We start from the raw sequence: 95,432 nt of genomic DNA on the forward strand, positions 1-95,432 counted from the left end.
AACCAATTCGGAAAAGAATACATGTTTACTTTTTAATGACAGCTTATATGGTTCATCGAGTTGTATTAAAATCGGCTGCTGTGAGCCATTTTTAGAATTTACCTCACATTTCACGACAAATTGATCATTTGAAGTTAACACCAAAATTTCAATATCACGCTGTGGTGATGACAATACCTCCACGATCCCATTTTCATTGGTATATCGTTCATAAGCATTTTTCCGCCCTCTAGGTCTTGATTGAATAGGAAAATTTGAAACCACTTTCCCAGCACAATCTACCACTTTAAAAGTAGTTGTAACAATTCTAGCTTTGGTTTCACCTAATTCTTTTTGTTTATATTCTTCAATTGTTTTAGGTAACTGAATTTTTATTGGATCTTGTGATGATGAACCAATAGATGTATGAATGACCTTAAAAACAGTAAAATCTTTTTGATTGGGTGGTTTTGCCAGTATTTCTACTGTTCTTTGTGGAGATGCCTGAAATACAAACTGCCCATGAAGATCAGTTTTCTGAAGATTTTCACGTTTTGAACCTTGGTATCTAGACATAACATTTAAGTTGATCACCCGACGCCCTGAACGATCATAAAATTTTGATGTAATTGTGACTAAATTACTCATTAGCCTAAATCCTCTTCTGCATAAACTTCATCTTCTTCTAATTCTGTTTCTTCTTCTATTTCAGCCCATAATTCATCAATATTATTATCTTGTACAGCCGACTGAGTTAAATAGACATAGGATGAATTAAACCCTAACGCAACGAATTCAGTTTTTTCTGACGTATAAAATCTTAATGAACTGACACTCTGATTTGCATCTTGTATATTTTTATTCGTGTTAATGAGCCTTCCATCTTGCTTTCCGACAACAAAAATCTCTTTCTCATCTTCAGTTGCAACATCCCACTGATAATCAATTTGATGACTATATTCAGTCTCAGCTTGAGGCAAACTGTATTGGACGCTTGCCACCCGTTCCCCACCCTCAAAACAATGCTGCCCCGCCTTACATTCAAATTTCCCACCTGTTGTATTCAACACACCTTTTGAATTTATTTTGATTTGTGAACCGCCTGCCGTTAGCACAATTTCTTTCGGACTGCTGATTTCAATGCGCCCCTCAGTTGAAATAATTTGAATCCCTTCCCGTGCAAAAAAATCTACACCATCATCTTGTGCCTGAATTTCGACTTTTCCCTTGGCTGCAAAAGCACTTATACCTTGCTCCGCTGCAAATAAACTGATTTTATCGCGTGCATGTGTAATCACAGATTTTTGGGTAGAAACATTAATACTGCCTGCGGCACTTTGATGAATATGTTGATCTGCAGAAAGGTGTAAATCTTGCTGAGTTGAAACTGCAATTGAGTTGGGCGCACAAAGAATCATAACCGCCTGCTTAAAACTTGCCGCTTTAGTTTGATCTTCTAGTTCAATTTGATTTAAAAATTCTTTGAGATGCTCCAGTGTTTCCAAAGGATCTGTTTGCTGATTTTGTGCCAACTCACTTAAGCCTTTGCTTGCCGCTAAACTGGACTCCAATTGCCTTTTGGCAGGACTCGCATCTAAATGATACGCTTGTGCCTGTGCTTGTGGATGAGTTGAAAGCAGTAAGCCTGCACCTGCACGCACAGCTCCCCACCGATCAGTTCTTAATTCAAAGCCTTCGCCGCGCCCAATTGAATCCTCCTGCCGCATTGGATGGCTCAAATATCCTAAATTCAACTGACTCGCAGCATGACTACTCTGCAATTGCGCACTGAATTGTTTGGTGGTGTCATTGAAGCGAAGTTGGTTAAACCCTGCACCACGTATTTCTTGTGAACGAATCCCGCTCAAGTATTTGGTATCGGGTAGAGTTCCAACTGTATCGAATTGTGTCTGTTGTCGTTCTGCCTCATGTAAACGTCCAACCACAAAAGGACGATCAATATTGCCATCAAAGAAATCCACCACCACAATTTCACCAATACGTGGGTGAAATCTTGCACCATAACCCTCACCTGCCCACGGTGTGAGTACATCCACCCACGCCGAATCGCTCTCATTGTCGTTGGCACCCGCACCACCATCATGCAAGTGGTCATCACTTCGGGTAAATAAAAACCGAACTTTAATACGCCCCCACGCATCTACATGCACGGTTTCATCCTCAGGTCCAACCACTTTAGCGCGCTGTGGATAAGCCACGGGACGATGCAGTAATGGATTAAACTCTGGAACGAGCGCAATATGTCGTCGAATCAAATTCAATTGACAAAATTGTTGAGGATCACCCTCCAACGGTAACTGAAATGTCCACTGACTTTGTTGCAGCAGACTCAAAAAATGCTGTTGTAATTCAGGTGCTAAATTGTTTTGGTTATAAAACTGTTTGGACAGTATTAAAAACTCTCGTTCAGTTTGGGGATGTTGATCAATTTCAGCATGCCCGTGTAATTCAAACCAATACCCCACTTGCGCATCACGTAAATTACTTTGCGCGGAAAAATATTTTGCCTGCAAATCATAATACTGAGCCAATTGTTGTCCCAATTGTTCTAATTGTTCGGTACTTGCAGCTGTCACCTGATCTTGCCCAGTTAAGTCTTGCATCCACGCAGGACTCACGCACCACGCCTGTTCTAAACTTAAAGCTTCACTATTTTGTGTGCTACTTTGTAAGGGCGATGTGAACTGTACTGAATTTTGGTCCTGTGCCAAAAGATCGGGTTGCCAGCGTTGTAACTGTACTTCAGTGGGTTGCAGGTTACGCTGTGCCATCCAAGTGTAAATGCTATCCCGCTGCTCGATTGCACTTGTACGCTGAAATGCCACTCGTCTACGTTTTAAGGGCTGATAATGACTATTCTGCTCAATCAGTCTTAATTTTTGTGTATCCATAGGCGTTAAAAAATGCTCAACCCAAGGTTGTTTTTCATCCACCAACCAATTGATGCCTTCGCTACGCCACAAACGGGTTAAAAACTCATAATCGCTTTCGTTGGATTGTATGATGAGAGGTCGAACTGCATAACGCTGACTGAGACCACTTAAATCTAAACTTAAACTTGCAGCAAATAATGCACTGCGGTCTTGCCATTCTTTAAACAGAATTTCACTCACCTCCACCACAGTTTTATTCATAAATACCCGACTGTTGCGGCGTTTATGCCACAAAGCCGTTGCATCCTGAATCTGCAATTTATAGAGACTGAGCGTGCCATCACTTTGCCCTTGCGCTGCTGCAGTAATAATGCCGCTATGTCGAAATAATTCGCCTTGATCGGTGAGTTGATCTACAGCCACCCGACTGCCAATAAATTGTTTCAACGGCAAATTTGCATGCGGTGAGAGGCATAAGACATCCATCTACAAACCTTGGTTGATGGCATGCTGACCATAAACGCACTGCAAAAAGACCTGATGATTTAAGGCTGAATTAGAAAACTGGATATGAATTGTGCGGTGTTGAGGGCTTAAGCCAAATTTTTCTAATACAGCAAAGAGTGAACTTTGCATTGTTATTATCGTTGCTATTTTTATAGTGGCGCTATTCTAATCAGCAACTTGGCAATTATCTAGAGCGTAAAATGGATAAAGCGATAAACGGAATTTGCAGTTAAGACCATCTCCATCGCCAATTTTGATAATCCTCAATCCCTCTATTGATGAAAAATCAACAAACATGACACATTGCGTTACTCTGCAGTCAAGACAATCTTCAATCGCTATGCTACAACTGAGTTATGCCGTCAAAAAAGGAGAGGTGAAGAAATTTATTGTTTTTTATCAAAACCTTTTTTTATTTTTATTTCGTCATCTCAGCTTTCTACATAAAAGGGTCATCATTAAGCTTTAGCATAATAAAAGCATGCAAATGCCTTACATATATAACTGCTATTCGGGAGTGAACATGAATAACAGCCAAAATTATGTCAAACAAATTAAAAATGCTAAACGTGGAGGATATACGCCTACCATCGCCAAAGACATCAACAAACATAAGATTCAAAAAGCCATTCGCCTAATTGAACAATGGAGAACGCTCGCAAATGAACTCAAACCACAAATGCAACTTGATATGGCCTTTACCTTAGAAGAATGTGCACAGGATTTAGATCGCATCTTAAGAAATAAATAATCGCTTTTCACACTTCATTTCAAGTTATTTTCTTCAATGAGCCCACCCGCTGGGCTCATTTCATACAAAACCTTCTATGTGATTTCCTCGTTTGTAACGCGCCAAAATACTGTGTACAAAATCTTCAAAAACTCTATGCCCTGCATTAAACGGTTACTTTTTGGCTTGCGCACACGTAAAAATTCTGTAAAATTCTCTACACAACGCCGGCATAGCTCAGTTGGTAGAGCAACTGACTTGTAATCAGTAGGTCCACAGTTCGAATCCGTGTGCCGGCACCATATTAAACCTCATAAGTTTTTAATTTATGAGGTTTTTTGTTTCTATAAACGTATATTTTTATCTTCCTCATGCTGCTCGAATCTCCAATTTATTTAGGGCTTCGATTTATCTGCAAAACTTCAATTGCAATACAAGATTGTGACTTTTCACTTGTTAAATGTATTTTATGATTTAGAATGCTGTACACATATTTCAGATCGTATTTTTATATTGATGGTCTATTTTGTTGATGTTTCATCCATATAAACTGACATTTAAAAATATTTTTGTGAATTAAAATAAAAATTTAAAATTATAAGTCTTAGAAAATTGAGTATTAAAACAATGCTTCTCTAAAGTTTTCTAGTTTAAGGAATACCTCATGGCTCAAAGCTTTGCAACGCATCATTCCATGACCAATCATGGTGGAATCATCCTTGCCAATCAAATGCGTGTTTCTCAAATGGGAAATTTATTTTTAGTGGCGGGTAATGGACATTTCTGCCCTCAGTGCCAACGTTGGTCCACGATTATAAAAAGTCACGATCATATTCTTTTTGATGACAAAGCCGTGGGTTATGTCGGGGATCAATTGACGTGTGGCGCAAAAATTTTACCGAAACAGTTTCATGTGGTGGGTGGGATTTAAAGCCAATTATGAACATCCAAACACCGAAAAACTTCATTATCTAGCAGCTGATTACGATAGATTAAGCTTTTTCCGCACTCACCTGCACATATTTAATCCAGCCATCCGCATAGAGCTTGGCACATAAACGTGCGGTCATGGCAATTTTAAACCAGTCTGTATCTCGCGTTTGTACTCGATGCTTGAGATGCTGATTCACATAGTCAGCAAAACCCGCCAAAACTTGTGCCGACAAATCTTCCACCTGAATCTGTTTAAATTCAAACTGTTCTAAAACCGCTCGAAGCTGACTTTCAGACATCAGATCTTTAAAATTGACAGCGGCAGATTTTAATAAGGCACGATATTGCAGCTGTTTGAACGCATGCGTTGGCGCTTGTTCTGCCCAAATTAAATAATGAAAGCCCAAACGTCCATTTGAATTCAAAACCGCACTGACCTGACTTAAAAATGAATTCAAATGACTGTGATATGCTGCATCGATACAGAACACCACATCAAAACGTGGTTGTGGAAAAAGTGCTTTTAAATTTAAAAATGAAGCAGCGTGAATTTTAATATTTGAATTTAAATGTTGTCGAATCGACTGCACATGATGATCTTGTAGCTCAACAGCTTCAAGTCGTTGTATTTGATAGTGTTCCAACCAATATTTAAGACTGGCACCTTGCCCACAGCCTAAATCCAGTACAACATCTTTTGAATTTAAATGCACTGCTGCGGCCAAATGCGCTGCTAAATTTTGACATGCAGCGGGATAATCAGATCCCACTGCATCTGACCAATAACCTAAATTGCTCCACGGCAGTGCGGAAGTATCTCCCAAATATGCCGCTTGAATGGCATATTTATGTTTTGGAAAATGCTGTCGTATCGCCTGTTGCCATTTCATACTGACTCAGTCTAATTCAAAAAAGAGGGGCTGTTGATAATTCATCTATGTTTGCGACAACGCATATTTTTTAGCTGATATAAGGCATGAGGCAGGAAATTTAGTCATTCTAAATGACTGACTCATAACGCAATAGCAGCAAAAAATATGCTTGTCCTGAAAGGCTGTGGCTAAAACTTTCTCAGATTGCGTTATGAAACTTGGCAATAGTCTCGCTATTCCCTGCGTTTCATGCCTGATCTGCTCAGTTTTAGCCTACAGCACAAACCATTTATGAAATATCAACAGACCCTAAACTTAATAACCTAATTGCGGCGCAACCTCAACTTGTGGTTTTAAATCAATAAACGGTAATGGTGCACCAAAAATTTCTGCAATATGCATAGCGGAAGTCACTGCAGATTCTAAAATTGGTAAACCATCGCACGACCATGAACCGCAGAAGAACACTTTACGATTGTCTTGGTGATGGCGCTGCTGCAACTCTTTGTTTAATGCCACTGTCTTTGAATCCACCACAGCGCGGGTTAAAGTTACCGTTGAAATGATCTTTTTCGGATCAATTGGTGTAACTGGACGCCATGTTTGGAACACTGGCGATTTACCGACCAAAGTTGGTTCGATCGAGTTAAGCCATACCGTAAATTGCTGACGAGTAAATTTACGATCCATCATATAACTTAAAACAGACCAATCTTTACGTTTTGGCGGCATCACCGTTTGATCAGTGTGAATCACCAAATCACCCTGCTCGAATTTGAACTGTTTAAGCAATTCAATATCTTCTGCAAATTGTTGATTGTCCAAGAAGTCTTGGACTTTAGTGGTTGGCGTTGCAATCACTACACGGTCAAATGTTTGCGACTGACCCTCAGAATTTTCAACAATTACACCATCTTCTTGTTGATGAACACGAGTAATCGCTGCACCACTTTGAATATTAATACCTTCAATCAACTTATCAACCAATGCAGGCGTGCCACCTTGTAAACGCAATAATGCATCACCATCAGTCAATTGGCGTAAAAATACCAACAATGGTTTTGCTGGCCATTCACCAATGGTTTTAGGGTCACAAGTACAAATGGTGTAAAGCACTGGCATCACTGCACCATGCCAAAACACTTCTTCAATTTCGTTACGATTGATAAATTCCGCAAGGGTAATGTCTTGGTTTTTAGATTTGAAAAATTTAGCAATGGCTGTTTTTAACTGCAACATGCCTTTCACCAAACGCCAGCCGTATTGTTGTATCCCTTTACGGTTGTTAATGATTGGGAAATTACCAATACGGGTGCGACTTGTGGTCAGCCAAGTTTCGGTACGATCTTCAAATAACCAACTGCACGCCATATAAGTACGTACAGGATAAGTTTTAATACCTAAATGTGTGGCCAAGCTGAGGGTGTTTTTCCACAAATGTGGATTCATGACCCGTAACGGCGCATCAATTAAACCATCTTCAAATTCGATGCTATGACTGTCCATTCCACGACCAGGCAGCGCCTCAAAAATTGTAATGTTATGCCCTGCATCTTTAAGAATTCTTGCGGTAGCCAGTCCAGCCATACCACTACCGATCACTGCGATATCCAAACCGATCATCCATCTTTTTACATACTTTATGAAATTATGAACCATGCCTAAGGAAAATGAGCTATTAAAAACTACCAGATTGTGTACTTTTCACAGATAAACAACACAAAGTAGATTGGCAATATGATTACATTTTTTAACAATCAGGAAGTGCTTAAATAAGCCCTATAATTTATTCATATTATTTTCTAAACACTATAAATAGTGTTCTAAACCATGTAGATAAATTCACCAGTTTTATAATTTTCGTTTTACAAATAAATGTCTAAACGCTATGATACCAAGCACAAAAATGATAACTACATCACAGATAATTATCATAAAGAATATGATCAATCCGCTAAAACTAGAAATTTGACAGCGCCAGAACAACAAAAGCCTCGGTCGGGACATCGACATGAGGCTTTTTTCTTGGCTAAGATTTTTTAAAGCTTAACCCGCTTGATGTTGAATCGGAATTTCACCAAACTTGCCTTGATTAAAATCTTCAAAAGCTTGAATGATTTCCTGCTTGGTATTCATGACAAATGGACCATAGCCTTGAATAGGTTCATTTAATGGCTTGCCTGTCAGCACTAAAAATTGCGTATCTTGCAGTGCTTCAAGCTGAATTAACGCTTCGCCATCTTGAGCAAATAACACCACTGAGTGATCTTGCACAAGTTGACTGCCATTGACCCGCACTTCACCTGCCAACACCACCAATAAAGTATTGTGATCTACCGGCACATGCAGCGCTTGGGTCTGTGTAGCTTTCAATTGTCCATCCCAAACATTGACAGGGCTAAAGGTGCTGGCAGGCCCAGATTGCTCTGCGTACTGACCTGCAATAATGCGTAAATGCCCCGCCTGATTTTCAAACTCAATTTTCGGAATATTTTGAGATTCAATGGCTTGATAACGTGGCGATGTCATTTTGTCTGCGGCAGGCAAATTCACCCAAAGCTGCACCATTTCAAACAATCCGCCTTGTGCTGCATAGTCTTTGGAGTGAAATTCCTCATGCACCACACCCGCACCTGCTGTCATCCACTGCACATCGCCTGTTTTGATGGTGCCACCACCACCTGCCGAATCTTTATGCGTCACTTCGCCCCGATAGGCAAGCGTCACCGTTTCAAAACCGCGATGTGGATGCGAACCAACACCATGTTGTGCCGTAGTCGCATCAAAATGATACGGCGCTGCATAATCCAAGAGTAAAAATGGACTGATCGCCTGCCCTAAACGGTCATAAGAAAATAGATTTTTGACTGGAAAACCATCGCCCACCCAATGCATGTTTTGGTTGCGATATAAACCGATTATTTTTTTCATGTGTTACACCTATTGCTAGGAGAATAGATGTTTTGATCTTAATCGCTCATCGCACCACAACCTAGTGCAAATTTGGCATACAGCATTGCAAGAATGGAATAATCTTGCTGAAACTTATACATGGTTAAACAAATCATGAGCATAAAAAATCCAGAAGCGAGGTTCTGGATTTTTAAAATTGAGTGCGATGATTCGGTTAGATTTTACCAACTAAATCAATAGATGGTGCTAGGGTTGCATCGCCTTCTTTCCACTTGGCAGGGCAAACTTCGCCAGGATGCACATGTACATATTGCGCTGCTTTCACTTTACGCAACAATTCTTGCGCGTCACGACCAATACCACCTGCATTGATTTCTACAATTTGGATTTTACCTTCAGGGTCAATCACGAAAGTACCACGATCTGCCAAACCTTCTGCTTCAATCAGCACTTCAAAGTTTTTAGACAATGTCCAAGTTGGGTCGCCAATCATTGGATATTGAATCTTTTTAATTTCTTCTGAGGTGTCGTGCCATGCTTTATGGGTAAAGTGTGTGTCTGTAGATACTGAGTAAATTTCCACACCCATTTTTTGGAATTCAGCATATTGATCGGCTAAATCGGCAAGTTCAGTTGGGCAAACAAAGGTGAAATCTGCAGGGTAGAAAAACACCACTGACCATTTACCAATAAAGTCTTGCTCAGATACGTCAATAAATTGACCATTGTGGTAAGCGGTTGCGTTAAATGCTTTGACTTGGGTATTGATTAAACTCATGGATGACTCCTCAATTCGTTTCGGGGATTGCTTATCTTGTGTAGCTAGAATACGAAAATCGAAAGAATCGGTAAAACAGTGTTTTTTTATAAAAATAATCGGATTTATGAATTATAAATCCTATCATAGTTTGAAATTTAATCGAGAAAATAGATATTTGCTAAATATCTGCATAAAAAACCCTTTGTCGAAACAAAGGGTTTGGATGATGATTTTCCATTTTGAATCAAATGGCTATCTCTAGGGTGTACTAAAACGGCAAATCATCATCTAAATCTGCAGGTGCGGTTGCAGGCGCAGCTTGTGGCTTCGGTGCAAAACCACTTGGGTTATTGTTGGCATAGCCACCACCCTGATTTTGGTTAAAACCGCCTTGATTTTGATTCGCATAACCTGTGGCTGGAGCTTGGCTCTGATTGCCATAACCGCCTTGGTTATTGTTAAAACGTGGTTGAGCAAAACCACCATCTTGCTGGTCAGATTGTCCACGGTTAGCAGAGTCAAGCATTTGCATTTGATCGCCACGAATTTCAGTGGTGTAACGCTCTTGACCATTTTGGTCTGTCCACTGACGCGTACGCAATGAACCTTCAATATATACTTTAGAACCTTTGCGTAAATATTGCTGTGCAATCTCGCCTAAACGGTTATGTAAAACAATGCGATGCCACTCTGTTTGCTCTTTACGCTCACCCGTGTTTTTGTCTGTCCAGACATCACTGGTTGCGATAGAAAATTGAGTGAGAGAACCCCCATTTGGGAAAGTTTTTGTTTCAGGATCACGACCTAAAGTACCCACTAAAATGACTTTATTTACACCACGCATTAGACGTTTTCTTCCTATTTGTTTCTATTATTTACTTTATAAGAGTTATGCTTAAATGGCTACCTCTTTCCCAAACAAGTGCGTTAATTGTTGTCGCGCAGCATCATCAATTTGCTGTTTATCCACTTTCACATAAGCCACTTGCTGGTCAGACATCACCACGACCTCTTCAATACCACGAATTGCCAAAAGTTGAGAAGTCCATTCATCTGTTTTTCGGTTCTCAGGCAAACGCAACACCAAAGACGAAAGATAGCGCGGCTGCGCCAATCCAAAACTAACGAATAGCCAAATTATAGCAATCGCGGTCAAAATACTCCAACCCATTGCGGTGTGGTTGAGCATCAATAATTGTCCGCCAATCATCCCACCAAAGAATGCACCCAAAAACTGACTACTGGCATTTACACCCATCGCGGTGGCTTTAGATTGAATTGGTGCAGCCTTTGACAACCACGAAGGTAATAAGGCTTCCATAACGTTAAAGGCAATAAAGAATAAGCCCAAACCCAATAAAAGGATGTACTTCGATTCAAACCCGAAAATCAGCACCAACAGACCTAAAATAATACCTGCAATCGCGGTCAGGAAAATGCCACGCATTTTGCGATATTTTTCTGCCAAAACAATGCTTGGAAATGCCACGAACAGACTGACCAACAACAATGGCAAATACACCCAACCATGATGCTGCAAAGGAATATCGGCAAATTGGATTAATTGCGAAGGCACATAAATAAACATGGCAGTCAGCAATAAATGTAGGGTAAATACCGATACATGCAGACGGTTTAAATCGCCCATTTTCAGGACTTGCTTTAACTGAGTGATATAGCCTTGCTGAAAATTACGATGATGACGCGTGACTTTAGGCACCAATAACAACATGAGAATCGCTGCTAGTCCCATCACTGTGGTGACCCAAAATAACCCTGAAATACCAACCCAGCCCGTAAGCCATGGCCCTAAACTAAAGGCCACCACAAAGGACATACCGATACTCATCCCCATCACCGCCATGGCTTTCATGCGGTTTTCTTCGCGGGTCACATCGGCCAGTAATGCCATCACCACGGCAGATACTGCGCCACCACCTGCAATGGCACGACCAATAATCACGCCATAAATGGTGTCAGACATGGCTGCAATTGCACCACCCAAAGCAAACAGTAATAAGCCAAAAACCACCAATGGCTTACGGCTATAACGGTCTGCAATTAAGCTAAACGGAATTTGTAAAATGGCTTGGGTGAGTCCATAAACACCAACGGCAAGACCAATCAGTACAGGAGTTGAGTATTGATATGACTGCCCTGCTACTGAAAATACAGGAATAATCATGAACAGACCCAACATGCGCAATGCAAAAATACTGCTTAAAGCAAAGGTCGAGCGGCGTTCTAAGGCATTCATCATATCAATCGACTAAAACTAAATAATTTTGAATTTGCAGATATCCTACAACATTCAGCTTAAGGATGCTGATTTTTCCCGATGTTTATTCAACAGACCCTACTTTTTCAATAAAAAAGGGCGCAACGTTGTGCACCCAAATTTATATTTTATACAGTCTTCATCACCGTATTGCTCTGTGATTTCGCGGCAATACAGCAACGGGCATCACCATAGCATTAACCCGCTTTTGCCTGACGTTTTTTAAATTGAATAGATGCAATCACCGCCCAAACAATAAAGGCAACACCAATTAAACCTGTCACCACTTCTGGCACATGCAAGCCTGTACCGCTGGCAATCATAATAAAGGCCAACGCACCAATCGCATAGTGCGCACCGTGTTCAAGGTAAATATAGGCATCCAACGTGCCTTTTTCGACTAAATAAATCGTCATCGAACGCACGAAAATTGCACCAATCGCCAAGCCTAACATGATGATCACCACATCAGAGGTGATTGCAAATGCACCAATGACACCATCAAAACTGAACGAGGCATCTAGCACTTCCAGATATAAAAAGCCCCCAATACCCGCTTTCACCACGCCTGTCGGTACGCCATTTTCGTCATGACGCACAGCATTGCCCTGTTCATCGACCTCTGGTTCACCGCCCAACATGTGACTCAGCACTTGTACGCCAATATAAATCACGATGCCCCAAATACCCGCCATCGTCACCACAAGGCGCTTATCTTCCACCACATTGGCCGCCATGATTAACAAAGTCACTAAGGCCAAAAATACCGACATGGCAGGCACGCTTGCCAGATTGCTCAAACGACGCTCAAACCATCTAAACCAGTGCGTGTCTTTTTCATCATCCAAGAAAAAGTTTAGGAAAACCATCAACAAGAATGCGCCACCAAAAGCAGCAATTTCAGGGTGATGTGCCATCAGTTTAGCCGAATATTGCTTCGGATCATTCAATGCCAGTTGCACCACTTCCATCATGCCCATATCGGCAGTGACCGCCACAATGACCACAGGGAAAATTAAACGCATACCAAAAACTGCAATGATAATCCCCACGGTTAAAAACAGCATTTTCCAGAAATGATCCCAACCGCGCAGCACTGACGCATTCACCACCGCGTTATCAAACGACAACGACACTTCCATAATCGCCAAAATTGCGGTAATGGTTAGTGCGGTAAGCATGGTTTGCACACCTGCTTCTGGGCCATGGGTATAGCCCCAGTATGCAGATAGCGCAAGACACACAATCGAAAATACGATTGAGAAACCAAAATGTTTCATCATGAGAAACGACCTATCACTATATTTTGATCTGAACTTTTCATCTGCCGAATCTGTACCATCAACGCAAAGTACAGTTTTGATTAAGCTTTAACAGATACAAAAATTCTGAAAATTGAATTGCCCGAATTTTAAATCGGACAAAAACTGAGAATGTAAAATTTTATGCTGCAATTATGACGCTTTTTCCTCAACTTCGGCAAAATTCTTCGTATGATTTTTGGTTTCCCGATCAGATACCGTGAAAACCGTGTTTTTCATTCCCAAACTGCTATAGTGAAATGCAACGACATATTAGGAATTTAGGATGCGCTTTTCTCAAGACGCTTGGCAACGTAACCTTGCCCTTTATCACAAGACGCTCGCTTTACCATTTAATCAGGAGTTGGCACAAGGCACCTTAAGTAAAGCTGCTTTTGCACATTATGTGATTCAAGATTCACATTACTTAATTGCCTACGGGCGTGCACTGGCAGTCTGTGCGGCTAAAGCTTTTGATGCAGATGATATTATTCAGTTCGCAGATGCCGCCAAAATCGCAATTGTGGTGGAACGTACCTTACATGACAGCTTTATGCAGGAGTTTGATATTTCCAAACAGGAATTTGAAATTACTCCGCTGACCCTTGCCTGTCATCACTACACTTCTTATTTAGTCGCAACCGCATGGTCAGAAAGCTATCCTGTGGTATTGGCATCACTACTGCCATGTTTCTGGATTTATGCCGAAGTTGGTAAAGATATCGTCAATAATTCTGCACCGAATAATCCGTATCAGGCATGGGTCGATACCTATTCGGGCGAGGAATTCCACACCGCAGTCAATAATGTGATTCAAACCATAGACCGTGTTGCTGCGCGCTGTGATGCCGATACCCTTGAAAAAATGCACCACGCCTACACCAAAGCTGCAGAACTGGAATGGTTATTCTGGGATAGCGCCTATCATCAACGTCAGTGGCCGGGTTTAGATCAAGCTTAACGGCCGCCCTCACGCACCGTATGGGGATCACTCCATACAGTGCGACAAGCCATGACCGATAAAGCATGAAAAATAACACTTGAACAATTTTCATGCGCTATCATATATAGGTTTTTCATTTGCAAAATATCGAGAAGTTTTTATGAGCCAAAGTCATATCCGTATTCGAGGTGCACGTACCCATAACCTAAAAAACGTGAACCTTGATATTCCACGCGATAAATTTGTGGTAATTACGGGTTTATCTGGTTCAGGAAAATCTTCACTGGCGTTTGATACCCTTTATGCCGAAGGACAGCGTCGTTATGTCGAATCGCTTTCTGCATACGCACGCCAGTTTTTATCGCAAATGGAAAAACCTGAAGTCGACTCGATTGAAGGTCTAAGTCCCGCAATTGCCATTGAACAGAAATCGACCAGCCATAACCCGCGTTCAACCGTGGGTACCATTACCGAAATTTACGACTATTTGCGTTTACTGTATGCACGTGTCGGCACACCTTACTGTCCTGAACATGATTTACCAATGGTGGCGCAAACTGTTTCAGAAATGGTCGATGCTGTAAAAGCACTGGAAGAAGGCACTGCCTTAATGCTACTCGCGCCTGTGATTCGTGAGCGTAAAGGCGAATATGTGCATCTGTTTGAACAGCTACAAAGTCAGGGTTTTGTACGCGCCCGAGTTGATGGCGAAGTCATGGACATTGACCCACCACCAGAACTCGATAAAAAGAAAAAACATACCATTGAAGTGGTGGTAGACCGTTTTAAAGTCCGAGATGATTTGGGCAACCGTATTGCCGAAAGCTTTGAAACTGCACTGCGTTTAGGTGGCGATTTAGCCATTTTATCGTGGATGAATGCGGAACAACCTGATCGTATTTTTTCGGCCAAGCACTCTTGCCCGCAATGTGACCGTGCCGTGGCAGAACTTGAACCGCGCCTGTTCTCATTTAACAACCCTTTTGGCGCTTGTCCAACTTGTGATGGTTTGGGGACACGTAGCCATTTCAGTGCGGAAAAATTGATTCCAAACCCTGAACTGTCGATTAGTCAGGGCGCAATTCGCGGCTGGGACAGACAGCGTCCGTATTATTACAGCATGCTGGAAAAAGTCGCGGCACATTATGAACTCTCACTCGATACGGCATGGAATCAGCTGGACAGCGTGACACAAAAGAAATTCCTGTATGGCACAGGTAAAGACAAAATTGACCTGAGCTATACTGATGAACGTGGACGCCACCATAAACGTGTGATTGCGTTTGAAGGCGTGTTACCGCATTTAGAACGTCGTTACCGTGAAACCGAAAGTAATTATGTACGTGATGATTTGGCGCAGTATTTATCTAATGCTGCCTGTGATGCCTGCGGTGGTTCACGTTTAAATGAAATCTCTCGTAATGTCCGCGTGAAAGACAAAACCATTGCTCAAATTACCCAAATGTCGATTGGCGATGCCGAAGACTACTATCAAGGCTTAAATCTTGAAGGGGCCAAAGGTGAAGTCGCAGATAAAATCTTTAAAGAAATTCGTGAACGTCTGCACTTTTTAGTGTCGGTGGGTTTGAATTATTTAAGTCTGTCACGCTCCGCCGAAACTCTTTCAGGCGGTGAAGCACAACGTATCCGCTTGGCATCTCAAATTGGTGCGGGGCTTATGGGCGTGATGTATGTGCTAGATGAACCTTCAATTGGCTTGCACCAGCGTGACAATGATCGCCTGTTGGAAACCCTGATTCGTTTACGTGACTTGGGTAACACGGTGTTAGTGGTAGAACACGATGAAGATGCGATTCGCGCTGCCGACCATATTATTGATATTGGCCCAGGTGCAGGTGTGCATGGTGGACATATTATTGCCGAAGGCACCTATGCAGAACTGGCCGAACATGCAGACTCCCTAACAGGGCAGTATTTATCGGGCAAATTAAAAATTGAAGTGCCGAAAACGCGCACCCAACCGCCACATCCCGAACAACAAATTAAGCTAATGGGCGCAGCAGGACATAACCTGAAAAAAGTGGATCTCACTTTGCCTTTAGGGGTAATGACTTGTGTCACAGGCGTGTCGGGTTCAGGAAAATCCACCCTAATTAACCGTACTTTGTTGCCTTTGGCTGCAACACAATTAAATGGCGCAACTACATTAACCGCAGAAAAATTCGACTCGATTGATGGTTTGCAATATTTAGATAAAGTGGTGGATATTGACCAAAGCCCGATTGGGCGAACGCCACGCTCGAACCCCGCGACCTATACAGGCTTGTTCACTCCAATTCGTGAGCTGTTTGCGCAAACCCCTGAAGCTAAAGCACGTGGCTATGCAGCAGGACGCTTCTCCTTTAACGTTAAAGGTGGACGCTGCGAAGCTTGTGAGGGTGATGGCATGATTAAAGTTGCCATGCACTTCTTGCCAGATATGTACGTGCCTTGCGATGCCTGTCATGGTAAACGCTATAACCGCGAAACTTTGGAAGTCAGTTATAAAGGTCGCAATATTTCTGATGTTTTGGAAATGACCGTTGAAGATGCCATGCATTTCTTTGATGCCATTCCTGTGATTCATCGTCGGTTGGAAACGTTAAATCAGGTTGGCTTGGGTTATATCCGCCTTGGTCAATCAGCTACAACTTTATCTGGCGGTGAAGCACAGCGCGTAAAACTGGCGCGTGAACTGGCCAAACGAGATACAGGCAAAACCCTGTATGTACTGGATGAACCGACCACTGGTTTGCACTTCCATGACATTGCCAAATTGCTCGACATCCTGCATGAGCTACGCAACAAGGGTAATACCATTGTGGTGATTGAACACAACCTAGATGTGATTAAAACTGCAGACTGGATTGTCGATTTAGGCCCTGAAGGTGGTGCAGGCGGTGGACAAATCATTGCCGAAGGCACACCTGAAACTGTCGCAAAATCTAAAATTTCACATACCGCAAAATTCTTAAAACCGATGTTAAAAGGCTAAAATAGATTATTTCAGTTTTTAAGCCCATTCAAGTTTAAATACAGATTCAGCACAAACTTGTGCTGAATCTTTCACTCTAGGCTTTTTATCACTTCGGAAATGCTCGTGGATCAATTACTGTGACTTAGTCACCAGCAACGGCATTGCGCCCACGTGCTTTGGCTCTAAATAAGTGTTTATCGGCTTTTTCCAACAATCTGCTCCATGACGCAGCACCCACCGCCACGCCAGCACTGACCGACACTTGAATATAATCATTCAGTTCTGGAATAAAAATTTCTTGATTCACAATATGGCAGCGCAATTTATCTGCCAAATACAGCGCCTCAGTAAATTCTATTTGCTCAATCAAAACCAAAAACTCATCGCCACCATAACGCACCACCAAGTCTGAGGCACGGACATGCGCTTTGAGAGTATCGGCAATACATTTTAAAGCTTGGTCACCTACCACATGCCCGAAGGTATCGTTAATGTGTTTGAATTTATCCACATCCATAATAATCAGACCAGTTTTGCTCAATTTTTCAGGTCGATGTTCTAAATATTTGATGTATTCCTCAAGCGCCAAACGGTTGGAAACACCAGTTAAGGCATCGGTATTGGCAATATTACGCAGCTGAAATTCTAAAATATCACGCTGCTCTAGGCGTTGTTTTAATTTTTGAATGGCCTCTAAGAGCGTTACCTTGTCTGGATTTTGCGTCCCTTGAGCTTCATCATCATAAGCTGCCAAGCGTAAAATTTGGCTGCGTGCCTGAATTAAAGGAATAAAGACCTTTGAGCGCGCATAGACCATGGTGAAAATAGCAGCCAATAACGAAATAATTGACGCTACTAGGGTTAAAATGAAAATACGCTGAGCTTGATGATAATCTTTGTGCGCAACCTGCAAACTGTGCGCTAATATAAATGACTGCAAACTGACCACAGTGTTGAATTTATCCACCAATTTTTGGGTGAGTTCAGTGCCTGTCAATGAATAGGGTTGCCCATCAATACTTTGCTGAATCAATTGATTGACGATAGGAATTCCCTCATCCAGAAACTCCTTTTTTAATTGATCATGCAAAATATTATATTCAGGAATTTTATGTGCTTCAGGCAAAATGGTATGGATTAAATCCCACAAATAATAAGCTTGGCGTTGGGTTTGCAAAGAGCTCGCCAAATTGGTTTCAGGAATTTTTTCAGCAAACGTTACCGCGGCAATAATATTGGATGCCACCCTTCCCGCTTGATCACGCAAATCTGAAAGAACAAAAATCACACTATAATAGGTCGATACCGATGAGTCTTTTGCCACTGAATCGAGCATGACGTGTTTCAGCACATGCTGAGAACTGTCCCATGCCGCAAACATTTTTTGAATCGCATGATCCATCTGTTGAGAGCTACGCAAATGCTGTGGAGTTGCTGCATATTCATCGACCGCCTGACGCCCTTGTTCTAAAGCGGTCTTTAATTGATGCGATAAATGATGCGCATGGATAATAAAACCTTCTTTTCTTAAAATATTGATGGTCTGTTCTACTTGTTGATCCACGCCAGCACGGTACGCTTTCAATTCTTGTAAATTTTGCTGAAATTCAGCTGCTGAACTCGACATGACTTTGTTTGCAGGTGCTCGTTCACGCGAAATACTATTGGTCAGTTCAGCCACTTTGCCTAATACAGAAATTTCAATTAAAGCACGTTTTGTTTTTTGATAACTCTGATAACTATTCACCATCAGAGGAACGCAAATAAAAAGCAATGACACGATAATAATGATCATCGAGATCAACAGTCGCTGACTGATATGCTCTGTGCGCAATTTCATCATCATGCTAAGTTTCACCTACGTCATTATAACTGTGCAAAATCGTGGACTTGATCACTTAATCGGCGACTATATTACATGAGCAATCTTTAAATTACTTACAAAAAAGATAATTAATTCACTTATATTTTGAATTATTTAGTTTTTATCACCAAATCATAACAGCTAAATTGGATCTGATATTTTAAACCTGTCTAACTAGAGCATCTTATTCAAGAAAACGTCCAAAACCATACCCTGTGCCGATTTTCTTAAAACAACAAATACAAAAAAATAATGTTTCAGCATGCAGAAAATATTTTACAGATGCAACATTTGGGTGCATAATGCACCTCATTAGGGCGAGTTTAGTTTTTCCTCAGCAGTAAACTAAATTTACCCGCAAATTTTGGCGAAAAATCCCAGTTTTTGAAAGAAAACTGGGATTTTTTTATGGGTTTTGATCATATCACACCCTCAAACCGCACCATATCAGTGCAATTTTCGCAAAACCATTTGCGTTTTCACATGCAAAAAAAAAACCCAACCTTGGGGAAAGTTGGGCAGATAAAAAGCAAACAATTATGGAGAATCAGATCGCACTACTGGATGAACCAAGCTTAGGATTTGATGGTTAAATTATGAGATAAGTCACATAATTTACAAACCCGACTTAAGTAGTAGGACTTCATGGTGGAATTATGAAATAAATCACAGTTTATGTAAAGCCTAGTCAACCAGTCTGATTTATTTTTATACAAATAGTCAAAATTAATGTGATTAAATTCACATTATGCCGACTATTCCACTCAAATTTATTCTGAACAGACCTTATTTTTAGTTTGTTTTTTATCCAAAAATCATGATTTCACCCTAAAACAGGTGAGTTTTTCCGTTATTCTTCACTCTCCAAGAATTATTATTACAGATAATTTCAATTAAATTTATCGATTAATCCAATTAATGCTTTGCTTATTATTTCTACTTTTGTTGCAAAAACGAACATATCGACTTGTTATCCATACAGTTTTTAGGTTGACAGCAAAAATTTTATTTGAATATTTTTTAAACACCAAAGTCAATTGGACTTAATTCTTAAATAAAGTCCTTTTAGTTCATTGACTTAATAATTTGTTACACTAAAATGATCAATGTTTCATCCATTTTTAACAAAACTGGTAACTATCATGAAAAAACTCGGTTTAGCCACTGCATTATTATTAGCCATGACCGGTGCTCAAGCGTACCAATTCGAAGTTCAAGGTCAATCTGAATATATCGACAATACAGTAAACGATCAGGACTTTTATGGTGCCCTTCAAGGTACTTACTACTTCAAAAATGTTGATGCGACTAAAGGTCCATTGGCTGAAGCTGCGTTCTTAAACCAAGCATCTAATTTCTCATTAGCATATAACTATGGTGAAGACAAACTACCAGGTAATCGTGACGTTGTGCACGTGTATGGCGCTAAAGCTGAAGCGTATGTTCCAACTAAACTTGTTCCAGCGTATGCAAGTGCATCTTATAGCCATACTATCACAGACAATAAAACTGGCGAACCAAACGACAATGGCGACCGTTATGCCTTAGAACTTGGTGCAGTCGTTGCGCCTAACTTCTTGGTTGCTGTTGGTTATACAAGTGTTGCAGACCAGTATTCTTTAGATGCTTTCAACATTCTTTCTAATGGTGTTGCTAAAGCAGCTCTTGAATCACTTTCAATTGGCGAAGACCCAAACTATGACCAAGATGCAATCACTGCACGTACTAAGTACGTAGGTGCAATTGACGGCACAAACATGGCTGTTGGTTTTGAAGCTGGTCTTGTATATGGTGAAGACACTATGTACAACTTAAAAACTGATCTTTACTTAACACCTGCTCTTAGCGTTGGTGCTTCTTATGCAGAAACTAGTGCTGACTTTGCTATCGACTCTGCTTGGGGTGCAAACGTAAACTACTTCATCACTCCTGCGATTGCAGTAGGTGCAAGCTATGTAAATGCGAATGCAGAAGGTGTAGCTGTTGACACACAAACTGTTGGCTTAAACGCTAAATTCCGTTTCTAATTGAATATTAGACACCGAATATAAAAAAGACGCTCCTCTGAGCGTCTTTTTTAATGCCTGACATATCCCTCACGGAGTATCGATTTAATCCGAAGAATCATCATGGTGATGATGGGGTAAATGACTGATATATTGCAGCGCGATTAAACGTGAAACGATAAGGGCCAAATACATTACCCCACAAAACATTTGTAACATGGCAATCACCCGAGCTTCTGGGCTAACGGGCATTAAATCAGATAAACCTGTTGCAGACTGCAAACTAAAACTCAGAAACAGCAAGTCTAGCCAGCTTTGCATGCCTATAACATTTGGATTCTGAAAACTCTGTGGAATCAATATCTGGCAAATGCTATATAAAAAGGCAAATCCCCAAGCAATTAAAGTAAAGACTGCTGCCGCAGCAAACAACTCATCTTTGGTTAAATAGCGATCATGAAACATATAGCGCAATAAACCATAAGCAGCACTAAAATATGCAGCCGCTTCGCAGGCATGACTCAGTACCAATACCAGCGGATGCCGCACCCCCAATAAAATCAATACTGAAAAAAATAGTGCAGCATATACAAAACTTAGTCCCAGCACACTCAGCATAGGAGTCTGACGAATAACTTTAGCAATCAATAACAAGACCAGTACGCCGACCATCCATGTTATGACTTTATAGGGCATGTTGTGATGTGCAAAAAGTGAGAGCAGCAAAATCACAAATTGTAAGAACAACAGCCATGCCGAAGGTAATATCCGAAAACCTTTCCATACATTTTGTAGTGCTTGCATACGCCTCGGCTGCCTTTTTATTGTTTTGATTTCTAACATAACATGCTGCCAGATCACCGCATGCATGGACTCTGTATCAAAATTGCATATATAAAACCTCTCTATGCTTTAGATGAAATAGCCCTCCTAGATGCTAGATAGATCATCCATGAATTTTTAGCCATAAAAAAAGTCCCATTGCTGGGACTTTTTTGAGGTGTTTCAGACCTTAGTGGTCAGATGCACCAGAGATACCAATACCAGTTTGTGAGCGTACGAACTGTGCATCGAATGCTTTACGTTCAGCTTGTGCTTGCGCAGAGTTGTCAGTGATAGAGAACAACCAGCAGCAGAAGAATGAAAGTGGCATTGCAAAGATCGCAGGACCGTTAAATGGGTTGATTGGTGTGTCAGAAATTTGAAGCGTATCTACCCAAACTGCTTTAGACAATACAATCAAGGTTACTGCTGAAGCTAAGCCTGCTACACCACCAATCACTGCACCGCGAGTCGTTAAGCCTCTCCAGAACATAGACAATACAAGTACTGGGAAGTTTGCACATGCTGCTACAGAGAATGCTAAACCTACCATGAACGCAACGTTTTGTTTCTCGAAAAGAATACCCAAGATCATTGCGAAGATTGCTAAGCCTAAAGTTGCAATTTTAGACATGCGAAGTTCAGATTCAGGAGTCGTTTGACCTTTCTTGAATACGTTAGCATACAAGTCGTGAGAGATTGCTGAAGCACCAGACAATGTCAAACCAGCTACAACTGCAAGAATTGTTGCGAATGCTACCGCTGAAATGAAGCCCATGAACAAGTCACCGCCAACTGCGTCAGACAAGTGCACCGCAGCCATGTTGTTACCACCAACAAGTTCTAACTTGCCAGTAACTGCCATTTTCGCAACATCAAGGAATTGTGGGTTGTTTGATACATAAAGGATCGCACCAAAACCAATGATGAACGTTAATAGGTAGAAGTAACCAATGAAACCTGTAGCAACTACAACTGATTTACGCGCTTCTTTTGCATCTTTTACAGTGAAGAAACGCATCAAGATATGTGGTAAACCTGCAGTACCGAACATTAATGCAAGACCAAGCGAGATTGCATCAATTGGGTTAGAGGCTAACTTACCAGGACCCATAATGTTTGCAGCATCTGCCAAGCTCAAGTCATGTACTTTAGAGAATACTTGGATTGATTGCTCGAACATGTTAGTGAAGCTGAAGCCCACACCTTTCATTACCATGAAGGCCATGAAAGTTGCACCTGAAAGTAACATCACCGCTTTGATGATCTGTACCCAAGTTGTTGCCAACATACCACCGAACATTACGTAAGCCATCATGAGTAGACCCACGATTACTACAGCAAGGTTGTAGTTCAAACCAAAGAGTAGTTTGATTAACTGGCCCGCACCTACCATCTGTGCAATCAGATAGAACGCAACTACAACAAGTGAACTGAATGCTGCAAGGGTACGTACTGGCTTTTCAGCTAGACGGAACGATACCACGTCAGAAAGGTTATATTTACCTAAGTTACGTAAACGCTCAGCAATCAAGAATAATACAATTGGCCAGCCCACCATGAAGCCTAGTGAATATAGCAAGCCATCAAAGCCTGACATAAACACCATTGCGGAAATACCGAGGAACGATGCTGCTGACATATAGTCACCTGCAATCGCTAGACCATTTTGGAAACCAGAAATACCACCGCCTGCGGTATAGAAGTCCTTAGTACTCGTGGTTTGCTTCGCTGCCCATTTAGTAATGAACAAAGTTGCGCCAACGAAAATTAAGAACATAATAATTGCTGGCCAGTTGGTTGGCTGCTGTTCTGCTGCACCTAAATCTGGTCCTGCAAATGCCATACCTGACATTAATACAGTAGACGCAGCCAGTGCTTTCAATGAATTCCATTTCATCTTAGTGCGGTCCTTTCTCATGTGTAATTGCTTCAACTTCACGCATCGCTTCTTCATTCAACTGGTCAAGTTTGCCATTCGCAATTGATGAGTAAACTGCACATAAAATGAAAGATAAAACGATAATGCCCAGACCCAGTGGAATACCCCAAGTCGTCACACCACCTGAAATTGAACTCAATAAGAATTCTTTGTTATAGCCCACTAAAAGCATAAAACCTACGTACACAAACAACATGATTGCTGTTAATGTCCAGCTTAGGTTACTTTTTCTGCGAACCATTTCTTTGAATTTTGGGTTTTGTAGAATACGATCTACTTGTACCTCATCCATAACCTGCTCCTTAAAGCGCCCTGCCTTAGGCGCAAATTTTTAATTCGAATTATTTCGAACTTAAAATTAACAATGTTGAAGCCGATTTGCAATTTAGACTTTGGTCGCTAAAAAAATGATCAACCTCAGCGCAAAGGCAATGGAATAGGCTATCATAGCCCTATTGTCGATACTTTTAAGGCATCATGAACAGCTGGCTCATTATGGGGGTTTTAGCCCTCTATATCGCATTACTTTTTATTTGTGCTTTCTATGGGGAAAAACACGCCAGTCGTTTAAGCACGCGTGGGCGCATGCTCATGTTCAGCTTAACTTTAGGGGTGTATTGTTCATCATGGACTTTTTATGGCGCAACGGGCGCAGCCGTTCGTGAAGGGATCATCTTTTTACCGATTTATTTAGGGCCATTGTTGTTTGTCGCAATTGGTTATGATATTTGGCGACGTTTAGGTCGAGTACGGCAACACCACGCCATTTCATCGATTGCGGACTTTGTCGCTGCGCGTTACGGTAAAAGCGGCCCCTTGGCATCACTGGTCACCATTTTAGCGGTAATAGCAATTATTCCGTATCTGGCCTTGCAGTTACGTGCCATTGCGCTGAGTGCTGCCGTCATTCTCGATCAAAGCACCAATGTGGAAAGTACCACCAATGCGGTGTTGTTCCTGACAGGTTTATTGGCGATTTTAGCCATGCTGTTTGGTACCCGACAAATTGCCAATACAGAGCAGCACGGCGGTTTAATGCTGGCAGTTGCCTTTGAATCGTTTGTGAAACTGTTTGCATTACTCGCAGTAGCATTCTTTTTCGTTTTTGAAGCACCCGGCAATATTCATCAAATTGCCAATGATGTTTCAATCACATTTAATGAGGTCCAGCTATTTGGTGTGCCTGAAACCTTCTGGATACAAACCTTATTGGCGGCATTAGCCATTATTTGTTTGCCACGTCAGTTCCACGTGGCTGTGGTTGAATTGCGTGATGAGAAGCATATTCGGGGTGCACGTCGCTGGTTTGCCGTTTATCTGATTTTAACCACCATCGCTATTGTTCCCATTGCCAGTTGGGCCTTGCACGCAGCGCCACAATATTTAGCCATCCCTGATGTAGCAGTATTGTCTTTACCGCTTAGCTATAACCAAGACTGGCTGACTCTGTTGGCATTCTTGGGCGGTTTCTCAGCGTCTACAGGTATGCTGTTGGTGTCTTCTGTTGCGTTGTCAATCATGTTGAGTAATGACCTGATCATGCCTGCCTTATGGCGCATGGGTATTTTCTCACGCCATGACAAGCGCTTGCCTTTGGTACTGAAATTCACCCGACGCATTTGTATTTTAGCGGTAATGCTACTCGGCTTCCTGTTCTTCAACTTCTTTAACGATATTGATCAACTTTCTGTGTTTGGCTTGTTGGCCTTTAGTGCAGTGGCGCAGTTCTCTCCTGCCCTGATTGGTGGTTTGTATTGGCGCGGTGGCAGTAAACAGGGCGTTTATGCAGGTTTAATTGTTGGTTTTGCGATGTGGGCCTATACCCTGCTGCTTCCGACCATTTTACGCAGCCTGCCAAGTCAGTTCAGCGACTTTACCCGTGAGTTTTTACTGCTTGGGCCTTTGGGCATCAACTGGTTACGCCCTGAAGCCTTGCTTGGCTTTGAATCTTTTGCCCCGCTCACACATGGGGTGGTTTGGGCGCTCGGTTTAAATATTTTGTTATATGTTTGGGTGTCACGTATTTTCCGCCCAAGTGTGGCAGAACAGATTCAGGCCGAAAGTTTCTTTTATTATGAAACCAAGCCTTTGCCAACTCAGAACATGAGCAACGAGGTCAGCTATTCACATCAGGATGTAGCGCGTTTAAAAGTAGGCGATTTAATCACACTGGCAAAACGCATTACAGGCGAATCTCCAACCCGACACGCCTTTGAGCAGTTTAGTCAGCAAAATAATGTGGTGCTGAATGAAAATGCCAATGCCAACGGCATGTGGTGGCGTTTTACCGAACAATATTTGGCAGGCACCATTGGTGCAGCATCTGCGCGTACTTTGCTCACCACTGCCATGGTCAATAACGGACTCGCTTTAGGGCAAGTTGCGAATATTCTTGACCAAGCCTCACAATGGCAACGCTTTAACCAAAACCTAATCATGACCATGATTGACCACATGACCCAAGGCGTGAGTGTGGTAGATGAAAATATGTGTTTGGTAGCATGGAATAATCAATATCTCAAACTATTTGATTATCCTAAAGATATTGTCTATGTCGGGTGCCCAATTGCCGATTTGATTCGCTATAACGCAGAACGTGGTGAATGTGGTCCGGGCTCAATTGAAGAACACGTGCGTAAACGTATTCACTGGATGAAAATGGGCAGTGCACACGAGTTTGAACGCATCCGTAAAGATGGTCGTGTAATTCAAATGCGTGGTAATCCAATTGAAGGCGGTGGTTTCGTGACCACCTTTGCCGATATTACCGCTTTCCGTGAAAACGAAGCCGTACTTGAAGCACGGGTACAAGATCGCACACAACAATTGGCCGATGCTTTGGCAGAACAGCAATTGGCACGTGAACAAGCCGACAAAGCCAATATGTCCAAAAGCCGCTTTATTGCCGCTGCCAGTCATGACTTATTACAGCCAATGCATGCAGCGCGCTTATTCAGTACGGCTTTAGAGCAAAGTATTCAGTCCGATGAAGACCGTAAAACCCTGCAACAACTGGATCGTGCCCTGCATGGTGCAGAAAGTATGCTCTCGGCCTTGTTGGATATTGCCCGTTTGGAAGGCGGTACGATTCAGCCGAAACGTCAGGCTTATCCACTGCATGACTTACTCAGCGATTTAAGCCTGCAATTTAAATCCATTGCGGCACAACGTGGCATTGAATTCCGTGTGCATGACGTACAGTTCTGGATTGATACCGACCCACAATGGATTCGTCGTATTATTCAAAACTTTGTCAGCAATGCGCTGCGCTATACCGCCAAAGGGCGTGTGGTCGTGGGCGTGTTACGTTCTGCAGAACATCCACAACATATTCGAATTGGGGTGTGGGATACCGGTCCGGGTATTGCCGAAGAACAACGTATTAAACTGTTTCAGGAATTTGAGCGTTGCGGACATACGTCGCCTTGGGGTGAGCAAGGTCTAGGTCTTGGGTTAGCGATTGTGCAGCGTATGACCAGTTTGCTGAACTACCCTGTGCATGTCTATTCGGAATTGGGCAAAGGCTCGTGCTTTATGATTGAAGTGCCGATTGTCGAAGCTCCAAAAGTAGTGGCTGCACCTGTGCAAGTGGTGCCGTTGAAAACCAAAGCCTATAAAATTTTGTGTTTAGACAATGATGAAACCATTTTGGAAGGCATGGCGACCCTGCTGAGTAAATGGGGCTATCACGTATTTAAAGCCACCGAACCTGAACAAGCAATTGAGTTGATTCAACGTGAGCACATTCAAGTTTGGTTGGTCGATCAGCACTTAAATGACGATAAAATCGGTTTAGATTTTATTCTGGAACATCGTCAAGCCGATGTACCTGTGGCGTTAATTACTGCTGACTCTGATCCAGAACTACCGCAACGCTTAAAAGAACTCAACATCGTCTTGCTGAAAAAACCATTAAAACCAGCATCGCTACGTTCTTGGTTATCGGGTCTGAAAATTTCGGAGACTTGATTCACATACCTAACTTTGGCTAATTTGGGGCGCTCATCCCACAGAGATAAAGCTGAGATGAACGCACCGACCTTGTTACATTTTCTGGTTTGGTTACATTTGTTAGTCTGATGACCAAGCTTCACTTTACATAGCGAAATATGGCTACAATGAAAATCCAACACATTTGCTGTCAATATTGACAGCGATTGACCTGATGCAGCACACCAATTGACCAAACTTTTCAAAAACACTGCCTTTTGATGCGCTACAATTCACATTAAATATCATGGTCAGATTCGCTATGGCAAAGTCTGACAAGATCGTAAGCAAATACACCCAAACTTGCTTACAATTTCTTTAATTGCCGAGTTTGTAAAGGCTTTTCTGAGCACATTGCAATACATTAGACTTTAGTCTTATACATCTATTGACTATCTGCGCGCATAACTAAGTACAAGAAATGATCAGCGCATTCATCTTCAAGCCACATCCAAACAAATTTCCTGCCCTATTAAGCGTTGATCGACCTGTTTTCACGTTTTAGGAAGAATCTCATGAATACCGTGAACCATGAACAGCAGCTCACAGAACAAACACAGCAGCTACAGCGTCAATATGGCGTAAATGCGCTATTGCCCGAAATTCACTGGGATCGTCTGTTTCAAAACAGCAAACTCAAAGCTCCTCATCTACAAGCGCTGAATACCCTGTATCAAACCGCAGTACCCTTAGCCCTACAAGTCTTTGAAGAACTCAATTTTGATGTGTTTCGCCCTGCGGCGTATCAACCACAAGGTTTAGGTCTGTTCAACAAACTTTCAGCACAGGAGGAGCAATTACTGGATGTTTTGGAACAAGAAGCGCAAGGCTTAGATCAAAGCACCCGCCAGCATATTTGGAGTATGTTATTACGTGGTGGTGCGGTACTGGTCTTTAAAGCATGGTTAGGCAAAGTCAAAACAGATGAGGCACAAGTCGATACAGCTCAATTTGATGAATTGTCCGATTTGCTGTTCATTAAAACCTCACCTTTTGAGCTGGCAGAACGCTTAAAAGTCGATGCGCATGCACCCACTGAACATATTTTTCTACTGTATGGCAATGACGTGTATTTAGACCGTTTTAACAGTCTTGAAACGGCAGCCTTATTTGTCGATTTAGGCGTGTACGATGCTGCGTTTATAAGCCTGAGAGATGACCACGTTGCAAAATACCTGATTGGACAAGGCTATGTCAGTGAGCAGCAAATTGATGAATTGCAATGTGCCTTAAATCCTTTGAATTGTGCCGATTTAAATCCAAAACAGAACTATATTGCTTAGTGTGAGTTGAAGACTTAAATTCCAAGTAATCACATCGCAAACCCCATCCTATTCCAAATAAAAACAAGGCGTGCAATAACACGCCTTGTGGCTTATTTCATTAACAATACACGAATGAATTTTGCTTAAAACGTCACACGTTTATAATCACGATATTCAGGCTTCCAGAAATTAGCCTCAATTGCCTCTCGTAATGCCTCATCACTCATGACAGCTGCAACGCCTGCATCCATTGCTGCTTTTGCGACTCTAAATGCAATAAATTTAGACACCTGCTGAATTTCATTTAAATCAGGCAATAAATCTGCATTTGGATCCTGCAACAATGGTGAGCAGTCCGCCAGCGCATTACTGGATGCAATTAACATACTGTCTGTCACACGTGTTGCCCCTGCAGCGATTACCCCTAAGCCAATACCTGGGAAAATATACGAGTTATTGCATTGGGAAATATTATAAAGTTTGCCCTGATAGTTCACTGGCTCAAATGGGCTACCTGTTGCAATTAAGGCCTTGCCTTCAGTCCACTCCAAAATATCGGCAGGAAATGCTTCAACTTGTGAGGTTGGGTTTGACAATGGCAATACAATTGGACGCTCGCAATTGGCAGCCAAGGTTTTAATCACCTCTTCAGTAAATAAACCCGGTTGCCCCGAAACCCCAATCAATACCGTTGGCTTGGCGTTTTGAATGACGTCCAACAGAGAAATCACACCTTCAGGATTGCCCCAATGTGCAACACGGTCAGGACTTTGTGCCAATTTACGTTGGAAATCGAGCAAGTTTGGCTGATTGCTGGTGAATAAGCCAAAACGATCCACCATATACACACGAGCACGTGCTTCAGCATCGCTTAAGCCTTCCACCACCATTTGCGCCACAATTTGCTCGGCAATACCACATCCTGCAGAACCCGCGCCCAAAAAGGCAATGGTTTGATCTTTCAGCTGCTTGCCTGCCGCACGTGATGCAGCAATTAAACTGCCCACAGATACAGCAGCAGTGCCCTGAATATCATCATTAAAACAGCAAATCTGATCACGATATTTATTCAGCAAGGGCATGGCATTTTTCTGAGCAAAATCTTCAAACTGAATCAATGCCTTTGGCCAACGGCGTTTCACCGCATCAATCACCTGATCGACAAATTGATAGTATTCCTCACCACTAATACGTGGCTGATTCCAGCCCATATAGATCGGATCATTCAGTAATTGTGGGTTATTGGTGCCTACATCTAAGGTAATGGGTAAGGTATAGGCAGGACTAATACCGCCACATGCTGTATATAAAGACAGTTTTCCAATTGGAATACCCATGCCGCCAATGCCCTGATCACCCAAGCCTAAAATACGCTCACCATCGGTAATCACAATCACTTTGACATTCTTTTTATTGATGTTTTGTACAATATCATCAATATGGGCACGGTCTGGATAGGAAATAAAAATACCCCGATGACGGCGGTAAATATCGGAAAAACGCTGACATGCCTCGCCTACAGTTGGGGTGTAAATAATAGGCATCATTTCACTCAAATGCTGTTCAATCAGGTGATAAAACAGGGTTTCATTGGTGTCCTGAATGTTGCGCAAATAAATATGCTTGTTGATGGCATCGCTAAAAGCAGAATATTGCTGATACGAACGCTGGCTTTGTTCTTCAATATTTTCAATTGCATGTGGAATTAAGCCATGCAAGTTAAAACGGGTGCGTTCTTCTTCTGAAAATGCAGAACCTTTATTTAATAAAGGCAATTCTAAAAGGCCGTTGCCCGCATAGGGAATATATAAAGGACGTTTCTGCTGCAAATTTGCGGTTGTCATTGTTCATCTCATTCTAATCGGTTGCTGATGGCGCATGGATTGAGATGCACCATCTGACATCTGACTAGCTTAGCCCGAATTGCAGCAAATAGGGCATTTAGAAGTTTGATAACCAAATCTGAATGATTTTTATTTCTGATAGCCCATGTTATATAGGCATCGAACCTAATTTATTTGGGTGGTTGCAGTGGCGTCATATCTACAATTAAGCCAGTGAACTTACGCACCAAAGGCAGCACACATAATACGACTGGAAAAGCAAACGCCCAAGAAATCATCCAGTTATGCAACCACAGGGTAAAAAATCCCTCAATCCAGCCCAAATTTCGGATCATATTAATCAACGAAATGATGCCACTCATCAAACATGATAAAAAGAAAGGCATTACCACCGTGGCCCATTTCATGGGTAATTTGGGTACATTGCCAAAAATCATTGCACGTTGTTTCATGCTCCAGCCTTTTCGCCTCACTGAATGCCGCATACTATGCCATGAATTGCTTGCTTAAAGGATGATTTTTCAGGCAATTTGTTCATGCTTAGCTACAATCTCTGAAATTCGATAAAGCATACAATTGCACTCCCCTAAAGCCCCTGAAATTTGCTATATTTAGCGTTTTTCTGCACATCTATTTTTCGACTAAATATGAATACGGCAATACAAGCAGCGCTCGATCATGCAGTGCAATCCCTTCAAGCTGAAGGTGTACTCCCATCTGACTGGAACAATACGAGTAATTTAACCCGTACCAAAGACCGCAGCCACGGTGATTTCGCATCAAATATTGCCATGATTGCCTCTAAAGCCGCAGGCATGAAGCCACGCGATTTAGCCGAAAAAATTCTTGCTGCTCTGCCTGAAGTTGCAGACATCAGCAAAGCAGAGATTGCAGGCCCTGGTTTTATTAACTTCTTTTTAAATGCCGACCAGCGTTTTAGTGTTTTAGATCAAATTCAAGCACAAAAACAACAATTTGGACGCAGCCAAATCAATGCAGAAAAACGCATTCAGGTCGAGTTCGTTTCTGCTAACCCAACCTCAAGCCTACACGTGGGTCATGGTCGTGGTGCTGCTTATGGTATGACAGTTGCCAACTTACTTGAAGCCACAGGTGCTAAAGTTGACCGTGAATACTATGTCAATGATGCTGGCCGTCAAATGGATATTTTGGCGACTTCAACTTACTTGCGTTATTTGGAACTGGCAGGTCAAACGCTGGTGTTCCCCAAAAATGCGTATCAGGGTGACTACGTTAAAGACATCGCACAAAGCATTTTAAAACAGGATGGTGAACGCCATGTACGCCCTGTTGCAGATGTATATAACAATGTGCCTGAAGATGTGCAATATGCGGCAGAACTCGATGCCGATGGCAACAAAGTGGTCTTGTCGGGCGACAAAGAAAAACACATTGATGGTTTGATTTTCAATTCACAAACGCTCTTGGGTGATGATTATCGCGTGTTCCATCAGGCTGCGCTGAATGCTATTTTGGCCGACATTAAAGATGACTTGGGCGAGTTTGGTGTCACCTTTAACCAATGGTTTAGCGAAGCGTCATTGACTGAAAAAATTGATGAAGCCCTGCAAACACTAGATCAACGTGGTTATCTATACGAACAAGACGGCAATATCTGGTTTAAATCGACCGCATTTGGCGATGAAAAAGACCGTGTGGTGAAACGTCGTAATGGTCAAACCACTTACTTTGCTTCAGACATTGCTTATCACCTGAATAAATTACAACGTGGCTACACAGACCTAATTGATATTTGGGGTTCAGATCACCACGGTTATATTTCACGTGTGAAAGCGGCCATTGATGCACTAGGCTACGACTCGAAAAAATTAACGGTACTATTAGTGCAGTTCGTGAGCTTATGGCGTGGCGGTGAAATGGTACAAATGTCATCCCGTTCAGGTCAGTACGTAACCTTGCGTGATTTGCGTAAAGAAGTCGGTAACGATGCGGCGCGTTTCTATTATGTCATGCGCAAATCTGAACAGCACATTGACTTTGACCTAGATTTAGCCGTTTCACAAAGTAAAGACAATGCGGTCTACTATATTCAATATGCACATGCACGTATTTGTCGTATGCTCGAAAAAGCTGCTGCTACGCAATTGAATTTTGATGCGACGACTGCACGTCAGTTTGCCGCTAAACTTGAGCTAGATGCTGAAACTGAAATTTTAGCCAAACTGGCTGCTTATCCTGAAATTTTAGTACGTGCTGCCAACAGCCACGAACCGCATCAGGTAGGTAACTATTTGAAAGAATTAGCAGCATTGTTCCACGGTTGGTACAATGAGCATAAAGTGCTGAATGATGATGCAGCCTTGACTCAAGCACGCTTATTGCTTTCAGTAAACGTACAACAAGTCTTGCGTAATGGTTTAGAATTATTAGGTGTCTCTGCACCAGAAACAATGTAAAAGCCCAATAAAAGCATAACAAGAGGAAGTCCACGTGTTTGGAAAAACGCAACGCGGTGTATCTGAACGACCGAATAAGCCCAAAAAACCACTAATTCCAACGTGGTTAGGCACACTCGTGGTGATTTTAATCGTGTTGTGTTTTGCTGTAGCCTTAATGCTATGGAAACCGTGGGCACCTGTACAGCCTAAAGGGCAAATCAATTCTGAGCATTATCAGGAAGATACCAACAAAGACTATCGTTTTTATGATTTGCTGCCACAGCAACAGGTTACCCCAATTCCTGAGCAAGCGGTGCCTGAAACACAGCAACAGAATACCGTAGTCATTGTTGAAGCGCCTGCTGCTGTAGAGGCGCCAGCGGCCAGCGAAGCCAATGTTGGTCTGACAGAAATGCCTGCCCCTGTGGTACAAGCCAGCTATATTCTACAAGTGCGTAGCTATACCGACCCAGATGCTGCAGATGCACGTCGTGCCGAAATTATTTTGAATGGTTTATCGGCAGATGTGGTGAAAAGTGTAGAAGCTGGTGAAACTTGGTATCGGGTGATTTCAGGCCCTTATGATTCAGCCGATGCTGCAGTGATTGCTCAGCAAACTTTACAGCATAGCGGCATTGATTCAATTGTCGTGAAACGCTAAGCCTAGTTACTATCAATCGACCAAAATCAATTAAAAAAAGATGCCTCGGCATCTTTTTTTAGGTCTATAGAACGATGTACTCACAAAAATCATCGCTAGATTTGCATTAACTGCTGCTCACGTTCGCGTGCACGCTGAAATGCAGGACGCTGTTCCACGCGTGCCAAATAAGCCGCAATCTGTGGATAATGATGCCCGGTACGGCTTTGCAATGCTTGGAGCGGGAAACCCATTTGAATATCGGCAAAAGAAAAATCCCCTGCAAAATAATCATGTTTGGCCAAATAATCTTCTAAATAAGCAATATGATCTTTTAAACGAGGCTGAATAAATCCTGCTTTAATACCTGCACTAATTTTGTTTGCCACTGGTCGAACTAACCATGGCACTTGCTGTGGCACTTTGGTCAATACCAACTGCATCACTAACAATGGCATTAATGAACCTTCGGCATAATGCATCCAGTATTGATAGGCTTGCTGTGCTGAAGTCTGCTGCGGTTTAAACTGCGCTTGCAAATCATAATGCTGCTGCAAGTATTCCAAAATTACTGCAGATTCTGCGATGGTCTGCTCTGCATCAGTTAAAATTGGCGCTTTACCCAATGGGTGAATCAGCTTTAATTCATTGGGCGCACTAAAATTGGGCTGACGGTGATAAAACTTGATATCATAGTCTAAGCCCAGCTCTTCAAGGGCCCACAAAATGCGGAAAGAGCGGGATTGATCAAGGTGGTGTAAAGTAATCATAAAACGTCCTATTTTGTTTTATTGCCTATGTTTTTGAGTGATTGTATATCTTCCATTTTACTCAACATTATAAAAAAGATCTGTCCTAGAGGGCTATTTATAAGAGATGGATTCAACTCTAGGTTTAACCCAATTCAGTACGAATTTCCATACTGCGTAGCAGCGTTTTGGTGACAGGGGTTTTTTGGCAGATATTCAGTACTTTTTGCTGTAATTCTACATCCAATACCACTTCAGTTTGCACACGGCGTTCAATCCACTCCTGCCCTTCCTGATTGGTAAAGAAGTCCGCCTCGACCTGAATTTTGCCAAAATCCAAACCCTTATGCTGTGCATACATACGCAAGGTAATCATGGTGCAAGCGACCAAACTGCTACATAACAGATCATAAGGTGCAGGACCTGCATCTTGACCACCTAACTTTTCAGGCTCATCTACCTTCCATTGGTGCTGACCACTTTGAATCTGGCCTTGCCATGCTGTGTCTAAACTGCGTACCTGTGCTGTGCCAATCTTGGCCATAAGATGCTCCCTATAGATTGATATTCCATCATTTATTTTGATGCACGCATTTTTGCGGGGAAAGTCGGTGCTTCTAAACGTGGTCCATCGTAGTCTGGTATTGTGCCAAAACGAGGATCATGATTGATCCATTGCTCACGTGCAATGCTTAACTCTTCTTGGGTACGACCGACGAGATTCCACCACAACAAAATTGGCGACTCAAAAGGTAATCCGCCCAATAGCAACAGACGCGCACCCGCATGTAAATCTAGCTGAATTTCGGTTAAGCCCGGTTCAAGCACCAGCATATTTTCATCGTTTAATTCATGCCCATGCACAGTGGCTGTGCCTTCCAGCATCATCAAACCATATTCAAACTTAGGATTCAGCGGCAAACGGGTTGTCGTGCTAGTTTCACTATAAATATCCACCCCTAACAACTCACTATGTACCAATACTGGCGAAGTGGTATTTAAAAACTCACCGACTAAGATGGTAAATTCCACTCCATCTAGCAAAACCACAGGCAAGTCAGGGTAATGATCAAAACGTGGCGCCATATTGCGCTGATCATCAGGTAAAGCAATCCACAGTTGCGCTGTATGCATGTGTGTTTCGGTGTCGGGAGCAACTTCGGTATGTGAAATACCATAACCCGCGGTCATTAAATTAACCTGTTTGGGACGAATCAATTGCTTAGTACCCAAACTGTCGGTATGCATAATGCTGCCTTCAATCATCCAGGTGAATGTTTGCAAACCAATATGTGGATGCGGCCCGACATCTAAGCCTTCACCTTGTGGAAAATTAACAGGACCTGCGTGATCTAGAAAACACCATGCCCCAATCATGCGTTTATGCCGACTCGGTAAAGCACGTTTAATTAAAGTTCCCTGCCCAATTTCAGCACTACGCAGTGGAAATTCCTGTATAAATTGCTTGACGTACTTATCACAATCGTCTGAATTGGAAAGCTCGGTATAATTGCTGTTGCTCATCCTATACCTCTTATATTTCTGTAAATTCCTTGACTATTAAATATAGTAAATCACTAACGAAGAGCAAGATGAAATTTGTTGTTCTGATTTTTATGGTTCAAACTTGAACTACACCTTAAAATATATGGCATAATTTTGACCAAAATTTAAAAAAAATAGAGAAAATACCCAAATTTAGGGAGGTTATTTTTTCTGCATTTTGCGCATAATCCTCACTATAAGTTGTCAATTTGAGTAAATATCGCTATGTCTGTAAAAGCTCGAATGGGGGAACAGACCCGTTCGAAGATTTTAAGCAATCAGGAAGCCTCAGAAAAACTTTTAAAAACAACTGAGTGTGATCTTGAAAACCGACAAGCAATTGAAAAAGCATTGCAGCACCCTGCTGCGCAACTCTCGCCGCAATTTGAAACACATTTTTATCAACACCAGAATTTACATCAGCGTCGTTATTTACGCCAAGTCAATTACATTGGGCAAATGACGTTCCTGCTGTATTTCTTTATCGATTATTTCATCATTCCAGATGTCACTACACTCTCGGCCACACTCCGTCTCAGTGCTGTTGTATTGGCGCTGATTGGCAATTATTTCTGCTTTAAATTGATCAAAGATATTCGCCTGCTAGATTTAATTTTACCGGTCAGCGCCACACTGTGTTGCGGTGTCTGGTTTTATATTTTGTCGCAATCACACAGTCCGTGGGTCGGCTATTATCTTTACGCTTCAGTTATTTTTGTGGTGATGGCTAATCTGTGTATTCAGGTACGTTTCCGACCTGCTCTGTATAACTCATTGCTCATGAGTGTGCTGATTTTTTTAAGTGCCATCTCCTTAACAACCCTACAAGATGCACTCATTTTTATGGTGGTCTATATCCCCATGTGGCTACTCAGTTTGTATATTAGCTGGAGCAATACCCTCAATGCACGCCACCACTTTTTGCGCAGTTTGCTGGATGACTGGAATTTCCATACCCTACAAGCCTTAGCCCATACCGATGAACTGACCCAACTGAATAACCGTCGGCAATTTGTGCACATGGCGGAACATAAAATTCACGAATGGCCTAAATCGAATTCGATCTGTTTATTGATGTTGGATGTAGATTTCTTTAAACAAATTAATGATACCTATGGGCATGATATTGGAGATCGGGTGTTGCAAAATATTGCTGAAATTGCCCGTAAAGAAATGCGTCGTAAAGATATTTTGGCACGCTTTGGCGGTGAAGAGTTTATCGCTCTGCTTAGTGAAACCAGCTTAGATGAAGCACTGATGATTTCAGAACGCTTAAGACAAAAAATTGCTCAGCATGAAATGTGCATTGATAAAAAATGTTTTAATTTCACTGTCTCCATTGGAGTATCCAGTTTAAAACCACAACAAACCGACTTACAGACCCTAATTAAAGAAGCCGATTTGGCCTTATACCAAGCCAAACAAAGCGGACGTAACTGCGTGATCAGTTATGATGTGGGAATGTCTGAGCCACCCGAACCGATTTTAAAAAAAGAAGTTAAATCTTGGATGATCTAAAGATATAAAAAAATGAGCACATTACGTGCTCATTTTTTGGGTTTTTGGCTAGAGTATGTTTAAAAAACCCTAGCTGCTGCGCGCATCTTGCGCCCATTTTAAATAGCAGTGTTTTAAAATAGGCTCATGGCGTAAAACTGGCAAGCAGCAGTGCTGCTTGAAACCCCGACTGCCGCGCGCATAGCGCTTGGCGTAATTCAGGCACGAAGCAGTGCTTCGTGAAATCCCTGAATTACTCCCATTCAATGGTTGCAGGTGGTTTAGACGATACGTCGTAAGTGACACGTGAAACGTCTGCAATTTCATTCATGATGCGGGTAGAGATTTTGTCGACTAAATCGTACGGTAAATGTGCGAAACGTGCTGTCATAAAGTCCACTGTTTCTACAGCACGAAGTGCAATTACCCATGCATAACGACGGCCATCACCTACGACACCAACAGATTTCACAGGCTGGAATACCGCAAACGCTTGTGCTGTTTTGTCATACCAACCACTTGCACGCAGTTCCTGCATGAAAATGTCATCGGCTAAACGTAAAATGTCTGCATATTCTTTTTTCACTTCACCCAAAATACGCACGCCCAAACCTGGACCTGGGAATGGATGACGGTAAATCATGCTGTGTGGCAAGCCTAAAGTGGTGCCGAGTTTACGCACTTCATCTTTAAATAAATCACGTAAAGGTTCAACCAATTCAAAGGCTAAATCTTCTGGTAAACCACCCACGTTGTGGTGTGATTTAATCACGTGTGCCTTGCCTTGTTTGCTGGCTGCAGATTCAATCACGTCTGGGTAAATCGTACCTTGTGCCAAGAATTTCACGCCATCTAATTTACGCGCTTCTTCGGCAAAGACTTCAATAAATTCACGACCAATGATTTTACGTTTTTTCTCAGGATCAACTTCACCTGCCAACGCGCTCAAGAAGCGTTGTTCTGCATCGGCACGAATCACGCGAATACCCATGTTTTCTGCAAACATTTGCATTACTTGATCGCCTTCGTTCAAGCGTAATAAGCCGTTGTCAACAAATACACACGTTAATTGATCGCCAATGGCTTTATGCAACAATGCCGCAACCACAGAAGAATCCACACCGCCCGACAAACCAAGCAATACTTTTTCATCGCCAATTTGCTGACGTAATTGCTCTACGCGCAGGTCGATGATGTGTTCTGGTGTCCATAAACCGCGACATCCACAAATTTGATGGACGAAGTTAGACAATAACTCTGCACCTTTTGCAGTGTGTGTCACTTCTGGGTGGAACTGAATCCCATAGAAACGGCGAGTTTCATCAGAAATCATCGCCACAGGGCAGCTTGGTGTGCTAGCCGTAATTTGGAAGCCTTCTGGAATGCGTGCCACTTTATCGCCATGGCTCATCCAAACGTGCAATTGGTTTTCACGATCTTGCAAGTTACCAATCAGTTTGTCACGTACCAAAATATCGACTTCGGCATAACCGAATTCATGTACTGAACCCGCTTCAACTTTACCGCCCAGTTGTTCTGACATGGTTTGTAAACCATAGCAGATACCCAGTACAGGTACGCCTAAGTTAAATACAATTTCAGGTGCGCGTGGACTACCCGCTTGGTGAACACTTTCAGGTCCACCCGATAAGATAATACCGTTTGGATTAAATGCACGAATGTCTTCTTCCGACATATCGTAGGCATACATTTCAGAATATACGCCCGCTTCACGAACACGACGTGCGATCAGCTGGCTATATTGCGAACCGAAATCCAGAATCAGGATACGATCTTCAGTAATTTGAGTATTGGTAGTCATGACAAACAACTATAGAAAGGCAAACGAATTAAGCGCGCTATTCTAGCATTTTTCCACGCCTTGCGCACACTATTCAGACAATCCTAAAAATGGCTATTTTTCTTCGTGATATTGCAGTGACCACATACTCTAAGTTTTAAAAGACTATGCATTTTCTATGGCATAAAAAAAGCAACCTTCTTGAAGATTGCTTAAATTGTTGAGCTGATGTGGAAATCAATGACTTACTTTTTTGCTTCCAAAAGATGGTCTAGACTTATTTTGCCTGCACCGTAAAGCATGATGTAGAAGAAACCGCCAGCCAAACCAATATTTTTCATAAAATTCAGCGCATCTTCTGGTGCAGCATGGAATAAAAATGCAGTTAAAAGACTAAAAACACCTAAACCCAAACCCACGACACGTGCTTGTAAACCGAATAGAATTGCCAAACCACCACCAAGTTCTAGCAAAATCACCAAAGGTAGCAATGAACCTGAAACACCCATAGCTTGCATATAGCCCACTGTTGCATCATAGCCTGCAATTTTTCCCCAACCAGATACAATAAATAAATACGCTAAAAAAGCACGTGCAAACAAACTTACAATGGCTTGCACACTTGCTTTTTCGACCACACTTTTTAACACAACATTTGGATTAAACATCAGATCACCTATATTTTTGATTCATTCTTGAAGACAAATACATCTTAGTTTTTTCAAAATTCAGGATAAATACGCATTTAAAAGACATGTTGTTGCATCTATGCAACGAAAAAGAACCGATGTGGCTGGTCTAGCATCCCTAAAATCACTGTGAAAATTATTTACCTTTTCATACTGACTTTCCGCCTGTGGACTGCTAGGATTTGAGCACACTTTCGCTTGTTTTTTCCCATGGAACTGATTGATTTTATATTACACGTCGATGAACATTTGCTCGAATTCATCACCCAATATGGGGTATGGATTTACGCTATTTTATTCCTGATTATTTTTGTAGAAACGGGCTTGGTGGTCATGCCGTTTTTACCTGGCGATAGTTTACTGTTCGCGGCAGGCGCATTGGCTACATCGACAGGAGTGATGGATCCGTGGATTTTGGGTATTTTATTGTTTACTGCTGCGGTACTCGGTGACACCCTGAATTACCACATTGGTAAATATATTGGTCCACGGGTTTTTGAACTGGAATCACGTTTTATCAATAAAAAACATTTGATCGAAACCCAGAAGTTTTTTGAGCGACACGGCGGAAAAACCATTATTTTTGCGCGTTTTGTGCCTTTTGCGCGTACCTTTGCGCCCTTCGTGGCGGGTGCAGGCAGCATGAATTATAAATACTTCCTGACCTATAACGTGATTGGCGCTTTTTGCTGGATCGCGTCGTTTATTACACTCGGTTATTTGTTTGGCAATATGCCAATAGTGAAAGACAATTTCACCCATTTAATTTTCGGCATTATTATTTTAAGTGTCTTGCCTGGAGTGATTGGTTTTATTCGCCAAAAACTCAAGAAAAAACCTGCTTAAGTTGTGTAATTCTTTGGGCATGCCTGTTACAGCGCTGCCCTCATACATTCAAAACAGGTGAGATGATTGCTCAACTCACCAAAAGTCTCTAAATCTTTAGAAAAAACGTGCCACCACAGGCAGCATACACACCACCAACAGCAAAGCCGAGCCTTTATATAACAGATCTGCCGTCACTTTATTGGTTTCTCGCGCCAAAACTGCTCGCCCAAAAGACATCCAAAATAACGCTGTTGGCAATAAAATCAGACCAAATAAGACATAGACCATAGCAAAGTTGGTCGGGTTATCCCACGTTTCTGTAGGAAAAATACCTGCAGCAAATAACAAGGCTTTTGGGTTTTTAAAAGTCGAAAAAAATAATTGTGCAGGGCGAATGGCAGAGTGTTTTTGACAATGTTGCTCTAAATGTGACTGCTTCCATAAATGAAAAGCCATCCAAAATACATAGCCCGCACTTAAAACATGCAGAATATCAATCAAATAAGGCCAAATTGGCGCACTCAAATGAATGAATAACGCCCACAGACTAATGGCATACATATAACCAAAAAACTCTGCGGGAATCAGCAGACTGGTTTTGGCAATGCCTTGTTGGTGGGCTGAGCTTGCCAATAGCGCATTGGTCGGGCCAGGAATCATCAAGACCGCAATCATTGCTAGGACAAAGAGCCAACTTTCAATCATAAACACCAGAGCATGCAAATCAAAAATAGGAGCACACCTTATATGAAAGCCATTGAAAATGACAAGTTTTTCTATCTGGCAGGACTGACCCAAGGGTGTAAATAGAACAGAAAATAAAATTAAGTTTTTGTTTTTAAAATATTAGATTGAGATCAACCTTGAATTATCTTGCTACATTTTTTAAGCAATGGTGCTGCACAAATGGCAGCACCATAGACAAAATATTCGCAAATCCTAAAATTTAAGATGTTACAGGTTTGGGCTTAACAATAATCGGGCAAGCTTTAAATTTTGCTGCTTGCACAATGGCTTCTTGCTCACCTAAAAGACGTGCCAATTCTGTTCTTTTGGTATTGGATGACTGCCCCATATTGACAGAAACACTCGGTGCAACGCCCCAACCGCCACGGCTGCCCCAACCACCGCCTAAACCGATACCCACACCAACACCTGTACGTTTCGGTGCTTCAACACCGCTTTCAATATATTGCTGAATACGGTTATATTCGCTTTGTAATTGTTGGCAATTCAAAGCCTGATAATGTGTAGGCGACACATAGCTAGGTTTCACTGTGGTCGCACAAGCCCCTAGCAATAAACTACTTGCCGCGACAAGACCAATTGCAAATGTTTTCATGTCTACCTCTGTATCACGCTTGCTCAATTTCATTGAACAACGATTGATAGGCCTGCGTCAATTTATGATCTGTTGCCAAATGAATTAATGGCAAATTTTTATGATGTGATTCTTTCATCAACACCGAAGGCGGCAACATGCTATTCAAAACAGGTAAACCTTCATCTTTAAGTTGCTGCACCACTTCACGCGGTAACTTGGCCTGTGCTTGATATTGATTCACCACAATGCCTTCAATTTGCAAGTTTGCATTGTGGTCATCCTGAGTTTCCAACACATTTTCAATCAAACTTTGCAAAGCACGTTTAGAAAAGACATCGCAGTCAAATGGAATGAGCACCCGATCTGCAGCAATTAAGGCAGAGAGCGTAAAAAAGTTAAACGCAGGCGGAGTATCAATAAATACACGGTCATATTGATCGGACAATTGCTGCAAGGCATCGCGCAGCTTATAAATTTTATGTTTCGATTCAAGTGCATGTGCCAAGCCGCCCAATTGCGGACTCGCAGGAATCACATCCAAATTTTTAAATGGCGATTGATGCACATAAGCTTCTAAACCTTTGCTGCGGTTTTTTAAAATTGAGCCCAAAGCATTGCCCAGTAAACCTTTGGATTGGTTTGCACCCAACACTTCTTCAAAATAATTTTCGATGTTGGGCTCAAGCGCAGGCTTGTCGGCAGAATAAGTAGCATCATCACCCAACAAATATTGGCTGGAGTTGGCTTGCGGGTCGAGGTCAATCACCAATGTTTTTAAACCCTGATGCGCACTGATTGCAGCCAAATTGACGGTAATACTGGATTTTCCAACACCACCTTTCTGATTAAACACCACACGTGTGCGCATTGCCGCCCCTCTTTTCAATTTTTGTTGTGACATCACTTCAGTTTAACTGAGCTGTAAATATTCTTGCCGAATTATGTCTAACAATTCACCAGTGCTCAAATATGCAGCCAATCTTTTGCCAATATTTACATACATTCAATGCTCGTGAGTTCACACCCACGAGCAACATCCACAATAAGATCTGCTGACTTAGCCAAAGCTTGGCTTTAACATCACCAAACCTAAAATGGCAAAAAATGCGACTAAGGCTAAGCCCCAACCAACACGGCGTTGAATCAACAAAATACTGTCATCTTTTTTATACGCTTTGATTAAAGATGACAGCATCACCAAAAATAAAATAATTTTGGCATAAAACCATGTTTCGACTTGAAAGTCTTTTAAAAACAAAGCAATGACACCTGTCACTACAATCAACGTCAGTGCTGAATGTTGCAATGCCACAAAGACTGTCCACGCTTTAGGATTAGGCGAGTTATTTTGTGTGCCCTTAAACAAAGTCATGGCACGCACAAACAGCACCAATAATAATAAAGCCGCCGCAGCAACGTGAATGGTATTCAGCATTCCTAAATTTTCCATTTATTTCATTCCATTACGATGTTTTTGGTGCGTGGGCGCATTCTGGGCTGCTGGTGTCTTGTCCCTGCCATTCAGATGCAACAAAGGCATGAATCGCCAGTGCATGAATTTTATTTGGCGCAAGTAAGTCACCTACAGCAGCATAAATTTTTTGATGGCGTTGTACAGCGCGTAGCCCCTGAAAATCTTCACTCACCATCACCACTTTAAAATGCGACTCTTTACCCGGGAAATAACCGCCATGTCCTGCAGATTCGTTCACCACCTCTAAATGGCTTGGATTGAAAACGGCTAAGCGTTGTAGCAACTGTTGTTCTAAGCTCATGCTTGTATTTCCCCGAATGGTTTTAAAAGCTCTCTGAAGTATAACGTGTTCTGTGTGATTCGCAGCATCTTGCCGTGAGGATTCTTCGATTTACGATTCGCACCACTTTTCGTTATGAAATTTAGGCTGATGACTGCTGTTTTTTCTAAAAATGTTGTTTATTTATTCAGTCAGTACAACGATATGCAAAAAATGATTGACCCTATTTTTGCATCATGTATTATACACCGCATGCGGGAATAGCTCAGTTGGTAGAGCACAACCTTGCCAAGGTTGGGGTCGCGAGTTCGAGTCTCGTTTCCCGCTCCAGAATTTCAAAAGCCTCAGTCGAAAGATTGAGGCTTTTTTCTTATTGATTTTATTATATTTTTTAAAAAATCTTCTTCCTGTGTTATTCGATTCAATAAAAAATATTTTTAATGTAATTTGTATTTTGTGACCAAGATGTGACCATGGCGTGCCCACAACAATAAAAATGGTCTCAATTAACCTTAAATGTCTTCAATCGATCACCACTTTCAGAGCTTTTTTTGAAGGTAAAAAATCACCCTATTCTCTTCAAAACAAGATGTTTTTTACCAAACGATCAAGGATTTGTGACCATTTCACTTTTTGATGTGACCAATTGTGACCAAACTAGCTATTATCATTTTGATTATTATCAATTTTCTTAAAAACCAATAAATCACCCACTTCCACATCTAATGCAATACAAATTTTATCAATGGTTTCAAAATCAATCCGTACAGATTCATCATTATAAAGTTTATGTAAAGTAGATTTATTAATTCCAGTACTTCTCACCAAATCAGCAACCTTAAGTTTCCTTTCTGCTAATAAAACTGCCAAGTTTGAAATAATCATAAAATTTCCTATTTAAATCATAAAAAGTACTTGCAACAACATAAAAATATGATAATTTATGTCTTAGGAATAATTTTTCCTAGTTACCTAGTAAAAAATATGAGGCTCTATTATGTCATATACCTATCTCACAGCCCAGCAACTGGCTGAAAAAATCCAGTACGACGCTCGTACTATTCGCAACCAACTGAAGGACAGTGTCTTTATTGAAGGTGTTCATTACATCCGTCCTTTTGGTGGTCGCAAAATTCTTTTTGTTTGGGAACGTATTGAAACTGAAATGCTTAAATTCACTGGTTTAAGTATGGATGCTCTTCAATAAGGTTCAGGAGGTTTAACCGATGGCTACCATCCGGGAAAGAAGTGGCAAACTCATTGCCGATTTTCGCTACATGGGCATCCGTTGCAGAGAGACAACCAATCTTGAAGACAATGCCTATAATCGCCGAATTTTAAAAAAACGTCTCGAGCAGCTCCAAGCTGAAATTACTTTGGGAACTTTTGAATACGAAAAGTATTTTCCAAAAAGTAAACGTGTTGAGGAGTTTAAGGAAAAAAGAAGTCAGCAAATCGCTGTACAAACCAAGGTTCCTCTTTTTAAAGAGTTTACTGAATTGTGGTTTAAACAGAAACAAATTGAATGGAGAGATTCATATCAACAAAAGGTTTCAATTGTAATCAAAAACTATTTGATCCCCGCTTTTGGTAATCAGGTTCTCTCAAAAATTAAGAAGTCAGACTTGCTGAACTTCCGTGCTTCCCTCGCCAAAGTGACACACGGAAAAGATCAAACAAGTCTGAAAGCATCGAGGATCAATCAAATCATGACGCCTTTACGTATGATACTGAATGATGCGGCAGAACGATACGATTTTGAGTCGCCGTATAAAAATATAAACAATCTGAAGGAAAGTAAGATCGAAGTCACACCTTTTTCTCTGGAAGAGGTGCATAAAATTCTCACTGCGGTGCGTGAGGACTTTAAACCTTATTACACCATCCGCTTTTTTACGGGTATGCGCACTAGTGAAATAGATGGCCTTCAATGGAAAAATATCGACTTGCAACGTCGTGAGATCCATATCCGTGAAGCGTTAGTGAATGGTGTTCTTGGTGGAACCAAAACGTATGGTTCTGACCGCACGATCCAGATGAATGACCGGGTGTACCAAGCCTTTCTGCAACAGAAAAGCCTCAACAACGGAAAATCGAACTTCGTCTTCTGCAACCGTGATGGTGGTCCTCTAGACTACCGTTTAGTTAATAAACGTGTATGGCACCCTATCCTGCGCTTTTTAGGATTAACGCCTCGTCGTGCTTATCAGACACGTCATACAGCAGCAACGCTCTGGCTGGCGGCAGGTGAAAATCCAGAATGGGTCGCTCGCCAATTGGGGCATTCAACCACTGAAATGTTATTCCGGGTCTATAGCCGCTACATTCCGAATGTTACCCGTCGCGATGGCAGTGCTTTTGAAGCCATGCTGGAGAGACTCACTGCAGAGGAGCTTGCACATGAATAGTAAAGCTTTCTTTGGTGGTGTGGTGGTCAGTCCTGAAGCAGATTTGGTCGCTCGTGAACTCATTCATGAGTTTCACATTCCCAAACTGCACAATCTGGCCTTTTTGCTGGAAATCAATAAATGCTTCGATGACCACCAAGCATTGAGACTTTGGCTACAGCGAATGCTGGATGAAGGGCAAGCTCATTACGATGACTTGGCTCAACAGGCCCGTCTCCGCTTAATGAGTCTCGCTCACTCATAAAACAAACATATAAGGTCATCTAATTGATGACCTCAGCCCCTTTATACCTATAAAAAGGTGAACACATGCATAAAGATATTTCAATTTGGATGCCACTCTATATTGGCGACCTACAGGCAAAATTTGCACGAATGACGGCAGAACAAATTGGTGCAACCCTACTGTTAATGATGGATTTCTGGAAAAATGGTGCCATTCCTCATGACCTAGCTACTGTATGTAGCATCACAAAATTATCGCAACATACCAAGGCTAAAACTTTGTTGAATACGCTAATGGCCCTGGAATTGTTTGAAATCGAATCTGAGCAGATTCATTCAAATTTTTTAACCAGTTTAAAAAGCCAGGCATTGCAAAATCAGCAAATGAAATCTGATAAAGCTAAAAATGCAGCTCAGGCACGTTGGGGGAAATCCGCTAGTAATGCTCAAGCATCAACCAAGCAACGAAAAGTAAATACTCAAGCAGCTCCTGAGAAGAGCCCGAGTATTACTCAAGTCATGCTTGAACCATGCCCTTCATCTTCATCTTCATCTTCATCTTCATCTTCATCTTCATCTTCATCTTCATCTTCAAATTTTGAAGAAAAAAATGAGAGTTTTTTAGAAAATTCAAAGTGGATTTAGGAGATCAGTCATGAATACCATGCTTAAAACACTCCAGTTTCGCGCAGAAACAACGGAAACACTTTGCGCTACCCACCATATACCCCTGATGGAAATTGCTGGTCACAGGCTCTGTAAATTGTGTGCCAAAGAAACCGTCCATCACTCACATGCAGCCTATGAGAATGAACTGCAACAGCGATTGCTACAACAGAAAATTAAAAATTCAGGGCTCAATAAACGCTACCTGGATCGTGGCTTCAAGAATTATGTAGTTGCATGCCCTGCACAAGACAATGCCATCAAACTATGTCAGGCCTTTGCACAGCAAATTATTTCTGACCACAACCCGAACATGTTGATGATTGGTACACCGGGTACAGGTAAAACCCATCTGAGTGCATCAATTATTCGCAACATTCTGCATAACAGTACAAAATCTGCACGCTACTATACCAGTGCAGAAATTGCTCAAAAAATGATGGATACCTGGTCAGATGCTTCGCGCTCTGAGAAAGAAGTCATCGACCATTTCTCCAGTTTTGATTTATTGGTGATTGATGAATATGGCCTGCATGACCGGCATGAAAAACGCCTGGAGATGGTGCATAAGGTTTTGTATAGTCGTTATGACAATATGAAATCTACCCTGCTGATTTCCAATTTCACAGTCCAAAATATGCAGCGGGATTTAGGTGTAAGATTATGGTCTCGGTTACATGAGAACCATTTGATTGTAGTGCCGTGTTATTGGGATGACCGACGAATAAGCGGATAATCGTGACTCTCACTTAAGCCAATTATCTTGCTGAGATGATTGGCTTTCTTTCTAAAGATTCCCTATAAGGCCATCATGAGCAATGTCAAAACCAAGTTTATTACCGCCGCCGATTTCATGCTGTAACTCAGTACAGCCTATCAGCAAGGTAAATTGAAAACCTATATGCAACGCGTGATACTCGCCCCGAAATTATTGATTATCGATGAAATTGGTTATTTGCCCTTTGGACGTGAAGAAGCGAATCTGTTCTTTAACGTGATTGCCAAGCGTTATGAAAAAGGCAGTACGATATTGACGAGTAACTTACCATTTAGCCAATGGTCTAAGTCGTTTGAGGATGATGTCACGTTGACCGCTGCGATGTTAGATCGTTATTGCATCACTGTCATGTGGTACAAATATCGGGTGAGAGTTATCGTTTGAAGGATAAAAAAAGAATAGGGATTCAGCCACAGGTTGAAACTTAATACGAGTTCAAAGGGGTCAATTTTAGAATGCCGTTGACACCGTTCTCTGCCACTGTCTTAGAAAGGGTGGAACAAATGCATACACCTAAAGAAGTAAAGCACCACTAAGGTGCTTTACTTCTTTGACAATTTAAAACCCCACATAAAACTTTTCAATCAGTTTCCGGGTCTTGACCAGCAAATTGCTAAACACGTTCTCCCGCTCAAACAGCTTAACCTTATAGTTTGGTAAGTCCTTCAACTCTTCTTTACGTGGTAGGCGTTTGGTGAACTCATAATGCTCCAGAACCTGCTTCATCGCTTCTGGTTTCAGGTTTTCTTCTTTACAAAGATGCTGATAGGCCTGTTCTTTTTCAGCATCCCAGAACTGAGCAAAAGCCGTTTGGACGCTTTGACCATTGATCATCTTCGGCATGTTTTCTTCAATGAATTTTTGAATCAGGTCTTGCTTATCGTGCAAGCTAATATCGCTACTGATTAAATCGTAAATTTGCGCTTGGTACTTCTGACGCTTGTCCTCTGAGTCTGTGTCCACGACCAGTTGTAGGAGGTTAATGATATAGCCAACATTGATACGGTCACTGTGCAGTAAATCCAGCTGAAAATCGACATCATCCAATACCGACACTTTTTCTTTCTTAGTGGTCTTTCTAACAACACGGCATAAGTCAGCATACTTAGAGGCGAAATTCGCAAAGTGCTGTTTATCCAGTTGTGTTTGGTCTTGATCGTACTCAATAAAAGTTTGTAATTGCGCGTTGTAGCGCATCACTTCACGGAAAGCTTTAATAAATTCCAGTTGCTGTTCTTCTGTAACAAGATCATCGACTGATTGGTAATTGGGCGTTAAGGCAAACAGTTTGCTCACCGCTGCTTGGTAATCCTGTTCGATTTCCGCATAGTTTGGAACAAGGACGATCTTAGTCGTTTCTTTATTTGAAAATAGTGCCAGCGCTTCATCCGTTGCACGTTTTAGGTTGCGGAAACAGATGATATTGCCAAATGGTTTTTTATCGTTGTAGATACGGTTGGTACGAGAGAACGCTTGAATCAAGCCATGATATTTTAGGTTTTTATCGACATACAAGGTATTTAGAGGCTTAGAGTCAAAGCCCGTGAGGAACATATTGACCACGATTAGAATATCAATCTGTCTGTTTTTTACACGCTGTGCAATGTCGCGGTAGTACGCATAAAATTGATCGCCAGAATTGTAGTTAGTTTTGAACTGTCGGTTGTAATTGGCAATGTAGCGATCCAGCTTATCCCGACTGGATGAATTGACCTGACTTGGAATATCTGCGGCTTCTTCGTGAATCAAGCCAGTTAAATCATCAGTCGGTACAGCCTCATTTGCCGCATAGGAAAAGATGGTTGCAATGGTCAAAGGCTTAAATATCCGACCTTGTGCTTCATCTTCAATTTGCTTTTCAGCCTGCACCTTTTCAAAGAGGTCGTAATATTGGGTCAGTGTTTCGACCGAACTGACACAGAACATTGCGGTAAATTCACGATTACGGGTTTTGGTATCGTGAATATTGACAATGTAGCGGGCAATCATTTCAAGGCGTTGCGGGTTGTCATACAGTTCTTTGGTATCGATGCCTTCTACATCTTCCTCATAACTTTCGTTGGTCGCCATGCCTTTGGCGGTGTATTTGCCTCGATAATCAATTTGGAACTGCAATACGTTACGGTCACGGATGGCATCGACAATCACGTATTTATGCAAACATTCATTAAACAGGTAATCTGTGGTGAGTTTTAAACCTGCTTTGCTTTGGCTGTTCTTTTCAAAAATAGGCGTACCGGTAAAACCAAACATTTGTGCATTGCTGAAGAATTTTTTGATGTTCTGATGGGTCTCACCAAATTGACTGCGATGACATTCATCAAAAATAAAGACCACTTTTTTATTTTTAAGATAATCAATCGATTCTAAATAACGTTCAGTGCTGATGGCCCGATTGAGCTTTTGGATGGTGGTCACAATCAGTTTGTCATGACGTTGATCGAGCTGTTTTACCAAGGTCGATGTGTTATCGGTGCTGTCGACGCTGTCGGCTTTAAAAGCATTAAATTCGCGTGAGGTTTGAGTATCGAGGTCGTTACGATCCACCACAAACAAGACCTTTTCCACATCAGGCATTTGCATGATGATCTGACTGGCTTTAAATGAAGTCAGGGTTTTGCCTGAACCTGTGGTATGCCAGATATAGCCGTTGTGATCGGAGTTTTGCACATGCTCCACAATTTTCTGTACTGCATAAATCTGATAGGGACGTAGCACCATCAGGCTTTTGGTGGTTTCTAGCAGCACCATGTACTGAGTCAGCATTTGGGTCAGATGCTGCTGATTTAAAAATGCTTCGGCAAAGTCGACAATTTCATTGATGTGTTTGTTGCTGACATCGGCCCATGGAAAGGCAAACTCGATGCCTGTGGTGCCGTTGGAGTAATAACGGGTATTGGCACCGTTACTAATCACAAACAGCTGAATAAAACCAAACAGCCCTTGCCCTGCCCAATAGGCTTCACGAATATAGCGTTGTGTTTGATTAAAGGCTTCGGCAATTTCCATGCCGCGTTTTTTCAGCTCGATCTGCACCAATGGCAAACCATTGACCAGTAAGGTCACATCAAAACGGCTGGTACGTCCATTGTAGTCTCGGTGGTCAATGGTGATCTGATTCGTCACCTGATAGATGTTCTTGCTTGGATCGTCAGACAGGAAAAATATGTGTTTGCTTGTACCATCATCGAATTTGACTGGGAACAGATCACGCAGATTCTTGGCCCGCTCAAACACTGTGCCGGCATTCAAAAAGCTGATGACCTGTTTCCATTCCGTTTCTGACAGTGGTGCAAGTCCATTGGCATGTTCGACTTGGGTTTTTAGGTTAGACAGTAGTTGGCGTTCATCTTTGATGGTAACGGTTGCATATCCTAGCCCTTGCAGTTGTGCAATCAGTTTATTTTCAAGTTGATATTCGCTTTGCACTGTCATTTCTTTCCCCTCTAAAATCTTAAATTATTCACTTCAATGTTTGTTTAATTAAACTCAAGATATATTCTAAATTTTCTGTATCTGACACGATCACCTCACAATCACCATTTCCCCAATGCCCAATATTAGTTACATCTTTCGCGAGCTGTTTCGGGTCATCCAGTTGATTAAAAGGCATATTCAACCATATACGAATTTGCTTTGTCCCAATACTCATATAGACATAGTTGCGCTTACCCTTACGGAAGGCTATGTACATTTTCTTGGGATGAACCTCTAAATCGGTAGTTAAGCCCAGAATTGAGTCCCTGAATTGCTCATATAGCTCTTTGATGTCATCGGACTTATCCGCCAAGTGATAGGCTTCATCATATTGCTGGATTTCTTTGGCAATCTTTTGAATGTCTTCAGACTCAACCTTTTGCACTTGCTTTATTGAAGGGGCTGATTTGGCTTTCTGCAATGGATTGACAGAAACAATTCCACCCTGATAGCGTTTGATTTCCCACAGTTCAATGCCTAAATCTTTAAAGTTAGTGGACTGCTTTTGATAGTCGGTAAAGCTCGGTGAAACAAAGATGATTCGGCTTTGTGACCAATCCACATCCTGACGTTTAAGCTGGTTGCTCTGGCTCTCATTGTACTCAACGATAAAATCGGCCTTATAGTCGAGCATCAGATTCAGATAAGAAACACCTTGATCAATCACGCTATAATTGCGTTCACGCTTGTATTCGATAATTACGAAGGCCTGACTTTCGGGATCGAAAGCCAGTGTATCAATACGATTATTTTTAATCGTAAACTTATACATTAATATCATGCCCTAGCGTATCTTTTTTAGATATTTCGTTACCTGAACGAGTCACTAGATCTTTTGGTGCAGCGTCTGGGGTAGCCTCTGCACAATTAGTATTATGAACCCATAATCCTCTTTTAGTAATAAAATAAGTGTGATGATCTGCAACTTCAAAATTATAAACTTTTAATGTGAAATTTTCTTTCAAAACATGAATTTCATGATTATCAACCATAAATGGACTAGATGAGTTTTCTCCAAGTACCCCACATAGCCCTAGATCGGAGTATTCAAATAAATCAAAATATTCAACATCTTCAATCTCAAAACCTTTTTTATCAGCATCAAATAAATTACGTGGATGGTAACTACCAGCAACATTAGGTTTACTTGTTTTTCGTAACGGATTAACCATGAAGACTAAAGCAAGTATTTTAGGATCATTAGTTTCTATAATTTGCCCATTTTTTAATTCATCTAACCTTGTCCAGCCTACTCCTTTAACCCAAAATGGATGATTTGGTGTTGCCATAGTACTAAACATTTTCCCTTTACGAGAAATTTGTAATAATTTTATTCTTGTTAATTTAGAAATATCTGTATCTGCACTAATTTCAAAATAACTTAACTCCCAAATTTCTTTATTGTCATAAGAAACAGTTCTTACAACAGGTTTATAGCAAATTTCTCCTTCTCCATTCTCTGGCTTAGACAGTACCATATCTCCGGTCTTAATATCTTGGATAGAGACTAGTCCTTTATCAGTCATTACTCGTGTCCCTGCGGGGAAACATCCTCCTTGCTCTACAGTGGAGCGCATTTCTCGAGCACCATTGGTTTCCATATCTTGGGCAAGTTGATACAGCAAATCATCCTCTATACCATCAAAATGACGGAGTGTCATTGCATCATCAAGCATCTTTTTATCACTACTATCTGCTATTATTTTTCGATTTAATGCTTCTCCACTGTACCCCTCTTTTGCATATTTAGATTCTAAATACTTATAATCCCATAATGGCTGGTCGAGCTCTAAACTAGCAAACACTCTTTTATCATAGACAGCATTTCTGGCAGAGTTAATAAAAGAGTTGCGCATATTGATAGCAATAAATGCTAGTTGTTCAGAATCAAGAGAAGAGTTTTTTTCAATATTTTTGATACGGGCTTCCAATTCCAGTGATTGTTGATTCAACCACTCTTTAGCCTCTTTTAAATTCATAGAACCAAAAGATGGAATATCAATTTTATTGCCAGTTATAGCAGAGGTATATTGACCACCATTGCCTAAAGCCAAACCTGCTCCAGTAGAGTCCGCCTTCGTATAAAGAAGTTTCGGATCTACGTCTAGTCGAGGTGTAGGCATAACTATCTTATAGTCTAAAGTGTTATTTACTGTTGGCGTCTTATCAGTTTTAAACTCATTAAAAATATGAGTTAAAAAAATGCGGATTGGATCATTTGAAGCTTTATCTCGATCTGTGCGACGGCCTTGAATAGGAGCATCAGGAATTAAGTTTTCCTGTCTGAAATATTCAAAAGACAAAGTGGATTTATCCACTTTGTTTAACTTTTCAAAAATAGAGTATCCACCTAGATAACTTTCAATTTTCTTTTTATCCGACCAAAATACTTTCTGTGCTACTGGGTATTCTGAGTTTTCCGCATGCCCCAGAACTTTGAATTGATACATCACCTTTGAGATGGGTTGGGTCACATATACATGGACAATATCATTGATTTGTAACCCTTTACCTTCACTAGTGGCTGAATTCTTCCAATAAATCTGCGGCAAAGCATCATAAGCTGCTTCTAAATCAAACTCAGCATAATTTACGGTTACTAGCCAATTTGCCATAACTTTCCCCTACACAATCATCTGCTGCAACAAGCCTTTTTTCCACTGTTTGGCTTGTTCTATTTGCTGTGCCACGACTTCAATTTTTTGGTCAATGGCTGATAGGAAATAGGCGATTTTGGTTTGTTCTTCTAAGGAAGATGGAAGCGAGACTATGCCTGTTAAAACATGATCATTATTAACCTTCATATCATTCTTAGCCCCTTTTTTTACAAGAGGTTTTAAAAAATGATTTAGTTTTAGGTCACTTTGAAAGTAATAATCTATAAGCTCAGGGTAAATATTATCTTTACATTTATAGACCGCATATAGTGTTGATACTATGCCTGCTTTACCTTTATTAACTTTGATAATGCCATATGGATTACTTTTAAGTGGGCTCTTGGTATATACAATATCAGCATGCTCAACAACACTATATGGAGCTACTGAAACTCCAGCATAAGAGCGCCCTAATAGTTCAATCTGATTAACAACACCTAATTCCCCAGAGACAGATAGAACCTCTTGTTTAGAGAATTTTAAATCTTTATTTTTTAATTTACTTGTATATAGGTAATGATTGAGAGGCTTTTCCTCCCACTCCCCAAACTCACTCCCATCATCCGCTTTAAAACGAATTTCCTGACTAAACAGCTTTTGCATCATGCCTTGTTTATATTGGCTCAGTAGCTGATGTTTTTGCGTGAGTTGGCTGATCTTTTCATCCACGGCAGAAAGAAAAGCAGCGATTTTGGTTTGTTCTTCTTTGGATGGAATACTAAGTTTATGTTTATATAAATCTGTTGTCGAAATAAAAGGTTGGTCACTCCCAATAGAGCTATTCAATACATAGCTTTTCACATCTTTTAGAAAAATTTGAAAAATAAAATCTCTATCAAAATCTTTTTTTAGAAAATCAAGCTTACCAACACGTTGATAAAGTATTGAAGGAGTATCTTCTTTTGTTAATTTCGCAATCTTTAGTTGATCATTGGTCACAGGTCTATTTAATGCCAAAACCAAATCACCTTCGTTAAGAACTAAATCTCTATGAAGCTCCAAATAATTACTTGGCACAAACTTTACATTATGAGTCCATTTAACTGCACCATAACCAACATTTTCAATCTGCAAAAGACGAATTTCTTCTTCTGTTGTATATTCTTCTGCTTTGAATCCTAAGCCTGATTTGATTTTTAAAAAATGACCAATAGCAATAGAGTTCCAATCCCCATCAAACTCTTTAAATCTTAACTTTGGCGCAACCATTACTTCACCTCCGCAAACGGTGAAACAATTCCTAGCTCTTTGCAAAAATCCGCAATGATGGCATCAGTCTTTTGGCTCTCAACTTCCAAAGCTTGAAGCTGTTGGGCAATCGCATCTAAATCAATTTCGGCTTCCGCTTCAAAGGTATCCACATAACGCGGAATATTCAGGTTGTAATCGTTATCTTTGACTTCTTGCAAAGTCGCCACATGCGCATATTTTTCAATATTTTCACGCTTTTCAAATGCCGCAACAATCTTATCTAAATGCTCAGGCAATAACTTGTTTTGATTCTTCTGCTTTTCAAAATCATTGCTGGCATCAATAAACAGAATATTGCCGCTCTGCTCACGGTTTTTCTTCAACACCAAAATACAGGTCGGAATAGACGTGCCATAGAAAATATTGGCGGGTAGACCAATAATCGCATCCACCACGTTCATCTGTTCAATCAAATACTGACGAATCACGCCCTCACTCGAACCACGGAACAATACGCCATGCGGTAACACCACCGCCATGGTGCCGTTGTCATCCAGTTGATACAGCATGTGCTGTACAAAAGCCATATCGGCTTTCGAGCTTGGCGCCAGTTTGCCATACGCAGCAAAGCGTTCATCTTGTAAAAATAACGGATCGGCAGACCATTTTGCAGAAAATGGCGGATTCGCCACCACCGCATCAAACTTTTTATCTAAATGCTGCGGACGGGTTAAAGTATTTTCCTGCTTGATGTCGAACTTGGCAAAATGCACATCATGTAGAATCATGTTCATGCGTGCCAAGTTGTAGGTGGTACGGTTCATCTCCTGACCGTAAATCATATCGACATCATTCACTTCACGTTTTACCCGTAGCAATAACGAACCTGAACCACAAGTCGGGTCATAGACTGAACGTAAACGGTCTTTGCCTTGGGTGACAATTTTCGCCAGTAAGGTCGATACCGTTTGCGGGGTGTAAAATTCCCCCGCTTTTTTGCCCGCGCCTGAGGCAAATTCTCCAATCAGGTACTCGTAGGCATCACCCAGTACATCGGCTTCGGTATTGGAAATATCAAAATCAATGTCATCTAAATGACTCAGGACTTTCGCCACCAGCGCATTACGGTCACTGGCATTATTGCCAAGCTTGGTCGAGTTTAAATCCAAATCTTCAAACAGGTTGGCAAAGTCATCGGCAGAGTCAGTACCTAACGTGCTTTGTTCAATTGATTTTAAGGTCGCAGTTAAATCATCCAAAATGAATTCGCCCTGACGACCACGCTCGGCTAAGGTATGGAATAGCTGTTTGGGTGTAAGCGCATAACCGACTTCGGCAATGGCATTCTTTTTAATTTCTTCGATGTACGGCACATGCTCAGCATTATTTTCATCTAATTCTAAAAAGCTGAGGTCTTCGCCATCGAGCAATTCATTGGCAAAGTTCACCGACTTTTCTGATAAATATTTAAAGAAAATAAAACCCAGAATGTAATCACGGAATTCATCGGCGCCCATGGTGCCGCGCAAAGTATTGGCAATATTCCAAAGTTGTTTTTGTAATTGTTGCAGCTGTACTTGGGTCATTGTTATAGAAGTCCAAATAAGTAAATCATTAATAAAATGATTTTACCTAAAATTCTAAAACATGCAGCAGTAAAAAGGTGGAAAAAGACATGAATTGTCGTGTTCAAGCCAAGTGATCTGTCAATTCAATCTCCAAACAGGTGAATATTCTAAATTTTGTAGCAGCATATTGTGAGAATGAAGGCCTCCAGTTAAAAGTCTGTAAGGGCTGAAAGCTCTAATTCAGCTGTCTATAGAATACTATCTTGCTGAATATTCAATTTGTTCTTGAAAATATTGGTCTTGGGATAACAGAATCTCTGCAAAGAATAACGGTCTCAAAAGACACCAGATATAGGATGAGCCAATATCTGTTTATCTTTGCCCCCCAACCAAACTAAATACTCATGCTCAATCGCCTGCTGATAGGCCCAGTCGGCAACCCGATGCGAACGCTGCAGATCGGTCAAAAAACCGAGTTGCGAAATCTCCCGACTAATCGCCTGATCATGCAGATGATTACGCTCCTGCCACTGATGTAAGAATTGCTGTGATGCTAAATAATTACTTTTTTGTGAGTTGCATTTTTCATCTGCCAGAACAAAATTATGCCCGGTATCGGCAGGATATAGAGACCAGGGAATAAAATGATCCACGGCATATTTTGAGTTTTTCAGGCTTTTGCCACAGTAAAAACACTGGCATTGCTGTAAGTCAATTAAGAAGTCCGCGACCTGTCCTAGTTGGTTACGACTTGGAGCAAACATGAATTCATCTAGGTCAGGTAACCCATCTAATACAACCAGGTTCTGCTTATTCAGCCGGACAAAATCAATCCAGCGCTTCTGGCAAAGCTCTTCAATAATTTCACTAAACTGTCTCAAACAATACATCACTTTGGGTAAAAGCCTGAGGGACTGTTTGGAGTCTTCAAGGCAATAGAGAAATTCTACCGTTTGACCATTCAGATTCTGCAAATATACTACCGGCATTTGCTTTACCGTTGTCGCAACTGTTCGCTTTAGCCTGTTCCAGTAAAATACATCCTTTCTCAACGCGGCCAAGGTCTTGAATTGTTGCTGTGCATTCTGAATTTCACTGATGATCTTTGCCTGCTTACCAGTGCTTTGATGAATAGTAAAAGGCTCATACTGGTTAAACTGAAACGGCAGTGACTGTTTCCAGTACAGGTCAATAAACTTTTCAGCAATATCCTGATATTCCAAATGTAAGGCAGCACTGGTATCTTGACCCTGTTCAATCGCCAGACGCGTGATACTGATCAGCAAAGCAAACTTATATGTCGAAGTAAAAGTCCCTGACTGCAATATCTGCTGAATATGCTTCAAGAATTTCAGCTGCTCGTTGGGTGTAGGTTTATTATTTTCTATAAAGTGATCATCCTGCCACATGTTGAAGCTTCACCTGTCTTTGTAATCCTGCTTCCGTAGCGATTTCCATCATTTTCGCATTTTGAATGGCTTTTTTACGCATAGCTGAAAGGGTTTCTTTAAACTCGTGCTGATTACCTTTCAAATTGAGTGGCAGTATCGTTTGTTCAAAAACCTTTTCCTCAACATTCCAAGGTTCTTCACAAATTATCCAGGACACATACGCATTATCTTCAAGCCATGCATCTAGCCATTGCTCACCTGAATGCGTGAAAGTCATGCGATTACCTGACCCTACTCTTCTAAGCGGATACCCACTCATCTCAGCCAGAAGTATGCCCAATGTTCGTCTTAGTGTTGAACCTTCTGCGTTACCTGTAAAGTGTGTTTTAAGCCGTATTCTCAAGTTTGATTTACTATTTGGTTTAGTCTTTTTGTCAGGCGATATGCCAACATACAACAAAGTGTATTCTTGATACGTTATACAGTTTTTTGTTGGGATTCCCGGTGGATTTGTTTTGAACCACCAAAAATAAATCCCGTGTTCTGCAGGAATCAAAGAGGGCTCTTTCATTAACTCGGCACGATTGTATAAACGCTGTGGGTAATAATCAAAAGCATGATATTGCTTTTTCCATATTACGTTGATCCACTCTTCTGTACGGTCTGGACGTTTATCTACAGTAATCCATTGCTGTAACAGTAAAGCCTGATCTATTTGTTTGAGTAAGTCATGAGCTTGCTGCTCATTTAGATCAGTAAAGCTACGCCCCTCTTTCTCACGATCTGTATTTCCATATTTAAAAGACATATAACACACACCATTTGGCTTTAATGCTTTAAATATGCGCGCCAGCACTTCAGTCAGGCGATCTCTTTCACAGTGTAAAAGAGAAGCACAGGCCCAAATCCCATCATACTTAGCTACTTCATTCAGCTCATAAAAACTTTGCTGACGTACCTCGATGCCTGTCAGCTCTCTCGCCTTTTCAACCAGCTCGGTAGAATAATCAATTGCCTCAACTTGATAGCCTTTTTTCTTAAATGCCAGAGTGTCACGCCCAGAGCCACAGCCCAAATCCAGGATCAATGCCTGTTCCGGCAAATATCTTAGAAATGGTGCGTAAAGACTTTCCATCTCAACCTGATAGGTATTTTCAAAAAATGCTTGAGCATGTTGATTGTAATAATTTGATGTTTGATTCATTGTCTAAAAGCCAATATCTTATGTTAAAGAACATACTGATATTTCACTAGATAAGTCAAATGATCAGTCCTATGAATGAATCAAACTCTTATTTCACTGTATCCGGACAACTCAGATAGAAACCAAACTGGTTCTTGTAAATGGAAAAAATATGGGCTTCAGATTTCGCAAGAGTATTAAAATATTACCTGGATTAAAAATCAATCTGACGCATAAAGGCATCAGCAGTGCAAGCATTGGCAAACCTGGTGCTTCTTTAAATATTGGCAAAAAAGGCACCCGAACCAGCGTTGGTATTCCTGGCACAGGCCTATCCTATTCCAAGCACCAACCCTATAAAAACAGAGTTGGCAACCAAGAAAATCCTGCTCAGGAACAACAACCGCTCTATACATCAGATACCGAGCAACCTAGGTCGAATGTCTGGATTTGGGTAATTTTTGGATTATTTTGTTTTATTGTCGGGGCAATTATTTTTTAAATTTAGCCATTCTTTGCACCCATAACATTCATTCCTATAGGCAAAATTTAATTCATTCATTACTATGGACGGATGTTAAATACAATAAAGGCTGCCGCTGATGTCTGATCATGACAGTACTATGGATTATGATGAAAATGATTTAATCGATTCTCCCTTGTCTCAAATTTTACAAGAGGATAATGAGCAAATTGAAGTTCTAATTTATCGATTACCCGATAGTGACTGGACACTTGAAGTGGTAAACCAAAATGGTACTTCTACGGTATGGGATGAAACATTCCCATCAGATCAGGAAGCTCTATCTGTCGCTTTAGATGGAATTAAAGCCGCAGGCGGTATTAAGGCCTTTTCAGAAATCAGTGACCTTGAAGCAAAGAACAATATTTTTCCTGAATCCCTTACTCGCCATTAAAAATGAAGCTGCTGGCTTGGATCTGAATAAGTATTTTCTGGATTCTTAGAACCTGTCGCGATGATAGGTTCACTTCAACCCAAACCCATCTAGGGTTGAAGGGTCAAAATTTTCATCAAACATAAACTCATCGACTCGCTCTTTTTTCAATATTGCCAAGGCATAAAAGAAACATTTTTCACATAACTGCAATTCATATCATTCCCCGTCATGCCTGGAGCCATAGCCCCAATGTGCCGATAAAGTTCCAAACTCCAATTTCGTTGATTGGTTGCATACATCACATAAAACATCGGTAACGACTTCTACCTGTTTCAGTTGTTTAATTTCCATATACGGCTCCCGGTATCAATCAAGTTAAATTTGTCCCCTGCTTAGAAAAAACTTATTTATTTTTGATTTAAATCACACTTTTACAAACAACAGATAACTATATATAGTGATTTAAATAATCTAAAAACACAATATATGGTATTTTTAGCCATTACCCCCTATTGAAAATTATATGAATATTATTGTTTTATTTTCAGCCATTTGGCACAAATATGGGGAAGTATCACTGTATGTCTGTAAAAAAGAAAAGCATATCCTATTACCGCGTACCCACAAAAAATCTGCAATTAATATGCTATCCAAACAGTATGCACGCCTACCAAGTTTGGATCGCCTTATTTTTCCAGCTTAATGAAAAACAGCAAAACTATCATTTGGATTTTACTTTTAAACAGCATGTCGACATCCCACTCCTTACAACTAATAAACCGGATCTCTATTTTTTTAGTAGTCATTTCAGCTGGATCTATGCTCATTTTCACCATAAAAACAAAACTGAATTGAAGTTCAGAGCTTATGAGAAAAATAATTCCTACGAATTCACCATCCAGGCTTTAAGCGAAGTTAGGGCCTTACTGTGTTCCGGATTACATCACTCAATTCATGGCTTAGATATCATCGCACATTGGCTAAATGAACAATACTTAGCTGCACATCTTCAGGAAGTTTTCGGTCATGAAGTTTTAACTATCAATCATCTACGAGAATTATCAGGACTGTCTAAATCCAAAAGTCCAGTAAGTTCTGTTTCAAATTATGCCGGCCCACTGTCATTAGAAAAGATTCTGGAGGGAATTGCATAATGAACGGATATAGTTATTTAGAAGATACTCAAGAATTAAAGCTTGAGCCATTTCGAGACTTCTATCAAGCACTGGCGGAAGCAAAACTGAAAAATGATCAGGACTTCTTTAAGCTGAATGATTTCATCCAACCAACTGAAGTCGTTAAACTAATTAAAATTATGACTCAGCATCCTACTGATCTATCGATTAGTAAATATCCATTGGCGCATTATCTCTTGGCACTGATCAACACTCCATCAACATATCAATCAACTGCACTGAAATGGGCTATTTTCAATACTCAATGTATCGAGTTACTGAATAGTAAAGAACATACAGCTACTGTAGCTAATCTTTGTAGGCGTTTTCGTTTAGCAAGCACAATTGAACAATACTATTGGCTTTACAATTTTTTACCGTCTCTTCCGATCGAATTAGACGATCTTGTTAAATTTCTAAAAAAAGCTGAAACTGAGAATGGAAAATTATTTGACGAATCCAAAGAGAGTTTAGAGAAAACGGAAATGGGCCAATTGGCAGAAATCCGCGTTATTTATACCTATGCGCATACTCAATCAGAACGTCAAAAAAGAAATCGTCAAAGTAATCCACCCCCCCAAAAACCGTCTCAAACTGACGTTAAAAAGACATTAAGAATTTCACTTGATGGAGAAAAAACATATCAAACTCATTTTGAGCGAGGTGTGGCAAAACAGCCACCTGAGGATAAAACTATAGAAAAAGTTGAAGATCATAATTTTGAATTTAACTCACTAGAGCAATGTTCTATTACAGCTCAGATCAATAATCTCAAAAATAAAATTCTGCATCAAAACAAGAATGAGCTAATGAGCAAGCCGAATCCTCGGGTCTTCGATTTGCCTACCGCACAGTACATTATGCAAATTTTATTAGAACAGGCAGAAAACTCTCCAATTCATACCTTGCTTTTATTTTCAGTCCTCAGTCTTACTCATTATAAAGATCTGCCGGTATTTCAAAAAAATTTACGAGTCAGTACAAAAAACAAAGAAGTATCACTGAAACCCCAAAAATGTTTCTTTAAGCAAAGTTTTGAAGTCTCTAAATTCAATGATTTTGTTTTAAGAGAACATAGGTTGAATACCGTGAATTCTTTTACGATTCCACTGCCTAGATATTATCTGGAAAATCTAAATCAGTTGAAAAAAATGGATGGTGTTGAGATTGATTTCAAGATACAGGAGTATTTACGAAAAATTAATAAAGGGCTGACCTTCCAGTTAACATCACAAAATCTTCCTCGCTTACTCAGTGATATTGCATTGAATGAAATGGGGTATGAGCTGGAAAGCAAATTACTGAATGGAGAAAGTGTTCAGCACTATATTCCATGCCATTACTTTTCAAAACAGATCGTAGATATTTTTGATATTTATACTCAAACTCTAATTTTGACTGTTCCTCAACTGGAAACTGAATATCTTGAAGAATTCAGCAATCCGCATTCTTTTGGTAGCCAGCAGACACCTAATCTCCCATTCGTCCAGTCTTTTTTTTACCAGCTTGACCACCAAGTTCGGAATAATCCCAATCCCTTTCAGACTTTAAATCATTATTCAATCTGGCTGTGGCATATTTGCATGCTGATAACTTCAGCACGGCCGAGTGAGTCCTTCCCACCCAATCTAGATTATATTGACCTTGACAACCAATTGATGGCTGTTGCAGATAAAGAGCAGCGTTATTCGGGCACCATTGGACGCTATTTACCTTTTAATAATTTTCTTCGTGATGAAATACAGCATTACCTAAAGTATTTGAAACATTTTCTGCACCTCACTAAAGCCTATCTGTCGCAAGAACAAGTACAAGCAATCCAAGAGGTCTTCGAGGGGGAACGCCCCTTTCTATTATTTTACGATCCACAAGGATATATCCGAAATCTGGAACTTTCTGATATTCAAAAATACTGTACTGAAATAGCATTACAGCGCAATTGGACCCGCCACTTCGCTCGCTATTTTTTTGCCCAATACTGCAATGAAGATCTAATAAAAGGCATCTTTGGTCATGACGAAGCTATGCAGGAACTGTTTGACCGCTATTCAGGTTTTGAGACAACAGATTACGATCAAATTAGAGCAGCACAAGACAAGCTGGTCGAAATTTTAGAACTTAAAAGCATGTCAAGTTTCACAGGAATAATGATTACATGAGCAAACATCCTCACTCGCTCAAACGATTAAAGAAACATAGAGAGAGAAAAGCGTTTCTTCTGCAATTATTTAGCGAAAAATGCTCAAAGATGACACCTGAAAATTATCCTGAAGTTTATCGACAAATTGATGACCGGCTTTTAGAGCGCTGTAAATCCAATATCCGAAGCTACCAAATAGCACGTATAGAATTTGCTAAATATATCAAGCGCTTTAATCTTTCATCGGATCACCACTATCCGGTGCCTGCTGCCCCCGTGAGGCACGAAAGGTCTCTGCCACTACAAAATATTGAAACCTTAAAACATGGTAAAAAAGTTACTCAATTTGCCAAAAATATGATTGCTTACTGGACACGACATAATGACTTCAGTCCAACCCAATCACTTGGCTTCTGCTTGATCAGTTCAATATTATTTAATGGCATTTATAACCATGCCGAACTGCAAAAGTTTTTAAAAATCATTTTAAAAACAAAGAAATTTCAAAGTTTTTTAAACTTGAATCATATTGTTTCATTAGAGATCCCGAATCGGTATTTCGGCAATCAGCGTATAAAGGGCTCGGATTTTTCAGTGAGCTATACAAAAACGTTTGTGTTAAACGATATTGTGAAATGCTGGATCTATAGACTAAAACATCAGAAATTTGATTTATTTTCAGATATTGATGACGCAGAACAAGTGATCAACACTTGCATCATCGAATGCTTTCCTGAGGAAAAGGTACGTTATAAAGACCTGTTAAAATATGGTTTTTACTACACACAGTTCCTAAAAAACAGTGGACTGGATCAAATGTCCATTTGTATCTTAAAAAATGAAATTTATAGTTCTAGCCCGCTTGAAAAACAATTAGCAGCTTATTTTGTTCAGGTTGAACAAGCTCATCCTAATAACAATAAGATTGAGAATACTTGTGAAAACCGTCAGGCTCCCTCTATAACCAATATTTCAATGGATATAGCTGATGCTTTAGTAGAAATACGTCAAGCTATTCGTGCAAAAAACTATAGCGATCAACTCATAGAATTATATGCCAGAGAACAATCTTCAGCCTTGGAACGTTTGCTGCTGTGGAGCATTCTACGCTCAAAATTAACGGAACCTCAACTGGACCTTCTCAATCATATTATTCAGCAGCAGCAACGATTTAAGCGCAAGCTTATACGTGCAGATTTTCAGCCGCTCAAGCAAAGTTCTCTGAAGACCATGTTTTCACAGTTTGCAGTCCATTGGCTGCAGGCAACGCAAGACAAAGATATTTCATCATTTTCAGATGCTGATTTTGAAGATCTATATGGAGAAATGCTTTTATTAAAGAAAGAAACAACTAGAGCGACTTTACAAAAACGTCTACAGGAGTTTCATCACAAACAGACCTTATTCTTTAACGCACCCACTATCGATCTAGATAATTTAATCCAAGTAAAAATCTGCAGGACCGCATTGATCTCGCCCCATATTTTTCACCACATGCTAGAACAGCTCGAAAATACTCAAGATATTTCGATTCAGGATAAAAATATATTTAAACTGATTTTTATTCTAGGATTCAGAGTCGGACTACGGATCAATGAAACATTGAATATCTTCGTACGTGATCTATTTATTAGTGAAGATGCTGTGATACTCACCATTCGCAACAATCGCAATAAAAATCAAAAAAGCTACTCAGCTTACCGCAAGATTCCCCTGCATCATCTACTTAAAGCCGACGAATTACATGCATTTAAAACATACAGTCAGAATAGAAAACGTCTGCTAAAAGAACAAGGAAAATCAGTTGCACAACCGCTGTTTTTAAAACAGTCCTTAGAAGAAACTCATGAAAATGAAGTGAATTCCCTATTGAAACAATTGATCCAGCCCGTTTTTGGAGAACACAATTTTACTTACCATAGTCTGCGCCATTCTGCATTTAATCATCTTTACCTGGTTTTAAAAAACTCAACTCTTGCAAATGCATTTACTGACTATAGCCCACATGAGCAATTACGTATACGTTATGCCTTGCTACGAAACAGAAATACTCAGCAAACCTGGTATGCACTTTCTCATTTTGCCGGGCACCTAACCCCTGAAACGACCTGTTCAAGCTATCTGCATTTAATGCACCTGGCAATTAGCTACCAATTGAATCAAATCGAAAGTCCACTCCCTAAAGAAGCCTATTTCAATATTCTGAAACATGATGATGCTATTAAATATCCTGTACAGCAACGGGCGATCAAACAGTTTTTATTTGACCGACTTACTAAAGACCGTTACAAGCAACATGATCATCAATATCAACCAGGGCAACAGAAATCACCTGATTCACTGATGCTAGGAGCTCATGACTCAGAGATGACTTTTGAACTATTGCATCACATTCTTGCAGTAGAAAAAGAGCAAGACCTTCTGTTACCTGAAGCCATTCCTTTGCAAATCGCGCAAAAATTACGTGCCAGAGCTCTGCATTTGAAAACCTCCTGTGTAAACCAAAAAAAATCATCGAGGTTATTTACCACAGATTTTTTAAGAAAATCTCCTAATGCATTAGTTACCATGTTGCCAAAAAATCAGGAGGAGAAAAAGGTCATTCACCATGTCCAGGAGCGTTATGCAAATGTACAAAGTAAATATAAAAAACAGCTCAATACTATCTATTCAATTTATCTTGAAAAAGTTCAGCCCAATTCTGCTCAGTTCATTTTTGAAATAAATGAAAAACGTCAACTGAAAAAGTTTCTGTCTTTTATTAGTAAACTGTTTCCAACAGAATATCTTCACCTCGAACTTTCTAAACAGAGCAAAGAACAGCTCAAGAATACATTACAGGGTTTGAAATTAGGTTCAAAAAACTTCAGCCTGAATGAAAATGAAAGGCGAATTAAGTTCTGCTTCAAAAGTAAAGATGTAAAAGCACTTGGGGTATTCAAGTTACTGATGTATCTCATGATAGTTTCTCATCTTTAAGCTGTTTGTAATAAAAATTTGAACTCTGAGAAACGATAATCAAATAGTATAAACTCTAGGTATCAGCAACGTCTGAAACTGAGATCAGTCATGCATAAAACATCAGAAAAAATTGCAAAACAAAAAAAGGTATTAGCTAAAGCTGTTTTATCTTCTGCAAAGCAGCTTGGTTTGACACAGGAGCAGCTTGCCATCGTTCTCAATTTAGATTCAATGGAAACTTTAAATTCGCTTGAGTTAGATCCAGATTCAAGTCAGGGAGAACTCGCAATTATTTTAATTCGTATTGCGATATCACTAGATGCTCTAACTGGTGGAGAGACTAAATGGATGCAACATTTTATGAAGTCACCAAGTAAGTTAACCAAAGGCATTCCGATAGAGCAGATTCAGACTACTGAGGGATTAACCACTGTATTAAACGTAACCGAAGGACTTCGGCTTCAGGGTAAATATTAATAAAACAAAGCTTCATTACACAGAAAATTAAAAGTCATAATTTTGTCTAATCATTCAAATTCAAGGCATATGAAGTTCCTCTTCTCAAGAGGTATATGACTGTCTCATTATTGATAACTGCCATACATATACGGATTCTATTAACTTAATTCGAGGCTAAATTGAATCTTATAAGTTCAATTTAGCCATTCAAGAGTCATTATAAAAGTTTGCTATATAGCGAACATTAACTATTATTAGTTAAAAGTTTGCTATATAGCTAACAAATTTGGGGAGCAAAAAATGGCTACACGAGGTGAAATAGGTAAAAAAATACGTTTGGCCAGAAAAGGATTGGGCCACACACAGAAAAGTCTTGCAGAAAAAACTAAAGTCAATAAAACAACAATTTCAGAGATGGAAAATGGCCGTTTTACAGGTTCATTTGACATATTTGAACGTGTGCTTGATGGTGTTGGTTTACAATTCGAAGTGAATAAAAAAAATTGTAAATTGCCACAGTGGGATGAAATTGAAGAAATATTTTCAGAATATGATAAATAAACAGCTTTTTTACACAAACATTCAAAAGGTGAATTCTCCCCAATCCATTCAAATTAATTTTTTTATATGAAAGCTGATTGAAATACACATCTAGATCATAAATCTGATTAGATAAATGCGGATCAAATCGACATGGCTTTGTTGCACAAAGATTTCATAACTATATGATTTTAAAAGTTTTGATTGTTTTTGATCCAAAATTAAATTTATTTAAATCCGATGCTTACATATTTATGCAACAAAGCCGATCACATCTAGAACAGACTAATTTCAAATAAACAATAATAAAAAAAAGCATCTTCGAATAGAGTGAAGATGCTAGGGACTCAAAAGATAATTTCTTATAATTTAGAGGTCATCATCATTGAATAGATTTCAATAAATCGACCATTTCAATTGCAGTTAAGGCAGCTTCACTACCTTTATTTCCTGCTTTTGTTCCGGAGCGTTCAATTGCTTGTTCAATACTGTCCGTAGTGAGTACACCATTAATGACAGGCAAGCCTGTGTCTAGACCAACTACACCTAAACCTTTGGCACATTCGCCTGCAACAAAGTCAAAGTGTGGTGTGCTACCGCGAATGACTGCTCCTAGGGCAATAATTGCATCGAAACGGTTTGATGCTGCTAATTTTTTCGCAACAACAGGAAGTTCCCAAGCACCCGGTGCATGAACAACGGTAATGTTCTCTTCTGATACGCCATGGCGTTTTAAGGTATCAATAGCACCATCTAATAAATGTTCTACAACAAAACTATTAAAACGACCCACTAAAATCGCATAACGCCCTTCGCTAGCGAGATGTAACATACCTTCAATACGGTGAACTGGCATAGCAACCTCGATTATTTCTCTAATATTTGATTTGCGGTGATATATTCCACCACTTCTAAATTAAATCCGGATATTGCATTAAAGCGTAGTGGTGAACTGAGTAATCTCATTTTCTCAACACCTAAGTCACGCAGAATTTGTGCACCGACACCAATAGTTTGGTATTGTTGTGAGAGCGTAGCATTCGATTTTACATTTTTAGGTGTATGCTGTTGTTCAAATGCTGGGCCTAAATCTTGTAAATGGGGTTGACCAATCCAAACAAGTACACCACGGTCACTTTGTGAAATTTGTTGTAATGCCCGGTCAAGGTTCCACGCAGGCTCGCTTTCTGCTTTATTGAGCTTTAATAAATCACGTGTTGGGTTAAAGCCATGCACACGAACGGTTGTTACCCCATCTCTAGGCTCACCTTTTACTAGTGCTAAATGAATGTCGGGGTTACCTGTCTCACGATAACGATATAAGTCAAACGAGCCATATTCAGTATCGATTTTTTGTTGATCAATACGTTCTACAGTTTGCTCATTTGTCATACGGTAGTTGATAAGATCCGCAATAGTTCCAATTTTTAAACCATGTTTTTCTGCAAAAACTTCAAGATCTGGACGACGAGCCATTGTGCCATCTTCATTGATAATTTCACAAATGACAGACGCGGGCTCTAAGCCTGCTAAACGAGATAAGTCACAACCTGCTTCGGTATGACCTGCGCGGTGTAACACACCACCTGGCTGTGCCATGAGTGGAAAAATATGTCCAGGTTGTACAATATCTGTTGGTTTGGCATGTGCAGCTACAGCAGTTTGGATGGTATGTGCACGTTCTGCAGCAGAAATACCTGTGGTGATACCTTCAGCAGCTTCAATAGACAAGGTGAAGTTAGTACCGTGTTGAGCACCGTTAGAGTCAACCATTAAAGGTAAATTTAATTGTTGGCAACGTTCTTTACTTAAGGTTAAACAAACTAGGCCACGTGCATGTGTGATCATGAAATTGATGTCTTCAGGACATACGTGTGTTGCTGCAATAATTAAATCGCCTTCATTTTCGCGATCTTCATCATCCATAAGGATAACCATTTTTCCTGCACGGATGTCTGCTATGAGCTCTTCAACAGTATTTAATGCCATAACATTCTCTATTGATTACTTAGTTTATTCATCGAAAATAAAGTCAAATTTGATTTTTTCTTTACAAGGAACTCTAAAAAAGAGCGAGTTAAACTCGCCCTTTTAAAAAAAATTTATTTATCTAACTTAGAAAAAAGATTTAAAACGCTTTGCATCATCCATAAAATCTTTTTCGCCAGCAGGTGCTTCTACAGATCCAAAGACTAATTGAGCACGTAATTTCCAATTCGCAGGAATATTGAATTTTTTAGCAACTTGCTCATCAATAATTGGATTGTAATGCTGTAATGATGCGCCTAAACCACGCTCAGATAGTGCTAACCACACAGCAAATTGTGCTATCCCCGTTGAATGCTCTGACCAAATTGGGAAGTTATCTGCATAGGCAGCGAATTGCTCCTGTAAACCTTTTACAACTTCTTGGTCTTCAAAAAATAATGCTGTGCCAAAACCAGCAGCAAAACTATCAATTTTGTCGTTAGTAGCCTGGAAACTATCCGCAGGGATCATTTGACGTAAAGTTTCTTTGACAATATTCCAAAAATCTTGATGTGCTTGACCAAAAAGATTCACTACACGTGAAGATTGTGAGTTAAATGCTGATGGGCTCAGACGTACTGCTGATCGAATGACTTGATCAAGTTCTTGTGCTGGATCTTTAACATTTTTTCCAATGTTATAAATTGTACGACGTTGTGCTAATTTTTCCATGAAAGTCTCTTTATCTGAGGAACCAAAAAGATTATTAAGAAATGACATACTTTTCTCCAACTTCTGTTATATGAACAGTTTTGCTTGTTAAGATGGATACATAATAATTGTTATATTTTTGACTATATACACGTTGTGATCACACACAGCGTTTCATTAATAGAACTACAATAACTAAAAAAGGTAATAAAGTTTATCCAAAATTGTAATGATTATTCCAAATGCATCGTTCTAGTTTTTATACAATGCGTTGCAATATCTTAGTTTCGTTAGCATATCTAAATACTTATCCTACGATGCAAATTTAATTCGATTTCAAGATATGAAAACATCATCTATGTATTACACACGTACTGCTCAAATGTTGCACTGGGTTATGGCAATTATTTTTATTGTCGCTTGGGGGATAGGTTTTTATAGTGGTAATTTTCTGAGCTACGAGGTTGATGGAAGCTATAAAGGAGATGTCATTTCATTACATAAAAATATTGCTACAACCATTATTTTTTTAGTTGTGATTAGAATATTTTGGAGATATACACATCCTGCACCAAAACTTCCAGATAGTATGTCAACTGGAATGAAAGTAGCTGCCCATCTTGGTCATTTAGCTTTATATTTTATGCTGATTGCATTACCTATTACAGGTTGTTTATTTAGTTGGAGCCTTGGCTACCCTGCTCCAGTTTTATATTTATTCAATTTACCTCCTTTAATTGGCGTTGATCCAGCAGTTACAGCTATTGCTAAACCAGTGCATATATGGCTTTCTTGGGCAGCTGGTATTTTAATTATAGGTCATATTCTTGCAGCACTTAAGCATCACTTTATCGATAAAGATAACGTATTAAAAAGTATGACTCGACAAGAGTCATAAATTTAGGGAAGAAAGTATTTATAAAGTACTTTCTTCGATAATGCTCTCTAAAATAATAGGAATCAAAAGTAGAATTTTCTCTTAAGATATCAGCAGTAGATTCTGCATGAAAACATCTATATTTACTGACAGCCAGATCATATCCATTTTGACACAGGCGGAAGTCTGGCACATCTGTATAGCTAATTACTTAATTTAATAGCGCAACAAAAAACTTATAAAGGATATTTTCCCATATATTTAGGTGCTAAAGACTTTAGAATGTAGCTATATTAAGTCTATTAATTTGCCTCTTTTTAAAATAAATTAAAGATTCTATTGTTCTACAAATAAAACGAATCGTGTTTATTTTGAGTATTTATATGAATTATGAAACAATTTAGGATAAACCTATCTTAACAAGTGAACAAAAAATAGCTCTAAATAGAGCTAATTTTTTTATGAAGAAACCAAATTACTTTATTGAGTTTTGCCGCGGGTTGCAATCGCTGTCAGGGATTTATGCCGTTGAATCCGCTGATTTTTACATACAGGCAGCGTAGCCGGATCTATACATAAATAATTGCCGGGGCAATCTTTCATCAAGGCAAAGTGTAAAGCATGCAATGCTAATTGATGGGCTCTGATGAGATAAACTATCCGCTACTAACATCGTAAATACCTAGAGAGTTGACTTTGACCCTGCCTTAATGAAAAGAATTAATGCTTTAAATTTATTGAAATGTGAGCATTTATACCAAATGGCGATAAACACAAGTTCTTACTCTTTCAATAGAGCAGGTCTCATTCTCACAGGCTTGTTGCTGTGTTTTAAAATTCCCAATTGGTTGCTTCGAATTTCTGAAAAAAGTCATCGATCATGCAGAAGAAATATGTAAAATCGAACATGGTGGCGGATGGCGTAGGTTGTGTAGTAACTCCCTAATGGTTTTCAGCCACCTTTTTTTCAAGTCAATTTCTTATCCGTAATTCGGGTTAAATATAGAAATTTATATTATCATACTGATTTCATAAAGTTTTTTAATCAATAACATTGATTACTGAATAAATATGTCCTTTTAAATACGCAAGATGCAAATAGGAAACTTTTTTTTATGGATAAATTACAATGCATGGAAGCTTTTGTTCGGGTTGCACAAAGTGGAAGTTTTATCAAAGCAGCTGAGCAATTAGGCGTGACACGTTCTGTAATTAGCACTCGAATCCAGCAATTAGAAAAATTTATCAATGCTCCGCTCTTCCATCGTAGTACACGTTCCGTCCGTCTTTCCGAGATTGGAGAGAAATATTACCCTGAATGTATTGAATTAATAAATAATTTTGAACGCTTGGCAGATGAAATGTCTCATGCAAAAAGTGACTTGCATGGACGTCTACGTATTTATATGGCACCAGGATTTGCTTTAAGCTTTTTTAGTAAGTTAATTTCAGAGTTTACTCAAAAATATAAAGATATCGAATTAGATATTGTTGTAAATGATAGAGTGATCGATCCTATTTCTTCCGGCTTTGATATTGTATTTCAAATGTTTCCACCTAAAGGTGAAAGTTTGATTGAACGCAAGATTTTCCAAATTAATCGTATTATATGTGCTTCTCCTGATTTTATTGCTAATTATGGTTATCCGAAACACCCTAGTGAACTTCATAAATATGAGTTGGGTTACTACTCTGGTTATCCAGAACGCAATAAAATCAAGTTTATGATTAATAGAAAATTTGAAGAGTTCTCTGTGAATGCCAGAGTCTCCTCAAGCTCTATCCATTTGTTACATGATTTTGGATTAACAAATGGAGGTATTGTCTGTTTACCGACACTCGTAGCTAGAGAAAGCCTTTTTGACCATAAACTTATTCCTCTATTAGTCGACTATCCAATACCTAATTACAGTTTAAGAGCTGTTTTTCCATCGAATTCGCGCAATTTAACCAAAATTCGATGTGTCATTGATTTTTTAGTTGAAAGAATTTCTCCCCTACCTGAGTGGGATGAAGAACTCATCAAGCAGGGGCACTTATCACCGTTGATTAAATCCTTTCAATAATCAAGGCAATGCCTTGACCTACACCGATACACATCGAGCACAGACCGTATTTACCACCGGTTTCTTCCAAATGGTTCAAGGCAGTCGTCACTAGACGCGCACCTGATGCACCGAGTGGATGACCCAAAGCAATCGCACCACCATTCGGGTTCACATGTGCAGCATCATCTGCAAGACCCAAGTCACGGGTGCAAGACAAGGCTTGAGCCGAGAATGCTTCATTCAGCTCAATCACATCCATTTGCTCAAGGGTTAAACCCGTTTGAGCCAATAGTTTCTTGATTGCAGGCGCTGGACCAAAGCCCATGATGCGTGGTTCTACACCGACCACGGTTGCACCAATGATTTTGGCACGTGGTTTCAGGTTGTACTGTGCAACCGCTTCATCAGATGCAATCAGCAGCGCTGCTGCACCATCATTAATGCCTGAAGCATTACCGGCCGTGACCGTACCGTCTGCTTTAACGACGGGTTTAAGTTTTGCCAAGCCTTCAGCAGTGGTCGATGCACGTGGATGCTCATCGGTATCTACAACCACTGGATCGCCTTTGCGCTGTGGAATCACCACTGGCACGATTTCTTTAGCGAAGTAACCACGTGCTTGTGCAGCTGCGCAACGTTGTTGGCTTTGCAAAGCAAATTTGTCTTGGTCTTCACGCGAAATGTTGAATTGTTCTGCTAGGTTTTCTGCAGTTTGTGGCATGGTTTCCACGCCATACATTTCTTTCAGCTTTGGATTGATAAAACGCCAGCCCATGGTAGTGTCTTCAATCTTCTGGCTACGGCCGAACGCGCTGTCTGATTTACCCATGACAAATGGGGCACGAGACATCGATTCAACACCACCGGCAATGATCAGGTTTGCTTCACCTGATTTGATTGCACGTGCAGCAGTCGCGATTGCATCGAGGGATGAACCACAAAGACGGTTTAATGTGGTTGCTGGAACCTGGTGTGGCAAACCAGACAACAGGCCAGACATACGGCCCACGTTACGGTTGTCTTCACCGGCTTGGTTGGCACAGCCGTAGATCAGGTCATCGACCTGTTCCCAGTTCACCGATGGATTACGTTCCATCAAGGCTTTGATCGGTAATGCACCTAGGTCATCTGCACGTACAGGGGCTAAACCACCCGCATAACGGCCAAATGGGGTACGGATCGCATCGATAATATACGCATTTTTCATGGATTTATTCCTTATGCTTAGCCTTGAGTCGCATCAATCAGTTTCGCACCCGTTAAAGACTGCAATTCTTCGAAGCTCAAGCCTTCAACTTTCTCAATCACTTTCATACCTTCTGGCGTTACATCGATGACGCAGAGATCGGTATAGATACGATCCACACATTTCAAACCAGTGGCAGGATAATCAAGTTGAGCAACGATTTTAGGTTCGCCTTTTTTGGTCACGTGATCTGTGGTGATGAAAACTTTTTTCGCACCCACAGCCAAGTCCATCGCGCCACCTACGGCAGGAATCGCGTCCGGTGCACCGGTATGCCAGTTCGCCAAGTCACCATTTTCAGCCACCTGGAAAGCACCTAATACTGCGATATCGAGGTGACCACCACGCATCATCGCGAAAGAGTCGCCATGATGGAAGAAGCAGCCGCCAGTCAGCATGGTAACGAATTCTTTACCGGCGTTGATCAGTTCAGGATCACGGTCTTCTTCTGCCGGCGGTGGACCAAACGCCAACAGGCCATTTTCAGAGTGTAGAAACACATCTTTGTCTGATGGCAGGTAATTCGAAATTTTGGTTGGTAGACCAATACCCAAATTCACATAGGCACCGTCTGGAATGTCTTGCGCAACACGTTCAGCAATCTGGTCGCGAGTAAGTTTGCTATAGCTCATGAAGTTCTCCTTAGTCGCCAATTACTGTGCTGGGGTTACTTGAATCACATGTTTTACGAAAATGCCCGGCGTGATGATGTGTTCCGGATCAAGCTCACCCAGTTCAACCACTTCAGACACCTGTGCAATGGTGATATCTGCCGCCATCGCCATGATTGGGCCGAAGTTACGTGCAGATTTGCGGTAAACTAGGTTGCCCCAACGGTCGCCTTTGTGTGCTTTGATCAAGGCAAAATCCGCTTTGATCGGATTTTCCAGCACGTAGTCTTTACCGTCGTAGTTTAGGGTTGGTTTGCCTTCAGCCAGCAACGTACCAAAACCGGTAGGAGTGTAGATTGGACCCAAACCCATACCTGCAGCCTGGATACGGCAAGCTAAGTTACCTTGTGGAACTAATTCAAGTTCAATTTTGCCAGCACGGTATAGCTCGTCGAAAACCCAAGAGTCAGACTGACGTGGGAACGAGCAGATGATTTTACGCACGGCACCTGCTTTTAAAAGCTTCGCCAAACCGTAGTCACCGTTACCGGCGTTGTTGTTGACGATCACCAGATCTTTCACGCCCAGTTCAATCAAGCCATCAATCAGTTCAGCGGGCTGACCCGCGGTGCCGAAGCCACCAATCATAATGGTTGAACCATCTTTAATTTGTGAAAGCACTTCTGTTAAGGAAGCTTTGCTTTTGTCGATCATATTTAATCCGTTATTTAGAGATCCCCAAACAATTATTGTAGAAGGATCATCTCTATAAATTGCTAGTCAAATTGCAAATACAATGTTCTGTGATTTAGAACAATCTCTACACCTCAAAATACATATGATAGGCCTTGAGTTTTAAGGAGATCTTTAATAATGGAAACACGAGTTCGTGAGCTTGAGAAACTACGATTTGACAGTCTGATTAACAAACAATATGATCAATTCGCCTCAATATGTCATGAGCATCTACGTTATGTACATACCAGTGGCACCGTTGATAATTTGTCATCTTTTATGAATAAATTACAAGCTGGTTATTATAATTATCAAAAAATTGATTTTGATATTTGTGAAGTTATTGATTTGCAGGATTGTGTCATCGTAGTAGGTGATTTTTATGCTGATCTATATGTCAATCAAGAGGCGAGAAAACTGCAAAACCGAGCAATTTCTGTCTGGAAAAAAGAGCAGGATCAATTAAAATTGTTTATATATCAAGCAACGCCTTTTAAATAATTGTTAAATAAAAAATGTTAGAGTGAATTCACTCTAACATTTAAAAAATATTTTATTTTCCTGAATCTCTATTTGTACGGGGATAAGTGAATGCCCTCTACATGGACCCTCAACACACTCCCCTGTTACAATATCAAACATAGCTGAATGATGTGCACACATAATAAGCGTGTTTTTATAGGTATTGAATACACCAGGCTTATAGTCAAGTTGTATTGAAAAATGTGGACACACATTTTCGTAGGCATAAAAGGTATTGTCTCCTTTAATAATGACAATACTTTTATCAGGTTTAACCGGGTGCTCGACTTTAAAACATTTATGGTTGTCGAAGTCGGTTATATCACACAGTTTGATCATAGTCCGATCCCCGACAGGACAAAATCATATTCAATCAAATCATAATCCTGATCAATACCATATAAAGCTTTACTCTGATTATCAGGTTGCTTGTGTTCATAATGAACAATCAATCGGTCTTTAACACCGAATACAGCATCCTCATCCAGATATTGATCGCCTTCTAAAAATAAGTGGGTAACTAATGGCTCGAAGCCTTCAGCCACAATTTTGAAATGGATATGCGCTGGTCGCCAGAAACTGCGATGAGCATAATTAAGTAATCTTCCTACAGTTCCATCAGAAGGGATCTGATAGCTGACAGGTAAAATAGACTTGATCGCATATGATCCATCTATCTGGCTAATAAATACGCCACGCAGATTATCAATTTTTTGTTCAGGATCTTGACCTGAATACATTCCATTTTCAGCAGTTTGCCAGATATCAATGCGCGCATTTTGAATAGGCTGCCCATGTCGATCAAGAATCTTGCCTTTAATCAATAAAGGTGTATGTGATTTATCACCCTGAATTACGATAGTATCTGCAAATTGACGTGTCGGAATATTTTCAATAAAAAAAGGACCGAAAACAGTAGATGGTGTTTGCTCTTGATTTTTTTGATGATTAATTTCATCGACTAACATGGATACACCGAGCACATCAGAAAGTAAGATATATTCTTGACGTTGCTCACTACATAGTTGGCCCGTTTGAGTTAAAAAATTAATCGCATATTCCCATTCTGCTTCAGTCAATTGAACTTCGGCAATATAGTCATGTAATTTTTGTACAAGGTTGGTGATTAAAGTTTTATGTCGAGTATTTTCAATCCGCTGAAAACTTTGAACCACTTGTGCTGCCACACTCATGATCAATTCCTTTTTCAAATGACCCACCCTTCACAGCTATTTTCGATGTCAAAAGTGAGCCATTATGATGTAAATTTTACTAACTGTTATTACCTCTTAAACCGGAGGTAATCCTTCATAGGCTTTTGTTAATAAGTCTTCCAACTCATCATAGTCATAACCACGAGGGTTATAGTAAGGACTATCACAAATGATCCTTGCGACTTCAGCAGGACCATTTTCTGGCAATCCAATCTCTTTTAAAGCCATTGGAATCTGCAATTGTTGGTTCAAAGCATAGATTGCCATACCCACATCTTCGCGGCTGCTAACCCCTAATGCAACGGCCAAACGGTCCATTGCTTCAATATCAGAATGACGGTTGTAATGAACAGAATAAGCCAAAGTAATTGCATGTGCCTGCGCATGAGGTAGATTAAAAGTTCCCCCCAAGGTATGACAAATTTTATGATGTATCGCCATACCCACTGACCCTAAACAGATACCGGCCAACCATGCTCCATAAGTCGCTTTCTGACGAGCATCAATATCCTTAGGATTTTTAACAATAATCGGTAAGGCTGCTTTTAATGCCTGAATCGACTCTACCGCCATCATACTAATAATCGGGTTTTTATCCTGTGCATACAGTGCTTCCACTGCATGAGCCATAGCATTCATACCTGAACATGCAGAAATTTCAGCAGGTAAAGTCACGCTCAACTCTGGATCATAAATCACAACTTTGGGTAATACGTGAATATCTTTACCCGTAGTTTTTAAATTATTTTCAGTTAACCCATAGACTGTGGTCATTTCACTACCTGCATAAGTGGTAGGAATTGCAACAATCGGCAAATGCGTTTTTAATGCAATAGCTTTGGCTAACCCAATGGTTGAGCCCCCTCCTAAAGCCAAACAACAGTCAATACCTTTTTCTTTGGCATATTCCACTGCTGAATTAGCAACTTCTACGGGAACATGCATGACAGCATGTGGATAGACTCCTACAGAAATATCATCAAGTTTTTGTACCAGTTTCTTGCCATCTTCTTCCTGTTCTGGTGTAGTAATCACCAGAACTTTTTGATAGCCATGCTGAATCAAAATTTCTTTGACTTCTTTTGACTTGCCATTCCCGAAATAAACATCGAGAGGTAGGGCTTTATAATGAAATGCATTCATAGACATTACCCTCGCTGAAAGTGCGGTGGGACGTTTGCATCAACATTAACCCAAATAGATTTCGCTTCAGTATAATCATGAATGGCTTCAAACCCCATTTCACGACCATAGCCAGACTTACCTACACCGCCAAATGGACTACCAGGATTGACACGTTTATAGCTGTTGATCCAACACATACCCGCGTTAATTTTTTTGGCAAATTGATGCGCACGTTGCAGGTTTTGTGTCCATAAGCCACTACCTAAGCCATATTCAGTGCAATTGGCAATTTCCAGAGCTTCTTCATCTGTTTTAAATCTTAAAACAGTAACGAATGGCCCAAATACTTCTTCTTGGGCAACACGATCGTGTGGCTTAGCTTCTACAATTGTAGGCAATACATAGTAACCGTTCTGTAGTGCTGCATCTTCTGGAGCCTTACCACCAGACAGAATACGACCACCCTGCTCCTGAGCGATCTGTACGTAAGACAATACTTTGTTGCGATGTGCTTCGGATGTCAAAGGCCCCATCTCGGTATTTGGATCAAGAGGGTCACCCAAACGAATCGACTCTGCCAATTTGATAAATTTCTCAAGAAATTGGTCCGCAATTGCTTCGTGTAGCACCAAGCGAGAACCGGCAATACATGCTTGTCCTTGATTGTGAAAAATTGCCCAAGCAGCACCGTTTACTGCAGCATCGATATTTGCATCTTCAAATACGATGTTGGCGCCCTTGCCACCCAACTCAAGTTGAACACGTTTTAGATTCCCAACTGAGGAACGTACAATATTTTGCCCGGTGACTGTCGAACCAGTAAAGGCAATCTTTCCGACATCTTCGTGTTCGGCTAGGCGTTGACCTGCTGTATGACCATAACCCGCTACAACATTCACAACACCATCAGGAAAGCCTGCTTTTTTAATCAGCTCTGCGATTTTAAGAGTAGATAAGGGAGTAAGCTCAGATGGCTTGAGTACTACTGTATTACCAGCAGCTAAAGCAGGACCTAATTTCCAACTGGTGAACATCAATGGAAAATTCCAAGGGACGATTTGCCCAACTACACCGATTGGTTCACGCAATACATAATTCAAAAAACCAGATTCTACCGGAATGACTGAGCCTTCAATCTTATCGGCAATACCGCCAAAATAACGGAAGCAAGCTGCAGTACGTGGAACATCCAAGCGTCTAGAATCACGGATAGGGTGCCCAGTATCTAGAGATTCTAGTTGTGCTAATTCTTCTGTATGCTCTTCGATTAAATCAGCCAATTTTAACAAGAGTCTGCCACGATCAGCTGCCGCCATGGCAGACCAGATTGGAAAAGCACGTTTTGCAGCAGCTACAGCAATATCTACATCTTCTGCTTCTGCAGCTGCAATTTTTGTAATAAGTTCACCATTAAATGGATTCAATACATCAATCGTACCGCCACTTTTCGCAGGTACGAATTGGCCATCAATAAATAATTGCGTATTAATCGTTCCCATATTTAGTTCAGGCGTGACTTTTCCATCAACACATAATTGCGTATTCATAATTTATATACCTAAATAGAGTGATAAAGGGCTGTAAAGCCCTTTTATAAGGAATTATGAGAAATCGATTGGATAAGGTGATAATTCACCTGATTCATATTTTTCTGGCAGATTAGGCGTAGCATTTTCCCAAACCAACAACATCGAACGTTTTGTTGAATAACCTTGATGGCGGATATTGGCTGGCATTGCGCAAATATCACCTGGTTTCATGACTACACGCGCAATTGGACTACCATCAATTTTGTCGGCGATATCCCAGGTAATTTCATCCGAGAATTGTAAGAACCACTCAACACGGTCATTACCATGGAAAATTGGTAAGATATACTCTTCAGTTGTTGGACAGAATAGACTTTCTTTACAAACTGAAGTTACCGAAGGATTCCAAGTAACATCCGAACGCGATAAATATTTAAATAAGTTAAAACCGCCGAGCTGCCCTTCAAATCCAGGTTCACAGTGGATAAATGGTTCATCTTGAACTACATCTTCAAAATGACGATTGACTGGTAAATCATCTCTTAATGGAGAATCACCTGGCAAACTTGGCATACGTTTTGTCGCAATACGATAACGGTCGATAGCAGCCTCATTATCACCATGCTTACGACCAAAAGCACTGCCAGTTTCTTCTGGAGCTGCAAATGGGTCAAAACCTTCACTTACCCAATCATGTAAAATCGCCTTAAAAGTTGCCATGATTAAAGGTGTTTCAAAGTTTTCAACATAATCAACGCCAGCATTTTTAAGAACACCATTAAAGGTTCCAGCATATAAATCAACGCTGCCATAATGGTTTTGTGTACCAATCACATGATCGAAGTTCACCCAACCATAGAAGAACCCCCAGGCTACATCACGCATGACTGCTCTTAAGAAAGCATCCGCTGACATTAAATGGGAAAATTCTTGTCCTTTAGCTTCCCAGGTAATTTTTGCAAAATACTCATCACGACTAAACGTAAACTTACCTAACTGAAAAGTAGAATAGCCTGTAATCACATCATGACTAATAATTTTTACGCCAGCATCTTCAAATTTCTTTAACATTGAAGTCATCTCTCTCTTCTCCTTGATTACTTAATACAAATCTCATTCCATTTTTCTAATGAGAGGGGTCCCTGAATAGTTTGAATAAGCAATACTGCTGGCTTGGATGTCTCAAAACGATAAGCTGAACCTGCTGGTAAAATTGCTTGATGACCTTGTTTAAGCAATGCATACCCCATTGCCTTACCATTAGGTTTATCACCTGCTAAATGTGTGCCTTCCTGTGCTGGAGAAACTAATTCTTCATTTAACTTAAGAAAATCTACTCGTACCTCACCATCCAGTACGATCACGAATTCATCATGTGAAGCGGTATACCAAGGTGAGACACCATCTGCCTTAACAGACTCAATAACAAACTTTAGATTTTTACCTACTACAGTTTTTTCATAGGGCTGTGCATTAGCAGCAACTTCAAAAACATTGGAAAAAGCATAATTGGTGGCTTCACCTGAAACCAATTGGATTGACCCTTTTTCGTAGTTATCCAAACTACCAAACTTGGTTGTATATACAGTCATTTTCGTTTCCTTACTCAACGTTCACAAATGCGGTCTTGTTCTTTGACAATTCGAAATTACGTTAAACCTCACCCCAAGACAATCTACGAACTCGCAACATGAATGTTTGCATTATGCAAACAATCCATAAAAATCCTTTTCATTAAACATGAAATTTCATGTATTTTTAAGAGAATGAGAAATTCATTTCTTCCTGTAATAAATGGCTTTGTTGCACAAAGATTTCATAACTATATGATTTTAAAAGTTTTGATTATTTTTTTGATCCAAAATTAAATTTATTTAAATCAGATGCTTACATATTTATGCAACAAAGCCGTAATAAATAGAAAATACGAATCAAACAGTCATATTATTTTTAATTTCATTTGAAACCTGAAACATATATTCCAATTTTCGTATTATATCTACTTGACTAAAACGACTATCTGCCCCTGTTATATTCAATGTAGCGATTAAATTACCCTGTGAGTTTCTTAATGGTATTGATAAACTGACTAAAGATTTTTCTTGCTCTTGGTTTACGAAACAATAACCTTGATCCTTAACTTTTTTAAGCTCGCTAATCAAAACAGATGGATGACTAACAGAAAACTCATTAACATGATTAAAATCCACATTTTTTATATATCTATCAATATCCTCTTGCGGCATATGAGCCAAAAAAATCCGTCCTGAAGACGAACTCCAAAGCGGCTCTATATCACCTAACTGTATATTCACTTGCATCTTTCTTTTTACTGGCTCACAAGCAATAACGGTGCTTAAAAAACCATTTTTAATACATATATAGCTAGTCTCTTCTGTTTTAATAGCGAGTTGTTTCACATAATATTGTGCAATTTTATAAAAACTATCAGAAGTTAAAAAAGCCTTACTTAAATTTAATACTTTAGGAGTTAGCCAATAATATTTAGAGTCACTTTCTAAATATCCTAAGATTTCCAAAGTTTTTAAAAATCGTCTAGCTGTTGCACGGGTCATATCAAGTAAATTTGCCGTTTCAGATAGTGTAATTTTCCTCTTATTTTCATTAAACAAATTCAGTACTAATAAGCCTTTTTCTAACGAAGCAACATAGTCCTTGTCATTAAGCGAACTTGACATGGTTCTCCCTTTTGCATTGAATGAACATTGTACGGATAGAGAACAATGTTCGTAATACGTACAGTTATAAAAAAGTGGGGACATGGTAGTCCCTGAAGCTAGTAGAGATGCTGAATGAAAAAATCAACACAACTCCGTAGCCTTATCTTAGCAATGTTATTTGCTAATGCTACTACACACGCGGAAGAACCTGCTGTCGAGCCACAAGGCTGGTTATTTAAATCAATTAATGAAAATGATCTTGATATCAAAGTTACAGGCTGGGTTCAGACCAGTATCGCTGATAGCAATCATGGTGGACAATTAACTCCTGCCACTATTATTCGTCGTGATGATGGTGTAACACTTGACCAGGCAGCCATCATGATTGAGAAAAAGGTTAATAGTAATATCGTGAGTCGGGTTGGGGCATTTCCTGGTGCTATGCCTAAAGACTTTGACTGGGGCTTTAATATCACGGGAATGTATGGTGCGGATAATTTCTTCTTCCGTACTTACGGACTAGACGATGATTGGGGCAGCAACAAAGTCGGTAACTTTGGTTCATCCGATATGTATGCTTCTTTGACCCAAGCCTATGCTGAGCTTTATCTTCCTGTGTTGGGTGGTAGTAATTTAATGGTAGGTTTATTCCATACCCCTCTCGCAAATGAAATTGGATTCGCTCTTCCTGCTCCTGCACCAACTACTTTCTATACTCATCCATATAGTTTTATTCATGGTCCAGCCAAACATGTCGGTGCATTGTGGAGTAGTCATATTTTTAATGAACCTGATAGTGCCAAACTTTCGTATGAGTTAGGTGCTGTGCGAGGTTATAACAATTTACAAGATCCAAACAAGGATTGGGATATTATTGCAAATTTACGCTGGCGTAGTAAAGATTTTTCAACGTGGGTAGATTTTGAAAATATCTTTGGTAATGGCGCAGATGATTCTTTTGATAAATGTGGTTGTGGATCACCAATTCCTGCGAGTTCAGAGTTGGCCAAGGATAAAAAACTCAATCGTTATCAAAGTTATTTGACAGTTACCAAATTTCTTAATCCAAAAAACAGTGTGACTGCTGAAGCATCTTATGGTTATCAAGAAAAAGCTTTGTTGGCTGACGTGTTTAATGCTGAACCGTTCGGGGTACCTGCGAATGGCGGTAAAGATGCATCATGGCAAGGCATTAATGTGAGCTATAAGCATAACTTTAATCCGCAACTAAGTTCAGCGATACGAGCAGAGTATTTTGACACTGATGGTGTTCACGTTCTCGTTCCCTACGACGGTATCTATAAAGCTGTCACCGCAAATATGACGTGGAACCCGAAACCTTACTTGCGTGTACGTCCCGAGATCCGTTACGACTGGTATAGCGGAGGTAGTAAACCTTTTGCTTCCCCACATCATACTTTACCGCCTCTGATTAATGGCACCGAAGATGACCAGCTTTCTTACTCTCTTGATTTGACATTCTTTTTCTAAATTCATTTAAAAGGAAATTAATAATGAATACACAAAAATGGGATACTTCCTATGAATGGAAGATAGTACTTCTTCTGACCTTAGGTTTTGGTTTAGTCGGCTTAGATCGGTGGATTATTGCACCATTATTGCCTTCAATCATGCGAGACCTCTCATTAAATTATCAAGATGTAGGTATGATTTTCGGTGCCCTAGGTATCACTTGGGGGATATTCGCCATTTTTGCAGGACGACTTTCTGATAAGATCGGTCATCGCAAAATTTTAATCCTATCTTTAATTGTTTTTTCTTTAGCATCCGGATTTTCTGGTGCGGCCATGGGTCTTACTAGTTTAATCTTAATCCGAGCGTTAATGGGCGTGTCTGAAGGTGCATTTTGTCCTACAAGCTTTGCAGCAACAGCAGTTGCAGCAAAACCTTCTCGTCGTGGCGCATTACAAGGGTTACAACAAAGTGGTTTTGCCTTATTTGGTTTAGGATTAGGTCCAATCATTGCAACCCAACTCATGCTAGTAGTTCCTTCCTGGCGTGAAGTTTTTTGGGTCGTTGCAATTCCAGGTTTTATTCTAGCTGTATTTTTATTTTTTGTACTACGCGAACCTGAACAAACTCAAGGCGGTCAACTGTTAATTTTAGAAAAACAGGCGGAGTCTAAAGAAAAAGTAAATTGGTTCGCACTACTTAAAACCCGTAATATTTTACTGAGTATGATTGGACTATTTTGTACCATGTCATGTGTATTTGTAATTAGTGCGATGGTTCCGCTTTATTTAGAAAACTATTTAAAGCTTACTCCTCAGGATATGGGTATCGTTGTTTCAGCGATTGGTTTTGGTGGTTTTCTAGGTCAGTTTTTAGTACCAACGTTCTCTGATTGGATCGGTCGTCGTGCGGCCTCTATTCTGAGCTTCCTTGGATCGGCGATTTTTATCTACTTATTTGCTAACGCTCCTGCGACAGTTATGAGCTTATTTGGCTTACTGTTCGTCTTGTCATTCTTTAGTTTAGGTTTAATTGCTTTACTTTCAGGTCCAATCGCTGCTGAGTCAGCACCGGCTGGTCTTGTAGCTTCATCAATTGGCTTAGTTGTGGGTGCCGGTGAAATCTTTGGTGGAGGCATTGCCCCTGTTCTTTCTGGAATAATTGCTGAAAATTATGGTATTCAAAATATTTTTTATCTCAGCCTTGTTGGTGCATTAATCGGTATGGTCATTAGTTTCTTCATTAAAGAAACAGCACCGCGTAAAGTGAATGCTACTACTCAACCAGCCCAAACTGTCAATCAAGTTGAGAATGCTTAATTAAACAGTGGAAGCTTTTTATCGGTTAGGTATTCATTCAATACCTAATCGAACATCCTTTTATTAGTCATTGTGAATAGTCCTCATAATCCTGTTCCACAATTTTTCTGAGTTGTATAAGTTTCTCTTTTCGTTTTAGGACTTTGTTGCACAAACCTAGCATAGACGGCTTCTTCAGCAATATAATTTTCAAATGAAGAAGCCTACACACAAAATCTACCGCACAACCAATTGGCCCGCATATAACAGAGCTCTCATTAATCGTGGGAATATTGCTATTTGGTTCGATCCAAACACTCAGTGGTATGCACAATCACAAGGCAAGCAAGGTCGAAGTCAAACTTACTCAGACACCGCTATTCAATGCTGTTTAATGATCAAATCTTTATTCAGACTCTCTCTACGCATGGTCACAGGTTTTGTTCAAAGCCTGATTAAACTATGTGGATTAAGTTGGACAGCGCCAGATTACAGTACGCTTTGTCGAAGACAAAAACATATTGATATTGCGATTAGCTATCAAAAAAATAGTGATGGGTTACATCTACTTGTAGACTCAACTGGCTTGAAGTTTCTAGGTGAAGGTGAATGGAAACGTAGGAAACATGGACCTGAATATCATCGCCAATGGCGTAAGCTGCATATTGGTATCGATGCTGAAACCCTGCAAATACGTGCAGTACAGCTTACTACAAATAATGTGAGCGATTCGCAAGTACTCGGTGATTTACTTGCTCAAATTCCTTTAGATGAACGAATTGATTCGGTCTATACCGATGGTGCTTACGATACGAAGCACTGCAGACAAGTCATTTTAGATCGACAGGCACATGCGGTGATTCCGCCAAGAAAAAATGCGAAGCCCTGGAAAGACAAAAAGCTGAGATCTTTAGAAAGAAATGAATTGTTGAAAACGGTTAAATGCCTAGGAAGAGCAATTTGGAAAAGTGGTCTGGGTATCATCGCCGAAGCTTGGTAGAAACCAAGATGCATTGCATCAAATTATTGGGAGATAAACTCAGTGCACGGAGTTTTCAAAGCCAGGTGAATGAGATTCATGCACGTGTGGCAGTATTAAATAAATTTATGGAATTAGGCCGAGCTCATACCCAAGTTGTCACTTAAATTTAAACAACTTAGGAAAGCTCTATCTTTAAAATCTTTATGCAACAAAGCCTAGTCGATTTATAAATAATTAATAATCATTATATTAAACTATATATTGTTATTATTTCTCACGAAAATCAGCATCAAAACATAGGTGACTTTTATAAACTAAAATGCCTAAAATGAAGTGACCAAAACCACATTAAATGATCTAAATTGATCAAAATTTTACTCCACCAAAAACTATATACCAGTAATTAAATCATATACTTATAATTAAGGTCATTTAATGGAATAAATCTCGGTGACCTTGCCAAGGTTGGGGTCGCGAGTTCGAGTCTCGTTTCCCGCTCCAGATTCTAAAAGCCTCAGTTAAATGACTGGGGCTTTTTTATTGTTGTTTTATTCAATATTTTACTTCATAAGAAATTTTTATACTTAAAAAAGTAAGTTTACAAAAGTGCTCTTTCAAAACTGTGAACAAAAAACCGTGTAGATGATGCTCCAGAGTATCAATCATACAAGATAAAAAAAACTCCAAAACAAAAGATAGTATTAGCTACTACTAAGTGGCTTATGTTAAACAAGATCAGCTTGCCTAAATCCTAAATATTGATGCCGCGGAGCCTGTTAATAATTTCTGTCATTGCTTCTTAATAAAAAAGCAACTAATATGCTTCTTATACCACCAAAAAGCAATAAATATGTCTACACCAAATAAGTCTTTACTACAGCAAGTCAAAAAAAGACGAACCCTATTGGGTTTAAAGCAAGTTGATATGCAATCACGTACAGGCATTTCAAGACAGCAGTACCAAAAACTGGAAAGTCAAGGCAATCCTCGATTAGATACCTTAGAAATTATTGCGGCAGGACTAAATGCTCAACTGATGCTCATCCCAGATGATAAGGTTCATTTGATTAGACAATTATTGAATGATGAAATTAAAGTCACTATTGAAGATCAAGATGACTTAATGTCTAACCCATGGAAAGGTCTTCTCGGAGGAGAGGAACCATGAATACTGTTGCAGTCCTGAAATTAACATTACATCACGTTGTCGTTGGATACTTGGCAGGATTTCAGAGCGGAAAAAATATTCTGGTTTTCACAGATTCTTTTCACTTGGATCAGCAACGTCCGACCTTGAGCTTGCTTACTTCCCCTTTATATCCTCAAGCGGATAAGATTTTAGAAAAGACCTATGTTACACATCAGCGCTTACACCCCTTGCTATCAAATCTGCTACCAGAAGGTGCATTACGCGAACTCATAGCACAAAGCCTCAAAATACATATAGACAATGAATTTCAGTTATTGGCAGCTTTAGGTCATGACTTACCTGGGGCACTGATTGCAACCCCAGTAGATCCAGAAGAAATCCCAGATGGAATAAAATTTAAGCTTCAGATCTCGAATCCAGATCAGATATTAAAACAAGAGATTCGGACAAATAATAAGTTTTCCTTGGCTGGCGTCCAAATGAAGTTTTCCATGAAAGCCAAAGATGGGCGTTTTACATTAGCACAGGCAACGGAATCCAGCCTACTCGGTGATTGGATTGTCAAAACTCCTTCTACCAGACATGCTTTTGTTCCGCTGAATGAATACTCTATGATGATCCTTGCCAAAATGGTCGGAATAGATATCCCAGAGATTCGTTTGGTAGATATGGCACTCTTACAAGACCTTCCACCATTAAATCTACCCCAAGAGCAATATGCTTTTGCAATTAAGAGATTCGATAGGCAGAGTACTGCTAATACTACAGAGCTTATTCATATTGAAGATTTTGCTCAGATCTTTGGTTCATATCCACACCAGAAATACAGCACCACAAATTATGAGCAGATCGGTAAGATCATTTATCACTATTCAGATAACAAAATTTTTGATATTCAGCAATTTGCCAGCCGTTTACTCGTCAATATTTTACTCGCCAATGGAGATGCACACTTAAAGAACTGGAGTATGATTTATCACGATAAAACAACGCCAAGATTATCCCCTGCATACGATATATTGATGACAAGTGTATATATTGAAAATGAGCGTCATTTCGCCTTAAATCTTGCCAAAAATAAAGATTGGTATTTAGCTGAGATGAAACACTTTGAACAATGGGCTGAAAAAGTCGGTGTTCCATGGCGTGTTATTGAAAAACAACTTCACGCGATCATGGACAAAGCACGGTCGGTATGGCCAGTGCTATTACTAGACTTACCTATGATTTCTGTTCATAAAGAAAAATTAAGAGAACATTGGAAAAAATTGCATCCGGACTTTCAGATACTTACAGATGATTAGGGTAATCTGAAACCAAACTAAAATTTCTCAAACAAGTTCATCACGTCATTTTCCGTCAGTTTCGCTTCGCCTTCATGATCTGTACTTAGAATAGAGTGTGCCAGTTCTGCTTTATTTTGCTGTAAGGCAAGAATTTTTTCTTCTATGCTTTTATTAGTAATCAGCTTATAGACAAATACCGGCTTGTCCTGTCCAATCCGCCATGCACGATCTGAAGCTTGATCTTCAGCAGCAGGGTTCCACCATGGATCATAGTGAATGACCGTATCTGCGGCAGTTAGATTCAAACCGACCCCTCCTGCTTTCAGACTGATTAAAAATACCGGCACTTGTCCAGACTGAAACGCTGTAATGACTTCATCTCGCTTTTTGGTCTTTCCAGTCAGCTTCACATAGCCAATTTCTGCGTGATGGAACTGTTGTTCAATCAGTTCCAACATTGAGGTAAACTGAGAGAAGATAAGAATTTTTCGCCCCTCTTCCACCATTGGAACGACCATATCCATCAACTGTTCAAGTTTGGCAGAATGCGCCTGCCCAATTTTCACTGAATCCAGCTTTAGTAAGCTAGGATGGCAGCACACCTGACGTAGCTTCAGTAAGGCATCTAAAATTTGAATTTGACTACGTTTAAAGCCTTTTTCTGCCACAATTTTCTGAATGCTTGCCTGCATCGTGGCACGAACAGCCTCATATAACTTGGATTGCTGGTCATTCATATCAATATTGACTTCAATCGTGGTTTTTTCTGGCAACTCTTTGGCTACGTCAGTTTTCAAGCGACGTAAAATGAAGGGCTTAATCCGGTTGACCAACTTTTGTCTTAACTGCTCATCACCGCGCTTTTCAATCGGATGACGGTACTTTTTATTAAAAATTTCTTGTGAATATAAAAATCCTGGCATCAGGAAATAAAATAGTGCCCACAGCTCACCCAAATGATTTTCCATAGGTGTACCGGTTAGACATAGACGATGTCGCGCTGTTAATTGCCGTACTACCTGTGCAGCTTTGGCGCGCGGATTTTTGATATTCTGCGCCTCATCCAAAATGAGTTGATGATATTCATATTGCTTTAGTTGCTCTTCATCTCTCGCCAGAAGCGGATAGGTGGTTAACACAATATCATAGTGCGGAATCTGCTCAAAATACTGATGGCGATCGGGCCCCTGTAGCAGCAATACCTTGAGCTCTGGGGTAAATTTCTCCGCTTCTTTGAACCAGTTATGCATCAGCGATGTGGGTGCAACAATTAAGGCGGGACTATCCTGCAAATATCCAGCCTGCTTTTCCATGAGTAAATGGGCTAAAGTTTGTGCTGTTTTCCCCAAGCCCATATCATCTGCCAGAATCCCGCCATGCTGGGTTTCCCTTAAAAACTGTAACCAGCCTAAGCCCTGCTGCTGGTATAGACGCAACTCCCCCTGAAAACCTTGTGGTGTTGGCAGTTGTTGCTGATAGCCTTGTTTGAATTTATGTACAAATTTCTGCAGGCGATCACTGACCTGCCATGTCATCCCAAGATTATGCTGCAATTCTAATAATTGACTCGCATCATAGCGATCAATACTGCGCTCTTCTTGCTGTAAAATGCTCTGCAAATGCAATAATACCGGCTTAATATCCCTAGCGGATAGCGCCAAATCAGGTTGATCAACTGCAGTTTTCACGGTGAAAATTTGACTGTCATGCAGATGAATAAAAGTCCGCGGATCAAGTAAATCAGGATTTACTCGCACCAAAGCTACGAGCGCATCAAGTAAATTATAAGAATTGCCTGCACTGTCTTGAACCGTCGCCCCGATATTGAACCAGTCCTGCTGGCCTTCAGATTCAGTGATAGAAATCTTTAAATTTTCAACATATTGCAGGTTAAAGGGGCTGTTTTCCAGATGCTCTATCTGCCAGCCCATCAACTCAATTTGATTGATGGGCATCAGCTGTTTGATCCAGTCTCCATAGAAAGCAAAAACCATAGAATCGAGACGTTGTTTATCCAGTTTTAATTGCTGGTCATAACTAAGATCTTTCACCCACTTCAGTGATTCAACCAATAGCTGTAAACGCTGGATTGACTGTTGTTCCTGAACTAAGTCCCGAAGCTGTCGCACCATTTTGTCATGCTGCTCACCAATGAAACTGTCACCTGATGTACCTGCTTTAATTCGCCCGCCTGCATAGGAGAATTCAATTTCAGCACAAACAGACTCTTCCCATTTCCAATCAAATTTATCTAAAACACCGAAGCGTAAAATTGGCTGGGGACTACCCTCAAGGACATCAATATGCTGAATAGACTCGGGCTGAGGCAGATTTTTCACGTCTGAATATTGATGAGTCAGTTTCTCAAACTCTGGCAAGAGCATAGATGGAAGATCAGGCATCTGTAAAAAATGGTACAGAAGATTTGCCGTATATTCACCATATAACTGGCCCACCGTGTTCTGTTGAATATCCACATAACACGGTGGCTGGCTAGCGAGAATTTGGATATGTGGATTTGATTTTAAATCGAGTCGAATATCACCATTGACCAATTCAATATTTAAATGCTCTGTCTGTTTGTTTACACCTTGTTGCCAGATCAGTTCGATGTGATAGCCTTGTTCTGACCATTGAAGTGCAGTATGGCTCTTTTTTTGCCAGTACACATCGCCACTTTGAATAAAAGATTTGAAATGCTCCAATAAAATTCCGGAGATATCAAGATTGCTTTGATAAAAACGTTCGTCACTGTTTATTTTGGCATAATAATAAATCTGGTTAAATAATTGTCGTTTTTGTTCAGGTAAAGTCAGATGCTTTCTGGTGATATTTTCATATTGGGTATAATAACTTTCCCCCGCAATTGAGCCGTTTTTATTGCGTCTGGCCTTCTGAACATCAACTGTCAATTTCTTTAAGCTGACAGACTGATCTAACAGGTAAATTAAATAATTGTTTGTTTTGACAGATTGCTCTGGTTCAGTCTGTTGTAAATACCGTTTAAAATCATTCAACCAGCGCTGTGCCTGATCATCCCCCCGTAGGCGTTTTGCGATTCCCTGCGGGGATTGAGAGTCAGCATAACGCTGCTGAAATTCCTGGCGATATTCCTGAAAGAATAACCGCGCTAAAGCAGCAGCATGTTTACAGTTATATCCAACCGGACAAGTGCAGTCGTCATCGATTAAACGGTCTTTTTGGGGATTATAGGTGATTGCAGTATCGTAATAATCTGTCCCTTCAATTTGGGCATACATCGTAACCCCGTCTTTTTCCTCAAAGAACTCAATCGTTTCCCTATCAATGCGTTTAGCATAGCTAAGACTGCGCTGAAGAGTTGCTGTACTAAAGCGAGATAGAAAATTGATCAATGAGGACATAATTACCAGACACTAAAAATGTTTATACAATTACAACGGACAAAGGTGTCAATTCAGAATAGTAGCCGAACGGCCCAACCTGAGCATAACTTGGATTCACTCAAAAGGAATATTGTAAATAAAGACTACTTTTTGCATAAACATTCAAAGCCAAACCTCAGTATGTCTACATCACCACAGCATGCATTTCCCACACATATTGACTACGCATCAATTGCTTTAATTGTTTAAGGTCTTGATATTTTTCCAGTATCTCTTGTGCTCGAGCTAATTTTTGTTGGGCATGCCGATAGTCTTGCTCATATTTTCGATACAAATCTTGCACTTTAATTTTACGGTTAGAATATAAAAACTGACTCCAATTAAAAGAGTAAATAATGTCATCTACTTGCATTTGTAAAGTTTCTAACTGTTCTTCTAAAAGCAGGTTATACGCTTTTAATTGTTGATTGGCGAAAGATAGATTGTGCTGCTGACCCAACTGAATTTGCAAATTTAGCAAGCTCAATAAATCATTGGCTTCATAAGCTTGATTGGCTTGCTGCATCAATGCGGTTTTTTCTTGTTTTTTCTGCTCATCTTGCTCACGATCTGGGTGAATCCACGCTGTAATTTTTAAGTAAATCGTTTTGATGGACTGATTTGCCAGTTTCTTTGCTTCTTCACGCTGTTGCTGTTTTTTTGCTGCTTTGGCTTTTTCACGGGCAATTTGCTGTTCGGCAAAAGCTTTTTGAGCACCACTCAACTGACTTAAAAAATCTAGCTCCTCTTGATCTTGCATTTTTTGTTCAAATTTTTCTATAAAATCATCTAAATCTAATGGGTCATGCTGAAAATCAAAAAAATCTAGATCTAGGTCATATTCTTCACAGAGAAAATGTTTCAAACTGTCCAACTTGAGCTGTGCTAGTCGTTCTTGTTCAGAAGCATCATCTTCAAAACCACCTTGCTCAAAGTTTTCTTCTGCGGACTCAGACTCAGTTTTAGCCTCAAACATCTCATCTAGATCATCTAAGTCTGGCCGCTCAAAATCATAGCCATAATGATTCAGCAATTCTGTTAAAAACTGAACTTGTTCGGCAGACATCTGCTGCGAATCTAAGAGCTGTAAACTGAGTTGCTCAATTTTTTGAGCAAGTTTAGTTTGTTGGGCTGCCGTCATTTTTTGTTGTTTTTGCTGAAGCAATTGTTGAATTTGCTGAAATATAATTTCACGCAATTGCGTATAGGTTGGTAAAATTTCTCGGCTGGCCCGTGCCTGAATATCGGCTTGTGCGGTCTGCCATTCATTCAAACGTACTTGTTCCTGCTCAATTTTTTGACATAATTTCTGAAATTTTTTCTGTGGCGCAGAAAGTTTCTGCTCTGGCTCTAAAGTACTTTTCTGTAATTTCATCTTCAATCATATCGAACACATAAGTCTGAGCCGTATTTTAACCAACTTCACTCAATAAAAAACACCCTTGCCATCACAACACCTTTTCTCATCCATGGTCTTTGACCTGCTCCATCTTGCAACAGCCCCACACACGGTTAATGACCTGAAACATCTTCAAGCAATTGATCTTCTATTCTGTACAGCACATTGCACATAGTTCGATTATCATAGGCAGCAATACGACTTTTCCAAATATTCAGGATAATACATGAGCAAACTCACTTGTTTTAAAGCCTATGACATTCGCGGAAAATTGGGCACAGAACTCAATGAAGAGATTGCCTATAAAATTGGTCGTGCTTACGGACAAATTTACCAACCCAAAACCGTTGCAATTGGCTGCGATATCCGTCTCAGCAGCGAAAGCTTAAAGCAAGCCACCATTCGTGGGTTAAATGATGCAGGGGTCAATGTGCTAGATTTAGGCATGACAGGTACAGAAGAAGTCTATTTCGCAGCTTTCCATTTAGACGTGCAAGGTGGCATTGAAGTGACTGCTAGCCATAACCCCATGGACTACAACGGCATGAAACTGGTACGTGAAAATGCACGTCCGATTAGTGCCGATACAGGTTTAAAAGACATTCAGGCTTTGACAGAATCGGGTGAATTTACCCCAGTTGAGCACAAAGGTAGCACTCAAAGCTACAATATTTTGCCTGAATTTATTGACCATTTAATGACGTATATCGAGCCTAGCAAAATTCGCCCAATGAAACTGGTCATGAATGCAGGCAATGGCGCTGCAGGACATGTAGTCGATGCAATTGAGCAAAAATTCAAAGCCCTGAATATTCCTGTTGAATTGGTCAAAATTCACAATGATGCCGATGGTACTTTCCCCAATGGTATCCCGAATCCAATTTTAGTGGAAAACCGTGATAGCACCCGCAATGCCGTATTAGAGCATCAAGCCGACATGGGCATTGCGTGGGATGGTGACTTTGACCGCTGTTTCTTATTCGATGAAAAAGGCCAGTTTATTGAAGGCTATTATATTGTCGGCTTATTGGCACAGGCGTTTTTGCTCAAACAAACAGGCGAAAAAATCGTGCATGACCCGCGCTTGGTCTGGAATACCTTTGATGTAGTCGCGCAATATCAGGGTGAAGCGATTCAATCTAAATCTGGACATGCCTTTATTAAAGATGTAATGCGTGAACACAATGCCGTTTACGGCGGTGAAATGAGTGCACACCACTATTTCCGTGATTTTGCCTATTGTGACAGCGGCATGATTCCATGGCTATTGGCGGTTTCGGTATTGTCTGAAACAGGACAATCGCTATCAAATCTAGTCGAAGAAATGATTGCCAAATTCCCATGTTCGGGCGAAATTAACTTTAAAGTAGCCGATACTCAAGCCACCA

The 95,432-nt window shown here is 40.3% G+C and carries 75 protein-coding genes, 2 tRNA genes and 9 pseudogenes; 35 read left to right on the forward strand and 51 right to left on the reverse strand.

Features of this window, described 5'->3' with window-relative positions; all coding sequences use genetic code 11:
* Positions 1–627, reverse strand: a pseudogene (locus VF675_RS03245) (hypothetical protein); the annotation flags it as partial.
* Positions 627–3,509, reverse strand: a pseudogene (locus VF675_RS03250) (type VI secretion system Vgr family protein). The pseudogenes VF675_RS03245 and VF675_RS03250, both read right to left, overlap by 1 nt.
* Positions 3,510–3,903: 394 nt before the next feature.
* Here VF675_RS03250 and VF675_RS03255 point away from each other — a divergent pair.
* The 3 genes and pseudogenes from VF675_RS03255 to VF675_RS03265 all read left to right on the forward strand — a co-directional run.
* Positions 3,904–4,131 (forward strand): hypothetical protein, encoded by a 228-nt coding sequence (locus VF675_RS03255; RefSeq protein ID WP_004970172.1) that lies wholly within the window; start codon positions 3,904–3,906, stop codon positions 4,129–4,131.
* A 205-nt stretch (positions 4,132–4,336) separates the two neighbouring features.
* Positions 4,337–4,412: transfer RNA gene (locus VF675_RS03260), tRNA-Thr, on the forward strand.
* Between the two features lie 362 nt (positions 4,413–4,774).
* Positions 4,775–5,032: pseudogene (locus tag VF675_RS03265) on the forward strand (PAAR domain-containing protein); the annotation flags it as partial.
* 70 nt (positions 5,033–5,102) lie between these two features.
* On the opposite strand, the gene VF675_RS03270 reads toward VF675_RS03265, so the two are convergent.
* The 7 genes from VF675_RS03270 to VF675_RS03300 all read right to left on the reverse strand — a co-directional run bounded on the left by VF675_RS03270 (position 5,103) and on the right by VF675_RS03300 (position 13,149).
* Entirely contained in the window at positions 5,103–5,933 is an 831-nt protein-coding gene (locus VF675_RS03270) for an SAM-dependent methyltransferase (protein ID WP_154321174.1), read from the reverse strand.
* Between the two features lie 297 nt (positions 5,934–6,230).
* Positions 6,231–7,538 (reverse strand): FAD-dependent oxidoreductase, encoded by a 1,308-nt coding sequence (locus tag VF675_RS03275; RefSeq protein WP_004970183.1) that lies wholly within the window; start codon positions 7,536–7,538, stop codon positions 6,231–6,233.
* A 423-nt stretch (positions 7,539–7,961) separates the two neighbouring features.
* Entirely contained in the window at positions 7,962–8,846 is an 885-nt protein-coding gene (locus VF675_RS03280; RefSeq protein ID WP_440204763.1) for a pirin family protein, read from the reverse strand.
* A 196-nt stretch (positions 8,847–9,042) separates the two neighbouring features.
* Positions 9,043–9,606 (reverse strand): alkyl hydroperoxide reductase subunit C, encoded by a 564-nt coding sequence (ahpC, locus tag VF675_RS03285; protein ID WP_179995287.1) that lies wholly within the window; start codon positions 9,604–9,606, stop codon positions 9,043–9,045.
* Positions 9,607–9,856: 250 nt separating this feature from the next.
* Positions 9,857–10,432, reverse strand: a complete 576-nt coding sequence (gene ssb / locus VF675_RS03290) for a single-stranded DNA-binding protein (protein WP_178867371.1) — start codon at positions 10,430–10,432, stop codon at positions 9,857–9,859.
* Between the two features lie 51 nt (positions 10,433–10,483).
* Entirely contained in the window at positions 10,484–11,848 is a 1,365-nt protein-coding gene (locus VF675_RS03295; protein WP_440204764.1) for an MFS transporter, read from the reverse strand.
* Between the two features lie 215 nt (positions 11,849–12,063).
* Positions 12,064–13,149 (reverse strand): DUF475 domain-containing protein, encoded by a 1,086-nt coding sequence (locus VF675_RS03300; protein ID WP_004970195.1) that lies wholly within the window; start codon positions 13,147–13,149, stop codon positions 12,064–12,066.
* Between the two features lie 304 nt (positions 13,150–13,453).
* Here VF675_RS03300 and tenA point away from each other — a divergent pair, with 304 nt between their 5' ends.
* Both tenA and uvrA read left to right on the forward strand, forming a co-directional pair.
* Positions 13,454–14,128, forward strand: a complete 675-nt coding sequence (gene tenA / locus VF675_RS03305; protein ID WP_180112734.1) for a thiaminase II — start codon at positions 13,454–13,456, stop codon at positions 14,126–14,128.
* Between the two features lie 142 nt (positions 14,129–14,270).
* Positions 14,271–17,105, forward strand: coding sequence for an excinuclease ABC subunit UvrA (gene uvrA / locus VF675_RS03310; RefSeq protein WP_004970200.1), 2,835 nt, complete (start codon positions 14,271–14,273; stop codon positions 17,103–17,105).
* A 124-nt stretch (positions 17,106–17,229) separates the two neighbouring features.
* Here uvrA and VF675_RS03315 read toward each other — a convergent pair whose 3' ends face one another.
* Positions 17,230–18,930 (reverse strand): GGDEF domain-containing protein, encoded by a 1,701-nt coding sequence (locus tag VF675_RS03315; RefSeq protein ID WP_026438407.1) that lies wholly within the window; start codon positions 18,928–18,930, stop codon positions 17,230–17,232.
* A 1,127-nt stretch (positions 18,931–20,057) separates the two neighbouring features.
* On the opposite strand from VF675_RS03315, the gene omp33-36 reads away from it, so the two are divergent.
* On the forward strand, positions 20,058–20,978 hold the full coding sequence (omp33-36, locus tag VF675_RS03320; RefSeq protein WP_440204765.1) for a porin Omp33-36: 921 nt from the start codon (positions 20,058–20,060) through the stop codon (positions 20,976–20,978).
* Positions 20,979–21,062: 84 nt separating this feature from the next.
* Here omp33-36 and VF675_RS03325 read toward each other — a convergent pair whose 3' ends face one another.
* The 3 genes from VF675_RS03325 to VF675_RS03335 form a co-directional block, all read right to left on the reverse strand.
* Entirely contained in the window at positions 21,063–21,761 is a 699-nt protein-coding gene (locus VF675_RS03325; protein ID WP_168542612.1) for an ion channel, read from the reverse strand.
* A gap of 208 nt (positions 21,762–21,969) precedes the next feature.
* Positions 21,970–23,679, reverse strand: a complete 1,710-nt coding sequence (locus VF675_RS03330; RefSeq protein WP_168418953.1) for a cation acetate symporter — start codon at positions 23,677–23,679, stop codon at positions 21,970–21,972.
* A 1-nt stretch (position 23,680) separates the two neighbouring features.
* Entirely contained in the window at positions 23,681–24,013 is a 333-nt protein-coding gene (locus VF675_RS03335) for a DUF485 domain-containing protein (protein WP_096902224.1), read from the reverse strand.
* A gap of 185 nt (positions 24,014–24,198) precedes the next feature.
* On the opposite strand from VF675_RS03335, the gene VF675_RS03340 reads away from it, so the two are divergent.
* Both VF675_RS03340 and VF675_RS03345 read left to right on the forward strand, forming a co-directional pair.
* Entirely contained in the window at positions 24,199–27,690 is a 3,492-nt protein-coding gene (locus VF675_RS03340; RefSeq protein WP_440204766.1) for a PAS domain-containing hybrid sensor histidine kinase/response regulator, read from the forward strand.
* 536 nt (positions 27,691–28,226) lie between these two features.
* Positions 28,227–28,994 carry a hypothetical protein gene (locus VF675_RS03345; RefSeq protein WP_440204767.1) on the forward strand — a complete coding sequence of 256 codons (768 nt, stop codon included), beginning with the start codon at positions 28,227–28,229 and terminating at the stop codon, positions 28,992–28,994.
* A gap of 125 nt (positions 28,995–29,119) precedes the next feature.
* On the opposite strand, the gene VF675_RS03350 is transcribed toward VF675_RS03345, so the two are convergent.
* Both VF675_RS03350 and VF675_RS03355 read right to left on the reverse strand, forming a co-directional pair.
* A complete protein-coding gene (locus VF675_RS03350) occupies positions 29,120–30,820 on the reverse strand; it encodes an NAD-dependent malic enzyme (RefSeq protein ID WP_004970216.1) in 1,701 nt (566 codons plus the stop codon).
* Between the two features lie 170 nt (positions 30,821–30,990).
* Positions 30,991–31,272: a DUF2798 domain-containing protein gene (locus tag VF675_RS03355; RefSeq protein WP_004970219.1), complete on the reverse strand. Its 282-nt coding sequence runs from the start codon at positions 31,270–31,272 to the stop codon at positions 30,991–30,993.
* A 195-nt stretch (positions 31,273–31,467) separates the two neighbouring features.
* Between VF675_RS03355 and argS the strand changes: the two genes are divergently transcribed.
* Complete coding sequence (gene argS / locus VF675_RS03360) at positions 31,468–33,258, forward strand: arginine--tRNA ligase (protein ID WP_286429419.1); 1,791 nt, start codon at positions 31,468–31,470, stop codon at positions 33,256–33,258.
* 34 nt (positions 33,259–33,292) lie between these two features.
* Positions 33,293–33,901, forward strand: a complete 609-nt coding sequence (locus VF675_RS03365; protein ID WP_104852865.1) for an SPOR domain-containing protein — start codon at positions 33,293–33,295, stop codon at positions 33,899–33,901.
* Positions 33,902–33,996: 95 nt separating this feature from the next.
* Here the strand turns inward: VF675_RS03365 and VF675_RS03370 are convergent, their stop codons facing one another.
* The 3 genes from VF675_RS03370 to VF675_RS03380 all read right to left on the reverse strand — a co-directional run bounded on the left by VF675_RS03370 (position 33,997) and on the right by VF675_RS03380 (position 36,153).
* A complete protein-coding gene (locus tag VF675_RS03370) occupies positions 33,997–34,650 on the reverse strand; it encodes a glutathione S-transferase (RefSeq protein WP_346793127.1) in 654 nt (217 codons plus the stop codon).
* A gap of 124 nt (positions 34,651–34,774) precedes the next feature.
* Positions 34,775–35,173 (reverse strand): OsmC family protein, encoded by a 399-nt coding sequence (locus VF675_RS03375; RefSeq protein ID WP_368779707.1) that lies wholly within the window; start codon positions 35,171–35,173, stop codon positions 34,775–34,777.
* Between the two features lie 32 nt (positions 35,174–35,205).
* On the reverse strand, positions 35,206–36,153 hold the full coding sequence (locus VF675_RS03380; RefSeq protein ID WP_440204768.1) for a pirin family protein: 948 nt from the start codon (positions 36,151–36,153) through the stop codon (positions 35,206–35,208).
* Between the two features lie 246 nt (positions 36,154–36,399).
* Between VF675_RS03380 and VF675_RS03385 the strand changes: the two genes are divergently transcribed.
* Positions 36,400–37,692, forward strand: coding sequence for a GGDEF domain-containing protein (locus VF675_RS03385; protein WP_440204769.1), 1,293 nt, complete (start codon positions 36,400–36,402; stop codon positions 37,690–37,692).
* 232 nt (positions 37,693–37,924) lie between these two features.
* On the opposite strand, the gene guaA is transcribed toward VF675_RS03385, so the two are convergent.
* The gene (guaA, locus tag VF675_RS03390) at positions 37,925–39,493 is read right to left on the reverse strand and encodes a glutamine-hydrolyzing GMP synthase (RefSeq protein WP_104852860.1); all 1,569 of its coding nucleotides are present in this window, start codon (positions 39,491–39,493) and stop codon (positions 37,925–37,927) included.
* Positions 39,494–39,717: 224 nt separating this feature from the next.
* Positions 39,718–40,140: a DoxX family protein gene (locus tag VF675_RS03395; protein ID WP_004970234.1), complete on the reverse strand. Its 423-nt coding sequence runs from the start codon at positions 40,138–40,140 to the stop codon at positions 39,718–39,720.
* Between the two features lie 231 nt (positions 40,141–40,371).
* Here VF675_RS03395 and VF675_RS03400 point away from each other — a divergent pair, with 231 nt between their 5' ends.
* Positions 40,372–41,007 carry a DedA family protein gene (locus VF675_RS03400; protein WP_440204770.1) on the forward strand — a complete coding sequence of 212 codons (636 nt, stop codon included), beginning with the start codon at positions 40,372–40,374 and terminating at the stop codon, positions 41,005–41,007.
* Positions 41,008–41,103: 96 nt separating this feature from the next.
* On the opposite strand, the gene VF675_RS03405 is transcribed toward VF675_RS03400, so the two are convergent.
* From VF675_RS03405 to VF675_RS03425, 5 genes are all read right to left on the reverse strand, one after another.
* Positions 41,104–41,694 (reverse strand): LysE family translocator, encoded by a 591-nt coding sequence (locus tag VF675_RS03405; protein ID WP_004970239.1) that lies wholly within the window; start codon positions 41,692–41,694, stop codon positions 41,104–41,106.
* A 241-nt stretch (positions 41,695–41,935) separates the two neighbouring features.
* Positions 41,936–42,331, reverse strand: a complete 396-nt coding sequence (locus VF675_RS03410; RefSeq protein WP_004970241.1) for a hypothetical protein — start codon at positions 42,329–42,331, stop codon at positions 41,936–41,938.
* Between the two features lie 13 nt (positions 42,332–42,344).
* On the reverse strand, positions 42,345–43,181 hold the full coding sequence (locus VF675_RS03415; RefSeq protein ID WP_070155018.1) for a ParA family protein: 837 nt from the start codon (positions 43,179–43,181) through the stop codon (positions 42,345–42,347).
* A 189-nt stretch (positions 43,182–43,370) separates the two neighbouring features.
* A complete protein-coding gene (locus VF675_RS03420; RefSeq protein WP_131261283.1) occupies positions 43,371–43,763 on the reverse strand; it encodes a SirB2 family protein in 393 nt (130 codons plus the stop codon).
* A gap of 13 nt (positions 43,764–43,776) precedes the next feature.
* Complete coding sequence (locus tag VF675_RS03425) at positions 43,777–44,088, reverse strand: BolA family protein (RefSeq protein WP_178319033.1); 312 nt, start codon at positions 44,086–44,088, stop codon at positions 43,777–43,779.
* 233 nt (positions 44,089–44,321) lie between these two features.
* Between VF675_RS03425 and VF675_RS03430 the strand changes: the two genes are divergently transcribed.
* A tRNA-Gly gene (locus VF675_RS03430) sits at positions 44,322–44,397 on the forward strand.
* 327 nt (positions 44,398–44,724) lie between these two features.
* Here the strand turns inward: VF675_RS03430 and VF675_RS03435 are convergent.
* Positions 44,725–44,952 carry a helix-turn-helix domain-containing protein gene (locus VF675_RS03435; protein WP_004974343.1) on the reverse strand — a complete coding sequence of 76 codons (228 nt, stop codon included), beginning with the start codon at positions 44,950–44,952 and terminating at the stop codon, positions 44,725–44,727.
* Positions 44,953–45,064: 112 nt separating this feature from the next.
* Here VF675_RS03435 and VF675_RS03440 point away from each other — a divergent pair, with 112 nt between their 5' ends.
* From VF675_RS03440 to VF675_RS03465, 6 genes and pseudogenes are all read left to right on the forward strand, one after another.
* On the forward strand, positions 45,065–45,274 hold the full coding sequence (locus VF675_RS03440; protein WP_000122748.1) for a hypothetical protein: 210 nt from the start codon (positions 45,065–45,067) through the stop codon (positions 45,272–45,274).
* A gap of 19 nt (positions 45,275–45,293) precedes the next feature.
* Positions 45,294–46,475: an Arm DNA-binding domain-containing protein gene (locus VF675_RS03445; RefSeq protein WP_440204771.1), complete on the forward strand. Its 1,182-nt coding sequence runs from the start codon at positions 45,294–45,296 to the stop codon at positions 46,473–46,475.
* Entirely contained in the window at positions 46,468–46,719 is a 252-nt protein-coding gene (locus VF675_RS03450) for a hypothetical protein (protein ID WP_005092513.1), read from the forward strand. The genes VF675_RS03445 and VF675_RS03450 overlap by 8 nt, the downstream gene beginning before the upstream one ends.
* 65 nt (positions 46,720–46,784) lie before the next feature.
* Complete coding sequence (locus tag VF675_RS03455; RefSeq protein ID WP_440204772.1) at positions 46,785–47,345, forward strand: DUF1376 domain-containing protein; 561 nt, start codon at positions 46,785–46,787, stop codon at positions 47,343–47,345.
* A 10-nt stretch (positions 47,346–47,355) separates the two neighbouring features.
* Positions 47,356–48,102: an ATP-binding protein gene (locus VF675_RS03460; protein ID WP_180187187.1), complete on the forward strand. Its 747-nt coding sequence runs from the start codon at positions 47,356–47,358 to the stop codon at positions 48,100–48,102.
* Positions 48,103–48,153: 51 nt separating this feature from the next.
* Positions 48,154–48,572: pseudogene (locus VF675_RS03465) on the forward strand (ATP-binding protein); the annotation flags it as partial.
* A 130-nt stretch (positions 48,573–48,702) separates the two neighbouring features.
* On the opposite strand, the gene VF675_RS03470 reads toward VF675_RS03465, so the two are convergent.
* The 8 genes and pseudogenes from VF675_RS03470 to VF675_RS03505 form a co-directional block, all read right to left on the reverse strand.
* Positions 48,703–51,579, reverse strand: coding sequence for a type I restriction endonuclease subunit R (locus VF675_RS03470; RefSeq protein WP_440204773.1), 2,877 nt, complete (start codon positions 51,577–51,579; stop codon positions 48,703–48,705).
* A gap of 28 nt (positions 51,580–51,607) precedes the next feature.
* Positions 51,608–52,387: pseudogene (locus VF675_RS03475) on the reverse strand (DUF5655 domain-containing protein); the annotation flags it as partial.
* Positions 52,386–54,236 (reverse strand): polymorphic toxin-type HINT domain-containing protein, encoded by a 1,851-nt coding sequence (locus VF675_RS03480; protein ID WP_440204774.1) that lies wholly within the window; start codon positions 54,234–54,236, stop codon positions 52,386–52,388. The pseudogene VF675_RS03475 and the gene VF675_RS03480, both read right to left, overlap by 2 nt.
* Positions 54,237–54,245: 9 nt before the next feature.
* Positions 54,246–55,487 (reverse strand): restriction endonuclease subunit S, encoded by a 1,242-nt coding sequence (locus VF675_RS03485; protein WP_440204775.1) that lies wholly within the window; start codon positions 55,485–55,487, stop codon positions 54,246–54,248.
* A complete protein-coding gene (locus VF675_RS03490; RefSeq protein ID WP_440204776.1) occupies positions 55,487–57,055 on the reverse strand; it encodes a type I restriction-modification system subunit M in 1,569 nt (522 codons plus the stop codon). The genes VF675_RS03485 and VF675_RS03490 overlap by 1 nt, the downstream gene beginning before the upstream one ends.
* A gap of 317 nt (positions 57,056–57,372) precedes the next feature.
* A complete protein-coding gene (locus VF675_RS03495; RefSeq protein WP_440204777.1) occupies positions 57,373–58,446 on the reverse strand; it encodes an HNH endonuclease in 1,074 nt (357 codons plus the stop codon).
* The gene (locus VF675_RS03500) at positions 58,433–58,999 is read right to left on the reverse strand and encodes a GIY-YIG nuclease family protein (protein WP_313044474.1); all 567 of its coding nucleotides are present in this window, start codon (positions 58,997–58,999) and stop codon (positions 58,433–58,435) included. Before VF675_RS03500 ends, VF675_RS03495 begins: the two co-directional genes overlap by 14 nt.
* Before the next feature lie 54 nt (positions 59,000–59,053).
* Positions 59,054–59,632 (reverse strand): annotated as a pseudogene (locus VF675_RS03505) (class I SAM-dependent methyltransferase); the annotation flags it as partial.
* Between the two features lie 151 nt (positions 59,633–59,783).
* Between VF675_RS03505 and VF675_RS03510 the strand changes: the two are divergent.
* Positions 59,784–60,113, forward strand: a complete 330-nt coding sequence (locus tag VF675_RS03510) for a DUF4236 domain-containing protein (RefSeq protein ID WP_005092535.1) — start codon at positions 59,784–59,786, stop codon at positions 60,111–60,113.
* 100 nt (positions 60,114–60,213) lie between these two features.
* Positions 60,214–60,528 (forward strand): hypothetical protein, encoded by a 315-nt coding sequence (locus VF675_RS03515; protein ID WP_180102753.1) that lies wholly within the window; start codon positions 60,214–60,216, stop codon positions 60,526–60,528.
* A 69-nt stretch (positions 60,529–60,597) separates the two neighbouring features.
* Here the strand turns inward: VF675_RS03515 and VF675_RS03520 are convergent.
* Positions 60,598–60,861, reverse strand: a pseudogene (locus tag VF675_RS03520) (hypothetical protein).
* Between the two features lie 308 nt (positions 60,862–61,169).
* Between VF675_RS03520 and VF675_RS03525 the strand changes: the two are divergent.
* The 5 genes from VF675_RS03525 (at position 61,170) to VF675_RS03545 (ending at position 67,806) form a co-directional block, all read left to right on the forward strand.
* Positions 61,170–61,664, forward strand: coding sequence for a hypothetical protein (locus tag VF675_RS03525; protein ID WP_440204778.1), 495 nt, complete (start codon positions 61,170–61,172; stop codon positions 61,662–61,664).
* Positions 61,664–63,844 carry a hypothetical protein gene (locus tag VF675_RS03530; RefSeq protein ID WP_286376168.1) on the forward strand — a complete coding sequence of 727 codons (2,181 nt, stop codon included), beginning with the start codon at positions 61,664–61,666 and terminating at the stop codon, positions 63,842–63,844. The genes VF675_RS03525 and VF675_RS03530 overlap by 1 nt, the downstream gene beginning before the upstream one ends.
* On the forward strand, positions 63,841–66,804 hold the full coding sequence (locus VF675_RS03535; RefSeq protein ID WP_440204779.1) for a tyrosine-type recombinase/integrase: 2,964 nt from the start codon (positions 63,841–63,843) through the stop codon (positions 66,802–66,804). The genes VF675_RS03530 and VF675_RS03535 overlap by 4 nt, the downstream gene beginning before the upstream one ends.
* 90 nt (positions 66,805–66,894) lie before the next feature.
* Positions 66,895–67,263 carry an antitoxin Xre/MbcA/ParS toxin-binding domain-containing protein gene (locus VF675_RS03540; RefSeq protein WP_016658943.1) on the forward strand — a complete coding sequence of 123 codons (369 nt, stop codon included), beginning with the start codon at positions 66,895–66,897 and terminating at the stop codon, positions 67,261–67,263.
* Between the two features lie 282 nt (positions 67,264–67,545).
* On the forward strand, positions 67,546–67,806 hold the full coding sequence (locus VF675_RS03545; RefSeq protein WP_016658942.1) for a helix-turn-helix domain-containing protein: 261 nt from the start codon (positions 67,546–67,548) through the stop codon (positions 67,804–67,806).
* Between the two features lie 361 nt (positions 67,807–68,167).
* On the opposite strand, the gene ribH is transcribed toward VF675_RS03545, so the two are convergent.
* The 3 genes from ribH to VF675_RS03560 all read right to left on the reverse strand — a co-directional run bounded on the left by ribH (position 68,168) and on the right by VF675_RS03560 (position 70,485).
* Positions 68,168–68,641 (reverse strand): 6,7-dimethyl-8-ribityllumazine synthase, encoded by a 474-nt coding sequence (ribH, locus tag VF675_RS03550; protein ID WP_440204780.1) that lies wholly within the window; start codon positions 68,639–68,641, stop codon positions 68,168–68,170.
* 11 nt (positions 68,642–68,652) lie between these two features.
* Entirely contained in the window at positions 68,653–69,774 is a 1,122-nt protein-coding gene (ribBA, locus tag VF675_RS03555; RefSeq protein ID WP_440204781.1) for a bifunctional 3,4-dihydroxy-2-butanone-4-phosphate synthase/GTP cyclohydrolase II, read from the reverse strand.
* Positions 69,775–69,900: 126 nt separating this feature from the next.
* The gene (locus VF675_RS03560) at positions 69,901–70,485 is read right to left on the reverse strand and encodes a nitroreductase family protein (protein ID WP_440204793.1); all 585 of its coding nucleotides are present in this window, start codon (positions 70,483–70,485) and stop codon (positions 69,901–69,903) included.
* Between the two features lie 322 nt (positions 70,486–70,807).
* Between VF675_RS03560 and VF675_RS03565 the strand changes: the two genes are divergently transcribed.
* Complete coding sequence (locus VF675_RS03565; protein ID WP_440204782.1) at positions 70,808–71,362, forward strand: cytochrome b; 555 nt, start codon at positions 70,808–70,810, stop codon at positions 71,360–71,362.
* 465 nt (positions 71,363–71,827) lie between these two features.
* Here VF675_RS03565 and VF675_RS03570 read toward each other — a convergent pair.
* Positions 71,828–72,250 (reverse strand): annotated as a pseudogene (locus VF675_RS03570) (IS982 family transposase); the annotation flags it as partial.
* 206 nt (positions 72,251–72,456) lie between these two features.
* Here VF675_RS03570 and VF675_RS03575 point away from each other — a divergent pair.
* Positions 72,457–73,407, forward strand: a complete 951-nt coding sequence (locus VF675_RS03575; protein ID WP_440204783.1) for a LysR family transcriptional regulator — start codon at positions 72,457–72,459, stop codon at positions 73,405–73,407.
* On the opposite strand, the gene pcaF is transcribed toward VF675_RS03575, so the two are convergent.
* The 3 genes from pcaF to VF675_RS03590 are packed head-to-tail and all read right to left on the reverse strand — an operon-like array spanning position 73,391 to position 75,960.
* Positions 73,391–74,596, reverse strand: coding sequence for a 3-oxoadipyl-CoA thiolase (pcaF, locus tag VF675_RS03580; RefSeq protein ID WP_440204784.1), 1,206 nt, complete (start codon positions 74,594–74,596; stop codon positions 73,391–73,393). The two genes, VF675_RS03575 and pcaF, sit on opposite strands and share 17 nt — an antisense overlap.
* A gap of 17 nt (positions 74,597–74,613) precedes the next feature.
* Positions 74,614–75,267 (reverse strand): 3-oxoacid CoA-transferase subunit B, encoded by a 654-nt coding sequence (locus VF675_RS03585; protein ID WP_180187205.1) that lies wholly within the window; start codon positions 75,265–75,267, stop codon positions 74,614–74,616.
* Positions 75,268–75,288: 21 nt separating this feature from the next.
* Positions 75,289–75,960 (reverse strand): 3-oxoacid CoA-transferase subunit A, encoded by a 672-nt coding sequence (locus VF675_RS03590; RefSeq protein ID WP_440204785.1) that lies wholly within the window; start codon positions 75,958–75,960, stop codon positions 75,289–75,291.
* Positions 75,961–76,119: 159 nt separating this feature from the next.
* Between VF675_RS03590 and VF675_RS03595 the strand changes: the two genes are divergently transcribed.
* The gene (locus VF675_RS03595) at positions 76,120–76,482 is read left to right on the forward strand and encodes a nuclear transport factor 2 family protein (protein ID WP_440204786.1); all 363 of its coding nucleotides are present in this window, start codon (positions 76,120–76,122) and stop codon (positions 76,480–76,482) included.
* 33 nt (positions 76,483–76,515) lie between these two features.
* Here VF675_RS03595 and VF675_RS03600 read toward each other — a convergent pair whose 3' ends face one another.
* From VF675_RS03600 to VF675_RS03630, 7 genes are all read right to left on the reverse strand, one after another.
* Positions 76,516–76,842: a Rieske (2Fe-2S) protein gene (locus VF675_RS03600; protein WP_180187202.1), complete on the reverse strand. Its 327-nt coding sequence runs from the start codon at positions 76,840–76,842 to the stop codon at positions 76,516–76,518.
* A complete protein-coding gene (locus tag VF675_RS03605; RefSeq protein ID WP_180187201.1) occupies positions 76,839–77,696 on the reverse strand; it encodes a dioxygenase family protein in 858 nt (285 codons plus the stop codon). The genes VF675_RS03600 and VF675_RS03605 overlap by 4 nt, the downstream gene beginning before the upstream one ends.
* A gap of 96 nt (positions 77,697–77,792) precedes the next feature.
* A complete protein-coding gene (locus tag VF675_RS03610) occupies positions 77,793–78,860 on the reverse strand; it encodes a maleylacetate reductase (protein WP_180187200.1) in 1,068 nt (355 codons plus the stop codon).
* 5 nt (positions 78,861–78,865) lie between these two features.
* Complete coding sequence (locus tag VF675_RS03615) at positions 78,866–80,389, reverse strand: aldehyde dehydrogenase family protein (protein WP_257232953.1); 1,524 nt, start codon at positions 80,387–80,389, stop codon at positions 78,866–78,868.
* A 54-nt stretch (positions 80,390–80,443) separates the two neighbouring features.
* Positions 80,444–81,451: a hydroxyquinol 1,2-dioxygenase gene (locus VF675_RS03620; RefSeq protein ID WP_440204787.1), complete on the reverse strand. Its 1,008-nt coding sequence runs from the start codon at positions 81,449–81,451 to the stop codon at positions 80,444–80,446.
* Between the two features lie 17 nt (positions 81,452–81,468).
* Positions 81,469–81,963 carry a hydroxyquinol 1,2-dioxygenase gene (locus tag VF675_RS03625; protein WP_180187198.1) on the reverse strand — a complete coding sequence of 165 codons (495 nt, stop codon included), beginning with the start codon at positions 81,961–81,963 and terminating at the stop codon, positions 81,469–81,471.
* A 339-nt stretch (positions 81,964–82,302) separates the two neighbouring features.
* The gene (locus tag VF675_RS03630) at positions 82,303–83,070 is read right to left on the reverse strand and encodes an IclR family transcriptional regulator domain-containing protein (RefSeq protein ID WP_440204788.1); all 768 of its coding nucleotides are present in this window, start codon (positions 83,068–83,070) and stop codon (positions 82,303–82,305) included.
* A 114-nt stretch (positions 83,071–83,184) separates the two neighbouring features.
* On the opposite strand from VF675_RS03630, the gene VF675_RS03635 reads away from it, so the two are divergent.
* The 5 genes and pseudogenes from VF675_RS03635 to VF675_RS03655 all read left to right on the forward strand — a co-directional run bounded on the left by VF675_RS03635 (position 83,185) and on the right by VF675_RS03655 (position 89,259).
* Positions 83,185–84,543 carry an outer membrane beta-barrel protein gene (locus VF675_RS03635; protein WP_440204789.1) on the forward strand — a complete coding sequence of 453 codons (1,359 nt, stop codon included), beginning with the start codon at positions 83,185–83,187 and terminating at the stop codon, positions 84,541–84,543.
* Positions 84,544–84,566: 23 nt separating this feature from the next.
* Positions 84,567–85,844, forward strand: coding sequence for an MFS transporter (locus VF675_RS03640; RefSeq protein ID WP_180187196.1), 1,278 nt, complete (start codon positions 84,567–84,569; stop codon positions 85,842–85,844).
* Positions 85,845–86,037: 193 nt separating this feature from the next.
* Positions 86,038–86,969 (forward strand): annotated as a pseudogene (locus VF675_RS03645) (IS5 family transposase).
* A 686-nt stretch (positions 86,970–87,655) separates the two neighbouring features.
* Entirely contained in the window at positions 87,656–87,973 is a 318-nt protein-coding gene (locus tag VF675_RS03650) for a helix-turn-helix domain-containing protein (RefSeq protein WP_004970272.1), read from the forward strand.
* On the forward strand, positions 87,970–89,259 hold the full coding sequence (locus VF675_RS03655) for a type II toxin-antitoxin system HipA family toxin (RefSeq protein WP_004970273.1): 1,290 nt from the start codon (positions 87,970–87,972) through the stop codon (positions 89,257–89,259). The genes VF675_RS03650 and VF675_RS03655 overlap by 4 nt, the downstream gene beginning before the upstream one ends.
* 17 nt (positions 89,260–89,276) lie before the next feature.
* Here VF675_RS03655 and VF675_RS03660 read toward each other — a convergent pair whose 3' ends face one another.
* The gene (locus VF675_RS03660) at positions 89,277–92,624 is read right to left on the reverse strand and encodes a DEAD/DEAH box helicase (protein ID WP_440204790.1); all 3,348 of its coding nucleotides are present in this window, start codon (positions 92,622–92,624) and stop codon (positions 89,277–89,279) included.
* Positions 92,625–92,790: 166 nt separating this feature from the next.
* Positions 92,791–94,020, reverse strand: a complete 1,230-nt coding sequence (locus VF675_RS03665) for a hypothetical protein (RefSeq protein WP_440204791.1) — start codon at positions 94,018–94,020, stop codon at positions 92,791–92,793.
* A 250-nt stretch (positions 94,021–94,270) separates the two neighbouring features.
* Here VF675_RS03665 and VF675_RS03670 point away from each other — a divergent pair.
* On the forward strand, positions 94,271–95,432 hold a 1,162-nt coding region (locus VF675_RS03670), incomplete at its 3' end, for a phosphomannomutase CpsG (RefSeq protein ID WP_440204792.1).

The organism is Acinetobacter sp. Lyrl_1 (assembly GCF_051948795.1).
Taxonomy (GTDB): Bacteria; Pseudomonadota; Gammaproteobacteria; order Pseudomonadales; family Moraxellaceae; genus Acinetobacter; species Acinetobacter towneri.

Coding starts and splice junctions, on each gene's coding strand:
- VF675_RS03415 (WP_070155018.1), bottom strand. CDS start 43,181: ATGCGCACACGTGTGGTGTTTAATCAGAAAGGTGGTGTTGGAAAATCC.
- VF675_RS03270 (WP_154321174.1), bottom strand. CDS start 5,933: ATGAAATGGCAACAGGCGATACGACAGCATTTTCCAAAACATAAATAT.
- VF675_RS03400 (WP_440204770.1), top strand. CDS start 40,372: ATGGAACTGATTGATTTTATATTACACGTCGATGAACATTTGCTCGAA.
- VF675_RS03525 (WP_440204778.1), top strand. CDS start 61,170: ATGCACGCCTACCAAGTTTGGATCGCCTTATTTTTCCAGCTTAATGAA.
- VF675_RS03460 (WP_180187187.1), top strand. CDS start 47,356: ATGAATACCATGCTTAAAACACTCCAGTTTCGCGCAGAAACAACGGAA.
- VF675_RS03545 (WP_016658942.1), top strand. CDS start 67,546: ATGGCTACACGAGGTGAAATAGGTAAAAAAATACGTTTGGCCAGAAAA.
- VF675_RS03655 (WP_004970273.1), top strand. CDS start 87,970: ATGAATACTGTTGCAGTCCTGAAATTAACATTACATCACGTTGTCGTT.
- VF675_RS03385 (WP_440204769.1), top strand. CDS start 36,400: ATGTCTGTAAAAGCTCGAATGGGGGAACAGACCCGTTCGAAGATTTTA.
- VF675_RS03375 (WP_368779707.1), bottom strand. CDS start 35,173: ATGGCCAAGATTGGCACAGCACAGGTACGCAGTTTAGACACAGCATGG.
- VF675_RS03500 (WP_313044474.1), bottom strand. CDS start 58,999: ATGAAAGAGCCCTCTTTGATTCCTGCAGAACACGGGATTTATTTTTGG.
- VF675_RS03450 (WP_005092513.1), top strand. CDS start 46,468: ATGAATAGTAAAGCTTTCTTTGGTGGTGTGGTGGTCAGTCCTGAAGCA.
- uvrA (WP_004970200.1), top strand. CDS start 14,271: ATGAGCCAAAGTCATATCCGTATTCGAGGTGCACGTACCCATAACCTA.
- VF675_RS03575 (WP_440204783.1), top strand. CDS start 72,457: ATGGATAAATTACAATGCATGGAAGCTTTTGTTCGGGTTGCACAAAGT.
- VF675_RS03255 (WP_004970172.1), top strand. CDS start 3,904: ATGAATAACAGCCAAAATTATGTCAAACAAATTAAAAATGCTAAACGT.
- VF675_RS03275 (WP_004970183.1), bottom strand. CDS start 7,538: ATGATCGGTTTGGATATCGCAGTGATCGGTAGTGGTATGGCTGGACTG.
- VF675_RS03495 (WP_440204777.1), bottom strand. CDS start 58,446: ATGTGGCAGGATGATCACTTTATAGAAAATAATAAACCTACACCCAAC.
- VF675_RS03595 (WP_440204786.1), top strand. CDS start 76,120: ATGGAAACACGAGTTCGTGAGCTTGAGAAACTACGATTTGACAGTCTG.
- argS (WP_286429419.1), top strand. CDS start 31,468: ATGAATACGGCAATACAAGCAGCGCTCGATCATGCAGTGCAATCCCTT.
- VF675_RS03355 (WP_004970219.1), bottom strand. CDS start 31,272: ATGAAACAACGTGCAATGATTTTTGGCAATGTACCCAAATTACCCATG.
- VF675_RS03470 (WP_440204773.1), bottom strand. CDS start 51,579: ATGACAGTGCAAAGCGAATATCAACTTGAAAATAAACTGATTGCACAA.
- VF675_RS03485 (WP_440204775.1), bottom strand. CDS start 55,487: ATGGTTGCGCCAAAGTTAAGATTTAAAGAGTTTGATGGGGATTGGAAC.
- VF675_RS03420 (WP_131261283.1), bottom strand. CDS start 43,763: ATGGAAAATTTAGGAATGCTGAATACCATTCACGTTGCTGCGGCGGCT.
- ribBA (WP_440204781.1), bottom strand. CDS start 69,774: ATGGCATTAAATACTGTTGAAGAGCTCATAGCAGACATCCGTGCAGGA.
- VF675_RS03315 (WP_026438407.1), bottom strand. CDS start 18,930: ATGATGAAATTGCGCACAGAGCATATCAGTCAGCGACTGTTGATCTCG.
- VF675_RS03380 (WP_440204768.1), bottom strand. CDS start 36,153: ATGAGCAACAGCAATTATACCGAGCTTTCCAATTCAGACGATTGTGAT.
- VF675_RS03410 (WP_004970241.1), bottom strand. CDS start 42,331: ATGAAAACATTTGCAATTGGTCTTGTCGCGGCAAGTAGTTTATTGCTA.
- VF675_RS03605 (WP_180187201.1), bottom strand. CDS start 77,696: ATGAGTGTGGCAGCACAAGTGGTTCAAAGTTTTCAGCGGATTGAAAAT.
- VF675_RS03510 (WP_005092535.1), top strand. CDS start 59,784: ATGGGCTTCAGATTTCGCAAGAGTATTAAAATATTACCTGGATTAAAA.
- VF675_RS03620 (WP_440204787.1), bottom strand. CDS start 81,451: ATGACTTCAATGTTAAAGAAATTTGAAGATGCTGGCGTAAAAATTATT.
- omp33-36 (WP_440204765.1), top strand. CDS start 20,058: ATGTTTCATCCATTTTTAACAAAACTGGTAACTATCATGAAAAAACTC.
- VF675_RS03405 (WP_004970239.1), bottom strand. CDS start 41,694: ATGATTGAAAGTTGGCTCTTTGTCCTAGCAATGATTGCGGTCTTGATG.
- VF675_RS03325 (WP_168542612.1), bottom strand. CDS start 21,761: ATGCAAGCACTACAAAATGTATGGAAAGGTTTTCGGATATTACCTTCG.
- VF675_RS03640 (WP_180187196.1), top strand. CDS start 84,567: ATGAATACACAAAAATGGGATACTTCCTATGAATGGAAGATAGTACTT.
- VF675_RS03340 (WP_440204766.1), top strand. CDS start 24,199: ATGAACAGCTGGCTCATTATGGGGGTTTTAGCCCTCTATATCGCATTA.
- VF675_RS03330 (WP_168418953.1), bottom strand. CDS start 23,679: ATGAAATGGAATTCATTGAAAGCACTGGCTGCGTCTACTGTATTAATG.
- VF675_RS03535 (WP_440204779.1), top strand. CDS start 63,841: ATGAGCAAACATCCTCACTCGCTCAAACGATTAAAGAAACATAGAGAG.
- VF675_RS03665 (WP_440204791.1), bottom strand. CDS start 94,020: ATGAAATTACAGAAAAGTACTTTAGAGCCAGAGCAGAAACTTTCTGCG.
- VF675_RS03530 (WP_286376168.1), top strand. CDS start 61,664: ATGAACGGATATAGTTATTTAGAAGATACTCAAGAATTAAAGCTTGAG.
- VF675_RS03440 (WP_000122748.1), top strand. CDS start 45,065: ATGTCATATACCTATCTCACAGCCCAGCAACTGGCTGAAAAAATCCAG.
- VF675_RS03565 (WP_440204782.1), top strand. CDS start 70,808: ATGAAAACATCATCTATGTATTACACACGTACTGCTCAAATGTTGCAC.
- VF675_RS03425 (WP_178319033.1), bottom strand. CDS start 44,088: ATGAGCTTAGAACAACAGTTGCTACAACGCTTAGCCGTTTTCAATCCA.
- tenA (WP_180112734.1), top strand. CDS start 13,454: ATGCGCTTTTCTCAAGACGCTTGGCAACGTAACCTTGCCCTTTATCAC.
- VF675_RS03280 (WP_440204763.1), bottom strand. CDS start 8,846: ATGAAAAAAATAATCGGTTTATATCGCAACCAAAACATGCATTGGGTG.
- VF675_RS03540 (WP_016658943.1), top strand. CDS start 66,895: ATGCATAAAACATCAGAAAAAATTGCAAAACAAAAAAAGGTATTAGCT.
- VF675_RS03560 (WP_440204793.1), bottom strand. CDS start 70,485: ATGGAAAAATTAGCACAACGTCGTACAATTTATAACATTGGAAAAAAT.
- VF675_RS03435 (WP_004974343.1), bottom strand. CDS start 44,952: ATGATTATTTCAAACTTGGCAGTTTTATTAGCAGAAAGGAAACTTAAG.
- VF675_RS03350 (WP_004970216.1), bottom strand. CDS start 30,820: ATGACAACCGCAAATTTGCAGCAGAAACGTCCTTTATATATTCCCTAT.
- VF675_RS03615 (WP_257232953.1), bottom strand. CDS start 80,389: ATGAATACGCAATTATGTGTTGATGGAAAAGTCACGCCTGAACTAAAT.
- VF675_RS03600 (WP_180187202.1), bottom strand. CDS start 76,842: ATGATCAAACTGTGTGATATAACCGACTTCGACAACCATAAATGTTTT.
- VF675_RS03515 (WP_180102753.1), top strand. CDS start 60,214: ATGTCTGATCATGACAGTACTATGGATTATGATGAAAATGATTTAATC.
- ssb (WP_178867371.1), bottom strand. CDS start 10,432: ATGCGTGGTGTAAATAAAGTCATTTTAGTGGGTACTTTAGGTCGTGAT.
- VF675_RS03345 (WP_440204767.1), top strand. CDS start 28,227: ATGAATACCGTGAACCATGAACAGCAGCTCACAGAACAAACACAGCAG.
- VF675_RS03625 (WP_180187198.1), bottom strand. CDS start 81,963: ATGACTGTATATACAACCAAGTTTGGTAGTTTGGATAACTACGAAAAA.
- ribH (WP_440204780.1), bottom strand. CDS start 68,641: ATGCCAGTTCACCGTATTGAAGGTATGTTACATCTCGCTAGCGAAGGG.
- VF675_RS03630 (WP_440204788.1), bottom strand. CDS start 83,070: ATGTCAAGTTCGCTTAATGACAAGGACTATGTTGCTTCGTTAGAAAAA.
- VF675_RS03295 (WP_440204764.1), bottom strand. CDS start 11,848: ATGATGAATGCCTTAGAACGCCGCTCGACCTTTGCTTTAAGCAGTATT.
- VF675_RS03335 (WP_096902224.1), bottom strand. CDS start 24,013: ATGGATGAGGTACAAGTAGATCGTATTCTACAAAACCCAAAATTCAAA.
- VF675_RS03480 (WP_440204774.1), bottom strand. CDS start 54,236: ATGGCAAATTGGCTAGTAACCGTAAATTATGCTGAGTTTGATTTAGAA.
- VF675_RS03445 (WP_440204771.1), top strand. CDS start 45,294: ATGGCTACCATCCGGGAAAGAAGTGGCAAACTCATTGCCGATTTTCGC.
- VF675_RS03635 (WP_440204789.1), top strand. CDS start 83,185: ATGAAAAAATCAACACAACTCCGTAGCCTTATCTTAGCAATGTTATTT.
- VF675_RS03455 (WP_440204772.1), top strand. CDS start 46,785: ATGCATAAAGATATTTCAATTTGGATGCCACTCTATATTGGCGACCTA.
- ahpC (WP_179995287.1), bottom strand. CDS start 9,606: ATGAGTTTAATCAATACCCAAGTCAAAGCATTTAACGCAACCGCTTAC.
- VF675_RS03490 (WP_440204776.1), bottom strand. CDS start 57,055: ATGACCCAAGTACAGCTGCAACAATTACAAAAACAACTTTGGAATATT.
- VF675_RS03395 (WP_004970234.1), bottom strand. CDS start 40,140: ATGTTTAATCCAAATGTTGTGTTAAAAAGTGTGGTCGAAAAAGCAAGT.
- VF675_RS03650 (WP_004970272.1), top strand. CDS start 87,656: ATGTCTACACCAAATAAGTCTTTACTACAGCAAGTCAAAAAAAGACGA.
- VF675_RS03610 (WP_180187200.1), bottom strand. CDS start 78,860: ATGAATGCATTTCATTATAAAGCCCTACCTCTCGATGTTTATTTCGGG.
- VF675_RS03300 (WP_004970195.1), bottom strand. CDS start 13,149: ATGATGAAACATTTTGGTTTCTCAATCGTATTTTCGATTGTGTGTCTT.
- VF675_RS03585 (WP_180187205.1), bottom strand. CDS start 75,267: ATGAGCTATAGCAAACTTACTCGCGACCAGATTGCTGAACGTGTTGCG.
- pcaF (WP_440204784.1), bottom strand. CDS start 74,596: ATGAAAAATGCGTATATTATCGATGCGATCCGTACCCCATTTGGCCGT.
- VF675_RS03370 (WP_346793127.1), bottom strand. CDS start 34,650: ATGATTACTTTACACCACCTTGATCAATCCCGCTCTTTCCGCATTTTG.
- VF675_RS03660 (WP_440204790.1), bottom strand. CDS start 92,624: ATGTCCTCATTGATCAATTTTCTATCTCGCTTTAGTACAGCAACTCTT.
- guaA (WP_104852860.1), bottom strand. CDS start 39,493: ATGACTACCAATACTCAAATTACTGAAGATCGTATCCTGATTCTGGAT.
- VF675_RS03590 (WP_440204785.1), bottom strand. CDS start 75,960: ATGATCGACAAAAGCAAAGCTTCCTTAACAGAAGTGCTTTCACAAATT.